We start from the raw sequence: 114,876 nt of genomic DNA on the forward strand, positions 1-114,876 counted from the left end.
GCCGACGACCTGGACGTCCTCGCCCTTCTGCTCGTTCCAGTACTCCACGCCCATCTGGAAGCCGTCCATGAAGATGGTGACGGGCGGGATCTTGGCGCCACCGAAGGTGCCGACGATGCCGGACTCGCTGTACGAGGCCGACGCGTAGCCCGCGAGGAACGCGGCCTGCGCCGTGTCGAACACGAGCGGCTTGATGTTCGGGGCGTCGGTCTCGCCGTCGAAGTCGTTGTCGGCGTAGTCGTCGATGATGGCGTACTCGATGTCGGGGTTGGCCAGAGCCGCCTCGACGGTGGGCGCGGAGAGCAGGAAGCCCACCGAGACGATGAAGTTGCAGCCCTCGGCGGCGAGGTTGTCGAGGTTCGCGGCGTAGTCGCTCTCGGACTGCGACTCGGTGGTCGCGATCTCGAAGCCGAGCTCCTCGGACGCGGCGGTCAGGCCTTCGAGGCCCAGCTGGTTGAACGACTTGTCGTCGAACCCGCCCGCGTCGGAGACCATGCAGGCCTTGAAGTCGGACGTCGCCTCGCCCCCGCCGGATGCTTCTCCGGACGGCGCTGCTTCGGGTGCGGCGCCGCAGCCCGCCAGGGCCACGAGCAGGCCCGCGGCGGCGGCAGCGCCAGCGAGCTTCTTGGTGCGTGAGATGGTCAACTCAGCCTCCACATCGATGCCCCGCGTCCTTCACGGGGACTGCACAAAGTTACCTACTGTGACGGCGCCCTGGTAGACGTGCTGAGCCCGGCGTACCCAAAGGTTACAAAGACGCAATACGCGCGTGACCAAAACGACCGGATGCCGCCGATCGCCGCCCGGCGCGGGTCGCGCCGCGGTCAGAGCACGTCGCCGCGCCCGGTGAGTTTCAGCGCGTCGACGACGCCCTTCACCCGCTGGGCGTTCTCGCTAGTGGTGACCAGCAGCGCGTCCTCGGTGTCGACGACGACGATGTCCTGCACGCCGATGAGGCTGATGACGCGGTTGGTCTGCGACACCACGATTCCGCTGGAGGCATCGGCGAGGACGCGCGCCGTGCCGCCGAGGATCGCCAGCTCGTTCTTCCCCCCGTGGCTGTTGAGCTTCGCGAGGCTCGCGAAGTCGCCGACGTCGTCCCAGTCGAAGTGGCCGGGGATGACGGCGAGACGGCCCTTGTCGGCGGCGGGCTCGGCGACGGCGTAGTCGATCGCGATCTTCTTCAGCGTCGGCCACACGCGGTCCACGACCGGACCGCGGCGGTCGCGGTCGTCCCACGCCTCGGCGAGCTCGAGGAGACCCGCGTGCAGCTCGGGCTCGTTCTCAGCGAGCTCCTCCAAGAGGACGTCCGCTCGCGTGATGAACATGCCGGCGTTCCACAGGTAGGCGCGGTCGGCGTAGTAGGCGCGCGCGGTGTCGAGGTCGGGCTTCTCCACGAAGCGCTCCACGACGGCTGCCTCGGGGGCCCCGTCGACGTCGAGCTCGCCGCTCTTGCGGATGTAGCCGAAGCCCACCGACGGCTCGGTCGGCTGGATTCCGATGGTGCAGATGTAGCCGGCGCGCGCGACGGCGACGGCCTGCTGCACCGCGAACTCGAAGGTCCGCGTGCCGCGGATGACGTGGTCGGCGGCAAAGGATCCGATGATGACGTCGGGCTCGCGGCGGACCAGGATGGCGGCCGCCAGACAGATCGCCGCGGTGGAGTCGCGGGGCTCGGACTCGAGGAAGACGTTCTTGTCGGGGATGCCCGGCAGCTCGCGTTCGACGGCGGCGCGGTGCGCGCGCCCGGTGACCACCGCGATGCGATCGGGTCCGCTCAGCGTCTCGAGCCGGTCCCACGTGTCGCGCAGCAGCGTCTGCCCCGACCCGGTCAGGTCGTGGAGGAACTTGGGGGCGTCGGCGCGCGACAGCGGCCACAGCCGGCTGCCGATGCCGCCGGCGGGGATGACGGCGTAGAAGTCGGAGATGGGTTCAGGCATGGCGACAGGGTATCCGGCCCGTGTTTCCGAGCCTGTCTCGCAGCGCCACGGCGAGCGGGTTCGAAGGCCTCGAGGCGGCATCCGCTTGTCTCGATATCGAGACAGTTAGGTTCGCCTCATCGCCGCCGGAAGACCTCCCGCCATAGGATTGCGGTGCGCCCGTGTGACGCCGTGAGGGCCCCGTGTCCCGCGAGGGGCAACGCCTGCCCCGCACCGTGTTCGACTCAGGGAGGACGACCGTGTCAGCACCAGCACGCGTCACACCGACGGTCTCGGAGACCACCTCGACCGTGCCTCGCGGAACGCTCTACCGCGGCCGCGAAGGCATGTGGTCATGGGTACTGCACCGCATCACCGGTGTCGCCATCTTCTTCTTCCTGCTGGTGCACATCCTCGACACCGCGCTCATCCGGGTCTCCCCCGAGGCGTACGACGCCGTCATCGGCACCTACAAGAACCCCGTCATGGGCGTCGGCGAGGTCGCCCTCGTCGGCGCGATCGCGTACCACGCCTACAACGGGCTGCGCATCATCCTCGTGGACTTCTGGAGCTGGGCGACCCGTCATCAGCGTCAGCTGTGGTGGGGCGTCCTCGGGCTCTGGGTGGTCACGATGCTCGCCTTCACCCCGCGCCACCTGATCAACGTCTTCGCCGAGCTGGGAGGGAACTGATGACCGCCGACCTGCTCGCCGCACCCCGCAGCCCCCGCTCCGCCACGCAGCGCCGTCGGGGAAACCTCGAGAAGTGGGGCTGGATCTACATGCGCGCCTCGGGCGTCCTGCTGATCGTCCTCATCTTCGGCCACCTGTTCGTCAACCTCATGGTCGGCGAGGGCATCCGCGGCATCGACTTCGCGTTCGTCGCCGGCAAGTTCGCTACGCCGTTCTGGCAGTGGTGGGATGTCGCGATGCTCTGGCTCGCGCTGATCCACGGCACGAACGGCATGCGCACGATCGTGAACGACTACGTCGCGAACGAGACCACCCGGAAGGTCCTGGTCTACGGCCTCTGGGCGTCCGCGGCCTTCCTCATCCTCCTCGGCACCCTCGTGGTGTTCACCTTCGACCCGTGCCTGGGCCTGAGCAGCACCAGCGCCGATTGGCTGCAGGAGCTGTGCGCCTGATCGGCGTCGCGGTCCAGGGCCCCCTCACCAGAACGGAAGACACCCTCCAGTGAGCACGCAGACCTCCGACAGCGTCGTTCGCGACGGCGTCCACTACCACCAGTTCGACATCGTCATCGTCGGCGCCGGCGGCGCGGGCATGCGGGCCGCGATCGAGGCGGGCCCGGGTGCCAAGACCGCCGTCATCTCAAAGCTCTACCCGACGCGCTCGCACACCGGCGCGGCCCAGGGCGGCATGGCGGCGGCGCTTGCGAACGTCGAAGAGGACTCCTGGGAGTGGCACACCTTCGACACGGTCAAGGGCGGCGACTACCTCGTCGATCAGGATGCCGCGGAGATCCTCGCGAAAGAGGCCATCGACGCCGTCATCGACCTCGAGAACATGGGCCTGCCGTTCAACCGCACGCCCGACGGCAAGATCGACCAGCGCCGGTTCGGCGGTCACACGGCCGACCACGGCAAGACGCCCGTGCGGCGGGCCTGCTACGCCGCCGACCGTACCGGTCACATGATCCTGCAGACGCTCTTCCAGAACTGCGTCAAGCTCGGCATCAACTTCTTCAACGAGTTCTACGTCCTCGACCTCATCACGGTGAAGGATGCCGACGGCACCGTCCAGACCGCGGGCGTCGTGGCCTACGACCTCGCGACCGGCGAGCTGCATGTCTTCCACTCCAAGGCCGTGGTCTTCGCCACCGGTGGGTTCGGCAAGATCTACAAGACCACCTCCAACGCCCACACCCTCACCGGCGACGGCGTCGGGATCGTGTGGCGCAAGGGTCTGCCGCTGGAGGACATGGAGTTCTTCCAGTTCCACCCCACCGGCCTCGCGGGCCTGGGCATCCTCCTCACCGAGGGCGCTCGCGGTGAGGGCGCGATCCTCCGCAACGTCAGCGGCGAGCGCTTCATGGAGCGCTACGCCCCCACGATCAAGGACCTGGCGCCGCGCGACATCGTCAGCCGCTGCATGCAGCAGGAGGTCGCCGAAGGACGAGGGGCGGGACCGCACCGCGACTACGTGCTGCTGGACTGCACGCACCTGGGCGCCGAGGTCCTCGAGACCAAGCTCCCCGACATCACGGAGTTCGCCCGCACCTACCTGGGGGTCGACCCCGTGGTCGAGCCGGTGCCCGTGATGCCGACCGCCCACTACGCGATGGGCGGCATCCCCACGAACATCAAGGCCGAGGTGCTCGCCGACAACGACACGGTCGTCCCGGGCCTGTACGCCGCCGGCGAGTGCGCGTGCGTGTCGGTGCACGGCTCGAACCGCCTCGGCACCAATTCGCTCCTCGACATCAACGTCTTCGGCAAGCGCGCCGGCCGCTACGCGGTCGAGTACGTCCAGACCGCCGATTTCGTGCCCCTCCCCGACGACCCGGCTCGGGCCGTCCGCGAGATGATCGAGGGCCTGCGCAGCAACCCCGGCACCGAGCGCATCTCGGTGCTGCGTAAGAAGCTTCAGGAGGAGATGGACAAGGGGGCCCAGGTGTTCCGCACCGAGGAGTCGCTGGGACACGTCCTCGACGTCATCGCCGACCTCCGCGAGCGCTACAAGAACATCCACGTCGACGACAAGGGCAAGCGGTTCAACACCGATCTGCTCGAGGCCGTCGAGCTCGGCTTCCTCCTCGACATCGCCGAGGTGGTCGTCGTGACCGCCCGCAACCGCAAGGAGAGCCGCGGCGGCCACATGCGCGACGACTTCCCCACGCGCGATGACGAGAACTACATGCAGCACACGATGGCGTACCTCACGGGCGACCCCACGTCGTCCCACGCCGACGACCACATCACGCTCGATTGGAAGCCGGTGGTCATCACCCGCTACCAGCCGATGGAGAGGAAGTACTGATGTCGACGGTTCTCGACACTCGGACGGATGCCGCGGGCGATCGCGTCGCGGACGGTGATGACCGCGTCGAACAGGCGCCGGAGGACACCGGCATCCAGTCGTTCCTGGTGACCTTCAATATCCGCCGATTCGACCCCGAGGTCGACGACGAGCCGCGCTGGGTCGATTACGACGTGGAGCTGTACTCCACCGACCGCGTGCTCGACGCCCTGCACAAGATCAAGTGGGAGGTCGACGGCACGCTGACCTTCCGCCGCTCGTGCGCGCACGGCATCTGCGGGTCGGACGCGATGCGCATCAACGGCCGCAACCGCCTCGCCTGCAAGACCCTCATCAAGGACCTCGACATCTCGCAGCCGATCTACGTCGAGGCGATCAAGGGCCTGCCGCTGGAGAAGGACCTCGTCGTCGACATGGAGCCGTTCTTCGCCTCCTATCGCGAGATCAAGCCGTTCCTCATGGCGAGCTCCACGCCCGAGCCCGGCAAGGAGCGCATCCAGTCGATCGCGAACCGCGAGATCTTCGACGACACCACAAAGTGCATCCTGTGCGCGGCCTGCACCTCGTCGTGCCCGGTGTTCTGGACCGACGGCCAGTACTTCGGCCCGGCGGCCATCGTCAACGCGCATCGCTTCATCTTCGACTCGCGCGACGATGCGGGCGACGTGCGGCTGGACATCCTCAACGACAAGGAGGGCGTGTGGCGCTGCCGCACCACCTTCAACTGCACCGAGGCGTGCCCCCGCGGCATCGAGGTCACCAAGGCCATTGCAGAAGTGAAGCAGGCACTGCTTCGCGCGTGAGTGCGGTGTCAGCCCGGGGGTGACGCCGTCGATATTGTGGGGCTGTGACCAAGGGCACGGATGACGCGACGCGTGCCGTTCCGGACGCCGCGGCGGGCTCGGCGCGTGCCGCGGAGCGGTGGGCGCAGACCGAGGATCGGCTCCGCGAGCGCTTCGACGTGCCGATCACCCGCGCGACGGAGATCACGCGGCGCACTCTGGCCTGGTTCCCGGTGCGGGTGTGGCGTCATTTCCTCCAGCACAACGGCTTCCTCCTCGCCGCGGGAGTGAGCTATCAGTCCCTCTTCGCGATCTTCGGTGTCATCTACCTCGCCTTCGCGATCGTCGGGCTCTGGCTCGGCGCCTCCAACACCGCGATCCAGCGCGTCATCGACATCATCAACGAGTACATCCCGAACCTCATCAGCGAGAACGGCCTGGTCACCCCGGAACAGGTGAGCGACGTCGCGAACCAGTCGGCCGGCGCGCTGGGAATCACGGGTGCGATCGCGCTGGTCGTGGTCATCTGGACCGCGATCGGGTTCATCACCTTCACCCGTCGCGCGGTGCGCGACATCTTCGGACTGCCCTTCGATCGGCGCCCCTATGTGCTGCTGAAGGCCCGTGACTTCGTCGCGGCGCTGGTGTTCGGCATCGCGCTGCTCATCGGCGCGACGCTGTCGAGCTTCGCCGTGTGGGCGCTGGAGGGGGTCATCGACCTCCTCGGACTCCAGGCGCTGAGCCTCGTCACCGACCTCCTCACCCGACTGCTGTCGCTGAGCGTCTCGTTCGCGATCAACGCCGCCGCCCTCGCCGCCCTCATCCGCTTCCTCACCGGCGCCGCTCTCGGCTGGCGGCGGATCTGGCCCGGAGCGATGCTCGGCGGAGCTGCGATCGTCGTCCTCCAGGTGGGGGCCGGGCTCCTCCTCCGCTACACCCCGTCCAACCCCCTGCTGACGACCTTCACGGTGTTCATCGGGTTCCTCCTGTGGTTCCGGTTGAACAGCATCGTCATCCTCGTCGCGGGAGCCTGGATCGCCGTCGCCGCCGCCGATCGGAACGTCGCCCTGGCCGAGCTCAGTGAAGAGGAGCGGCGCCAGCACGAGTGGGAGGCGCTCGTCGTGGCCGCCCGGGTGCGGGTGCGCGATGCCGAGAAGGACCTCGGCACCGCGCCCTGGTTCCGTCGCTGGAACGCCGCGCGCACCCTGCGCCGCGCGCAGGAAGACCTCGCCGCCCTGGAGGCGTCACCGCCTCCCCCGCCCAAGCGCTCCCTGCTGCTGGAGTGAGGCGCGGCGGCCGGCCGTCGGTGTCGGAGGGGCCGGTTAGGCTGGCGGGCGTGTCTCGCCGGATCCGCATCGCCACCGTCAACGTCAACGGCATCCGCGCCGCCGTCCGGAAGGGGATGACCGCGTGGTTGGCCGACGCCGACGTCGACGTCCTCGCCCTGCAGGAGGTGCGCGCGACGGCCGACGAGTTGGCGGCCGCCCTCCCCGGCTGGCAGATCGTCAACGAGGAGGCGGTGGCCAAGGGGCGCGCCGGGGTCGCGATCGCGACCAGGGAGCCGGTGGCGGCCGTTCGCCGCGGGCTCGGCCCCGAGGACGGCGACCGCACCGAGTGGGCGGGCCGCTGGATCGAAGCAGACCTCGACGTCGACGATGAGCGCCTCACCGTCGTCAGCGCCTACGTCCACACCGGTGAGGCCGACACCCCGCGCCAGGACGCCAAGTGGGCCTTCCTCGACGCCATGGAAGAGCGGATGCCGCAGCTTGCCGCATCCTCTCCGCTCAGCCTGATCATGGGTGACCTCAATGTCGGACACCGCACCCTCGACATCCGGAACTGGAAGGGGAATCTGAAGAAGGCCGGGTTCCTCCCGCGCGAGCGGGCGTACTTCGACCGGTTCACCGGGCCCGTCGGCGAGCAGATCACCGCGAACGACGGCTCGGTCGGCACCGGGCTCGGGTGGGTGGACGTCGGGCGCCGCGCGGCCGGCGAGGTCGACGGTCCGTACACGTGGTGGTCGATGCGCGGGCGCGCCTTCGACAACGACGCAGGATGGCGGATCGACTACCACCTGGCGACGGCTGCCCTCGCGGAGCGCGCGAGCGACTATCGCGTCGTGCGCGCGCCGTCGTGGGACACCCGATGGAGCGATCACGCCCCGGTGATCGCCGACTACACGCTCGGGCGCTGAGCGCGTCGCGCCCGACGGCACCGTGGCCGACAGGTGCTCGCTAGACTGCGGCTGACGATCGGGGGATCGATGACGCGGCGCCCACACTTCCTGATCTCCGCTGTGGCTGCGGTGGCGCTCGCAGCCGGGGTCAGCGGCTGCACCGGGGCGCCGCCCGCGGACACGACGGCGGTCATCGGCGTGATCTCACCGGTGATCGCCGGGGTCGATGTCGAGGGCTGGGAGGTCACCGCCTGGGAGGTGGCCGGCGACGAGCCGCGCGAGCTCGCGACCGCGACGACGAACGGTGAGGGCGAGGTCACCCTGGACCTCCCCTCCGACAGCTCCCGTCCCGTCGTCGTGGATGCGCGCCCCGCCGGTGGAGAGGCGGCGCTGCTGGCGAGCGTGATCGACGACGGCGAAGAGGTGACGCTCAACGAGCGGACCACCGTGGCGACCGGCTACGGCATGGCGCAGTTCTTCGGCGATGCGCTGCCCGCGGGCGAGGCGGTGTGGCTCGCCAACGCCGCGGCGATGGCGGCGAACCTCGCCGACTTCGCCACGGGCGAGTTCGGCGACGTGCTGACGTCGTCGCCGAACGGGTCGGAGACCTCGACCCTCGCCACCTTCACCTCTTTGAGCGCGATGCTGTCGGCGTGCCTCACCGAGGAGTCGGCGTGCGTGTCCCTGCTCGAGACCGCCGCGGGCGCCTCGCCCGTCACCTCGGCCGCGGGCGCCTTCGCCGCGATCGCCCGGGATCCATCGGCGGAGCCCCAGGCGCTGTTCGACCTGGCGCAGCAGGCGTCGGGCTCGGAGCCCGGGCTGTCCGATCCCCCGGCGGCGTGGACGCTCGCCCTGCGCTTCGACGGCGACGGGCAGTCGCTGGACGGGCCCGGCAACTTCGCGATCGACCCCCGCGGTCACATCTGGATCAACAACAACTACGAGTACGGCGACGATCCATCCGTCCCCGTGTGCGGAAGCGACGAGATGTTCGAGTTCGCGCCGAACGGGGAACTCGTCGGAACCTACAGCGGCGGCGGGCTCAGCGGCTCGGGGTTCGGGATCGACTTCGACGCCGACGGCCGGCTGTGGTTGAGCAACTACGGCTTCGCCGCCCCCGAGCCCGGATGCCCGGCCGACCAGCAGCCGCTCCACAACAGCATGACCCTCTTCGACGACGGCGAGTTCCTCTCCCCCGGCTCCGGCTTCACCCAGGGCGACCTCAGCTGGCCGCAGGGGATCGAGGTCGCGCGTAACGGCGACGTCTGGATCGCCAACTGCGGCAACGACACCGTCGCGGTGTACCCGGGCGGCGACCCCGAACAGGCGCGGAACCTCGGAAGCCTCGGGCTCGAGCAGCCCTTCACGGTCATCGACAACGGACAGCTGATGTTCGTCAGCGCCATGGTCAACAGCGCCGTCGCCGTGGTCGGGTACGACGGCACACCGATCGCAGGATCTCCCCTCACCGGTGCGTTCGACCGCCCGATGGGGCTCGGCGCCGACGCGGCCGGGAACGTCTGGGCGGCCAACTCCGGTGGCATCACCCTCCCCTGCCCCGACCGCGTGGAAGAGGGCCGCGGAGTGCCGTCGGTCACGATGATCGCCCCCGACGGTTCGTCGGTGGCGGGCCCGTTCACCGGAGGCGGCGTGGTGCTGCCGTGGGGACTCGCCGTCGACGGCGTCGGCAACGTCTGGGTGGCCAACTTCGACGGTCAGCGGGTTTCGGCGTTCTGCGGTGCCGACCCGTCGGTCTGCCCTCGGGGGCTCGAGACCGGTGAGGGCATCTCTCCGGATGACACCGGCTACGCGTTCGACGGGCTGACGCGCAGCACCGGCATCGCCGTCGACCCATCCGGGAACGTCTGGGTGATGAACAACTGGGAGCAGGTTCCGGTGCAGACGAACCCCGGCGGGCATCAGATCGTGGCTTTCGTGGGCGCCGCACCGCCGGTGCCGGTGGCGCCGTTCGCCGACGGCGGGTGAGACGGGCCGCCTAGGATTGACGGGTGAAGAAAGCGCGTCTGTACTCCGGCATGCAGCCCTCGGCCGACTCCCTCCAGATCGGCAACTACATCGGGGCGCTGATGCAGTGGCGGGATCTGCAGGAGACCTACGACGCGTTCTTCTCGGTCGTCGACCTGCACGCGCTGACGCAACCGAACGACCCGGCAGAGCTTCGCGAGAAGACGCGCCGGACGGCCGCGCAGTACATCGCCGCTGGCATCGAGCCGGCCAAGTCGACCCTGTACGTGCAGTCGCACGTGCCCGCGCACGCCGAGCTCGCCTGGATCCTGTCGACGATCACCGGCTTCGGTGAGGCCGGACGCATGACGCAGTTCAAGGACAAATCGCAGCGGTACGGGTCGGACGCGACATCCGTCGGCCTCTTCACCTATCCGGTGCTGATGGCCGCCGACATCCTGCTGTATCAGACCGACATCGTGCCGGTCGGCGACGATCAGAAGCAGCACGTCGAGCTCACTCGCGACCTCGCGGAACGCTTCAACGGCCGCTACGGCGAGGTGTTCCGGGTGCCGATGCCGGTGATCCAGCAGGACACGGCACGCATCTTCGACCTGCAGAATCCGCTTGCCAAGATGTCGAAGTCGGCCGAGTCCGAGGCGGGCGTGCTGTGGCTGCTCGACGACCCGGCGGTGACGGCGAAGAAGATCATGCGTGCGGTGACCGATTCCGAGGGTGCGGTGCGTTACGACCGCGAGAACAAACCCGGGGTGTCGAACCTGCTGGTCGTCTACGCCGCGCTCACCGGACGCCAGATCGCCTCGATCGAGGACGAATACGTTGGCCGCGGCTACGGCGACTTCAAGAAGGGTCTGGCCGAGGTCGTGGTCGCGGAGTTCGAGCCCGTGCGCGCTCGCGCGATGGAGCTGCTCAGCGACCCGGCCGAGCTCGACCGTGTGCTCGCGGCCAACGCCGCGCGTGCCGCGGAGGTCGCGGGCGCGACGCTGTCGAAGGTGTACGACAGCGTGGGACTGCTCCGCCGCGCCTGACCGGCGTCGTAGGGTTGGCGAGCCGAAGGCCGCCATCTGCGCCACCTCGATCTCGGGCGCGCGATCGCGGTGGCGAAGATTGTCGCGACTGGCCACCCGCGACGACGATTCGCGCCACCCCGATCTCGGGCGCGCGATCGCGGTGGCGAGTGGTCGCATCTGGCCACCCGCGACGACGTTCGCGCCACCTCGACGCCGGTGCCCAGACGCCCCACCACCCGCCACACACTGCCGCCCACGCCCCGCCACCTGCCGCCACCGCCACCGCAAAGGGGGGGCGCAAATGGTCGGGTTGGCGGGTCGAACGTCGCCATGTGCGCCTCATCGACGCCGGGCGCCCGAGCGCGGTGGCGGAAAGGTCACCTCGGATGCCGCCGCGCAACGTGACGCAGCCTGACGCGCCCCGACGTCCACCGGCACTGGTCCCCGCGTCGTAGGGTGGCGGAATGCAGCCGGCCATCCTCCGCACCTCGCGACTGGTGCTCTCGCTGCCGACCCGGGCCGACACCGACGCGGTGTTCCACGCGTGTCAGGACCCCGACATCCAGCGGTTCACCACCGTGCCCCGGCCCTACGTCCGCGAGCACGCCGAGAAGTTCATCGACCTCGTCCCCCGGCAGTGGGCCGAGGGCGTGTCGACGAACTGGGCGATCCGTCACGACGGCGCCCTCGCGGGCATGATCGGAATGCACCGACTCGGCACCACCGAGGGCAGCGGTGAGATCGGGTACTGGATGTCGGCGCCGTTCCGCGGGAAGGGCCTCCTCGCCGAGGCGGCGACGGCGGTCCTCGACTTCGCCTTCGCCCCGCAGGGGCTCGACCTCGTCCGGGTCGAATGGCGCGCGGTCGTGGGCAACGTCGCTTCGGCGGCCGCGGCGCGTGCGGTGGGTTTCCGCTACGAGGGCCTTCTGAGGCAAGCGCTCGTCGGGCCGGGCGGCCGCGACGACGGCTGGGTCGCCGGCATCCTCCGCTCCGACCCTCGCACCCCGGTCCCCTGGCCGGTGCTGAACCCCTGACCTCCGCCCGGCCCCGCGTGCCAGGATGAGGGGATGCCGGAGATGCCCGAGGTGCAGGGACTCGTGGAGTTCCTCCGCGGCCGCCTGACCGATCACGCCGTCACCCGCGCCACCGTGGCGAACATCGCCGCGCTGAAGACCTACGATCCACCGATCACCGCGCTCGTAGGCGCGACCGTGACCGGTGTCGAACGCCACGGCAAGTTCGTCGACATCGCCACCCGCGATGGGGACGACACCGCCCCGCACCTCGTCTTCCATCTCGCCAAGGCCGGCTGGTTGCGGTGGTACGACGCGCTGCCGTCGACCGTGATCCGCCCCGGCAAGACCCCGATCGCCCTGCGCGTCGGGTTCGATGACGGCTCGGGGTTCGATCTCACCGAGGCGGGCACGAAGAAGTCGCTGGCCGTCTCGGTCGTCAGCGACCCGGCCGAAGTCCCCGGCATCGCCCGGCTCGGCCCCGACCCTCTCGACCCCGCCTTCGACCGCGACGCGTTCGCGGCGCTCCTCGCCGGACGCCGCACGCAGATCAAGGGAGTGCTCCGCGACCAGTCGATCATCGCGGGTGTCGGAAACGCCTACTCCGACGAGATCCTGCACGCGGCGAAGATGTCGCCCTACGCCCTCGCCGCCGGCCTCGACGAGGCCGAGATCGACCGGCTCTATCAGGCGATGACCGAGACCCTCGCCGAGGCGTTGGCCGCGGCATCCGGAAAGCCGCCCGCCGACCTGAAGGACGCCAAGCGGCGCGGGATGCGCGTGCACGGGCGGCGCGGGGAGGCATGCCCGGTCTGCGGCGACGAGGTGCGGAGCGTCTTCTTCGCCGACAACTCCCTGGAGTACTGTCCCACCTGCCAGACGGGCGGGAAGATCCTCGCCGACCGGCGGCTCTCGCGCCTCCTGAAGTGAGCATCCCCGGCTCACAGCCACGGGGAGGCCGCCGAAGCGACCTCCCCGTTGCTCAGTCGTGGATCACGACACGTCGTCGTCGACCCAGTCGAAGGTCTTTGTGACGGCCTTCTTCCAGTTGCGCAGCAGCCGCTCGCGCTCGGCTTCGTCCATCTTCGGCTCCCAGCGCCGGTCCTCCTGCCAGTTCTTGGCCAGATCGTCGAGGCCCGACCAGAATCCGACGGCGAGACCGGCGGCGTAGGCAGCCCCCAGCGCCGTCGTCTCGGCCACGACCGGCCGCACGACCGGCACACCGAGGATGTCGGCCTGGAACTGCATCAGCAGATCGTTGGCGATCATGCCGCCGTCGACCTTCAGCTCCGTCAGCGGCACTCCTGAGTCGGCGTTGACCGCGTCGATGACCTCGCGGGTCTGGAAGGCCGTGGCCTCCAGCACCGCCCGGGCGATGTGGCCCTTGTTGACGTAGCGGGTGAGACCGACCAGCGCACCGCGGGCGTCGGAGCGCCAGTAGGGCGCGAACAGGCCCGAGAACGCCGGCACGAAGTACGCACCGCCGTTGTCGTCCACCGAGGCGGCGAGGGTCTCCACCTCCGGGGCGGAGGAGATGAGACCGAGGTTGTCGCGCAGCCACTGCACGAGCGAACCGGTGACAGCGATCGAACCCTCGAGGGCGTAGTGCGCCGGCTCGTCGCCAAGCTTGTATCCCAGCGTCGTCAGCAGCCCGTTCTGCGAGTGGACGATCTCGGTGTCGGTGTTGAAGATGATGAAGTTGCCCGTGCCGTAGGTGTTCTTCGCCTCCCCTTGCTCGAACGCCGCCTGGCCGAAGGTCGCGGCCTGCTGGTCGCCGAGGATGCCGGCGATCGGCGTCTCGCGCAGCAGGCTCGAGCTCTCAGCCTGGCCGTAGACCTCGGACGAGCTGCGGATCTCGGGCATCATCGACAGCGGGACGCCGAAGATGTCGAGGATGTCCTCACGCCACGACAGCGTCTCGAGGTCCATGAACAGCGTCCGCGAGGCGTTGGTCACGTCGGTGGCGTGCACGCCGCCGTCGACGCCGCCGGTGAGGTTCCACAGCACCCAGGTGTCGGTCGTGCCGAAGAGCAGGTCGCCGCGCTCGGCGCGCTCGCGCGCCCCCTCGACGTTCTCGAGGATCCAGACGATCTTGGTGCCGGAGAAGTAGGTCGCCAGCGGCAGACCGACCGTCGACTTGAACCGCTCGGTGCCCCCGTCGGCGGCGAGCTTGTCGACGATGCTCTGGGTGCGGGTGTCCTGCCAGACGATGGCGTTGTAGACCGGCTCGCCGGTGTTCTTGTCCCAGACCACGGCGGTCTCGCGCTGGTTCGTGATACCGATCGCCGCGATGTCGTGACGGGTGAGGTCGGCCTTGGACAGGGCCTGACCGATCACCTCACGGGTGTTCCGCCAGATCTCCATCGGGTCGTGCTCGACCCATCCGGCGCGCGGGAAGATCTGCTCGTGCTCGAGCTGACCGCTCTGGATGATGCTGCCGGACTTGTCGAAGATGATCGCGCGCGTGGACGTGGTGCCCTGGTCGATCGCGAGGATGTAGTCGGCCATGCTTGATACTCCCTTGTGTGTCGCTTGGTGATGTGTCGTCTGTGATGCGGGTGGACGCGCCGCCGCGCCCTGAGGCAGCGGATGCCGGGACTCAGCCGAGGATCGGCATCAGCGGGATCGCGGCGAACCCGGCGAGGACACCACCGATGATCGGTCCGACGATCGGCACCCACGAGTAGCTCCAGTCGCTGCCGCCCTTGTTCTTGATCGGCAGCACCGCGTGGGCGATGCGCGGGCCGAGGTCGCGCGCCGGGTTGATCGCATATCCGGTGGGGCCACCGAGCGAGGCGCCGATGCCGACGACGAGGAGGGCGACGGGCAGGGCGCCGAGGGCCGCGAGGCCGGACGGGTCGCCGTTGCGGCCAAAGCCGATCACCACGAAGACGAGGACGAAGGTGCCGATGATCTCGGTGACGAGGTTCCAGCCGTAGGTGCGGATGGCGGGACCGGTGGAGAAGACGCCGAGTTTGGTCGCCGCGTCCTCTTCAGCGTCGAAGTGCTTCTTGTAGGCCGCCCAGGCGAGCACCGCACCGATGAAGGCACCGATCAGCTGCGCGCCGATGTAGACGAGGATCGAGAGGGGTCCGACCGGGACGCCCTGGCCGAACTCCGTCGCGCCGTTGGCGACGAGCCCGAGCGTGACGGCGGGGTTGAGGTGAGCACCGGAGATGTAGGCGACCGTGACACCGGCGAAGACCGCGAGGCCCCAGCCGAAGTTCACCAGCAGGAAGCCGCCGGCAAAGCCCTTGGTCTTCGTCAGAGCGACGTTGGCGACGACGCCACAACCCAGGAGGGTCAGCAGCATCGTGCCGATCACCTCCGAGGTGAAGACGATACCCAGATTGTCCACATTGACCTTCTTTCGTCGTGCGGCCCCATGCCGCGTCAGGAAGAGTCGCCGGGAAGCGCGCCGCCCGGCGACCGGGGCGACATGACCGACGCCGGAGCGGCGGTCATGACGATCATGAGAGTACGGCGTCCTGCGTCAGATCGACACCATGCCGCTCCGCGAGGAAGCGGGCGCTCGCGCGAACTTCCTCGCCGCGCCGTTCGGTGTCCCACCCGAGGGTGTCGCCGACGACCTCGGCGAGCTCCTCCAGCACCGGCATCGTCACCGCGCCGACGAAGGCCACGCTCGTGCGACGAAGCAGCACGTCGATGAGGTGCACCACGTACTCGGTGCGGGTGAGGTAGGCGATCTCGCCGGTGCTGTAGTCGGGGAGCGTCCGGAGCGCGCGGTCGTCCTCGGGCAGCGCCTCGATGAGGGCGGCGGCGCGGGTTCCGTACCGCTCCAGGAGCTGATCGGTCCGCGCCGCGGCGAGGTGGCCGCGGTGGCTCTCGACCCAGGTGGCGCGGGCGCGCTGGGTGCGGGGGTAGCCGTCGGCGCCACCGATCATGAGCCCCGCGGTGCTGCGCACCCGGCGGCGGCCGAGGATGTCGAGGACGCGGTCGGAGAGCTGCTCGCCGAGGGCGCGGAAGGTGGTCCACTTGCCGCCGACAAGGCTGAGCACCGTCGTCTGCGGGCGACCGGCGGCGGTGGCCTGCTCGACGCGGTAGTCGCGCGAGACGAAACCGGGCTGGGTGTCGTCGTGGCGCGGCAGCGGGCGGACCCCGGCGAACCGGTAGACGATCTCGGAGCGGTCGACGGGGATGTCGGGGAAGACGTGCGTGATCAGGTCGAAGAAGTAGTCGACCTCTTCCTCGGTGCACACCGCGGGGGTGCGCATGTCGTGGTCGATGTCGGTCGTGCCCACCATCACCCGGCCCTTGAGCGGGTAGATGAGGACGATGCGTCCGTCCTTGTGCTCGAAGAAGATCTCACGCCCCCCGGTCGCGTCGCGCAGCGCGGGGTTGTCGAGCACGATGTGAGAGCCCTTCGTGCCGCCCATGTAGGAGGTGTCGCGACCGAGGGACTCGTTGGTCAGGTCTGTCCAGGGGCCGGACGCGTTGACGACGACGTCCGAGGTGATGTCGAACTCCTCGCCGGTGACCTCGTCGCGCACCCGGAGGCCGGATGCCGACATGGCGACCGCCGACAGGTAGTTCGCCGCCCGCGCGTGGGGGCCGGCGGCCAGGCCGTCGTAGAGGACGTCGAGGGCGAGCCGCTCGGGGTCGTGCATGCTGGCGTCGAAGTAGGTGGCGGTGTACTTCACGTCGCCGTTGAGAGCCGGCAGCTCCGAGAGCGAACGCTTGCGCCCGTGGAAGCGGTGACGCGGCACCGATCCGCCGTCGCGCGAGAAGAAGTCGTAGATCGTCAGCCCCACCTTGATCAGCAGCGCGCCGCGCTCGGAGGGCTTCCCCTGCTTGTGGGTGATGAAGCGGAGCGGGGCGGAGAACAGACCTGAGAAGGTGGAGAAGATCGGCACCGTCGTCGGCAGGGGCCGGACGTAGTGGGGCGCGGTCTTGATGAGCGCGTTGCGCTCGACGACCGACTCGCGCACGAGACGGAACTCGCCGTTCTCGAGGTAGCGGATGCCGCCGTGGATCATGTGCGACGACGCGCTCGAGGCGCCCGAGACGAAGTCGTCCCGCTCGACGAGGATCACCTTGACCCCCTGCAGCGCCAGATCCCGGAAGGTCGCGATGCCGTTGATACCGCCACCGACGATGACGACGTCGGCCGTCGGATCCGCGGCGATCGCACGCACCTCGGCGCGCTGCGACGTGGGCTCTGAGGTGGCGGGCTGGCTGCTCATCGGGACTCCTCTCACGGTGTCCCCTTGCGCGGCACCGCATCATCTGGATGAATACATCCTGAACCCGCCCGAACGTCAGTGCAATCATCTTGCACATATGTGCAAAGGAGAGGATGATGCCGGATTCGCCCGATGTCGGAGAGACCGTCCTGCCCGAGCGCACCAGGGACGCGCTGCGCGCCGCGCAGCTCTATTACATGCAGGACCTCACGATGGACGCCATCGCCCGCGAGCTGCGCACGTCGCGGTCATCCGTCTCCCGTCTGCTCAGTCAGGCACGCGAGACCGGACTGGTCGAGATCGTCATCCACTCCCCGCTCGAGGGCCCCAGCCGGCTCGCCGCAGACATCCGCGAGCGTTTCGGGGTGACCGCGCACATCGTGCCGGTGCCCGACCGTGCGAGTGATGTCGAGCGCCTCGACCGCGTCGCGCTGTCGGCGGCGCGGACGCTGGCGAGCTGGGTGGACTCGAACCAGAGCGTGGGGATCGCGTGGGGATCCACGATCGGCGCGGTCAGCCGGCACCTCCCGCGGCGTGTGACGCACAACGCCGATGTGGTCCAGCTCAACGGTGCCGGCAACATGCGCACGACCGGCATCATGTACGCCAGCGAGCTGCTCAGCCGGTTCGGTGACGCCTTCGGGGCGCAGGTGCACCAGTTCCCGGTGCCGGCCTTCTTCGACGACCCCGAGACCAAGCGGGCGTTCTGGCGCGAGCGGTCGATCCGGCGGGTGCTGGAGATGCAGGCGAGCCTCGATCTGGCGGTCTTCGGGGTCGGGTCCCCGTTCGCCGAGGTGCCGAGTCACGTCTACCAGGGCGGCTACCTCGACGCCGAGGACTATCGGGCCCTCAGCCGCGAGCACGTGGTCGGCGACGTCGCGACCGTGTTCTATCGCGCGGACGGGTCGAGCGACGGCATCCCGCTGAACGAACGTGCGACGGGGCCGGACTTCTCGGTGTTGCGTCGCGCCCCGCGGCGCGTGGGAATCGTCGCCGGCCGGGCCAAGGTGCCGAGCCTCCGGGGGGCCCTGCGTGCCGGACTCATCACCGACGTCATCCTCGACGAGTCCACGGCGCGCGACCTCGCCGCGAGCGCGCGCGAGGATAGCCCCTCGCGCGCACCTGTGCGGGAATGAATCCGCCGAGGCGGCGTTGAGTACACTCGTGAGCAGCAACGTGCTCCGGGGTCGGTGAGAATCCGAACCGGCGGTGATAGTCCGCGAGCGACGGCGTCGCATCCGAGAGGATGTCGCCCGACCTGATCCGGTGGAATTCCGGAACCGACGGTGATGCGGGGGAAGGTCCTCGCGAGTCCGGATGGGAGGAAGCACGTCAGGCGCCTGCGCCTGTCGTTCCCGTGCCCCGGGGCCCCTATGGGTCGACTGGATGGACGAGGGAAGACGGATGACGGTGCGAGACGTCGAGCGCGATGCGATGCATCGTGCTCTCGCGCTGGCGGTCAACGGGCCGGCGGGGTTCAACCCCCAGGTCGGGGCGGTCATTCTCGAGCCCGACGGCCGCATCCTGTCCGAGGGGTGGCATCGCGGTGCCGGCACGCCGCACGCCGAGGTCGATGCGCTGTCCCGGCTCTCGCCCGGCGAGGCGCAGGGCGCGACGGCCGTGGTGACCCTGGAGCCGTGCAACCACACCGGCCGGACCGGGCCGTGCGCGCAAGCACTCCTGGCTGCCGGCGTCTCCCGGGTGCTGTACGCGGTCGACGACCCCGGCGTCGTCTCCGCCGGCGGTGCCGACACCCTGCGGAAGGCGGGCGTCGAGGTCGAGGCCGGCGTGCTCGGCGACGAGGGCCGCGAGCTCCTCTCCTCCTGGCTGACCGTGCAGCGCCTCGGGCGTCCGCACGTCACGGTGAAGTGGGCGCAGTCGCTCGACGGCCGTGCCGCAGCATCCGACGGCACCAGCCAGTGGATCACCGGGCCCGCCGCCCGGCAGGACGTCCACCGCCGCCGGGCCGCCGCCGACGCCATCGTCGTGGGGACCGGCACGGTGCTCGCCGACGACCCTTCGCTGACCGCCCGCGACCCCGACGGAGCACTGCGTGCAGATCAGCCGCGCCCCGTGGTCATCGGCGAGCGGCCGACGCCCGCCGGGGCAGCCGTGCGCCGTCACCCTCGGGAGCCCCTGTTCTTCTCGTCGCGCGATCTTCCCGGGGTGCTGAACGATCTTCGTCGAGAGGGCGTGCAGCGCGTGTTCGTCGAGGGGGGTCCAACCCTGGCCTCTGCCTTCGTACGCGCGGGTCTCGTCGACGAGGTGCTCGCCTACGTCGCGCCCGCCCTCCTCGGCGGACCACGTCTGGCGCTCGGCGACATCGGCGTCGCGACGATCGACGCGGCCCTTCGCCTCACGCTCTCGTCCGTCGAGCGCCTCGGCGACGACCTCCTCCTCGTCGCGCACCCCACGACTGCTCCCTCTCCCGCGAACGCGAAGGACGACTGATGTTCACCGGAATCATCGAAGAGATCGGCGCCGTCACCGCCGTCGCGCCGTCCGGCGACGGCCTGCGGCTGACCGTGCGCGCTCCGAAGGCGGTGTCGGATGCCGGGCACGGCGACTCCATCGCCGTCAGCGGCGTGTGCCTCACCGTCGTCGACCGCGGCGAGGACTGGTTCACCGCCGATGTCATGCGCCAGACCCTCGACATGTCGACCCTCGCCGGGGTCGCGGCCGGGCGCGCCGTGAACCTCGAGCGCGCGACCGCCGCTCACGGACGGCTGGGCGGTCACATCGTCCAGGGTCACATCGACGGCACCGGAACCGTCGTCGAGGTGCGCCCGGGTGACGAATGGCGAGTCGTCCGCGTCGCCCTGCCCCCGCACCTCGCCCCTCTCGTCGTCGACAAGGGCTCCATCGCCGTCGACGGGGTCTCGCTGACCGTCAGCGCGGTGAGCGTACCCGGCGAGGCCGAGCCGTGGTTCGAGGTGTCGCTCATCCCCGAGACGCTCGAGGCCACCACCCTCGGCACCCGCGCGGCCGGCGACGCCGTCAACCTCGAGACCGACATCCTAGCGCGGCACGTGCAGCGCCTTCTCGCATTCCCCCCGACGGCGCCCGCCGTCCCGAACGAAGGAGGCTCCCGATGAGCCTTTCCCCCCTCTCCGACGCCCTCGACGCGCTCCGCGCGGGCAAGCCCGTCATCGTCGTCGACGATGAGAACCGCGAGAACGAAGGCGACATCATCCTCTCCGCGCAGCTGGCCACCCCCGAGTGGGTGGCGTGGACGGTGCGCTGGTCCAGCGGCTTCGTCTGCGCGCCGATGCCCGCCGACTGGGCCGACCGGCTCGACCTCCCGCCGATGGTCGAGGTGAACGAGGACGCCCGCGGTACCGCGTACACCGTGAGCGTCGACGCCGCCGATCGGATCTCGACCGGGATCAGTGCGAGCGACCGTGCCCACACCCTCAACGTGCTCGCCGACGTCGAGTCCACCCCGAGCTCGGTCATCCGCCCGGGGCACATCCTGCCGCTGCGCGCGGTCGACGGGGGCGTGCGCGAACGCGCCGGGCACACCGAGGCCGCCGTGGAGCTGATGAAGCTAGCCGGCCTCCCGCCGGTGGGGGCGATCGCCGAGGTCGTCGCCGAGGACGGATCCATGATGCGGATGCCGGGACTGATCGAGCTCGCCGCCCGCGACGGCATCCCCCTCATCACCATCGAGCAGCTCATCGCCCACCTCGACGAGGTCGACCCGCTCGACGCGTCGTCGCACGGCGCCCAGCGGCGTCGGGTGAGCCTGCGCGCCGAGGCGACGGTGCCGACCTCGCACGGCGAGTTCCGCTTCCGCGCCTACAAGGACCGGATCACCGGCACCGACCACCTCGCCGTCATCTCGGGCGAGCTCGGCGACGAGGCACCGCTCGTGCGCGTGCACTCGGAGTGCCTCACCGGCGAGGCCTTCGGGTCGCTGAAGTGCGAGTGCGGCCCGCAGCTGGAGGCGGCGCTCGACGCCATCGAGCAGGACGGCGGCGTCGTCATCTACATGCGCGGTCACGAGGGGCGCGGGATCGGCCTCATCAACAAGCTGCGCGCGTACAGCCTGCAGGAGCGCGGCATGGACACCGTGGACGCCAATCTCGCCCTGGGGCTCCCGGCCGACGCTCGCGACTACGCCGCGGCCGCCGGCATCCTCGCCGACCTCGGCATCGACAAGGTGCGGCTCCTGACGAACAACACCGACAAGGTCGCGCAGCTGCGCGGGTTCGGGCTGGACGTCGTCGAGCAGGTTCCGCTGCTCGTCGGCGTCGGGCCGAACAACCACCAGTACCTGACCACCAAGCGGGACCGCATGGGGCACATCATCGACGAGGGCGACTTGGCGGAGGCCATCGCCCATATGAAGGAGGGGGTCGCGTGAGCGGCAAGGGAGCACCGATCACGGTCGACGAGATCGACGCCGCGGGCCTGCAGGTCGTCGTTGTCGCCGGGACCTGGCACGCCACCATCACCGACGGCCTCATCGCCGGGGCCGAGCGCGTGCTCGACGCCTCCGGCGCCGACTACCGCATGGTGCGCGTCCCGGGCTCGTTCGAGCTGCCCGTCGCGGCGAAGGCCGCGCTGGACGCCGGAGCCGACGCGGTGGTGGCCCTCGGCGTGATCATCCGGGGCGGCACCCCGCACTTCGAGTACGTCTCGGCCGCCGCGACCGACGGGCTCACGCGCGTGGCTCTCGACACCGGCAAGCCCGTCGGGTTCGGCGTCCTCACCCTCGACGACGAGCAGCAGGGTCTCGACCGCGCGGGGCTCGACGGGTCGAAGGAGGACAAGGGCGCCGAGGCCGCCGACGCCGCCCTGCGCACTGCGCTCGTGCTCCGGGCCCTGCGCGGCTGATCCCCCGCCGCCGTCTCGGTTCGCGAGAGTGCATCGGGAGGCCGAGGATTCGGGGTCACCCCGCACTCGCGGCGCCCAGACGCACTCTCGCGGGAGGGCCGGGGTGGGCGCGATGAGCGGGGGGACGCTTGAGGCGCGCCTTCCTGGCGGCGGCGCGGGCGGAGCCTTAACCTCTGAGCTATGGAATTCCTGCGCCACGTCGTCGTGCTCGTCCATCTCGTGGGATTCGCAGTGCTCTTCGGCGCCTGGGTCGTCGAGGCGGTCTCGCGCCGCCGTCAGGCGACCCGGGTCATGGACTGGGGTCTGCTCATCGCCGGGGTCGCCGGGCTGATCCTGGCCGCCCCCTGGCCGGCGGGCATCGAGCTGAACTACGCCAAGATCGGCGTGAAGCTCGTGATCCTCCTCGCCATCGGCGCCGTGATCGGCATCGCGCGTGCCCGCCAGCGCAGGACGGATGCCACGCCGCCCGCCCTCTTCTGGGCGATCGGCGTCCTGACCTTCGCCAACGCCGCCATCGCCGTGCTGTGGTGAGACGATGACGCAGACCGCAGACTCCGCCGCCGTTCCCACCCCCGCACCCGCTCCCGCGAACCCGCGTTCCCGCGTCATCACGGCGAGCCTCGTCGGCACGACGATCGAGTTCTACGACTTCTACGTCTACGCGACGGCGTCGGTGCTGGTCTTCCCTCTGCTGTTCTTCCCCACGGGCAACGACACCACCTCTCTCCTGGCCTCGTTCGGCGTCTTCGGTGCGGCGATGGTCGCCCGGCCGCTCGGCGCGGTCATCTTCGGGCACTTCGGCGATCGCTTCGGGCGGAAGGCCACGCTCGTGGCATCCCTCCTCACGATGGGGATCGCGACGTTTCTCATCGGGTGCCTTCCCACCTTCAACGACATCGGGTGGTGGGCCGCCCTCCTGCTGCTCGTCCTGCGGCTGGCCCAGGGCTTCGCCCTCGGTGGCGAATGGTCGGGCGCCGCGCTCGTGGCGACCGAGAACGCGCCGAAGGGGAAGCGCGCCTGGTACGGCACGTTCCCGCAGCTGGGCGCGCCGCTCGGGTTCATCATCGCCAACTCGGTGTTCCTGACGATCTACTTCCTCCTCCCCCATCCCGAGGATCCCGCGCTGCGATCGGATGCCTTCCTGGCGTGGGGATGGCGCGTGCCGTTCCTTTTCTCCGCCGTCATGGTGATCATCGGCCTGTGGGTGCGCCTGCGCCTCGTGGAGTCGGGCACCTTCGTCAAGGCCGAGCAGAAGGGCGTCATCCGCCGCTTCCCCGTCGGCACGGTCCTGCGCCGCTACTGGCGGCAGGCGATCCTCGGCACGTTCATCATGCTCGCCACCTACGTGCTGTTCTACCTGATGACGCAGTTCACCCTGTCGTACGGCACGAAACCCGCCGACCTCGAGACGGCCAGCGCTGCGGCGCGCGCCGCCGCCGAGTCGTCGGGCCGGGTCTTCGACGAAGCCGCCTTCGCCGCGCAGTTCTATCCGGGGCTCGGCTTCGGCTACACCGACTTCGTGATCATGCAGATCATCGGCGTCGTCTTCTTCGGCATCTTCACGCTGCTGTCGGGTCCGATTGCCGATTCGATCGGCCGCCGGACGCTGCTGATGTGGATCACCGGCCTCATCATCGTGTTCGGGCTGTCGTTCTCGATCTTCCTGCTGCCCTCAGCGGACCCGAAATTCACCGGAGCCCTGACCCAGGCGTTCCTCATCCTCGGGTTCATGCTGATGGGCTGGAGTTTCGGGCCGATGGGCGCCGTGCTCCCCGAGCTCTTCCCGACCAATGTGCGGTACTCGGGGTCGGCGATCGCCTACAACGTCTCATCGATCCTCGGCGCGGCCGTCGCGCCGATCATCGCGGTGGCGCTGTGGCAGCTGGGCGGCGGCAACCCGTGGCTGGTCGGCCTCTATCTGTCGGCGATGGGCGTGCTGACCTTCATCGCCCTCGCGCTCGCGCCGGAGACGAAGAACGTCGACTACGACGAGGATCTCGGTGTCGGCGCCACCGGTTCGCTCTGAGCCTCAGGCGGGCGCCCGGCGCGAGGTGGCGAGCCATGCCGCGAGCCCGAGCAGCACCGCGCCCGAGACACGCTCGAGCCACACCGCTCCGCGACGCTTGAGCGAGCGGATGACGCCGGAGCCGAGCACCGCGTAGCCCAACATGATCGCGAAGTCGAGCGCGCAGAAGACCGCACCGATGAGCACGTACTGCGGCAGCGGCGATGCGGCGGGATCGATGAACTGCGGCAGGAGCGCCCCGACGAAGAGGTACCCCTTGGGGTTGGTCACCGCGACGAGGAAGCTGCGGAGGAACAGCGCGCGGCGCGAGCCGCGCGGGTCGGCCGCCGGGTCGCCGTGCAGCAGCGCACCGCGCGCCAGCAGCATCCGGATCCCGAGGAAGGCGAGGTAGGCCACACCCACCCATTTGACGATCGTGAAGGCCACCTCGCTCGCCAGCAGCAGCGCCCCCAGACCCACGCCGACCGCGACGACGAGGACGATGTCGGATGCGACGGCACCGAGCATCCCGGAGGTGGCCCGCCGGACTCCGTACCGGGATCCGTTCGCCAGGGCGAGGAGCACCGTCGGCCCGGGGATGGCGATGGTGACGACCGCGGCGAGGGCGAAGCCGAGGAGGGTGGCGAGGTCCACGGAGTCCCTTCGGTGACGGGGGCGCGCTGCGATCCGACGCAGTGGCGTCGAGTGTACGGCGAGGGGTGTCGTCAGTCGAGGAAGAGTGCGCGGAGCCGCTTCGTGGTGAAAATCAGGCCGACGGTGATCATGACCGCGAAGTACAGCACGTGCCAGAGCATGCCCCAGCTGAGATCACCGAGCGTCAGACCCCGGATGAGCTCGACCCCGTGCCAGAGCGGGAGTGCCTGGATGACCGGGATGAGCCATTCGGGATAGACGCTCAACGGGTAGAACGTCGCCGAGAAGAGGAACATCGGCAGCATGACGAAGTTGATCCAGTCCATGTGCTGGAACGCCTTCATGTAGCTCGTGATCGCCATGCCGAGGCTGGCGAAGCCGAACGCGATGAGGAGCACCGCGGGGAGGGCGAGGATCGCCGTCCACGACAGGTTCAACCCCGCGATCTGCATGATCACCATGAAGCCGCTGGCGTACACCAGGCCCCGCAGCAGCGCGTAGAGGATCTCGCCGAGGGCGACATCGAGCGGGCCGAGCGACGTCGCGAGCATGCCTTCGTAGAGCTTGCCGTAGTTGAGCTTGAAGAAGACGTTCCACGTGGAGTCGTAGACCGCGCCGTTCATCGCCGAGACGGCGAGGAGCGCGGGCGCGATGAAGGCGGCGTACGACACCTCCAGACCCGAGGCGGTCTGCACGTCGCCTATCAGCGCGCTCAATCCCACGCCCAGCGAGAGGAGGTAGAACACCGGCTCGAAGAAGCCCGACAGCACCACCACCCAGCTCGACGAACGCGCCGCGATGAGTCCGCGCTGCACGACGGCCTGCGGGTTGCCGGCCCACAGGGCGCGGACCCCGCCGGCGCGGATCTGCGGTCGGAGCATCGTCGCCGTCATCGTGCGAGCCTCCGGGTGAAGACGCGCCGGGCGAGGACGTAGCCGACGACGGTCAGCGCGATCAGGTAGGCGAGGTGGACGACGATCATGAGCAGGCTCTCACTCCGGCCGTACGTCACCAGGCGCCCGAGCTCGGTGGCGTGCCAGAGTGGCGAGATCCACCCCACGACCTGAAGCGCACCGAGGTTCGACAGCGGGTAGAACGTTCCGGAGAAGAGGAACATCGGCATGAAGATGAAGCGCTGGACGAGCGGGAGCTGCCCGCGGTCCTCTTCGAGCCGTCCGGCGTAGGCCATGAGGGGGACGCCGAAGGACAGCCCGGCGAGGATCGAGATGAAGATCGAGATCCAGCCCGTCTGAGGGTCGGGGATCGCCTGGAACACCCAGAGGAACAGGTAGTACGCTCCAGCGACGACGACCATGCGGGCCGTCGCGCCGAGGATGACGCCGTTGGCGATCTGCGGCGACGACAGGGCCGAGGCGTTGAACCCGTAGAAGTACCGCCGCCACTTGAACCCCGCCATCACGGGGTAGGTGAACTCCTCACTGGCGACAGCGATCGTGGCCGTCATGAGGAGCGCCGGGGCGACGAAGACGACGTAGTCGACCGAGACGCCGCCGTCGACGACATCCTGCTCGATGAGGGCGGCGAGCCCGAGGCCCAGGCCGAGGAGGTAGACGATCGGCTGCCCGAGGGCGCCTACCACGATCGTCCACCCGTAGGCGCGCATCGCCCGCACCATGTGCTCGGTGACGTACCACGACCCGTAGGCACGGGGTTTGCGACCCCACGCCAGCGCCTCGGCGCGCAGCTCGTCCAGGCTCGGCTGCGCGATCTTCGCCGTGGCCTGGTCGCTCGTCGGTTCCGCGCTCATTCGATCAGCGACCTTCCCGTCAGGCGCAGGAAGACGTCCTCGAGGCTGGAGCGGCGGACGAGAGAGGTGATCGGTTCGAAACCGAGTCGGGTGACCCGCTCGAGGGCCCGCTCTCCGTCGTCGGTGTAGACGAGGATGCGATCGGGAAGCACCTCGACGCTGTCGCCGAGCCCCTGCAGCTGCGGAGCGACCTGCTCGTTGCGGTCGGAGCCGAAACGCACCTCGAGCACCTCGCGGCTCGAGTGCTCGCGGATGAGCGAGGCCGGGGTCCCCTCGGCCATGATGCGTCCCTTGTCCACGACGATGAGCCGATCGCAGAGCTGTTCGGCCTCGTCCATGTAGTGGGTCGTCAACACCAAGGTGGTGCCGCGTTCCTTCAGTCGGAACAGTCGATCCCAGAGGACGTGACGCGCCTGGGGGTCCAGACCCGTCGTCGGCTCGTCGAGCAGGAGGATGCGCGGATCGTTGATGAGGCCGCGCGCGATCGTGAGCCGCCGCTTCATGCCGCCCGAGAGCTGCTCGACCTTGCTCTTGGACTTGTCCTCGAGCTGCGCGAACGCCAGCAGCTCGTCGGCCTTCTCGTGGCAGACCTTGCTGGGCAGACCGAAGTACCGGCCGTAGATGTAGAGGTTCTCGCGGGCGTTGAGCTCGCCGTCGAGGTTGTCCTGCTGCGGCACGACGCCCAGGCGCGAGCGGATCTCGGGCCCGTATCGGTCGGGGTCGAGACCGAGGATGCTCAGTTCCCCGCGCGTCCGCGTCGACACCGCGCCGATCATCTTCATCGTCGTGGACTTGCCTGCGCCGTTGGGGCCGAGGAGCCCGAAGGACTCGCCGGGTGCAACCTCGAACGACAGCCCGTCGACGGCGACGAAGTCGGCCTTCCCCTTGGACGAATACGTCTTCACGAGGTTCTCGGCGCGGATCACGGGCTCAGGCACCGGACCACCCTACCCGCGGGCTCCGACACGGCGGTCGCGCTCACCGGCCGTCCCGCGGCATCCGGTCTCCTGCTCTTCCGCCGGGCCGCGGCATCCATTCCCTGTCTCTGCCTCCGCCGCGTCGTTCGCCGCCCTTTTCCTTGGTTCCCCGCGTCGTTCGTCGCATATGCACTCCACAGGCGCGCTCCGGTGTACATCTGCGACGAACGAAGCCGCGAGGGAGCGGCTGTGGGCCGGGTAGGGCGGCCGGATGCAGCCGTGCGGGGCAGCGTGCGAGGGCGGCGGTGTGGGGCAGCGGTGTGGGGGCGGCCGCTGCGGGGGCGGCGGGGCGGCGGTGTGGGGGCGGCCGCTGCGGGGGCGGCGGGGCGGCGGTGTGGGGGCGGCGGTGTAGGGCCAGCCGTGCGGGCGCCGCGGAGACGGCGGTCGTCGCACGAGAAGCGGACCTCGTCCTATCCGATTCGTTCGTCGCAAATGCACGCCTATCCCCCTCGATCGCGTACATCTGCGACGAACGAGCAAGGAGAGGGGGTGGGGGCGGCGCAGGCATCGGCGCGGGCGTGGACGCACGTCAACCTCGGTTGACAATGGCACAAGACGTCACCTACGGTTGACGACAGATCCCGCGCCGCGACCCAGAGGGAGAGAGACCGTGTCCAGCGACGACCTGCGCACACTGATCGGGTCCGCGCCCGATCCCGAACCCATCGCCGAGCTGCGACGACTCGCGGGGGTCCGCGTCGAGCTGTCGCGGGCCGAAGAGGTGCAGGTGCGTCGGGCGCGTACCCTCGGATACTCCTGGCAGGCCATCGCCGGGGCACTCGGTGTGAGCAAACAGGCAGCCCACAAGAAGTACGGTCGTAGGTGAGCCTTTCCCCCGGAGCATCCCATGTCTGACAGCACCCGCCCTTCCCGCCGCCGCGGCCGCCGCGGCGCCGCCCAGGAGGGCCCCCACGCGAGCCTGAAGCAGCTGATCCCCTTCCTCCTCGAGCACCGCGGCGTGCTCGTGGTCGTCGCGATCCTCAGCATCATCGGTGCGGTCGCGACGCTCGGACAGCCCGTTCTCGTCGGGCAGGTCATCGAGCGCGTCCAGGACGGCGAGACCCTCGGGCTCCTCGTCTGGGGGATCGTGGCGCTCGTGGTCGCCGCGTCGCTCATCGGCGGGTATCAGCACTACCTGCTCCAGCGCACCGGCACCGCCGTGGTCTACTCCAGCCGGCGGAAGCTCGTCTCGCGCATCCTCCGCCTGCCGATCAGCGAGTTCGATTCGCGCCGCACCGGCGACCTCGTCTCACGGGTCGGCACCGACACCACCCTGCTCTACGCCGTTCTCACCCAGGGGCTCGCCGACGCGGTCGGCAACTCGCTGATCTTCGTCGGCGCGGTGATCGGCATGGCGATCATCGACCCCGCGCTCCTCGGTGCGATCGTGCTGGTCCTGGGCGCCTCCGTCACCGCGGTGGTGCTGCTCAGCGGCCGGATCCGCCGCGCCACCCAGGTGCAGCAGGAGAAGGTGGGCGAGCTCGCCTCGGGTGTCGAGCGCGCTATCGGCTCGATCCGCACGGTGCGGGCGGCGGGCGCCACCGACCGCGAGACCGAGGCCATCACCGGCGTCGCGACCGAGGTGTACCACGTGGGTGTCCGCATCGCGAAGGTCTCGGCCCTCGTGGTGCCGGTCGCCGGCATCGCCCTCCAGGTGTCACTCCTGGTCGTGCTCGGACTCGGCGGATTCCGCGTCGCATCCGGAGCGATCTCGGTGGCGAGCCTGGTGACCTTCGTCATCTTCCTCTTCCTCCTCGTCGGCCCGCTGGCGACGTTCTTCGGCGCCATCACCTCGGTGAACCAGGCACTGGGCGCACTCGGGCGCATCCAGGAAGTGCTCGACCTGCCGACCGAGACCGCCGACGACGCCCGCATCGCGGCCGACCTCGCCGCCGTCCCGGTACCCGCTGCGGACAGCGAGCCCGCGGCGATCGAGTTCGTCGATGTGCGCTTCTCGTATCCCGAGAACGTCATCGCGGCACGCCGGAGCGCCGAGCAGGAGGCCAAGGCCCTCCTCGAATCGGCGCACGTCGGCACGACTTCCCTCGAGGTGGTGCGCGACGGGGATCAGGATGCCGCAGCTGCGGCGACCCTGCCCGGTGCCGCCGACGCGGAGGTGCTGCGCGGGGTGTCGTTCCGGGTGCCGCGCGGAGCGCGTGTGGCGCTGGTCGGACCATCGGGCGCCGGGAAGAGCACGACCCTCGCGCTCATCGAGCGCTTTTACGACCCCACCGGCGGGGCGATCCTCCTCGACGGGCAGGACGTCCGCACGCTCGATCGCGAGGCGCTGCGCGCCCGGCTCGGGTACGTGGAGCAGGACGCCCCGACCCTTGCGGGCACGCTCGCGGAGAATCTCCGCCTCGCCGCACCCGACGCCACCGACACCGACTGCGAGCGCGTTCTGCGGGCCGTCAACCTCGGCGAGGTTCTGGAGCGCAGCCCGCTCGGCCTCGACGCTCCGGTCGGCGAGAGCGGCGTGATGCTCTCGGGGGGCGAGCGTCAGCGTCTCGCGATCGCGCGGGCGCTGCTGGCGGCGCCGCCGATCCTGCTCCTCGACGAATCGACCTCGTCACTGGACGGCCTCAACGAGCAGCGCATGCGCGACGCGATCGACGCCGTCGCGGCGGGCCGCACCCTCATCGTGATCGCCCACCGGCTGTCGACCGTCGTCGACAGCGACCTCATCGTGGTTCTCGACCACGGCCGCGTGGTCGGCCAGGGCACCCACGGCGAGCTGGTGGAGACCACGCCGCTCTACCGCGACCTCGCCCGTCACCAGCTCCTGGTCTGAACTCCGAGGTGCGTCTTTCAGCCTTGCCCCCGCGCGTGATCGGGGGCAGGGTAGGGGTCGAGGGGCCCACCCATGCTGCGATGAGGACGTCGGGGGTTCGACGATGAGCGGAAGCGAGCCGAAGGTCGTCGTCGAGATGTCCATGTCGCTGGACGGTTTCGTCGCGACGCCGGATCACTCGACGGATGAGGTTCACGCCTGGTACGAGGGGGGTGACGTGGCGGTCACGATGCCCAACATCGAGCTGACGTTCCACGTCGACGCGGCGAGCGCGCCTATCGTGCGCGACGCCTTCGAGCTCGGCGCCAACGTCACGGGCCGCGTCACCTTCGATGACGCGCAGGCGTGGGGAGGCGATGACCCCATGGGGATACCGAGTTTCATCGTGACGCATCGGATACCCGACGAGTGGAAGGACCGGGATTCACCGTTCGTCTTCGTCACCGACGGTGTAGAAAGCGCGATCGCTCAGGCGAAAGCCGCCGCGCGGTACGGCAGACCCGTCGGAGTCGCGGGCGGCGACATCGCGATGCAATGCCTGCGAGCGGGGCTGCTCGATGAGTTGTGGATCCACCTCGTCCCGGTGCTCCTCGGTGAGGGGATCCGACTCTTCGACGAACTCGATGGCTCACCCGTGCGCCTCCGGCAGAGTCGTGTCGTCGAAGGCCGTCAGGTCGTGCACCTGTTCTACGAGGTCGCCGAACACCTCCCCCGCTGATCCGTCGGCGGGCGCCGACTCAGACGCGCTGCAGCCGGTAGCGGAGGGCCGCGAGCTCGGCGTACAGCGCCGGGGGGATCCGCCCCTCGAAGGTGCGGAAGAACTCCTCCGTCAGGTCGGCTTCCTTCAGCCACGACTGAGGGTCGATCGCGAAGAGGCGCTGCAGGTCCTCGTCCGAGACCTCGGTGCCCTCGACATCCAGATCCTCGATGCGGGGCAGGCGCCCGACGGGGCTCTCGACCGCGGGGACCTCGCCCTCGATGCGACGGATGATCCAGTCGACGACCCGGGCGTTGTCGCCGAAGCCGGGCCACAGGAACCGGCCGTCCGGGCCCTTCCGGAACCAGTTGACCTGGAAGATGCGCGGCGCGCGGTCGAAGCGGAGCTTCTGCCCGACCTGCAGCCAGTGGCCGAAGTAGTCGGCCATGTTGTACCCGCAGAAGGGAAGCATGGCGAAGGGATCGCGCCGCAGCTCGCCGACCGTGCCCTCCGCCGCGGCGGTGCGCTCGGACGAGATCGTCGAGCCCATGAAGACCCCGTGCGTCCAGTCGGTCGCCTCGACCACGAGCGGAACATTGGTGGCGCGGCGCCCGCCGAAGAGGATCGCGTCCAGCGGCACGCCCTGCGGCGCATCCCAGTCCTCGGCGATCTGCGGGCACTGGGCCGCCCCGACGGTGAAGCGCGAGTTCGGGTGCGCCGCGGGCCGGCCGCTCTCGGGCGTCCAGAGGTTGCCCTCCCAGTCGGTGAGCTCGGCGGGCGGGGTGTCGGTCAGGCCCTCCCACCAGACGTCGCCGTCGGGACGGAGCGCGACGTTGGTGAAGATCGTGTTGCCCCACAGGGTCTCGACGGCCGTGACGTTGGTCGACTCGCCCGTACCCGGGGCGACACCGAAGAAGCCCGCCTCGGGGTTGATCGCCCAGAGGCGTCCGTCCTCACCCGGGCGGAGCCAGGCGATGTCGTCGCCGAGCGTCTCCACGCGCCATCCGGGGATGGTGGGGCGCAGCATCGCCAGGTTCGTCTTGCCGCAGGCCGATGGGAACGCCGCGGCGACGTGGTAGGCCCGCCCGGCCGGATCGATGACGCGGATGAGCAGCATGTGCTCGGCGAGCCAGCCCTCGTCGCGCCCGATCACCGAGGCGATTCGCAGCGCGAAGCACTTCTTCGCCAGGATGGCGTTCCCGCCGTAGCCGGAGCCGAACGACCAGACCTCGAGGGTGTCGGGGAAGTGGACGATGTACTTCTCGTCGTTGCAGGGCCACGCCGCGTCGGGCTCGCCGGGCTTCAGCGGGGCGCCGACCGAGTGGACCGTCTTGACCCACGGCTTGCCCGCGGCGATCTCGCGCAGCACCGCCGTCCCGACGCGGGTCATGATGCCGATGGATGCCACGGCGTAGGCGCTGTCGGTCACCTGAACCCCGATGTGCGACAGCGGACCGCCGACCGGCCCCATCGAGAAGGGCACGACGTACATGGTGCGCCCGCGCATCGATCCCTCGAACAGCGGCGTGATCGTGGCGCGGATCTCTGCCGGCGGCGCCCAGTTGTTCGTCGGGCCGGCGTCCTCTTCGAGCTCGGAGGCGATGAAGGTGCGCGCCTCGGTGCGCGCGACGTCGCTCGGGTGCGAACGGGCAAGGTACGAGCCCGGGCGCCACTCGGGGTTGAGCTTGATGAGCTTCCCCTCGTCGACCATCTGGCGCAGGAGTGCATCGTTCTCTCCGCGCGACCCGTCGACCCAGTGGATGCGGTCGGGCTGGGTCAGCGTGGCGATCTCCTCCACCCATGCCTCCAGCTCCGCCATCCCGTCGCCCATGATCGTCGGCCGGGCGCCGTAGACGCGGGAGCCTCCGGCGACGGCGGCGTCGGACGTGGTGCGCGAGAAGATGTCGGCGATAGCCATGAATGCTCCCTGAGGTCGGCGTGAAACCTGGTGTTCCTCCACTATGGCTCTGCATGACAGCGGGTTTATGAGCATCTTCGGCGCAAGAACATTGATTCTTTCGCTATCCTCAAGATCATGGCGCTTCCCACCGCGACCTCGTCCGCACCGCTGCATCTGACGACGCTCGGCCACCGCATCCGGCACCACCGCGTCGCCCGCGGTCTGACGCTGGACGAGCTCGGCGAGCAGGTCGGCGTCGCCGGCAGCCAGCTGAGCCTCATCGAGAACGGCAAGCGCGAGCCCAAGCTGTCGCTGCTGCAGGCGATCGCCGGGGCCACTGGAGTCGAGGTCACCGACCTGCTCTCCACCGAGCCACCCAACCGGCGGGCGGCGCTCGAGATCGAGCTCGCCCAGGCGCAGGCGAGTCCGGTGTTCCGCCAGCTCGGCGTCGCACCGATCAGGGTCACGAAGTCGATGACCGACGAGACGCTCGAGTCGGTCCTCGCCCTGCATCGCGAGCTGCAGCGTCGCGAGCGCGAGGCGATCGCCACGCCCGAGGAGGCCCGCCGGGCCAACACCGAGCTGCGGGTGCGGATGCGGGACGCCGACAACTATCTCCCCGACATCGAGCGGCTCGCTGAGAAGCAGCTGAAGGCCGCCGGCCACGTCTCGGGGGCCCTCACCCACCGCACCGTGAGCATCATGGCCGAGCAGCTCGGCTTCGAGCTGATCTACGTCAACGATCTGCCGCATTCCGCGCGCTCGGTCACCGACCTTGAGCACGGCCGCATCTACCTGCCGCCCGCCTCCATCCCCGGCGGGCACGGACTGCGCTCGATGGCCCTGCAGGCGATGGCCCACCGGCTGCTGGGTCATGAGCGCCCCACCGACTACGCCGACTTCCTGCAGCAGCGTCTGGAGATCAACTACTACGCCGCGTGCTGCCTCATGCCCGAGACCGCCGCGGTGTCGTTCCTCCAGCAGGCGAAGAAGGACCGCAACCTCGCCGTCGAAGACTTCCGCGACGCGTTCGGTGTCACGCACGAGGCCGCGGCGATGCGCCTCACGAACCTCCTCACCCACCACCTCGGGATCCGCCTCCACTTCCTGCGCGTGGACGGCAACGGCGGGATCTCCCGCGTCTACGAGAACGACGACCTCCCCGTTCCGATGGATGTCACGGGGTCGGTCGAGGGACAGATCGTGTGCCGGCAGTGGTCGGCGCGCTCGGCGTTCGAGGAGCAGAACCGCACGACCGAGCACTACCAGTACACCGACACCCCGGCAGGCACCTTCTGGTGCTCCACGCAGACGGGCGTGACCGGCGACGGGGAGTTCTCGATCACCGTCGGCGTGCCCTTCGACGACGCCAAGTGGTTCCGCGGCCGCGAGACGTCCACCCGGGCGACGTCCACCTGTCCCGACGAGTCGTGCTGCCGTCGCCCGCCCGCCGACGTCGCCACACGCTGGAGCGGTAAGGCCTGGCCGAGCGCGCGGGTGCACCAGCACATGTTCTCGCCCCTGCCGCGCGGCGCGTTCCCGGGGGTGGACGACACCGAGGTGTACGCCTTCCTCGAACGTCACTCCCCCGCGGAGTAGTCAGTCCGACGGCGCCGCGCTGCCGTCGCCGAGACCGCCGCCGACGGTCGGGGAGTCCGCCGCCTCGCCGACCGCCGCCGGGCCGGGCGCCGACCACGCCATCCACCCGAGCACGTACACGACGAGAGCGGCCACGAGCCCGGCGACCACCCAGAGCACGATGAGGAAGTCCACCCACGACCCGATCGGGGGCGACCCGGGAAGGAAGGTCCGCAACGGAATCGTGGCGAAGAGCATCGCGGCGATCCAGCTGAGCAGGGTCGCCTCGGCCCGCCGACGACCGCGCCGCACCGCGATCGCCACGGTCAGGGCGAGCACGGGGAGGACGATCATCAGCACGAGCAGGACGATGCCGAACGCGATCGTGGCCGCCGCCCGCGAGGCGACGATCTGCACCTGCGCCACCGGCACCCCGTCGACCACCAGGTCGTCACTCCCCGGCAGCTCGGCCGACGCGAAGGTCCACCCCGGCACCCGCGCCGTGCCGCACAGGAAGATCGGCACGGCCCGCTCCCCCGATCCCGCCACGCTGAGGGCGACGATGGCGAAGTCGGCCCGGTGCGCGTCGAAGGGCCACTGCTCCACGGCGCCCTCGGTGATGAGGTCGAGCGCGATCGACGGCGGGAGCTGGTCGGGCTCGAGCGTGACCGAACGCTCCCCCGCCGTCCCCTGCACGAGCAGCACGAGCGGGTCGGCGAGCAGTCCGGTCGCAGGGTCGGCGACCTCACCGAAGTCCTCCACGTCGAGCGTCGCGACGATCCGGTTGCCGACGGCATCCACCCTCTCGGGCGAAAGGGAGAGCACCAGCGCGCCGTCGGGTCCGGCATCCGGGCAGGGCGCACCGAGGGCCGTCCGACTGTTGGCGGCGTAGAGGGCGACGACCAGGGCGTACACCAGGGCGCTCGTCACCAGGACGGCGATGATCCGGATGACGCGGCGTCGCCGCATCCGCTCCCCTGCGCCGGCTGTCGTCACGGCCACAGTGTGGCATGCAGAGGCCGCGAGCGACCGCTCACGCCGCGCGGAACGCGGTGAATCGGTCGACGGCCGCGCGCGCCTCGGCCGCGGTCAGCAGGTCGGCGTCCAGCAGCTCGATGCCCTTCGCGCCGCGCGCGGGGACCCACAGCCCGGCGACCCGGCCACCGGCGACGATCACCGCACGCACCATGCCGTTCTTCGACGGCCCGACCCGGTCGAGGTGCGCCGTTGCGCAGGCGATCGACCGATCGTCGTACGAGAGGTAGTACTCGTCGAAGGGCGGCAGGGCGAACACCCGGGGACTCGGAGCGGACGGAGGAGGATCGGGGTCGATGTACAGGGGGTCGGCGCCGTCCCGCCAGACGGCGACCCGGCCTTCGGCGCGTCCGATCGCCTCACGGACGACCGTGAGCGACAGCCCCGTCCACCAGGCGGCATCCCGCGCGGTGGCGGGTCCGTGACCTCGGAGGTAGCGGACGACGAGCTCGACGACCGGGTCGGCGGGGTCGGCGGACGCCGTGTCGAGATCCTCGACGAGGACGACGGTCTGCTCCCGCCCCGCGCCGCTCGGCCGGTCCTGCAGCGGCCCCAGGCACAGCACACCCCGCACGGCGAGCGCGGACAGCAGGTGGTAGCCCCGCTGGCCGGTCGTCGGGATGCCTGCCGCGTCCCACACGGCGAACAGGTCGGCACGGGTCATCCGGCGCGCGTCCGCGAGCGCCTTCCGAGCGGCGACTCCGGCCTGCTCGAGGACCGTCTCGTCCACGCCCTCCCGGCGCAGCACCGGAGTCGCGCGCGCCAGCTGTCGATCGCCGGTCGCCCGCAGGATCCACCGGAGATCCGCCGCCGGCACGATGTGGAGCGTCCCGCGCATCGTCCAGGAGCGGATGAGCAGACCGGCGTCGAACAGCCCGTCGAGCGCAGCGAGGGTGGGCTCCCCCTGCGTCCGCACCGCGAGCGCCCAGCGCCCTCCGACGAAATCCTGCGCCTGGACGGCGAGCATGTGCTCGGCCGCCGTGATCGCGTCGCGCGCGGGTGCGCCGAGCCGATGGGAGGTCAGCCTCCGTCCGAGGGGCCGGTCCACCCTGTCCATTCTGCCCGGCGCCGGGCGCCAGGGCTACCGGATGCCGCTCCGGGCGAATCCGGCGATGAAGTAGCGCTGGAAGAAGAGGAACACCAGCGCGATGGGTACCACGTTCACGAGGGCGAAGGCCATCGTCGCTCCGTAGTCGCTACCCGCCTGCCCCTGGAGGAACAGCAGTCCGATGGGGAGGGTGAAGAGCTCATTGTCGCGGAGCGCGATGAGCGGCCAGGCGAAGTCGTTCCACGACTGCAGGAGCCCCATGAACACCAGCACCGCGATGAGGGGCCGGGACATCGGCAGGATGATCCGGCGGAAGGTCTGCAGGTGGGTGGCACCGTCCAGCCGTGCGGCCTCGATGAGCTCGCGCGGGATCCCCAGCATGAACTGCCGTGCCAGGAAGAGGCCGAAGGCCGTCGCCGCACTCGGGAGGATCACTCCCCAGTACGTGCCGTACAGACCGAGGCCCGTGATGAGGCGGAAGAGAGACACGATGATCACCTGGACGGGCAGCACGAGGGTGGCCAGGGCGATGAAGAAGAGCACGGTGGAGCCCGGGAACCGCAGCTGGGCGAACGCGTAGCCGGCGAGGAGGCTCGTGATCGTCGACAGCGCGGTGACCACGAGCGAGATCGCCACGGAGTTTCCGAACCAGGTCGCCACGGGGAACGACTCGAACACGCGAACGAAGTTGTCCAGGGTGACCTCTCGCGGCCACGGACGGAACTCGCCGCCCCCGAGCAGTTCGGAGCGGGTCGAGAAGGCGACGGCGACCATCCAGTACAGCGGCGAGATCGTCACGAGCCCGATGACGAGTACGACGACCGTGCGCGCGGCGGTCGCGCCGCGCGCCGAGAGGCGGGTGCGGGCGCTCATTCGACCAGGTCCCTCGTGCGGCTCGCACGCCACTGCGCGGCGGCGAAGACGAGGGCGAAGACGAAGAGGACCATGCCGATCGCGGCGGCGTAGCCCTGATCGCGCGTGACGAAGCCCGTCTCGTAGGCGTAGGTCACCAGTACCGAGGTCGCCCCGCCCGGGCCCCCGCCGGTCAGGACGAACACGAGGTCGAACACCTGGAACGAGTAGATGACGTTGAGCACGGTGAGGAAGAACGTCGTCGGGCCGAGGAGCGGCACGGTGACGGCGAAGAACCGCTGGAGGGCGTTCGCACCGTCCAGGCGGGCAGCCTCGTACAGGTCAGGACCGAGGCCCTGCAGGCCCGCGAGGTAGATGAGCATGTTGAAGCCCGTGCGCCACCACACGGTGGCGATGACGATCGACGCGAAGGCCGGGATCGGCTGAGACTGCCAGTCCACCGAGGGAAGGCCGAGCACCTCGGCGATCCGGTTGAGGGCACCGGAGTTCTGGTCGAAGATCAGCACGCCGATGAGCCCGGTGGCCACGCCGGAGACCGCCATCGGCAGGATGAGCAGCGACCTCAGCACACCGCGGGCGGGGAGCGCTGCGTTGAGCATCACGGCCGAGAACAGGCCGATCGCCATCGACACCGGTGTCACGATCAGGGTGAAGACCACGGTGTTGGCGAGCGACCGCCAGAACAGCGGATCGGAGGCGAGCCGCGCGTAGTTGTCGAGCCCGGTGAAGGTGCCCTCGCCGAAGCCGTCGGTGCGTTGCAGGCTCACCAGCAGCGCACCCACGAGAGGGATGAGGACGAAGATCAGCAGGAGCAGGTAGTTGGGCGCGATGAACGCGTAGGCGGCCGCCGCCTCTTTCCGCGCTCCCGCCCGCCGCGGGCGCGCCACCCTCACGCCCCGGTGGCCGCGGCGATTCCGGTCTGCAGGTTCTCGACCGTCGTGGCCGGATCCTGCGCGCCGGTGAAGGCGAGGTCGAGCTGCTCCTGGAGCACCGGGATGATCGCCGACATCGACGGCGAGGCCACCTGCGCGACATCCTGCGGCTGCACGACGCCCGCCTGCGCGGCGAAGACGGGTGCCAGCTCGGGCCGGACGTCGAAGAGGAGGTCGTCGTTGAGGAGATCGCCCCGGGTCGGCAGGAGCGACGCGGTCTGGCAGAACGACCGCATCTGCTCGGCATCGGTCATGAACTCCAGAAAGGCCGCGGCGAGCTCCGGCTGCGCGGTGTCGGCCGTGGCCACGAGCGCATTGCCGCCGAAGTCGCCGCCGCCGCGGACGTCGCGGGGGGCGAAGGTCGCCGTCCATTCGAAGGCGGCGGTGCTGTCGGCATCCGGGATCTGGAACGCCCCCGACCACACCATCGCGACCGACTGCGAGAACCACGATTCGCTGGCGTAGCTGGAGGAGCCGATGGTGTTGTTGTCGGGAACGAACCCGTTGCGGAAGAACGAGCTCGAGAACTCCACGGCCCTGCGCGCCGCGTCCGAGTCGATGGCGGGCGTCACCTGGTCGGCCTCGAGGAAGGCCCCATCGGCCTGGAAAAGGAGGCTGAGCCAGCGGGTCACGCCGTTGCCCTGCCAGTTGTACGCCCACGGGTACCGGTCGGCGGGGAGCGAGCCGCGCAGCTGCTCGCCGAGAGCGGTCAACTCCTCCCAGGTCCAGGCGTCGTCGATGCTCGTGGGCACCTCGGTGATCCCGACGGATGCCAGCATGTCGAGGTTCACCAGGATGGCCGAGGTGTCGGTGTGGTGCGGCAGGCCGAACACCGCGCCCTGGTTCTGGACAGCCGCCCACGCCGGCTCGGTGAACTGGGCCTGCCGATCCGACGACAGCAATGACGTGAGATCCAGCAGCTGGCCCCGGCCCGCGTAGGCGCCGAACGTGTAGTAGGGCACGCGGAAGATGTCGGGCGGGTTCCCCGCCTGCAGCTGCGCATCGATGTTGGAGAACATCTGCTCGTACGGCACCGCGTTCAGCGTCACGGTCTGGCCCGGGTTCGCCGCCTCGAAGGCGGCGATGGCGCTGCGGAAGCCTGCCAGCTCGGCGTCGGTTCCCCACGTCGTGAACGTCAGGGTCCCGGTGCGCTGGGTGGGCGTGCTCTGGGGGACGAACCCGCAGCCGGCGAGCAGGATCGGAAGCCCGACCGCACCGGCGGCACCCAAAAGGAATCCTCGGCGGGAAAGCGTCATGACATCACTCCAGGGTGTCGACGGTTCGGTGCCAGAAGGCGAGGACTCGCACCTGATTTCGTGTTTCAGGGGAACGCTACCGTCGCCAGGAACACCGGGGGCCGTTGCGGGGAAATTCGTCGGGGGCCGGGCAAAGGCGAGCCGCGGGGCGCGGGATGCGGGGCCGACACACGCGGCCGAGCGCGGTCAGTCGCGGGCGACGAGTTCCTCCGGCTCGACGACGATGTCGACCAGTGCGCCTCGCCGCCAGACCGTGAGCTCCATGCGGCGGCCGATCGCCGCCTCGACCATCGCGCGCTGGAGGTCGGTGGCCGTCCGCACCGGCGCGCCGTCGAAGGTCAGGACGATGTCGCCCGGGCGGGCGCCGGCGCGCGCCGCGGGACTGCCCGGGATCACGTCGGCGACCTGCATTCCCGAGGTGGCGCCCGCCCGCTCCGCCACGTCGGCGGGCAGGGCGACCTGGGTGCCCGAGATACCGAGCCAGGCCCGCCGGAACCGGCCCTCGCGCGCGAGGGCGTCGATGATCTCGCGGGTGGTGGTGTTGATGGGTACGGCAAGCCCCAGACCGACCCCGGCGACCGCGGTGTTCACCCCCACGATGCGCCCGGAACTGTCGGCGAGGACCCCGCCGCTCGAACCGGGGTTGAGTGCGGCATCGGTCTGGATCACCTCGTCGATCACCCGCCCTGCCCGGGTCGGCAGCGACCGGCCGAGCGCCGAGACGATCCCCGCCGAGACGCTTCCCGCAAGGCCCCGCGGATTGCCGAGGGCGACCACGAGCTGGCCGACGCGGAGTCCGGCGGCGTCTCCGAGCGGAAGCACGGGAGGAGTGCGATCGCGGGCCTGAAGGACGGCGAGGTCGGACAGCGGATCGGTTCCGAGGATGTCGGCGGCGACCGCCGTACCGTCGGCGAAGCTCGCCGACACCGACACGGCCCCGTCGACCACGTGGGCGCTCGTCAGCAGCAGCCCGGTGTCGGAGATCACCGAGGCGCTCCCCGCCCCGGCACCCCGTCGCGAGCGCACCTCGACGGCCGCGACCGAGGGGAGCATGGTCTCGGCGACCCTCACCACGACGGTCGAGTAGGCATCCAGAGCGGCGTCGTCCGACATGCGTTCAGTGTGCGCCGCCCACACGGCCTCGGCGCCGTCGTTCGCCCAGGGCGGAGGCACCCGTCACCCGGCGCCTCGCCGCGTCTCAGGCGAACGGGTTCGGAGTGAGGGTGTACTTCGTCTGCAGGTACTCGTGGATGCCCTCGGCGCCGCCCTCGCGGCCGAGGCCGGAGAACTTCCACCCGCCGAACGGGGCGGCGGCGTTGGAGACGACCCCCATGTTCAGGCCCATCATCCCGGTCTCGAGCCGCTCGATCATGCGCTGCCCGCGGGCGAGGTTCTCGGTGTAGACGTACGACACCAGGCCGTACTCGGTGTCGTTGGCGATGCGCACCGCGTCGTCCTCGTCGTCGAACGGGATGATCGCGAGCACCGGTCCGAAGATCTCCTCGCGCAGGATGTCGCTGCCTGGCCGCACGTCCGAGACCACCGTGGGCTCGTAGAACGTGCCGGGCCCGTCGACGGCCTTGCCGCCGGTGCGCAGCTGCGCGCCGCGGCCGACGGCATCCTCGACGAGCGCGGCGGCCTTGGCCACCGCGCGATCGTCGATGAGCGGACCGATCGTGACGCCGTCCTCGGTGCCGCGACCGATCCGGAAGTTCTGCACCCGCTCGGTGACGCGCCGTGCGAACTCGTCGGCGACGGAGCGATGCACGATGAAGCGGTTCGCGGCAGTGCAGGCCTGGCCGATGTTGCGGAATTTCGCTGCCATCGCACCGTCGACGGCCTTATCGAGGTCGGCGTCGTCGAAGACGACGAAGGGTGCGTTGCCGCCGAGCTCCATCGAGGTGCGGAGGACGCCCTCCGCGGCCTGCTCGAGTAGCCGCTGCCCCACCGGGGTCGACCCGGTGAAGGAGAGCTTCCGCAGCCGCGGGTCGCGGATGATCGGCTCGGACACCTTCCCCGAGCTCGACGTGGTGAGGACGTTCACGACACCCGCCGGAAGCCCCGCCTCCTCGAGCAGTTTGACGAAGAACAGCGTCGTGAGCGGGGTGAGCTCGGCGGGCTTGATGACCACGGTGCAACCGGCCGCGAGCGCCGGCGCGATCTTGCGGGTGGCCATGGCGAGGGGGAAGTTCCACGGGGTGATGAGGTAGCAGGGACCCACCGGGTGCTGCGAGACGATCATGCGCCCGGTGCCCTCGGGGTTCGCTCCGTAGCGGCCCTGCACGTGAGCGGCCTCCTCACTGAACCAGCGGATGAACTCCCCGCCGTAGACGACCTCGCCCCGCGCCTCGGCGAGGGGCTTTCCCATCTCGATCGTCATGAGGAGCGCGATGTCCTCCTTGCGCTCCTGGAGGAGGTCGAAGGTGCGACGCAGCAGCTCGGCGCGCTCGCGCGCCGGGGTGCGCGACCACTCCGGGAACGCCGCGACCGCGGCATCCAGTGCGGCCGTGCCGTCGGCGACCGAGGCGTCGGCGATGGTCTTCACGGCCTCGCCGGTGGCGGGGTCGAAGACGCGGAGCGTGCGACCCTCCGAGGCGGGGCGCCACACCCCTCCGATGAAGAGCCCGTCGGGCACCTCGGCGAGCAGGGCGGCTTCACGGTCGGCGGTCATGGGACTCCTCGGGATAGGGGCGGTCGTGGTCATTGTGCCCGGGCGTCGGCGCCGGTTCCGATATACATCGCGTACAGCTGGGGCTGCCCCGGTGTGCACGGTGGTGCACGACGCCCTGCGGTGGTCGGATGCCTCAGCGCGACGCCCCGCCGACGGCGGCCACCTCGCGCTGCGCGAGGAAGGCGCCCGAGAGGAAGGCGTCGAGCTCGGCGGCGGCCTGGAGCGGCAGCACTGCGGCGACGTACTGGTCGGGACGCACCACCACGACGACGCCATCACGGGAGAGTCCGCGTTCGTCGAAGATGTCGGTGCGGGTCCAGGCGCTCGGGGCGGCGGCGAAGACCTTCTCCGGATCGACCAGTCCGAGCGGACCCGAGCGCGGCCGGAAGATCGCGGGCACCGCCGCGAGCTCGACCTCGTCGAACCGCTGCTGGTAGATCACCTTCACGTCGAAGACGGCGTCCAGGTCGGCACCGGCCGGGGTGTGGCGGCGGACCGGCCCGTCGGGAGCGTTCAGCCACTCGGCCCACCCGGTCAGCGCCGACAGCTCGCCGGCCGCCGGCCGGTCGGCGAAGGCGTAGACGCGCCAGCGACCGTCGGCCTTGGCGTGGTGACCCAGGTGCACAGGGTTGCCGTCGGCGACCTTCACCACCTCGGAGCTCTTGAATCGCATCCCCACGGGGAAGCCCTCCGCGCGCCGCTGGTGGGCGGCATCCCCCACGATCCGCGAGGGCGTGTAGCGCGTCATGAAGCCCGACGGGAATTCGGCGGTGCCCAGGTAGTAGGTCGCGAGATCCTGCGGGTCGGAGATCTCGGCGGGCTTGCGGGCCATGAGCGAGGACCACTCCCGGTCGAAATCGATCAGCTGCTGGGCGACGGGCTTGCGTTCGGCGTCGTAGGTGCGGAGGAGGGATGCCGGGGCGAGGCGGGTGAGCACGTGACCGAGCTTCCACCCGAGGTTGAACCCGTCCTGCATCGAGACGTTCATGCCCTGCCCCGCCTTGGCGCTGTGGGTGTGGCAGGCGTCGCCGGTGAGGAAGACCCGCGGGTCGCGGGCCTCGCCCGGAGCGACGTCGTCGAAGCCGTCGGTGACCCGGTGCCCGACCTCGTAGACGCTGTGCCAGGCGACCTGCTTCACCTCGATCGTGTAGGGGTGGAGGATCGCGTTGGCGCGGCGGATGATCTCCTCGATCGGGGTCGCGCGGACGCGGTGGTTGTCGTCTGAGGCGACCTCGCCGAGGTCGATGTACATGCGGCTGAGGTACCCGCCCTCCCTCGGGATGTGGAGGATGTTCCCCGCCTCGGCCGAGATCGCGCATTTGATGCGCCAGTCGGGGAAGTCGGTGTCGACGAGCACATCCATGACCCCCCAGGCGTGCTGGGCGGTGCTGCCGACGTGGGTCCGCCCGATCGCTTCGCGCACGCGACTGCGCGCCCCGTCGCATCCGACGACGTACCGCGCCCGGATCGTGCGATCCTCCCCCACGCGGGACCCGGCGACGTGGCGGACGCGCACCTCGATGGGGTGCGCTCCCTCGTCGGCGGCCGCGTCGACCTCAAGGCCCAGGAACTCCACGCCGTAGTCGGGTGCGATGCGGGCGGGGCCGAGCGCCGCGGCTTCGGCGAAGTAGTCGAGCACCCGCGCCTGGTTGACGATGAGGTGCGGGAACTCGCTGATCTTGTAGCCGTAGTCCTCGGTGCGCGCGGTCCGGGTGATCCGCGAGGGGTCGGCGGGGTCGGGGCCCCAGAAGTTCATCCAGCCGATGTTGTACGCCTCGGCGATGATCCGCTCGGCGAAGCCGAAGGCCTGGAAGGTCTCGACGCTCCGGGGCTGGATGCCGTCGGCCTGTCCGAGCGGAAGCCGCCCCTCGCGCCGTTCGATGAGCCGGGTGGTGACGCTCGGGAACTGCGACATCTGCGCGGCCAGCAGCATTCCGGCAGGCCCCGAGCCCACGATCAGCACGTCGACGACGTCGGGGAGGTCATCGGGCCGATCGATTCCGGTGCCGGCAGCGGGCTGGAGGCGGGGATCGCCGGAGACGTAGCCGTGATGGTGGAACTGCATGGATTCTCCTCGACATCGATGTCGGAGTCGGCGCGGCGGTGCGATGCCGTGGTGATGGTTTGTTGTTCTATATTCGAACGCACCGTTCTACTATGGAACAGATGGTAGACGACGGCCGGCCGGAGCGGCAAGGTCTGTCGGGAGGGGTAGCCATGACGGATGCCGCGCAGAGCGCGCCCGCGTCGCAGACGCTGAGTCGCGGCATCCGCATCCTCGAGACGCTCGCCGATGCCCGCGCCCCCCTCACGATCGACGAGTTGGCCGAGCGACTCGAGGTGCATCGCTCGGTCGCCTATCGGCTGGTGCGGACGCTCGAGCAGCACGGCCTCGTCGTGCGGGACGGCACCGGACGCCTGACGCTCGGGCCGCGGATGGCCGCGCTCGCGGCCGGGGTCGCCCAGGACCTGCAGGCCGAGGCGCTGCCCGAGCTCACGTCCGTCGCGGGAGACCTCGGGATGACGTGCTTCCTCGCCGTGCTCGACCACGACGAATGTGTGACGCTCGTGAGCGTCGAACCCCGTCACGCCGTCGCCGCCGTCGCGCAGCGGCCGGGGACGCGGCATCCGGTGATCGTCGGCGCCCCCGGGAAGGCGATCCTCGCGCAGCTTCCCGAGCGCGCCCGGCCGGCGGGGATGGCGGAGGCGCTGGTCGAGGAGGTGCGCGAAGCGGCGCGACGGGGATACGCCACGAGCCACGACGAGGTGCTGCCGAGCGTGCACGCCGTCGCGGTGCCGCTGACCCTGCCGGCTCGCCCGCCTGCGGCGATCGCGGTCGTGTACGTCGCCAGCGGGCACGAACCCGATCGCATAGCCGAGCGACTGCAGCGGTCGGCGACGGTGATCCGCGAGGCGCTCGGCGGCTGAGTCGCGGCTGGTCGACGCTGTCGCGGCTGTCTCGCGGGCCGGTCAGGCGCCCCGGAAGACGGGGCGACGCTTCTGCTGGAACGCCGCGAACCCCTCGCGGTAGTCGTCGGTGGCGCGCAGCGCCTCCTGCCCGGCCGTCTCGGCGGCGGTGACCTGCCACAGCCGCTCGTCGCGAAGGGAGGCGATGAGCCGCTTGGAGGCGAGGAATGCCTGCGTCGGACCGGATGCCGCAGCCCGCGCCCGCTCGCGGGTGAACGTCAGCAGGTCGGCGTCGGGCACGGCGCGGCTGAAGAGCCCGGCCGCGACGGCCTCCGTTCCGGTCAGCAGATCGCCGGTGTAGATGAGGTCGAGCGCGCGGTGCGGGCCGAGTCGATCGAACAGCAGTGCGTGGCCGCCGGAGTCCAGCAGCGCACCGAGCTGCGCGAAAGGCGAGCCGATCATGGCCGTCTCGGCGACGTAGACGACGTCGGTGGCGATCGCGAGGCCGAGTCCGACGCCGAGGGCGGCGCCCTGCACGGCGGCGAACGTGGGCGCGGGATGCGCCGCCATCCGGCGCATCAGCTGCTCCACCGCGCGAAGGTACCCCGTGACGTCGTCGGTGTCGGGATCGACGCCCGAGATGTCGCGGCCGGCGCAGAACACGCGGCCCTCGCCGCGCAGTACCAGGGCGCGAGAGCCCGCGTCGGCGGCGCGTCGGTACGCGGCATCCAGGTCGGTCAGATCGTCGAGGGCGAGCGCGTTTCGTCGATCGGGAGCGTCGAGGACGATCTCCGCGACGCCGTCGTCGAGGGTGAGGGTGATCACGAGTCATCCGTATCACACCCTCTCGTCATCCCCCACCGGGCAGGCGCCGCGCCGGGCGAGTTGTCAGCGGCGCCTGCGCCCGCGAGAGTGGGCGTATGAAACGGGATGTGGGCGCGAACCTCGAGCTCGAGATCATCGAGCCGTCCGAACTGGTGTTCTCCGTCGCCGTGGCCGCGGGCGTGCCCCGCGAGCGCGAGCAGCTGACGGTGACCCTCGACGGCGAACGGGTCGACGCCGACGAGCTGGAGGACGAGCACGGCACGCGGCTGCACCGGGTCGTCGTCGGGCGCGGCGCCCTTGCGCTCGACTACTCCGCGACGGTCGTCGGGCAGGCGGCGCCCGCCACGGCGAGCGCCGCCGAGCTCGTCCGCTATCGGCGTCCGAGCCGCTACGCCGAGTCGGACGCCCTCTTCCCGACCGCCGCGGCCGAGTTCGTCGGAATATCCGACCCGGCCGAGCTGCTGACCTCGGTGTCGTCGTGGGTCGGAACCCGCCTGGCCTACGTCAGCGGGTCGAGCCTTCCCACCGACGGGGCGATGCGCACTTTTTTGGCGCGCCAGGGTGTCTGCCGCGACTTCGCCCACCTCACTGTCGCGCTGCTGCGCGCCCGGAACGTGCCGGCACGCCTCGTTTCGGTCTACGCGCCGGGGCTTCACCCGATGGACTTCCATGCGGTCGCCGAAGCGCACATCGACGGCGCGTGGTACGTCGTCGATGCGACCACCCTGGCTCCTCGCAGCACGCTCGTGCGGATCGCGACGGGCAGAGACGCCGCCGACACCGCCTTCCTCACGACGATCTCGGGGGCGGTCGCGCTCGGGACGATGACCGTCACCGCCGTCGCCGACGTGCTCCCCGACGACGACCTCACCCAGCCCGTGCAGCTGCGCTGACACCGTGGCCCGCGCGGAGCGGGCGTGGCACGCTGGAACCATGAAGACCTGGGTCGTGCGATTCGTCTCGCTGCTGGTGTTCAACATCGCGGTGCTGCTGGTGATCGGCTTCCTCACTCCGGCGCGCGTCGGGTGGGCCGCCCTGTGGGCCGGCGTCGTTCTCACGGCGATCGTGATCTGGATCAAGCCGCTGCTCTCCCGGTGGTTCGGCGGGATGGCGGCCCGCTCCGCCGACAGACGCACCCGTGTGGGCGAGAAGGTGGCGGAGTTCTTGGTCGCCTTCGCGGTCGCCTTCATCGTCTGGATCGCCACGGTGCTCCTGACCGGAGTGTCGATCGGAGGGTGGTTCTGGGGATGGATCCTCCCGCCCGTGCTGCTCATGATCGGCTGGGCGATCTACGACGTCATCGACGACCGGGTCGAGGCGCACGCGGGCGCCCTCTACGATCGCGCGACCCGTTCGACGCCCGCGGGTGCCGCGGCGGAGACGGCGCGAGTGGATGCCGCAGGCCCGCGGCCGGCGGTCGCCGACTCCCGCGCCACCGCGCAGGGTCGGAAGGAGCTGCGCGACGGCCTGACCGAGGAACAGCGCCGCATGCTCGACGAGCTCTGACCGCGCCGTCCTGCGCTTCTGCGCTTCGGGTCGCTGCCCTTTCGCGCCGCCCACGCGGATGCACTTTCGCGTCGCCCACGCGGGGATCCGCGCTCCCGCGGACCGGATCGCCCCGCGGCATCCGCGTGAGGGAGGATCTCCGCGCGAGCGCGGAATTCGGGACGCTGCCGCGCATGAAGAGCGTGTAACAAAGCGACGCGCGGCGGCGCAGCATCCGCTCTCTCGCAGGATGATGGAGGGGCGCACTTCCGCGACAGCACGCGGGCTGCGCCTTCCCGTACCTGGAGGCAGCCATGTCCCGAACCCGTTCCCGCCTGCACCTGGCCCTGGCCGGCATCGCCGTGGCCGCCCTCGCCCTCACCGGCTGCGCCACCGGCTCGGGCGACACCGACACCGGCTCCGACGCGTCGTCGGCACCGGCCGACGAGGGGTACATCACCCCCGGCAAACTCACGATCGCCACGGGCGAGCCGGCGTACTACCCGTACGTCATCGATGACGATCCGGCCTCGGGCGAGGGTTTCGAGGCCGCGGTCGCCTACGCCGTCGCCGAGGAGCTGGGCTTCGCCCCCGAGGACGTCGAGTGGGTGCGCACCACGTTCGAAGCCGCGATCGCGCCGGGGCCGAAGGACTTCGACATCAACATCCAGCAGTACTCCATCACCCCCGAACGCGCCGAGAACGTCGACTTCTCCTCGCCCTACTACGCCGCGAGCCAGGCGATCGTCGCGATCGAAGGCAACGAGGCCGCCGAGGGCGTCACCTCGCTCGCCGACACCAAGGGTCTGCTGCTGGGCGCCATGGTCGGGTCGACCAGTGCGCAGACGATCGAAGAGGTCGTCCAGCCCGACACCCCTGCGCAGCTCTACAACACCAACGAAGACGCCAAGGCCGCCCTCGAGGCCGGGCAGATCGACGGGCTCGTCCTCGACACGCCGACGGCGTACTACGCCACCGGCGTCTACATCGACAACTCGTTCATCGTGGGCGAGCTCCCCACCGCCGGCATCCCCGATGAGTGGGGGCTGGTGCTGGCCAAGGACTCGCCGCTGACCGAGCAGGTCACCGCCGCGGTCGACGCCCTGCGCGAGAACGGCACGCTCGAGGCCATCACCCAGGAGTGGCTGGGCGAGGGCGCCGGCGTCACACTGCTCGAGTGAGTCCGGGCCGGGACCGGTCGGCTAGCGTCGAAGCGTGAGCGCCGACATCCATCAGCCGAGCGCGCTCGAGCAGGAGCGTCGCGCCTACCGCGCGCGCCAGTCGATCCGGTCGGTGCTGATCGCCGTCATCTCGACCCTCGTCTTCGCGGTCGTGGTGTGGCTCACCGTCGTCAACACCCCCGGGTGGGAGTCGGTGCGGCGATCCTTCTTCGACCCCGAGACGGCATGGCAGTCGCTCCCGCGCGTCTGGGAGGGGTTCCTGCTGAACCTCCAGGTGCTGGGGCTGTCGGTGATCACCGTCGCGATCGGGGCGACCGTCATCGCGCTCCTGCGCACCCTGCGGGGCGCGGTTTTTTTCCCGCTCCGAGCCCTCGCCGCCGGCTACACCGACGTCTTCCGCGGCATCCCGCTGATCATCGTGCTCTACCTCGTGGGCTTCGGCATCCCGGGGCTCCTCAACGAGCGCATCCCCCCGGTCATCCTCGGTACCGCGGCGATCACGATCACCTACTCGGCGTACGTGAGCGAGGTGATCCGCGCGGGGATCGAAGCGGTGCATCCCTCGCAGCGACTCGCGGCACGGGCGATGGGTCTCGGGTACGCCCAGACGCTGAGGCTCGTGGTGATGCCGCAGGCCCTGCGCAAGATGACGCCTCCCCTCATGAACGACTTCGTCGCGATGCAGAAGGACGTCGGGCTCGTCTCGGTCATCGGCGCCGTCGACGCCGTGCGGGCCGCGCAGATCGAGACGTCGCTGTCGTACAACTTCACGCCGTACATCGTCGCGGCGGTGCTGTTCGTGCTGCTGGCGATCCCCACCATCCGCCTGGCCGACTGGTGGACCGCGCGGCTGCAGCGCCGCGAGCAGATGGGATCGATCCTGTGACCGCACTCCTGCAGGCAGACGGGATCTGGAAGTCGTTCGGCGACCGCTCGGTGCTCCGCGGCGTGTCGCTCGATCTGTCCGTGCACGAGGTCGTCGCGGTCATCGGCGCGAGCGGGTCGGGCAAGTCGACGCTGCTGCGGTGCCTGAACCTCCTCGAGACGATCGACGACGGCGTCATCCTGCTCGGGGGGGAGGACATCTCCGACCCGCGTGTGGACGGCAACCGGGTGCGCGCCCGATTCGGCGCCGTGTTCCAGCACTACAACCTCTTCCCCCACCTGTCGGTGATCGACAACGTCACGCTCGCCGCCCGGAAGGTGCACCGGATGCCGCGGCGCGACGCCGACGCGAAGGCGATGGCCCTGCTCGAACGGATCGGGCTGGCCGACAAGGCGCGCGAGCACCCCGACCGCCTGTCGGGCGGTCAGCAGCAGCGGGCCGCGATCGTGCGCGCCGTGGTGACCGACCCCGAGGTGCTTTTCCTCGACGAGATCACGTCGGCGCTCGATCCCGAGCTCGTCGGCGAGGTGCTCGAGCTGGTGCAGTCCCTCGCCGAGGAGGGGGCGACCATCCTCATGGCCACCCACGAGATGGCCTTCGCGCGCGACGTCGCCCATCGGGTGCTCTTCCTCGACGAGGGCCGCGTGGTCGAAGAGGGTCCGCCGAGCGAGGTGCTCGTCGCACCGCGCGAGGAGCGGACGCGCCGGTTCCTCTCGCGATTCACGACCTGAGGGTCACACGGGCTCGGTGGTGCGGATGATTCCGCAGCTCAGGCACGACCACGCCACGAGGAACCGCTCGTCGTCGAGGATCTCGAACCGCAGCGGATCGCCGCAGGTCGGGCAGCGGCGCGGGTCCGGCGTCACGCCGGGAGCCCGTCGCCGAAGAGGTTCCGCTGCCGCTCGAGCGACGTGATCTCGAAGCGGGTGCGGGCGACGATCGGATAGTCCACGCTCAACCTCGTGAGGATCACCCGCACCTGCGCCTCCACCCACGGCTGGGCCTCGAGGGCGACCCGTTCGATCTCGGTGCGGGTGCGCAGCCACACCACCGGGGTGCCGTCCGGCCCGGGGAGCCAGTGCGCGTCGACGACGCCCCACGCCCCCGTCGACACGACGAGGGGCATGAGCGCCCGGTCGATCGCGCGACGCGCGGTGTCGTCCATGCCTCTACGGTAATCCGCGGCGGCGGGCGGTGGCCCTCGTCGCCGCAGCCCGTCGCTCGCACCTTCGCCGGCGGCCCCGTCGCCCACAGAATCGCGCGAACGCCACAGGGGTTCGGGGATGCGCCGTGATCCCGGCGTGATTCTGTGGCGGGAGGACGGCGCTGCGGGGCCTGCGGGAGCCCGGGGACGCTAGTCAGGCCTCGAGCGAGCGCTCGGCGGCCTCGACGACGTTCGTCATGAGGAGGGCCACGGTCATCGGCCCGACCCCGCCCGGGTTCGGCGAGAGCCAGCCGGCGACCTCGGCGACATCCGGGTGCACGTCGCCGTAGACCCGCTGCGCGCCGGTCTCGGGATCGTCCTCGCGGGTCACGCCGACATCGAGCACGGCGGCGCCGGGCTTGACGTCCTCCGCCCGCACGAGGTGCTTGACTCCCGCAGCGGCGACGATGACGTCGGCCTCGCGGAGGAAGGACGGGATGTCGGGGGTGCCGGTGTGGGTGAGGGTCACCGTGGCGTTGATCTCGCGGCGGGTCAGCAGCAGACCGATCGAGCGCCCGATAGTGACACCCCGGCCGACCACGACGACGTGCTTGCCCTTGAGGTCGTAGTCGTTGCGAAGCAGCAGCTCGATCACCCCGCGCGGGGTGCACGGCAGGGGCGTCGTGATCGGCGCGTTGACGTTCAGCACCAGACGGCCGAGGTTCGTCGGGTGGAGGCCGTCGGCATCCTTCGCCGGATCGATCCGCTCGAGGATCGCGTCGGTGTCGAGGTGCTTCGGCAGCGGCAGCTGCACGATGTAGCCGTGGCACTCCGGATCGGCGTTCAACGCGTCGATGAGGGCCTCGACGTCCTCCTGCGTGGCATCCGCGGGCAATTCCCGCTGGATCGAGTTCATCCCGATCCCCACCGACTGCTTGTGCTTCATCCCCACGTACAGCTGCGAGGCGGGGTCGGCACCGACGAGCACCGTGGCGATGCCGGGCGTTACGCCCCGCGCCTTCAGCGACGCGACCCGTTCGGTCAGCTCCGCGCGGATGGCCGCGGCGGCGGCCTTGCCGTCGAGCTTCTGTGCCGTCATGTCGTCTCTCCTTCTGCGTCCCTGCGGCGAGAGTGCGTCTGCGCGCCGAGAGTGCGGGGTGTACCCGCGTCCTCGGCGTCCACATGCATTCTCGCGGGAAGGCGCGGGGCGCCGGGGGGCGGGTGCCCGGTGAGTGGGATTCCGCGGAGCGGGTCGCGGGTTACTGCGTGAGGCCGGGGTAGAGCGGGAACGCGTCGGCGAGGGCCGCGACGCGCGCCCGCAGGGCCTCGACGTCGGCTCCGGGCTGGAGCGCGAGCGCGATGACGTCGGCCACCTCGGCGAACTCGGCGTCGCCGAACCCACGTGTGGCGAGCGCCGGGGTGCCGATCCGCAGACCCGAGGTCACCATGGGCGGGCGCGGGTCGTTGGGGACGGCGTTGCGGTTGACGGTGATCCGGATGTCGTGGAGCAGATCCTCCGCCTGCTTGCCGTCGATCGCCGCGTCGCGGAGGTCGACGAGCACGAGGTGCACGTCGGTGCCTCCGGAGCGTACGGCGACACCCGCCGCGGCGACATCGGGCTGCATGAGCCGGTCGGCGAGGATCTTCGCTCCGCGGAGCGTGCGCGCCTGCCGCTCGCGGAACTCCGGCGTCGCGGCCAGCTTGAACGCGGTCGCCTTCGCGGCGATGACGTGCATGAGCGGTCCGCCCTGCTGGCCGGGGAAGACGGCGGTGTTGATCTTCTTCGCGAGGTCCGGGTCGTCGGTGAGGATGATGCCCGAGCGGGGACCGCCGATCGTCTTGTGGACGGTGGAGGACACCACGTGCGCGTGCGGGAAGGGCGAGGGGTGGACCCCTGCGGCCACGAGGCCGGCGAAGTGGGCCATGTCGACCCACAGGTAGGCGCCTACCTCATCGGCGATCTCGCGGAACCGCGCGAAGTCCAGCTGACGGGGGTAGGCCGACCATCCCGCGATGATGACCTTGGGCTTGTGCTCCACGGCCAGGCGCCGCACCTCGTCCATGTCGATCAGCGAGGTCTCGGGGTCGACGCCGTAGGCGACGATGTCGAACAGCCGCCCCGAGAAGTTGATCTTCATCCCGTGCGTGAGGTGACCGCCCTGATCCAGTGCGAGGCCGAGGAGGGTGTCGCCCGGGCGGGCGATGGCGTGCAGCACCGCCGCATTCGCCGTGGCGCCCGAGTGCGGCTGAACGTTCGCGAACCCGGCTCCGAACAGCGCCTTGGCGCGCTCGATCGCGAGCTCCTCGGCGACGTCGACGACCTCGCAGCCGCCGTAATAGCGACGGCCGGGGTATCCCTCGGCGTACTTGTTGGTCAGCACCGAGCCCTGCGACTGAAGCACCGAGACGGGCACGAAGTTCTCGGACGCGATCATCTCGAGGAAGCCCCGCTGGCGGTCGAGCTCGCGCTCGAGCACATCGGCGATCTCGGGATCGACCTCGGCGAGAGGGGCGGTGAAGATCGGATCGGACACAGCGGTCTCCTTCCACAGCGGCGGATCGGACATCGGCCCAGGCGTGCGGTCGGATGCTTCTGCGGACGGATGACTCCCGGTCGCTCCCCGGTGGTTGCCCACCTCAACGCCAGTCGCGACACCCCGAGCATAGTCGATCGCAGCCGATAGGCTGGTCGAGCACGCATTTGTAAAGGATCCTTACATGCCGGCGTTTCCTCCCCTCGTTCCGCTTCCGACATCGCTCCTCACCGTGGACGACGGGCCCTTCCTGCTGACAGCGCGCACCCCGCTGACCGCGGATCCGGATGCCGCGGCGGCGGCCCGCCGCATCCTCTCCGCCGCCACGGCACAGACCCTCGACCTGCCCGTCGACGCACGTCCCGCCTCCCCCGCGCTCACTCTCGCGCACGCCTCGGACATCGGGGCGGGCGGCGCCTATCGTCTGGTCGCCGCCGACACCGGCGTCGAGATCTCCGCCGCCGACGCGGTCGGCCTCGCCGCGGGTCTGCACACCCTCAGCCAGCTGCTGAGGCCCGCCGCCGACGGGTGGGCCGTCCCCGCGGTCCGGATCGAGGATGCGCCCCGCTTCGCGCACCGCGGACTCATGCTCGACGTCGCCCGTCACTTCTTCCCGGTGGCGGACGTGTGCGCCGTCATCGACCGAGCGGCGAGCCTGAAGCTCACCCATCTGCACCTGCACCTGACCGACGACCAGGGCTGGCGTCTGCACCTGCGCTCCCACCCGTCGCTCACCGCCGCCGGCGGCGGCTCCGCGATCGGCGGCGGCCCCGGGGGCTTCTACACCCGCGAGGACTACCAGGAGATCGTCGCGTACGCCGCCGCCCGGCACCTCACCGTCGTCCCCGAGATCGACCTGCCCGGGCACACGCACGCCGTCGGTCTCGCCTACCCCCGGCTCGCCGCCGATCCGGTGGTCACCCCCGACCTCGCCGCCGAAGCCGCGGGCCGCGGCGAAGCCCTCCCCGTGGCGGGCGAGCCCTACACCGGGCTGGGCGTGGGGTTCTCCTCACTCAGACTTGACGACGAGGCGACGTTCGAGTTCGTCGCCGACGTCCTCGGCGAGCTCGCCCACCTGACGCCCGGGCCCTACCTCCACGTGGGCGGCGATGAGGCGTTCGGCACCGACCCAGACCAGTACGACGCCTTCCTCTCCCGCGTCACGCAGCTCGTCGCCGACCTCGGCAAGGTGCCGGTGACCTGGCACGACGCCGGACGCGCCGACCTCGCCCCCGAGACCGTCGGACAGTACTGGGGACTCACCACCCCCGACGCCGAGAGCGCGGATGCCGCCCGAGCGTTCGTGCGCCGCGCGAGCGGCGTCATCCTCTCCCCCGCCGACGCGGTCTACCTCGACATGAAGTACGACCACGACACCCCTCGCGGCCTCACCTGGGCGAATGGCCCGACGAGCGTCCGTCGCGCCTACGAATGGGATCCGGCGTCGATCATCGAGGGGATCGCCGACGACGACATCGTCGGCGTCGAGGCGGCCGTGTGGACCGAGACCATCGAGGACCTCGCCGGCCTCGACACCATGATGTTCCCCCGTCTGGCCGCCGTGGCCGAGGCGGCCTGGTCGGCCCCTCTCGGGTTCTCCCCCGACCGCACCTGGGAGTCGTTCCGGCAGCGCGTCGGCGGCCTCGCCCCGCTCTGGCGCCGACAGGGGATCGCGTTCCACGCCGACGGCGAGATCCCGTGGGCGGGGGCGTGATCGTCCTCACCCGAGCTGCGGCGAGCGCGCCTCCCAGGTGAGCGGTGCGACGTGCAGCATCCGGTAGGTGTACGAGGAATCCCACCCGTGGAACAGCAGCCATGAATCACCGTCCGGCCCGGTGACGACGTCCTGTCCGCCGGGACCTCTGACCTTCTCGTCGAGCGATTCCGTCGAGATCCACGGACCCTCAGCCTTCTGCCACGGGCCTTCGAGGGTATCGGCCACGGCGTAGCCGATGGCGTACTCGTCCCCGCCGTAGGAGTTCGCCGAGTACAGCATCGTGAAGCCGCCCTCGTCGTGCGCGACGACGGTCGGCGCCTCGATGAGGTCACCCTCCCATTCCTGGTCCTGCTTGATCATCCGGGCGGGCTCACCGGCGAGCCCAAGACCGTCGGGCGTGAGAGGCGCCGTCTGAAGCCAGGTGTCGACGCCGATGGCATTCCCGTCGTTCTTCCAGATCAGGTGCCAGTCACCGTCGACCTGAATGGTCGACGCATCGATCGCGCCGCCTTCATCGGGCGGGCAGATCAGCATCTCCTCACCCTGCACGGTGAAAGGCCCAAGAGGGTCGTCTGCGACCGCGACCCCGATGCACTGGTAGGTCGGCCGGAAGTTCGTCGCAGTGAAGTACATGACGAATCGACCCGGCGAGATCTCCGTCACCTCGGGAGCCCACGTCTTCCCGGGGATGATCCACGAAGGCAGGTCGGGAAGCGCGTCTTCCCGCAACTCCCACGAGCGCAGGTCATCGGAGGTCGCGACCGGCACATTCCTGCGGTTTCCGTCGGAGGAGTACGCCACGTAGCCACCGTCCACCTCCAGAACATCGGGATCGGCGAAGTCCTCACGGAGGACTGGCTCGAGGGTCGGCGCAGCCGCGCAGCCACTCGCCATGACGACCAGGGCGAAACAGAGAGCCGAACCGGCGACGCCGCGTCGTCGCGTCATCCCTTAATCCCCGACTGCGAGACTCCCTCGACGATGAAGCGCTGGAGAGCGATGAACAGCAGGATGACGGGCGCGCTGGCAATCACGGCTCCGGCCATGAGGAGGTCGTAGCGCACCGCGTTCGCCGACTGCAGAGTCGACAGGCCGGCGGGAAGTGTCTGCACGTCTGGGCTGAAGAGCACGTAGACGGGCCAGAGGAAGTCGTTCCAGTTGGTTAGCAGCGCGAGCAGCCCCAGAGTGGCCAGCGCCGGCTTGGCCAGGGGCAGCACCACGCTCACGAACGTGCGGAAGCGATTGGCCCCGTCCAGTCGCGACGCCTCCTCCAGCTCCACCGGTATCGAGAGGAAGAACTGCCTCATGAGGAATACTCCGAACGCGCCGGCGGCCGTGGGCACGATGACGGCGATGAGGGAGTTCAGCCAACCCAGCTCGCTCACGATCAGATAGTTCGGGATGACGAGGATCACCGGAGGCACCAGGAGCGTGGCGATGATGGCGCCGAAGACGAGGTTCTTGCCGCGGAACTGCATGCGAGCCAGCGGGTATGCGGCGAGCGATGCCGTGATCACGACCAGGACCGAGTTCGCCACGGCAGCAGTGACACTGTTGAGAAACCACGTGAACACCGGCGTCGACGCCGATCCGAGGATCGTCTGGTACGCCTGGAGAGTCCACTCTTCGGGGATCCAGCTCGGCGGGACGCTCGTGGCATCCGCTCGCGTCTTGAACGAGGTGACGAGCATGAACACCAACGGGCTGATGAACACGAGCGCGATCGCGATCAGTGCGATCATGCGGAGGATGCCGCGGACCCGCTGCCCCGGGCTCAGCGAGCGACGCTTCGGGACGGCGTCCACGGGCGTCGGGGATGTGGCTGTCGCGCCAGCGGGCGCGGGTCGTACAGTGGTCATTTGCGCGCCCCCCTGCGCTCACGGAACAGCCAGAACACCACGACGCTCAAGCCGATGAGAAAGAGCGTCAGGATGTAGCTCATCGCCGCGGCATCGCCCATCTGGAAGTTCCGCAGTCCGGTTTCGGCGATCTGGTAGATCGCCGTCCGCGTCTCGCGCCCGGGCCCGCCCTGGGTCATCAGATAGGACTGTCCGAACATGTTCGCCGAGGCGATCAGAGTGTTGATGGTGACGAAGGTCAGGATGGGGCGAAGCCCCGGCAGAGTCACGTTGAGAAACTGCTGCCAGCGGCCGGCACCGTCCATGCGGGCCGCCTCGTAGAGCTCTACCGGGATGTCCTGCAACGCGGCGAGGTAGATGATCGCGTTGAACCCGAGTGTCCACCACACCGTGACGCCGACGAGCGCTACCCAGGCCGCCGGGGTGGAGGTCAACCACGCCGTGTCGTCGGGAAGACCGAGCAGACCCAGGTAGTAATTGACCAGCCCGATGTTGTTGTCGAGCAGGTACCGCCACAGGACCGCCACGACCGCGACGCCCAGCACGTAGGGCGCGAAGTACACCGCGCGGAAGAAGTTCCGGCCGGGGAACTTCGCGTTCATGAGCAGCGCGACGAGGAGCGGGATGACGAGCAGGAACGGAACGCTCGACACGGTGAAGATCGCCGTGGCCTGCATCGCCTGCCAGAAGATGCCCGACGTCGTCGACCCGGGTGTGAACAGGTCGATGTAGTTGTCCAGCCCCACGAACGGCTTCAACGGCAGGGTGTAATCCCACTGATGCAGACTCATCCAGAGGCCGAGTACGACCGGGATGATGACGAACCCCGTGAAGAGCAGCAGATAGGGCGCGAGGAAAAGCCACGGCGTCGCGCGACCATGGTCGCGCAGCCGCCGCGCGGGGGCACTCGTCTCGGCGAGTGCGCCCGCGCGGGTGGGAAGCGTCGTCTGACTCATTGCCCGAAGGTGGCCAGGTTCTCTTCCATCAGCTGTGTCGCGCGGCCCTGCGCTTCCTCGAGCACCTCGGCCGGCTCACCGGCGCCGAGGACGCCGTCTGCGACAGCGACCTCAAGCGTCTCGGTGGTCACCGTTCCGATGCCGGGCGCCGTCGGCGTGAATCGCATGCTGTCCAGCGCCTCGGCGATGGGCGCCTGAGGCATGCCCTCCAGCGCCCCACTGTCGAGGACCGATTGGCGGGCAGGGATCATGGCCGCCCCGGCCCAGTCCTCGGAGTGCTCACTCATCCAGGCGATGAAGACCTTCGCGGCGTTCATGCGATTCTCGTCGTCCTGACGCGGCAGGAAGAACTGGTGCGATGATGCCCAGGTGGACTCCTGGCCGCCGATGTTCGGGACGGGAGCGCCGGCATAGGGCAGGCCAGACTCCTCAAGGTCGTTGAACTGCCAGATCCCGTCCCACGTGATGGACGTCTCGCCGTTCTTGAAGGCGACGTACTGCGCGTCGATCGCCACATCCTCCGGGCTGTATCCCTCATCGATGATGCCGCGCATCCAGTCCAGCGCCTGAACTCCCGACTCATCGGCGAATGTCGCCTCCGACCCGTCCTGCGCGTAGGGCTCGCCCCCGAACTGCCAGTCGAGGGTCATGAACATCAGGTGCCCGGGCCACCGCGCAGGCATCCAGAACGGCGTGTCATATCCGGCTGCCTGAAGCGCGTCGAGGGCCGCCATGAACGATGCCTCGTCGGTGGGGGCCTCCGTGATGCCTGCCGCGGCGAAGTGCTCGGTGTTGTAGTACATCGCCAGGGAGTGCACATCGAGCGGGATTCCGTACCGCTGACCGTCGTACTCGCCGGCTTCCCACACCGTCTCGGTGAAGTCGTCACCAGTCAAGCCGAGCTCATCGACCATGTCATCGAGGGGAAGGATGACCTGCCGTGCGGCGTTGGATCCGAGTTGGTCGAAGTGCATCACGCCGACGTCGGGGCCCTCGCCGGCGGTCACGGCGGCGGGCAGGCGCTGATAGAAGTCGGCCCACTGCATCGTGTTGGACTCGACCGTGATGTTGTCGTGCTCCTCGTTGAACTGGTCAACCATCTGCTGCATGAACGGTCCATCGCCGCCGGTGAACCCGTTCCAGAACGACAGCGTCACCTCCGGTCCGTCGTACTCGCCGGTGAAGTCCCCGCCCGATGACGGCGCACCGCCACCGCAGGCGCTCAACACCAGCGCGGTCGCCAGCATCGCTGAGGCGGTGAGCACCGCCCGGCCCTGTGCTCGTCGGTGTGGCCTTGTCATGGAGTCCTCCTCGTTGAAAACACGTCGCGCGGCTCAGCTGTGGGTGCCACGATGAACGCCACTGTACAGCGCTGTAAATTTTTCCGCTAGACCAGTGCGCGAAGGGTGGACCCTAGGATGGCGACGAAAGGGGGCCGCGTGAAGCGAGTTCGTCTGATCGACGTGGCAGAGCGCGCCGGCGTGTCCATGAAGACCGTCTCCAACGTCATCCATGACTACCCGCACGTCGCGCCGGCGCTGCGAGCCCGTGTGCAGGCCGCCATCGACGAACTCGGCTATCGACCGAATTTGACTGCTCGGCGCCTCGCGACGGGACGCACCGGAATGATCGCCCTTGCGATACCCGAGATCGATCATCCGTATTTCTCGGAGCTCTCACGGCGCATCGCCGAAGAAGCCACGGGCCTCGGCTATCGAGTGATCTTCGAGCAGACCCTCAGCGACGCCTCGGCCGAGCGCGCCGTGCTCCACGATCGCGAAGCCGGCCTGGTCGATGGCGTCATCTTCCATCCGGTTCAGATGGGCACCATGGAAATTGCGAGGCTGGCGCCGGACGTGCCCCTGGTGCTGCTCGGGGAGGCCGCGATGCCGGTCACGACGGACCACGTCATGATCGACAACGTCGCCGCCGCCGCAGACGGGGTGGACCTGCTCCTCACCGCGGGTCGCCGACGGATCGCCTTCCTCGGCACGGTCCGCGACGACATCACGGGCTCGACCGGCCAGAGACTGCTCGGCTACCAGGATCGCCTCATCGCCGCGGGGATCCGTCCCGACCCCTGGCTCATCCTGCCCGTCGACGGCTTCTCGATCGAAGACAGCCGCGTCGCACTCCTGCGCGCCATCGACCGCGGCGTCGATTTCGATGCCGTGCTCTGCCGAGACGACAAGTTCGCCATCGGCGCCCTCAAAGCTCTCGCGACCGCCGGGCGCTCCGTCCCGGCAGAGGTGGCCGTCCTCGGGTGGGACGACACGCATCTGGCCAGTTACAGCTCCCCGGCTCTGACCTCGATCGCACCGGACAAGCACGCGCTCGCGCAAACGGCGCTGGGGCTGCTGGTCGAGAGGATCGAAGGGCACAAGGGCGTCGGTCGTCATCGCATCGTCCCTCATTCGATCTCCGTCCGCGAGACGACCCCCGGGTGACGAGCGCGGCTTTACAGCGCTAGAAACCTAGGCCATGATGTCGTCATGGCCGAAGACGTCTTCTCCCGACCGAGCCGCCAGGACGGCACCTATCCGCGACCGCAGCTCGTCCGACCTGCGTGGCACAGCCTCGATGGCACGTGGGGATTCGAGTACGACGACGGCGACGAAGGCCTGACCGGGTCGTGGAACGAGCCGGGCCGACCCACGGTCCGCACGATCACCGTGCCGTATCCCCCGGAGTCCGCGCTCTCCGGCGTCGGCGACACCGGCCACCACCCGGTCGTCTGGTACCGCCGCGATATCGCTGAGGAGGACCTCGCGGCCGCGGCGTGGAAGCCCGGTCGCCGCCTTCTCCTCCACTTTGGCGCCGTCGACTACCGGGCCTCGGTCTGGGCCGACGGTCGACTGATCGGAATTCACGAGGGCGGTCACACACCGTTCAGCTTCGATGTCACCGCAGCGGCACAGCTCGGTCCGTTCGAGATCGTGGTGCGCGCCGAGGACGATCCCGACGACCTGGAGCAGCCGCGCGGCAAGCAGGATTGGCTCCCCGATCCGCACGTCATCTGGTACCACCGCACGACCGGTATCTGGCAGACCGTCTGGCTCGAGGCCGTTCCTCCCCTTCACGTGACACACCTCGCCTGGGAGACCAACCTGGTCGCCGGCACGGTGAGCGCCGACATCGAGTTGAGCGCCCGACCCCCGGCCGGCACCGAGATCGACATCGATCTCTCCTACGAGGGCACGGCACTCGCCCGGATCAGCGCGACGGCGACAGAACCTCGCAGCCGCGTCGTCGTCCCCCTATCGCCATTGACGAACGGGCAGGGGTACGAGACTCTGCTGTGGACCGTCGAGAATCCCCGCCTGGTCGACGCGCGGCTCACGGCGCGCTCGGCAGCAGGCATCGAAGATGCGGTGGCCTCATACTTCGGAATGCGCACCGTAGCCGTCGACGGCGCTCGCTTCCTCGTGAACGATCGCCCGGCGCCTATCGTCGCAGTGCTCGAACAGGGGTACTGGCCCCAATCCCATCTCGCTGCTCCGAGCGCCGAGGCTCTCCGGGAGGAAGTTCAGCTCATTAAGGACCTCGGCTTCTCCACCGCTCGGGTCCACCAGAAGATCGAGGATCCGCGGTTCCTGTACTGGGCGGATCGACTCGGTCTCATGGTGTGGGAGGAACTGCCGAGCGCGTACCGCTTCTCGACGACCTCCGTATCCCGGTTGACCAGGGAATGGACGGAGGCGATCGCCCGCGATCGATCGCACCCCTGCGTGGTCGCTTGGGTCCCCGTGAACGAGAGCTGGGGTGTGCAGCAGGTTGCGCACGACCCGCGACAGCGGGATTTCGTCCGCGCTCTGTTCCATCTGACCAGAGCACTCGACAGCACTCGCCCCGTGATCGCGAACGACGGCTGGGAGCACACGGACTCTTCGCTCCTGACCGTTCACGACTACGAGAACGACCCTGAGCTCCTCTCCGCCTCCTATCGTGATGAGGTCGCCGTCGCAGCGACACTCGCCGGCATCGGGCCCGCAGGGCGTCGGATGACTCTGCTCCCCCAGGATGAGGCCCCGCTCCTTCGTTCGGCACCTGTCGTGATCAGCGAGTTCGGCGGCGTCACCTACGCACCGGACGCCGAGATCGAGACGTGGGGATACGCCGTCGCCGAGTCGTCGGAAGACTTCGAGCGACGCCTGCGCGGAGTCTTCGGCGCCCTGCAGGCCAGCAAGGTCCTGGGGGGCTACTGCTACACGCAACTCACCGACACGCTTCAAGAGGCCAACGGTCTCGTGGACGAGAACCGGAGCCCGAAGCTGCCTGTCGAGGTGATCCGCTCCATCGTCAGGGGCGAGTCGTGATCGGTTCGTCCCCTCACCCGCCGTGACCGGCGTCGACGGGCGGCGGGTAAACTGGCCGGCGTGTCCGAGACCCCGAACGTGACGCCGCAGCAGCCGCAGTCCCCCACCGAGGGACGCCCCGCGGGCACCCGCGCGCCGCTGTCGGGAATCGACATCCTCGCCTTCCTGTGCGAGCTGTTCGCGTTCGTCTCGCTGGCCTTCTGGGGTTTCGTCGCCTGGCCCCTCCCCTGGAACATCGTCGCCGGCATCGGCGCCCCGGTGGGCGCGATCCTCATCTGGGCGCTGTTCGTCTCGCCGCGCGCCGTCTTCGCGGTGCACCCCTTCGTCCGGGCCTTCGTCGAGCTGCTCGTCTACGCCGCCGCCGTGGTCGCCTGGTGGGACCTCGGCGCGGTCTGGGTCGGCATCGTCTTCGGCGTGATCGCCGTGGCCGCCGGGGTGCTCGCCGGTCGACGGCAGCTGGCGTCGTGACCCACACGGCGCCCGGGGTGCTCGAGGCTCTCCGCGCCGCCCTGGGCGACCGGGTCGACGTGTCCGACGCCGCCCGTCACGCCGCCCGGGCCGACAAGTCCGGCCACGCCGCCGACGATCCGCCGCTGGCCGTCGTGCACGCCCGCGACGTCGCCGATGTGCAGACGACTCTCCGCCTCGCGAGCGAGACGGCCACCCCCGTCGTCCCCCAGGGGGCGCGCACGGGTCTGGCCGGCGGGGCGAACGCCGGCGCGGGTGAGATCGCGCTCTCGGTCCGCGGTATGGACCGCCTCCTCGAGGTGCGCGCCGACGACCTCATCGCCGTCGTCGAGCCGGGGATCCTCAACGCCGACCTGAACGCCGCCCTCGCCCCGCACGGGCTGTGGTGGGCCCCCGACCCGGCGAGCCGGGCGATCTCCACGGTCGGCGGCAACATCGCCACGGGGGCCGGCGGGCTCCTGTGCGCGAAGTACGGCGTCGTGCGCGACGCCGTCCTGGGGCTGGACGTCGTCCTGGCAGACGGGCGCCTCCTCTCCCTCGGGCACCGCACCGTGAAGGGGGTCACGGGCCTCGACCTCACCTCGCTCTTCATCGGCTCGGAAGGCACCCTCGGGGTCATCGTGGGTGCGACGCTGAAGCTCCGGCGTCTCACGACGGGCGACGTGTGCACGATCGCCGCCACCTTCCCCACCGTGCGCGCGGCCGCCGGCGGCTCGGCCGCGGTGACCGCGGCGGGCGTCCAGCCGGCGATCATGGAGCTGATGGATGCCGCCTCGCTCGCCGCCGTCCACGCGCTGCTCGGCCTTCCCGATCCGACCCCCGGCGCCGCGCAGCTGACGATCCAGACCGACGGCGCCGCCGCGCGCACCGAGGCCGAGCAGATCGCCGCGATCCTCACCGCGGCGGGCGGCTCCGTCGCGCTCTCGCACGATCGCGAGGAGGGCGAGCGGCTGCTCGCGATCCGCCGCTCCATGCACCCGGCGATGGAGAGCCTCGGCACGACCCTCATCGAGGACGTCTCGGTGCCCCGCAGCGCCCTGCCGGCGATGTTCGACGAGATCGCCCGCATCGAGCGGGACTACGGCATGACGATCCCGACCGTCGCCCACGCCGGCGACGGGAACCTCCATCCGAACTTCATCTACCCGGGCCCCGGAGAGGTTCCCGCCGAGGTGTGGGCGGCCGCCGACGAGCTCTTCCGTGCGGCGCTGCGGCTGGGCGGCACCCTCACCGGCGAGCACGGCGTCGGGGTGCTCAAGCGACGCTGGCTCGCCGACGAGCTCGGCGACGATCAGTGGCGGATCCAGCACGAGATCGCCCGCGTGTTCGACCCGAAGGGGATCCTCAATCCCGGCAAAGTGTTCGCGTGACCGGCGTCTCGCCCGAGATCCGCGTCAGCGCAGGGGTGGTGACGGATGCCGCGGGGCGGGCGCTCCTGGTGCGCAAGACCGGCACGCGGCTGTTCATGAACCCCGGCGGCAAGCCCGAACCCGGTGAGAACGCCGCGGAGACCCTCGTGCGCGAGCTTCACGAAGAGCTCGGACTCACCGTCACCGCCGCGTCCCTGCATCCGCTCGGAACCTTCCGCACCGCTGCAGCCAACGAACCCGGACACGACGTCGTCGCCGACGCGTTCCGGCTCGAGATCGATCCGGCCGCCGCCGCGCCCCGCTCCGAGATCGCCGAGGCCCGCTGGATCAGGCCCGAGGATGCCGCCGCGACACCGCTCGCTCCGCTGTGCGTCGTGCTCCTGCCCCTCGTCTGGGGCGCGGACTACAGGCCCTGAGCGTCGGGCTTGTTCTCCCAGGCGTACCGGTAGTACTCGGCCAGTCGCAGCTGCGACGCCGCCGCCTCATCCACGACGACCGTGGCATGCGGGTGCAGCTGGATCGCCGAGGCCGGCAGCGACGCCGTCAGCGGACCCTCGACGGCCCCCGCGACGGCCGCGGCCTTGCCCCCACCGAACGCGAGCAGGACGAGGTGCCGCGCACGCAGGATCGTCCCGAGCCCCTGGGTGATGCAGTGGCGCGGCACGTCGTCGGGGCTCGGGAAGAATCGCGCGTTGTCGCGGCGGGTCTGGGCGGTCAGGGTCTTCACCCGGGTCCGCGACGCGAAGGACGAGCCGGGCTCGTTGAACCCGAGATGGCCGTCGGTGCCGATGCCGAGGATCTGCAGATCGACGCCGCCGGCGTCCTCGATCGCCCGCTCGTACTCCTCCCCCGCGACGGCGATCCGCGCGGGGTCGCCGTCGGGTACGTGGACGAGTGACGGATCGAGGCCGAGCGGTTCGACGACCTCGCGGCCGATGACCGACGCGTAGCTCTCGGGGTGGTCCGGTGCGAGCCCGACGTACTCGTCGAGTGCGAAGCCCCGTATGCCGGAGAGGTCGACCCCTGCAGTCTTCTCGCGCAGCGCCCGGTAGACCGGGAGAGGCGTCGAGCCCGTGGCGAGCCCCAGAACGGTCCGGGGATTCTCACCGATGAGCCGGAGGATCTCGGCGGCGACGAGGGCGCCGGCGGCGTCGGCGCTTTCGACGATGACGACCTCAGCCAACGCTCAGCACCTCCTCGCCCCGCTCGGCGCCCAGCAGAGCCGCACCGAGCGCGGCGGCCGGCGAGCCGGCCGGAAGCAGTTCGATCCGCTCGTCGAGGTGCAGCGACCGCAGGAACGGCGAGGTCTCGCCGCTTCGCCGGAGCGCCGCACGCACCGGCGCGACGAGCCGGTCGCCAAGAGCGGTGAGCCCACCGCCGAGCACGACGACGTCGACGTCGGCGGTGAGGACCAGCACGCGCACGGCCGCCGCCACACCGCGCACGAGGTCGTCGCGCAGCGCGCCGGCCAGGGCGCGGTCGGCGCCGTCGACTCCCCCGGCCTCGGCGGCGTCGAAGACCTCGGCGACCGGGAGCGCGGCGGGTCGTCCCCACCGTTCGGCGATGGCGCGTCCTCCGGCGAGCGCTTCGATGCACCCGCGTTGACCGCACCGGCACCGTGGGCCTGCGGGATCGACGCTGAGGTGCCCGATCTCGCCGGCCGCACCGCGCGCGCCACGCCAGACGGCACCGCCGGTGACCAGTCCCGCCGCCACGCCGGTGCCGAGGTTGAGGTACGCCAGCCCCGGCTCCACGCCGCCGGGCGCGGGAGAGGGCGCGGAGACTCGGAGCACGGCAGCACCCAGGGCTGCGGCCTTGACGTCGTTCTCGACGTCGACCGGCACGCCGAGGGTGGCGCCGAGGATCGCGGCGACATCGAGCGAGCGCACCCCGAGGTTGACCGCGTGCGAGACGACGCCCGATCCGGGGACGATCTGCCCCGGCATCCCGATCCCAACCGAGGTGGCACGACCGCCGGATCGCGCCGCGACCTCATCGACCGCGGCGAGGATCGACGCGATCACACCGTCGGGCCCGAGGGTGGTGGGGCGGCGGACCCGTGCGACGACGCCTCCGGCGTCATCCAGGGCCACCGCCTCGGTCTTGGTGCCCCCGACATCCAGTCCGACCCGCATCAGCCCTTCACCGCCCCCGACACCAGGCCCGAGGTCATCCGGCTCTGCACGATCAGGAAGAACACCACCACGGGGATCGACACGAGCGTCGACCCCGCCATGAGCTCGGCCCAGTTGATGCCGCCGTTGGGGTCGAGGAACGTGCGCAGCCACACCGGCAGAGTCATCGCCTCGGGGCGCGGGTTGAGCACGAGGGCGAAGACGAACTCGTTCCAGGCCTGGATGAACCCGAACACGCCGGTGGCGACGAGGCCGGGCGCGAGGAGCGGGAAGGTCACGCGCCAGAACGCCTGCGACCGGCTCAGACCGTCGATCATCGCCGCTTCCTCGAGTTCGATCGGCACGCCGTTGACGAACCCGCGGAGGGTCCAGATCGTGAAGGGCAGCACGGTGGCGAGGTAGACCGCGGTGAGACCGATGACGGTGTTGAGCAGCTGCCACCCGTCGATGAGACGGAACACCGAGATGATGAGCGCCTCGGCGGGGATCATCTGGATGATGAGGATCGTCACGATGAACGCCGCGCGGCTGCGGAACCGGAACCGGGTGACGGCGAGCGCGGCGAGGAACGCGAAGACCAGCGAGACGGCCACCGTGAGAAGGGTCACCGCGAGGGAGTTCCCGAGCGCGGGGAGGAACGGCGCGCGGTCGTGGTCGAAGATCACACCGAGGTAGTTGTCGAAGGTGAGGTTCTCGGGCCACAGACGCAGCGTGCTCCCGCGCACCTGGCCGTTCGGCTGCAGCGAGGTGTTGACCATCCAGTACACCGGGAACACCGAGCAGGCGAAGACGAAGAGGCCGGCCAGGGCGGCGAGAACGGATCCGACGCGGCGGCGCAGCCGCGGCGAGCCGAGGCGCCGGGAGGGGGTGAGCGTTGTCACAGCGACTCCTCCCGGAGGTTTCGTCGGACGTAGAAGATCGACAGGGCCACCAGCAGCAGGACGACGATCACCGAGATCGCCCCGCCCACGCCGAAGTCGCCGGCACCGAGCGAGACCCGGTAGATGTACACGCCGAGGGTGTTGGTCTGCTCGGCGAGGCCCCCGATCGACTGCAGGGCGTAGATCTGCGTGAACACCCGCAGGTCCCAGATCACCTGCAGGATCGTCACGACGACGAGGATCGGGCGGATGAAGGGGACCACCACGAGGAAGAAGCGCTGGGCGGCCCCCGCGCCGTCGAGCTGCGCGGCCTCGAGCACCTCGTCGGGCACCTGGGTGAGACCGGCGTAGACCGTGAACGCGACGAAGGGGATCGCGCCCCAGACGATGATGATGGTCGCGACGAAAAAGAAGCTGAGCGGCTCGATGAGCCACGAGTGCCCGGCGAACTGCGTGAGACCGAACACCTGGGAGAGCACCTGGTTCAGCACCCCGTACTGGGTGTCGAAGATCCAGCCCCAGACGATCGTCGCCGACAGCGGCGGCATTGCCCAGGCCAGCAGCAGCCCGACCGAGACGAGGGTGCGGATGACGGCGCCGAGGCGCCGCATGAGGAGGGCGATGAGGATGCCGAGCGTCATCGTCGCCACGACGCACACCGCCGCGAACACCAGCGACCGGGCGAGCACCTGCCAGAACTGCGGATCGGTGAGGATGCCGATGTAGTTGGCCAGGCCGATGAACTCCGGCGGGGCGCCGAAGACCTGGGCGCGGCCGAACTCCTGGAACGACATGATGACCAGCTGCACGAGTGGCCACCCGGTGATCGCGGCGAGCACGATCAGCGCCGGCGTCAGGAGGGCGTACGGGGTCAGGGTGCCGGGGCGGAGTGTGCGGCGCCGGCCGGTGCTCGGCGGCGGAGTCGGGGCGACGAGTCGTTCGCCGTCGACGGCGCTGACCGCAGGGCTGACGTCGCTGCGAAGCGTCGACATGGCTGATCTCCGTGAGGGTCGTGGGCGAGCGAGGCGTGGTCTCCGGGCCGGCGGGGCGAGGACCGCCGGCCCGGACGGGCGGGGTCAGCCGTTGAGGATGTCCTCGATCTGGGTGTCCACCTCGGCGGCCAGGGCCGCGACGTCGCCTCCCTGCGCGATGGTGACGAAGAAGTCCTCCAGCACGCGGGATGCTTCCACCTCGGCCCAGTTCGGTGACGCGGGCGTCAGCTTGGCGTTGCTCGCCGCTTCGGCGAAGGCGGCGGCCTCGGGGGTGTCGCCGAGGGTGGAGGCTAGGGACTTCTTCGCCGGGATGAGTCCGTTCTCACCGTAGATGGTCTGGAACTCATCCGAGAGGATGATCGCCAGCGCCTCCTTCGCGAGGTCGGGGTTGGCCGAATTCGCCGAGATGCCGATGTTCGAGCCGCCCGCGAAGACCTGCGCCGGCCCGCCGTCCATGCCGGGAAGGGCGTAGACCAGCGGTGCCGCCGGGGGGTTCTCGGTCTCGCAGGCGCTGGCGAGGCCGAGGGCCCAGTTGGGTGCCGAGAACTGGATCGCCGCCCCCTCGCAATACGGGGTCCACGGCTCGGCGTTGTCGCCGTCCTTCGGTGCGACCGACGCGGTCGTCATCAGCTCCTGCACCTGCAGCAGGCCCGCGACGGACTCGTCGGAGCTCAGCTGCGCGTCCCATTCGCCGCCCGACTCGACGGCGATCTCGCCGCCGTTCTCCCAGATGAAGGGAAGGGCGTTGTACCAGTCCTGCCCGGCGAAGTAGACGCCCGACTTGCCGGGGTTCGCCTCGGCGAGGGCGGTGGCCGAGGCGACGTAGTCGTCGAGGGTCGCGGGGGCCTCGGTGACCAGCGCCGGGTCGGCGAAGACCACACGGGCACCGGAGTACAGCGGCGGCGCGTAGAACGCCCCGTCGTACGAGCCCGCCTCGACGAAGCCGGGCAGCAGGTCGTCGCCACCGAGGGCCTCGTATTCGTCGCTGAGGTCGAGGAGGGCGCCGACCGAGGTGAAAGCGGGGGCCTGGGTGTTGCCGAACTCGACGATGTCGGGGCTGTCCGAGCTCGAGAGGCTGGTGGTCAGCTTGTCGACGAGGCCCTCCCAGCTCTGCTCCTCGATCACGAGGGTCGAGCCGGGGTTGTCCGCCTCAAACGTCTCGACGAGGTAATCGCGGGCCTCCTGCGGCGTGTCGGCGCCGACCAGCCACACGCGGATCTCGGCGCCCTCGTCCGAGCCTGCCGAGCCCGTACCGCCGGCGCAGCCGGCGAGCACCACGGCGCCGACCCCGAGCAGGGCGGCGCTCACGAGCGTCTTCTTCATGGGATTCCTTCTTCTGGGTGGGGTCGGGAAGACCGACCGGGTGTGCGGGGAGGGGAAGGGAGTGAGCATCAGGAGACCCCGAGCTGGCCGGAGAGCACCATGACCGCGGCACCGCGCAGCACGATGTCCTGCCCGTGCGCGGTCATCCGGATGCGCACCCCCTCGTGGAAGGGAGCGAGGGTGCGCGCGCGAAGCGTGTCGAGGGTGGCCGAGGCCAGGGTCCCGTCGAGAAGTTCCGGGGGGCCCGAGAGGACGACCTCGGACAGATCGAGGGTGGCCACGACCGGGGCGAGCGCGATGCCGAGCCGCTCCCCCGCGTCGCGGAGCACGCCCGCGCGGGCATCGTCATCGGAGGCCGCCGCGAGACGCGCCGAGAGCGCGGGAACCGACAGCCAGGCTTCGAGGCAGCCGATCTTCCCGCACGCGCACGGCGGGCCCCCGTCGGTGCCGACGGTGACGTGGCCGATCTCGCCTGCCGCGAAGCGGGATCCCCGTAGGGGCGTGCCACCGGTGAGGAGACCGGCACCGACACCGCGACCGACCTTGACGAGCATCACATCGTCCGCGGCGCCGCCGAGGGTGTACTCGGCGAGGACTGCGGCGTTGGCGTCGTTGGCGACCAGCACCGGCAGTCCGAGCGCGTCGGTGAGAGCGCGCTCGAGGTCGAACCCCACCCAGCCGAAGTTCGGCGCGGCGAGGATCACCCCGTGCTCGTCCACGACTCCCGGGGTTCCGACGCCGACACCCAGGACCGGTGCGTGGGCGTCGGCGACGAGCGCCCGCGCCAGGGCGACCGCGGTGTCGACGACCTCGGATACCGCGGGGGGAACGGGCACTTCGTGCCGCGCGACGATCTCGCCGTCGAGGGTGAGCACGGCACCGAGGAAGGTCTCGCTGCCGGAGAGGTCGAGCCCGACGATGCGATGGCCCGCGCGGTCGAGATCGACGAGGATCGCGGGCTTTCCGGGCCCCGCAGCCTCTCGGGTGCCGAATTCGGCCAAGAGCCCGTCCGCGATGAGCTCGGACACCAGGTCGGAGATGGTCACACGCGTCAGCCGGGTCTCTCGGGCGAGATCGGCCCGACTCATCGCGCCCCCGTGGAAGAGCGTCTGCAGCACGAGCGACCGGTTGTGTTGACGCGCCTGCTCGGGCAGCACCTTCGCAGTCTGGCGGCGCCCGCGCAGCGGCAGGCTCTGCGTCGGAGAGGACGCGTCGCCGAGGGGAGGACGGGAGATGTCGACCGGGGGCATGTTTGTTAGTACACCTTACGAACTAAGTCGACCGCAACCCTCGCGCCGCATTTGCTCGGAGTCTTTACGAATTCGTGATGAACCGACTGACCTAGGGTGGAGGGCGACGAAGGAGGTCGCGATGCGATCGAAAGCCGCCATCGGCACCCTGAGCCTGCTCGCCGTGCTGGGCCTTGCCGGGTGCACCGGACTGCCCACCGCCGCTCCCGCGGAGGACACCGCCGCCTCCCAGGGCAGCTCCGACGAAGGCTCGTCGGACGCCTCGGGCGACGGCGGGCAGACCACCGAGGACGCGTGCCTGCTGATCTCGGACAGCATCACCGAGGCGACCACCGAGTTCCAGGAGGCGTCCGCCGACGATCCGGGCGCCGTCGCCGAGGCGGCGCGTGCCGCCGCAGACAGCCTCGCGTCCGCGGCCTCGCAGGTGACTAACGACGAGATCGCGGCCCTGCTGCCGGAGCTGCAGGACATGTTCACCCAGACGGCCGAGGTGATGGACGCCGTGGCCGGCGGGGACGTCTCGCAGATCGGCGATGCCGCCGAGATCGGCGAATCGTTCCAGGTGACGGTGACGAAGTTCCAGGAGCTCTGCGCGCCCTGAGCTCCTCGGCTCCCGGGTCGTGATAAGACCGTTGCCCTGGCCGGCCGCGGCGTCCCTTAGCATGTAACGACGACACTGACGCAGTCGGGGGGACCGCGTGACTGACCTTGTGACCCGGCCGAACGCCGACGGGCCCGCGGACTCGCAGCCGACGGCCGACGATTCGGCGCAGCTCCCGGCAGCCGCTGCCACGGCCACGCCGGCCTCGGACGTTCCCGCCGGCGACGCGCCGGTCTACGCCTGGGCTCCGGTCGAACCGGCTCCCAAGAAGCGTCGCTGGGGCCTGTGGATCGGCGTGACGGCGGCCGCTGCGGCGATCGGCATGGTCGCGGCATCCGTCTTCCTCATCGCCCCGGGCACGGCTGTCGCCGGTGTCCCCGTCGGGTTCCTGACCCCCGGCGCCGCCGCCGCCGCCATCGAGACCCGTCTCGCCGAGACGACGGTCGTCCTCACCGGCCCCGGCGGCGACGCCGAGCTGACCGGCGCGGACCTGGGTGCCACCGTCGATGCGCAGGCCCTCGCCGAGACCGCTTTCGCCGAGCACCCGATGTGGAATCCCACCGGATGGTTCCCCTCCCCGATGGACGCCGAGGTGCAGATCGACCCGGTCCTGGCCGCCGACGCGCTGCTGGCTGCGGCCCCCGACCTCTCGGTCGCACCCGCCGACGCGACCGTCGCCTTCGACGCCGCCTCTGCGAGCTACCAGGTCACGCCCGCGGTCCCTGGCGAAGGCATCGACGCCGAGGCGGTGCGCCAGAGCCTGCAGGACGCCTTCCTCGCGGGACAGCAGCGCATCGAGGTCGAGCCGACGCTCGCCGCCGTCGACGCCGAGACCACAACGACGATCGCCGAGGCGACCGCCTCGCGCCTGAACGCGATGCTCGACACCGCCGGGTTCTACATCGGCGAGGAGCGGACCGTGCCGCTCGACCGCGCGGTCGTGGCCTCCTGGATCACGCTCGGTGACGGCGACCGCGGCACGATCTCGGTCGAGGTCGACCAGGCGGGCATCCAGTCGGTCATCGACACGCTCCCGGGCCTGGTGAACCGCGAGGCGGTCAACGCCACCGTCATCACGAACAAGGCGGGCACCGTCCTGCGCGAAGACGTCACCGGCGTGAACGGTCGCGCCCTCGAGGGCACCGACGGCCTCGCCGCGGACGCGGCCACGCAGCTCGCGGCCGGCGACGGCGTCATCGAGCTCGCGGTGGCAGAGACCCCCTTCACCACGGTCGCGCTCGCCCGGTCGGTCGAGGTCGATCTCAGCGCGCAGCAGGCCTACCTGTTCGAGAACGGCACGATGGTGGAGTCGTTCACGATCTCGTCGGGAACGGCCGCCACCCCCACCCCGACGGGCAACTTCACCGTCTTCGCATACACGCGGGTGCAGGACATGGGCGCGCTCTGCTACAACCCGAACGCGGTCAACAGCTACTGCACCGAGGACGTGCCCTACATCACCTGGTTCGCGCCCGACATCGCCTTCCACGGGGCGTCGAACTTCCGCTCCTCGCTCGGGTACCCGCAGAGCCACGGCTGCGTGAACATGTGGGATGACGCGGCACGCTTCATCTACGAGTGGACCGCCACGGGCACCGAGGTCAGCGTCTACTCCTGAGGCGCGACGCGCGGCACCGGGAGGGCGCTACGCTGACCCGGTGCCCCGCTTCGACCTGAGCCCCGCCGACCTGTCGACCTACCACCCGGACGTTGCCGAACCGGCCGACTTCGACGACTTCTGGACGGGGACGATCGGCGCCGCCCGTGCCGCGGGCGGCGAGGTGGTCGTCATCCCCGTCGCCACGCCGCTCACCCTCGTGGACACGTACGACGTGACCTTCCCCGGTTTCGCCGGCGACCCCGTGAAGGCGTGGTTGTGGGTTCCGCGGGGCGCGGACGGTCCGCTTCCCGCCGTCGTGGAGTTCAACGGCTACGGGGGCGGCCGAGGCCTCCCCCACGAGCGACTGTCCTGGGCGAACGCGGGGTACGCCCACCTGTTCATGGACACGCGCGGGCAGGGAAGCGGCTGGGGCTCGGGCGGAGAGACATCCGACCCGCACGGGTCGGGTCCCGCGGCATCCGGCTTCATGACCCGCGGTATCGACGACCCCGCCACCTACTACTATCGGCGGCTGTTCACCGACGGCGTCCGCGCCGTCGACGCGGTGCGCGGGCTCCCCCAGGTCGACCCGGACCGCGTCGCCGTCACCGGCGGCAGCCAGGGCGGCGGGATCGCGATCGCGGTCGCCGGGCTCGTCGAGGGCCTTCGGGCCGTGATGCCCGACGTCCCCTTCCTCTGCCACTTCGAGCGCGCCGTGGGCCTCACCGATGCCGATCCCTACCACGAGATCGTGCGCTACCTGCGGGTGCATCGCGGCGCCGAGGAGCGCGTCTTCCGCACCCTGTCGTACGTCGACGGTGTGAACTTCGCCGCGCGCATCTCGGCCCCCGCGCTGTTCTCGGCAGCCCTCCACGACATGATCTGCCCGCCGTCGACGGTGTTCGCCGCCTACAACCGCGTCCCGGTGGCCGACAAGGCCATCGAGGTGTACCCGTTCAACGAGCACGAGGGCGGGCAGTCCTACCAGTGGCTCGTGCAGGCGGCGTTCCTGCGCGAGCGACTGTAGGCTGCCCGCCCTCGTCGCACGGGGCGGATCGGGCCTCAGGCGATGCCGTCGATGATGGCGTTGAGCGTCGCCGACGGGCGCATCACCTGCGCGACCCGCTCGGGGTCGGGACGGTAGTAGCCGCCGATCTCGGCGGGCGACCCTTGGACGGCGATGAGCTCTTCGAGGATCTGCTGCTCGTTCTCGGCGAGCGCCTCGGCGATCGGGGCGAACGCGGCGGCGAGCTCGGGGTCGGCACTCTGGCCGGCGAGCTCCTGCGCCCAGTACAGGGCCAGGTAGTAGTGGCTCCCCCGGTTGTCGATGGTGCCGAGGGCGCGGCCCGGCGACTTGTCGTTCTCGAGGAACGTGCCCGTCGCGGCATCCAACGTATCCGCCAGGACCTGCGCCTTGACGTTGCCGGTGATGTCGGCGAGGTGCTCGAGCGATGCCGCAAGGGCGAAGAACTCGCCCAGCGAGTCCCAGCGGAGGTAGTTCTCGGCGACGAGCTGCTGCACGTGCTTGGGTGCCGAGCCGCCGGCGCCGGTCTCGAACAGGCCGCCGCCCGCGAGAAGCGGCACGATCGAGAGCATCTTGGCGCTCGTGCCGACCTCGAGGATGGGGAAGAGGTCGGTGAGGTAGTCGCGCAGCACGTTGCCGGTGACCGAGATGGTGTCCTCACCGCGACGCAGGCGGTCGAGCGAGTACTGCGTCGCCTCGGCGGGGGCGAGGATCTCGATCGTGAGGCCCTCGGTGTCGTGGTCGGCGAGGTAGGTGTTCACCTTCTCGACGAGGGTGGCGTCGTGGGCACGGGTCCGGTCCAGCCAGAAGACCGCCGGGGCACCGGTGACGCGGGCGCGGGTGACGGCGAGCTTTACCCAGTCGCGGATGGCGACATCCTTGGTCTGCATCGCCCGCCAGATGTCGCCGGGCTGCACCTCGTGCTCGATGAGCACGTCGCCGGAGGAGCTGACGACCTGCACCGTTCCCGCCGCCGCGATCTCGAAGGTCTTGTCGTGGCTGCCGTACTCCTCCGCGGCCTGGGCCATGAGCCCGACGTTGGGCACGGTGCCGATCGTCGCGGGGTCGAGGGGTCCGTGGGCGATGACGTCCTCGATGACCGTCTGGTAGACGCTCGCGTAGGACGAATCGGGGATGACGGCGAGCGTGTCGTCCTCGCCCCCGTCGGCGCCCCAGAGCTTGCCGCCGTTGCGGATGAGCGCGGGCATCGACGCGTCGACGATCACGTCGGAGGGCACGTGCAGGTTCGTGATTCCCTTGTCGGAGTTGACGTACGACAGGCGGGGCCCGCCGTCGAGGTCGGTGCGGATCGCGGTGGCGATCTCGTCGCCCCCCTCGATCTTCGACAGACCGGCGAGGATCGCGCCGAGTCCGTCGTTCGGGGTGAGGCCGGCCGCGGCCAGGGCCGCGCCGTGGCGAGCGAAGACCTCGGGGAGGAAGGCCTTCACCACGTGGCCGAAGATGATCGGGTCGCTGACCTTCATCATCGTGGCCTTGAGGTGCACCGAGTAGAGCACGTCGTCGGCCCGGGCGGTCTCCATCGTCTCGGCCAGGAACGCGTCCAGGGCCTTCGCCGAGAGGAACGTGGCATCCACGATCTCGCCGGGGAGCACCTTGATGCCGTCCTTCAGCACCGTCTCGGTGCCGTCGGCGGCGACGTGGCGGATGGTCAGCACGTCGTCAGCCGGGATGAGCACCGACTGCTCGTTCGAGCGGAAGTCGTCGTGCCCCATGGTGGCGACCCGGGTCTTCGACCCCTCGGCGAACGGCTTGTTGCGGTGCGGGTGCTTGCGGGCGTAGCTCTTCACCGACAGCGGCGCGCGACGGTCGCTGTTGCCCTCGCGGAGAACCGGGTTGACCGCGGAGCCCTTGATGCGGTCGTAGCGGGCGCGGATGTCCTTCTCCTCGACCGTGCTCGGCTCGTCGGGGTAGGCGGGGATGTCGTAGCCCTGGCTCTGCAGCTCGGCGATCGCGGCCTTGAGCTGCGGGATCGACGCGGAGATGTTGGGGAGTTTGATGATGTTGGCCTCGGGAAGCGTCGCGAGGCCGCCGAGCTCGGCGAGGGCATCGCCGACCTGCTGCTCGGGGGTGAGGTTCTGCGGGAAGGCGGCCAGGATGCGGCCACCCAGCGAGATGTCGCGGGTCTCGATGTCCACACCTGCGGTCCGGGTCACCGCCTGCACCATGGGCAGGAAGGAGGCCGTCGCCAGCGCCGGCGCCTCGTCGGTGTAGGTGTAGATGATGGTGGATTCCGTCACGTCAGTCCCTCGTTAGGCTCTCGTTCGTGTCGCTTCCCAGCCTATCCCACGGCGCCGAAGTATCTTGACGTCGAGATACTTGGGTGGGCCTGCAGCCGCGTCACCGGGCGTCGCGGGCGCGCGAGGCGGAGGCTTTCTCGCTAGCCTGTCGGGTATGGCCGAACTTCGCCTCGAGGAACTGTCCGCGTCCACGATCGTCGCGGTCAACAACATGTCGCTGAAGCCCGGCCAGGAGGAGTTTCTCTCACCGGTGAGCTACGGCATCGCCGCCACCGTGGTGAACCCGCAGACCTCGTGGCAGCGGGTCGTGCTCGACGGAGACGAGGTGGTCGGCTTCGTCAGCGCCAACTTCGATCCCGACTTCCCCCAGGAGTACTTCCGCTCGGTGCTCTGGCGCATCAACGTCGACGCCGACGACCAGGGGCGCGGTATCGGCCGGTTCGCCGTCGAGCGCCTGCTCGACGAGGCGCGCTCGCGCGGCATGCGGTCGGTCAACGTGATCTACGAGGCCGGCGAGGGCGGTCCCGAGGCGTTCTTCCAGCGCGTCGGCTTCTCACCCGTCGGCGAGACCGAGTACGGCGAGGTCATCGCCGAGGTCGCCCTGTAGCCGGGCCTCGCTCCCGTCTCGTCGCGCCGCACTCTAGCCCCGTCGCGCCGCACTCTAGGCCCCCGTCGCGCCGCGGGCGCGTCGCGTCGCGCTCCTGGCCTTTGCGCGTCCACACCCCTGGTTTGTCGGAGATTGGGTCGATTGTCGGATACACCATCCCGCAGCATCCGATTTCACCGGGTTTCGCCGACGACCGTCCTCTCCTCCCCACCACGGGTGTGGCCCCTGCTGTCCACGACTTTGACGTCGCGACCGGACTTCCTCCGCCACAACGCACACACTGGCCGGATGACGCAGACTGCCCCCTCGCATCCGACCGCGTTCAGCCCTCGCTCCGTGGAGCGCTGCGGACGATTGCGAGGCTGGATGGATGAGCGCGAGGGCATCGCTCACCGAGACGCCGTGGCCGACGCCGGCTTCGCGCTGACGGTTCAGCGGGAAGCGGTGCGGATGGGGATCATCCGGAGGGTCCGTCGGCACTGGCTCGTGACCCCGTCGTGTGCGGGCGACCTGCTCGCCGCGGCGCGGAGCACCGGCGTCTTGACCTGTGTATCGGCGGCCCGGCGCTACGGGTGGTGGCTGCCACCTGATGTCGACCGACGCGTCCACCTTCAGCTGAAGCCTCACGGACGGCCGCCGCGTGAGGACGCGGTAGCGCACTGGTCCGCGCCACTCACGCCTGCGCGCGGGAAGTTGTTGGCGTCGGTCGAGGACACCCTGCGCGATGTCGCGTCGTGTCTCGGACACGCCTCGGCATTGGTGGTGTGGGAGTCCGCCATCCGCACGGAGAACCTCGCGATCGACGCTCTCCGCCTCATTCCTTGGCGGCGGGTCGAGGCGACCCGCCTCGCGGACGAGGTTCGCGGACTCTCCGACTCGGGCCTCGAGACATTCTTCGCGGTGCGGCTGACAGCGTGGGGGGTGCCCTTCGTCCAGCAGGCCGTGGTCGCTGGCCACCGCGTCGATCTGCTCGTCGGAAGGCGACTGGTGATCCAGATCGACGGGTTCTCCTACCACTCGACAGCTGCGCAGCGCGGGCGCGACGTCGCCCTCGACGCAGAGCTGATCGTGCGTGGTTACACCGTGCTGCGCTTCACCTACGCGCAGGTCATCCACGACTGGGCGAGCGTCGAGCGCGCACTGTCGCGCGCGATCGCCGCGGGGCTGCATCGTTGATGACGTTCACTTGTCGGGCAATCCGCGCGTTGTCGGAGTCCAAAGACCTCGGGCTCCGACGACGGCCCGAATCTCCGACAACTGCGGAGGCTCCCGGTTCGATCCGACCGGCGCGCGTCAGACCAGGGACTCCCGCCACGCCCGGTGCAGCTGGGCGAACTTGCCGTCACCGCTGATCAGCTCGTCGGGGGTGTCGTCCTCGATGATGCGGCCGTGCTCCATCACGAGCACGCGGTCGGCGATCGCGACGGTCGAGAGCCGGTGGGCGATGATGATCGCCGTCCGGTCGGCGAGGAGGGTCTGCAGCGCCTCCTGGATCGCCCGCTCGCTCGGGATGTCGAGCGACGCCGTCGCCTCGTCGAGGATCAGCACCGCGGGGTCGGCGAGGAAGGCGCGGGCGAACGAGATCAGCTGACGCTGCCCGGCCGAGACCCGGCCGCCGCGCTTGTTCACGTCGGTGTCGTACCCGTCGGGAAGCCGCTGGATGAACGCGTCGGCACCGACCGCCCGCGCCGCGGCGCGGATCTGCTCCATGGTGGCGTCGGGCTTGCCGAGGGCGATGTTGTCCGCGACGGTGCCGCTGAACAGATAGGCCTCCTGCGTGACCATCACGATCGCGCGTCGCAGGTCTTTCGGGTGGAGGTTCCGCAGGTCCACCCCGTCCAGCGAGACCGTTCCGATCGTCGGGTCGTAGAACCGCGACACCAGCTTCGCCAGGGTGGACTTCCCCGCCCCGGTCGTGCCGACGAGGGCGACCGTCTGCCCCGCGGGGATGTCCAGCGAGAAGTCGGGCAGGATGACCCGGTCATCTCCGTATCCGAAGGTGACCCCATCGAACCGCACGTGTCCGCGCGCCTGCCACAGGTCGACGGGTCGCTTCGGGTCGGGGACCGTCGGCTCCTCCTCCAGCACGCCCGAGACCTTCTCCAGCGCCGCGACGGCGGACTGGTAGGAGTTGAGGAAGAACGCCACCTCCTGCAGCGGCGAGAAGAAGTTCCGCACGTACAGCACCGCCGACAGCAGGAAGCCGAGCCCCAGCGCCCCGGTCGACACCCGTATGCCGCCCCAGAGCACAACCATCGCGATGGCGACCGAGGCCACCGCCATGAGGCCCGGCTCGAAGGTGCCGAACAGACGGATGGAGCGGATGTTGACGTCGCGGTAGCTGAGCGCCAGCTCGCCGAACTCCTCGTCGTTGCGCTCCTCGCGGCGGAAGGCCTTGACGGCGCGGATCCCGGTCATCGACTCGACGAACTTCACGATCACCGACGCGCTCACGGTGCGCGACTGGCGGTAGACCAGCTGCGAGCGCTTGTAGAACCAGCGCATGAGGAGGAACAGCGGAATCCCCATGACGATGAGGATGACGCCGGACTGCCAGTCGACCAGCAGCAGCGCAATGAGGGTGAACAGCCCGAAGAGGATCCCCGAGACGAGCTCGTTAAGCCCGCCGTCGAGGAGTTCGCGGATGGTGTCGAGGTCGCTCGTCTGACGCGAGATGATGCGCCCCGACGTGTACGACTCATGGAACTCCAAGCTCAGCTTCTGCGTGTGCAGGAAGATGCGCTTGCGGAGGTCGAGCATGACCGCCTGGGTGAGGCGTGCGGCCACGAGGACGTACCAGCCGATGAGGGCCGCCCCGCCGATGCCGCTGACGAGGTAGAGGCCGACGACGACGATGGCGGGCATCCAGTCGTTCTGCTCCACGACCGCGGGCAGGGCGTTGTTGATGCCGAACCCGATCAGAGCGGGACCGGCGACGCGCAGCGCGGTGGAGACGACGAGCACGGCGGCGGCGAGCACGAGCTGCCAGCGCACGGGCGCGATCAACGACCCGAGGAGGCGCAGCGACCGGCGACGGATGGAGCGGCTCTCTTCCCGGGTGTAGTCGGAGCGGTCCTCGCCGCTCGTACCGGTGACGGTGGCGGTGGTCATCGGGTCACCTCCCTCTCGCGGGCATCGATGGATTGATCGTCGTCTCGGATGGTCTTCAGCACACCGGTCGGATTCCGCGCCTCGCGCTCGGCGAGCTCGAGACTGGAGATGACGTGGCGGTAGTGCTCGCTCTGGCGCAGCAGATCCGAGTGCCGGCCGACGGCGGTGATGCGCCCGGCCTCGAGCAGTGCGACGCGGTCGGCGAGCATCACCGTCGAGGGGCGGTGGGCCACCACGAGGGCGGTGGTGTCTTTCAGCACGACGCGGAGCGCGTCTTCCACGAGCGCCTCGGTGTCGACGTCGAGCGCCGACAGCGGGTCATCCAGAACCAGGACGCTCGGGCGCGCCGCCACCGCCCGCGCGAGCGCGAGACGCTGGCGTTGACCGCCCGAGAGGCTCAGCCCCTCCTCGCCGATGATCGTGTCGACGCCGTCGGGAAGGTCGTAGACGAACGACGCCTGCGCGACCCCGAGTGCCTCGTGGAGGATCCGCTCGGCCTCGTCCGAACCCGGCTCGAGGTCTTCGCGTCCGAGCAGGATGTTCTCGCGGACGGACTGCGAGAACAGCGTCGCGTCCTCGAAGGCCATGCCGATGTGACGCCGAAGGTCCTTCAGGGTCAGGTCGCGGACATCCGTCCCGTCCAGCGTCACCCGCCCGCCGGTGACGTCGTAGAGGCGTGTGGGCAGGGTGGTCAGCGTGGTCTTGCCGCTACCGGTGAGACCCACGAGAGCCATGGTCTCCCCCGGCTCGAGGACGAGGTCGATGCCGTCGAGCAGGTCGGCTTCGTGCGCGCCGGAATCCTGGTAGCGGAAGTGCGCGTCTTCGAAGGCCAGCTGCCCGCGGACGTGCGCCAGCTGCACCGGCCGGGCGGGGTCGGTGATGGTGTTCTCATCGTCGAACACCTCGAAGATGCGGTCGGTCGCCGTCCGCGCGTCGAGGGTGAACGAGAACAGGAACCCGATCGACTCCATCGGCCAGCGCAGCACCGTGGTCATCGCGAAGAACGCGATGAGCGCGTCGACCTCGAGCTGACCGGTCGCGGCGAGGTAGATGCCGGTTCCCAGGCACAGCGCGAAGGCGACGTCGGGGAGGATCACCAGCCAGAACCAGATCCACCCGACGGCGCGGGCCTTGCGCAGCTCGGTCTGGCGAAGGGTCTCGGCTTGGCGCGCGAACTTCTGAAGCGCGTGCTTGCCGCGACCGAAGGCCTTCAGGACCCGGATGCCGTGGACGCTCTCCTCCACTGACGTAGCGAGGTCGCCCGCCTGGTCCTGGCTCTGCCGGGCGAGGGTGCCGTAGGACTTCTCGAAGCGGTACCCCGCGTACCACAGCGGTGCGGACACCACGAGGAACACGGTGCCGAGCAGCCAGTGCCAGCGGAACAGCAGGGCGGTGCCGACGAGGATGGTGATGACGTTCACCACGAGGAGCACGAGGCCGAAGGCCATCCAGCGCCGCAGCGTGCTGATGTCCTGCATCATGCGGCTGAGCAGCTGACCCGACTGCCAGCGGTCGTGGAACGCGACCGGGAGGCGCTGCAGGCGCGAGTAGAACGTCTGGCGCAGGTCGTACTCGACCATCGTGGCCGGGGCGAGCACGAACCAGCGACGCAGGTACACCATCGCCGCCTCGGCGAGACCCAGCCCGAGGATCGCGGCGGCGCCCCAGCCGATGAGGCCGAGGTCGCCGGAGCTGATGGGGCCCTGGATGATCGCCTCGAGGACGAGCGGAATGCCCAGGGCGAGGAGGCTGGCGACGAGCGCGACGGACGCCCCCAGCGCGAGACGCGGGAGGACGGGCCGCGCGAACGGCAGCAGCCGCGCGAGCGCGCGCAGCGTGGACGGGTGGGCTTTCGCGGAGGACGCGGGCGGAGCGGAGGAAGTCATGATCCTTGATGGGGCGTGGCGGAGAAGCGCTCACTTGAGGCGAGACGCGGAAGGGTGCGCTGCTCGAACGGAACGCTCGGAGCGCGGCGATTATGCCGGAAGGTGACCCGAAGGGGTGCGAGCTACCGCGCCGTGGGGAGGACGGCGGCGATCTTCGCGACGTGGTCGACCTGATACATGGCATCCTCCAGGGTGCGGGTGATCCGAAGCCGCCGCGGTCGCGACAGCCCTCCAGGATAAACCTGAGAACGCGCTGTGATCAAGAGCCAGTTCCGGCCAGGGCGAAACGGCTCTCGCGGTCGAGCAGCGCCCGCTTGATCTCGAGGCCCCAGGCGAAGCCGCCCAGGCTGCCGTCGGACCGGAGGACGCGGTGGCAGGGGACGAAGAGCGCGGGCGCATTGCGCGCGCAGATCGAGGCGGCGACCCGGATGGCCCGCGGGTTGCCGAGCCGGGCGGCGAACGCGGCGTAGGTGAGCGGCTCCCCCGGCGCGATGGCGCGGAGCGCGTCCCAGCCGGCGCGCTGGAGTGCGGTGCCGTGCTGGCGGACGGGGACGGCGTCGATGGCGGCGGGGTCGCCGGCGTAGTAGGCGGTCACGGCGGCCGCCGCCGCGGTGTCGCCCTCGGCGATCGCGTCGGGGCGGTGGGCGGGGGCGAGCCTGGCGAGGAGGGCGGTGGGGTCGGCCGTCCACCCCGACGCCTCGACGAGGCCGTCGCGCGCGAGGATCGTGAACGGACCGTCGGGGGTGTCGAGCGTCTGGATGGTCGCGGTGCTCATGAGGCGGTCCTCCGGCGGGTCGATGGGGTGACGGATGCAGGATCGGTGGGGCGCAGGGTGACGGGGAGGATCGGTGGGGCGTCCGAGGAGTCGGCCGGCGGGAGGTCGGCCCTCCAGGCGCGGGTCACCGGCGCGGCGTACCAGAAGTGCGCCATCGCGTAGCTGCGCCAGGGCGCGGTGCGCTCACCCCACGCGGTGAAGCTCCGCGGGTCGGCGGGGACGCCGAGCGCGGCCGCGCCCGTGCGGGCGGCCACGTCGCCCGGCAGCAGCACGTCCGGATCGCCGAGTACACGCATGCGGACGTAGTCGGCCGTCCACGGTCCGACTCCCGGGAGGGCGAGCAGCCGCATGCGCTGTTCCGCGCGATCGTCGCCTGGGCCGAGCGCCAGTGAGCCGTCGGCGAGTGCCGCCGCCGCGGCGATGACCGCGCGCACGCGCGCCGCGGGGCCTCGCAGCACCTCGTGCCCGCGCTCGGCGATCACCGGCGGGGAGGGGAACAGCGTCATCCGACCGTCGGGGGTCTCGACCTCGGTGCCGAGCGCGGCGGCGAGCCGGCCCTGCATCGTGCGTGCCGCGGCGACGCTGATCTGCTGCCCGATCATGGCGCGCAGCAGCATCTCGTCGGCGTCGATCGCACCGGGTACCCGCACGCCCGGGATCTCGGCCACCGCGCCCCGGAGCTCGGGGTGCACCGCGAGGGCCTCGTCGACGGCGAGCGGGTCGGCGTCGAGGTCGAACAGCCGCCGCACCCGGGCGATGAGGGTGCTGAGGTCGTGCAGCGACGCCGGTCTGGCGCGCAGACGCAGGCGTCCGGCGTCCTCCCGGACCTCGAACCAGGCCGGCCCGGCAGGCAGCCGCACGACCCGGGCGAAGGATGCCGCGTCGCCGCGTTCCACGCCGGGGATCGCGTGCGCCCTCATCCAGCCGAACAGGCCGGCGGTGTCGATCGGGCCGCGCACCGGAAGGGCGAGATCGATCGTCCCGGGCGCGGGGGCTGCCCCCGCGAGCCGGTGCCTCCGGGCGCGGAGGTCGCGCGGCGGCATCCCGAACACCTCGCCGATCGTGTCGGTGAACTGACGGACGCTCGCGAACCCCGCGGCGAAGGCGACGTCGGCCGAGGACAGATCGGTGCCCACGAGGAGCGCGCGGGCGGTGTGCGCGCGCTGCGCGCGGGCGAGCGCGAGGGGGCCCGCGCCGAGCTCGGCGGTGAGGAGCCGGGTGAGGTGGCGCGGAGAGTAGCCCAGGCGCCGCGCGAGGCCGGGCACCCCTTCGCGGTCGACGACGCCGTCGATGATGAGGCGCATCGCGCGGGCGGCGAGGTCGCCGCGGACATCCCAGGCGGGCGAGCCGGGCGCCGCCTCGGGGAGGCAGCGCTTGCACGCCCGGTACCCCGCCTCGTGCGCGGCGGCCGAGGTGTCGAAGAACGTGACGTTCTGCTCCTTGGGCGTGCGGGCCGGGCAGCTCGGCCGGCAGTAGATGCCGGTCGAGCGCACCGCGGTGACGAACTGCCCGTCGAAGCGCCGGTCGCGCGACTGGATGACGCGGTAGCGCTCGGCGAAGCCCCTCTCGCGGGGCGTCGTGTGCACGGCATCCGGCGTCGTCATGCCCCCAGCCTGTCACGCGCAGCCGGGAGGTTCCGGCGGAAATCGGACACGGGGGTGAGCGCCTCGCGGCGCCCACCCCCGTGGACCTCTGGGCTCAGCCCTCGGCCAGCGCGAACCCGCCGCTCGGCACGACCACGCTCGCCTCGCCCGTCACCGAGGTGGTGCGCACGAGCTCGCCGGACTCGTCGAAGACCCGGATCGTCGAGTCGACTCCATCGGCGCCGAGCATCGCCCGTTGCACACCGGTCGCGGTCGACTGCACGAGCTCGGTGCGTGCACCGTCGCCCTCGAGGACGAGTCGCGACAGCCACGGGCGCACGAGGATCGCGTCGAGCATGAGCTCGCCGCTGAGCGCCTTCACGCTCACCTCGTCGCGATTCGCCGACAGCGGCGCGGTCAGGGCGTACGGCAGCAGAACCCCCGGACTCGGCGAGATGCCCTGCGCGGGGCCGCTCACCTGGAGCTGTCCCCCCGGCCGCCACGTCGACCGGGACGACTCGCCCGGGTCTGACCAGACGACCGGCTCGAGCCAGCGGCGGGTGTCAGCGGCGCCGACGTCCCAGGTCGCCTCCTGGCCCGGCGCGAGCGTCAGCGCGTCGCCCGACCAGCTCGACTCCCCCGTCCACGACTCCGGCGTGGTGACCGTGCCGTCGGTGGCGACGGCGTCCTCGGCCTCGACCACGCGCAGCCCGTCCTGAGCCGTGACGGTGGTCAGCGTGGTGGCGCGCGCCGCGACATCCGGGTGGGCGTCGAGCGCGAGCATCGTCAGCAGGCCGTGGATGGCGCTCTCGGCGCCGCTGTTGCGGTTGATCGAGCCGTCGGGCTGCAGTCCGTCGTAGGTGACCCCGGTCGCGGGGTCGTACATCGGCTCCCCCGCCCGGTTCACGCCGAAGTACCACGCCGCCTGCAGGCCCGCGAGGCCCTCGAGCCCCGCCGATCCCGTGGCATCCGAGACGGCCAGCAGCGACTGCACCCGCGAGTCGACCCCGTAGGCGATCTGCACCCGGTCGGTGGGGCTCGGGAACCAGCCGTTGTCGGCACCCCCGGCGGTCAGGAGCGTCGGGGTGAACACGGCGGCGTCGCCGACGGCCGGCTCGATCAGCGACGGGTCGCCCAGGGCCTCGGATGCCGCGGCGAGCGCCGCGGGCATCTGCGACGCCCACGCGTGCCACATGCTGCGCGACTGCGCCCACGGGAGCACCGCGCCGTACGGCCACGACTTCTCGTCCCCGGCGGACATCGCCGCGATGCCCTCGGCGAGCTTCGCCAGCGCGTCGCGCGCCTCGGGCGCGTCTGGGCCGGCGGCCACGCGCGCCGCGAGTCCGAGCACGGCCTCGGCCGAGGCATCCGCACCGTCGACGATCAGCCACGCCGGAACGCGCAGCCCGTCGGATTCGGTCCACTCGCCGTAGCGCGAGAGCACCTGCCGATCGAGCGCCGCGAGGGCGAGGTCGAGCCGCTCGTCGAGGAACGCCGCGAACGCGGGGTCGACGTCGGCGAACGCCGCGTAGCCCTCGCCGAGCGCCCAGATGGTGCGGGCGAGCCAGTAGCTCGCACCCGAGTCCGACGGGTCGGGCAGCTCGACCGGCTCGGCCGAGGGGTTGAGGGCGCCGTCGGGCTGCATCCACAGCACCACGTTGCCGGCGTTCGGGCCGCTCACGGTCTGCATGTAAGTCAGGCCACGGAGGAGCTCGTACGCCTTGTCGGCGCTCGCCTCCTCACCCGTCTGCGCGAAGTGGCGGAGGTAGACCACCGCGGCTCGCGAGATGTCGTCGGCGTTGTATGCCCCCTGTCCCCAGTACCCGGTCTCGGGGTCGAGGGGTCCGCCGCCGACCCGCTCGAACGTGCCGCCGCCCCGGGCGTCGGCATAGGTCCAGGGCAAGGTCAGGGTCGGCTCCTCCGCGAGGCGGTAGGTGGTGTGGCCTTCGACGCCCGCCGGCGGGGTCGCCTGATCGAGCAGGAAGTCCAGGTGCGACAGGTTCGTCAGCGGAGCGGAGTTGACGGATGCCGCGGGCGCGGCCCCGGCCGGAGCCGGCGCGGAGGCTGCCGCGGGGCTGACGAGCCCCACGGTCAACGCCACCACGGCGGCGCCGGCGACGGCCCAGCGCGCACCCCGTCGTGCGTGCGTGTTCATGTGCTTCTCCTTCTCAGTCGGTCGAGCTCAGTCGGTCGTGGCGTCGGTGCGTTCGAGCAGTGCGACGCCGATCTTCGAATCGGCCATCCCGTAGAAGACGAAGTGGCGCCCGTCGATCTCTTCGATCGCCGTGGGGAAGACGACGTTCGGCACGATGCCGCTGCGCTCGTCGTCGGTCTCGGGCCGAAGCAGCGGCTCGGGGGTACGCGCGATGACCCGGCTCGGGTCGTCGGCGTCGAGCAGCAGCGCGCCGGCGGCGTAGTTGACCTTCTGCTGCTGCGCGAAGGCGTTGTCGATGACACCGGTGACCCCGTGATGGAGCACCAGCCACCCCTCGGGCACGCGCAGCGGCGGCGGGCCGCCGCCGATCTTGACCTCTTCGAAGGGGAACTCCGGCCCCGCGACGAAGCGGTGCTGCTCCCACAGCGCGAGGTTGGCGATGTCTTCGCGCACCGCGTCGAGGGGCACGTAGCTGATCCAGATGGACTGGCGCTCGTCGGTGACCCCGGCCGGCACCCGCACGCCCTGTCCGAGCTTCGTCTCGCCGAGGTCCCACATGGGCCGGTGCAGCACCGCGAGGGCGAGGGTGCCGTCGGGCGCGGTCACGGGCTCCGGGAAGAACACGGTGTCCTTGTTGTGGAAGAGGTTCAGGTCCATATCGAGCGCCTCGTCGTACCGGAAGAGGGCCGGACCCAGGCGCTGCCACTGGCGGAGGTCGGGCGACACGGCCAGCGCCGTCCGCGGCCCGAGCGGGCCGTACGCGACGTAGGTCATGACGTGCAGGCCGAGGGTCTCGATCCAGGTCACCCGGGGGTCCTCGACGCCGGCGTTGTCGGCGCCCCGCTCCCACCCGCGGTCGGGCTCGAGCACCACGCCCTCCCGTTCGACGCCGACCGGCACCCCGCCGTCGATGACGACCCGGGCGAGGCCGACCCGCGAGACGTTGCCCTCGGCGACGAGCCGTGGGAGCAGGTACAGGGTCCCGTCCGGGCCCCGGCCCGAGCCGGGGTTGAGCACCCCCTCGGCCTCCTGGGGGTCGCCGGGGGTCGGTGTCATCACGACGCCGACCCGTGTCATCCGATAGGGAACGGTCTGTACGGAAGTGGTCATGGTCATCCTTTCACTCCGGATCCGAGGTCGTTGCTGGTGAAGTAGCGCTGGAAGACGAGGAACAGCGCCACGGCCGGCGCCGCCAGGACGACGGCGCCCGCGAGGGTCGCGCCGAAGGGGTTGGCGGTGGACGCGGCGATGTTCGACAGGAAGTTCGCCAGCGACACGGCGAGGGGCTGCATCGAGGCCTCCTTGGTGATGAGGAAGGGCCAGAGGAACTCGTTCCACGGTCCGATGAAGGTCAGCAGCACCACCGTCAGTAGCGCCGGCCGCACGAGCGGCAGCGCCACGTTCCACAGCAGCCGCAGCTCGCCGGCGCCGTCGATCCGTGCGGCGTCGAAGAGCTCCTTGGGCAGCTGCAGGAAGTACTGCCGGAAGATGATGACGGCGGTGGAGTTGATGAAGAACGGCAGGATCATGCCGGCGTAGGTGTCGGCGAGGCCGTAGTCGCGCGCGATCATCACGTAGAGCGGGATCATCAGCAGCTGGAATGGGATCACCTGCACCAGCAGCACGAGCGAGAAGGTGGCGCTTCGCCCCCGCCAGTGCAGCACGGCCAGGGCGTACCCGGCGAGCACCCCGAAGACCACGGTGCCGAGGATGACCCCGCCGGTGAAGATGCCGGAGTTCGCCAGGCCCTGCAGCAGATCGATGCGTTCGTTGATCGCGCCGTAGTTGTCGAGGGTGAGGTTGCCGGGAGCGGGGAACGCCCCGCTCGGCGAGGGGTCGACCGTGGTCTGCAGCGATCCGATCACCATGTAGTAGAAGGGGAAGAGGAACGCCAGCGCGCCGAGGCTCAGCACGACGTACATCGCGGCGGAACTGCCGAGTGCGCGTCTCATCGGTCCTCCCCTCCTACCAAGCGGCGCTGGAGCGCCGCGATGATCAGCACGAAGATGATGAGGATGACGCCGATCGCCGCGGCGATGTCGGGGTTCCCCTGCTCGATGCCGCGCTGGTAGATCAGCAGCACCGGCGAGGTGGACGCGCCATTGGGTCCGCCCCCACCGGTGAGCAGGTAGGGCTCGGTGAAGAGGTTGGCCCCGGTGATGGTCGCCAGCAGCACGACGAGGAGGGTGGCGGGCCGCACGCTCGGCACCGTCACGGAGAAGAACTGGCGGATGCGGCCGCCGCCGTCCATCGAGACCGACTCGTAGAGCTCTCTCGGCACGTTCTGCAGTGCGGCGAGGTAGAGCAGGATGTAGAACCCCAAGCCCTTCCACGTCACGAACAGGGCGATCGTCGGCATCGCGAGGGCGGAGTTGATCAGCCACGACGGCTCGGGGGCGAGGGGGCCGAGGAGGTTGTTGACCAGGCCGTTGCCTGAGAAGAGGAAGAGCCACACGGCCACCACGGCCACCGAGGCGGTGACGTAGGGCACGTAGTACGCGACGCGGAAGAACGTCTTCGCGCGGGCGACGCGATCGAGCGCCGTCGCCAGGAGCATCGACAGCGCCACGGTCAGCGGCACGTTGATGATGAGGAAGATCCCCACGTTGCCGAACGAGCGCCAGACGTCGGGGTCGGTGAGGACCGTGACGTAGTTGTCGAATCCGACGAAGGGTCGGTCCACGACCGCCCCGGGCGCGGCGAAGAAGTAGTCGTGGAACGACATCCACACCGCGAAGACGATCGGGTAGGCGAAGACGACGCCGATGAAGATCAGATAGGGCGCGGCGAAGGCGAGGCCCAGCGGGTGCGAACCCAGGATGCGGCGCAGCATCCCCTTCGGTCGATCGGACCCGTCCGCGCCGCGGCGCCCGGGCTCCTCCCGGTCGGGATGCGCCGCAGCGCCCCGACCGGGAGTGCCGGTGGAGACGGTCACGTCAGTCTCCCGCCGCCAGGCCGTCGACCTCGGTCGCGGTGTCGGAGAGGAACGTGGGGATCTCGCCCTCGCCGAAGATGACCGACTCGGAGTAGCCGTCGCGGAACGTCTGCCAGATCTCGACCGAGTTCGGCACGTTCGGCACCTCGACGGTGCGGGATGCCTGGTCGCCGAACTGCTCGTAGGCGGGGTTCGCGGCGAAGTAGTCGGGGTAGGTGCCGGTGAGGTCCTGACGCAGCGGCATCTGTCCGGTCGCCTCGAGCCAGAGTCCGTCCTGCTCCTCACTGGTGGCGAACTTCAGCACGTCCCACGCGGTGCCCTTGTTCTCGCACGCGGTGAACAGCCCCACGTTCTTAGCGTCGCTGAAGGTCCAGGTCTCCTCGGGGGCGGTGCCTCCGGAGGTCGGGACGGGCACCGAGCCCCAGTCCACCGTGTCGCCGTAGACCGAGATCGCCCACGGGCCGACGATCGCCATGGCCGAGTAGCCGTCGGCGAACGCGTCGCCCTGGTACTGCTCCTGACCGGCGAGGCCCTCGGCATAGAGGGTGCGCCAGAAGTCGGCGACCGCTTCGCCCTCGGGGCTGTCGAAGGTCGCGGCGCCGTCCTCGACCAGCTGCGTGCCACCGGTCTCGGCGGCGTAGAGCGGATAGAAGTCGAACCACGACTGGAAGAACTCGCTCGTGGGGGCGGGGTTGATGGCGTACTCGGCCACGCCCGCCTCGCTGAGGGTGCGCGAGGTCTCGAGGAACTCGTCGTAGGTCGACAGCGACGGGTTCTCGGGGTCCAGGCCCGCCTCGGCGAACAGCGCCTTGTTGTAGAAGATCATCACGGGGTTGCTCTTCCAGGGCATCTGGTAGAAGCCGCCGTCCTCCGAGCGGTACTGCTCGGCGAGGTCGCCCGAGCGCTCGGTGATGTAGTCCTCGCCGTCCTCGAAGTCGGTGAGGTCGACCAGGCCCCCCTGGCGCTGGAACTCCGGCACCGCCGCGGGCGAGGTGTTGAAGATGAGGCACGGGGCGTTGCCCGCGGTGATCGCCGCGCTGATGACCTCCTCGCTGGAGGACCCGGCGGGGATCTCCTGCGCGGTGATCTGCTCGTCGGGGTTCTCGGCGTTCCAGGACTCGACCATCTGCTCGGCCCAGGCGATCTCGGCCTCGTTGTTGGAGTACCAGATGGTGATGTCGCCGCGGCTGTCCATGCCGCCGGCGCCGCCGCCGCTGCCTCCGCTGCAGGCGCTGAGAGCGAGGATGGCCGCGGCGGCTCCCGCCACGGGAATGATGCGTCGTCGCATGTTCATCTCCTTGTGCGTGCGGGCCATGCCCGCGGGTGGAATCAGGCGCGGGGCGCGCCGGTGGAGGCGCGAACCACGAGCCGGGGATCGGGAAGGTCGATCGCGTCCGGCGGGGCGCCGGCGATGGCCTCGAGCAGGGCTCGGGCCGCCGCAGCACCCCAGCCGCGGGCGTCGGTGGAGACGCTCGTGATGGCGGGGTGGAGGTGACGGCCGATCTCGGTGTCGTCGAAACCGGTGATCGACAGGTCGCGCGGGACGTCGAGGCCGCGCCGCTGGGCGACCCCGAGACCGGCGATGGCCATGTTGTCGTTGGAGTACACGATCGCTGTCGGCGGTGTCGCGGCATCCAGCAGCTGTTCGGTCGCGCGGGCGCCGTCGGCGGCGCTGAAGTCGGTCTCGACGACGCGGGAACGGATGCGGCGGGCCGCCGCCGCCTCTTCGAACGCCGCCTCGCGATGCCGGCCGTGGAGCATCGAGAAGGGACCGGCCGCGTGGGCGATGTCGGTGTGCCCGAGGTCGGCGAGGTGGTCGACGGCCAGGCGGATGCCCGCCCCGTCGTCGACGGAGATCGAGGTGAAAGGGCTGTCGACGTCGGGGACGCCGAGGGTCACGGCGGCGAGGCCCAGTTCGCCGATGAGCGCGATGCGCTCGTCGCCCGTGCGGAGGTCGGAGAGGATGACGCCGTCCACGCGCTTGTCGGCCGCCAGGCCCCGGTAGGTCTCGGCCTCCTGTCGACCGGGGGTCGCGGCAGCGAGCACCAGCACCTGTCCCGACACCGAGAACTCGTCCTCGACACCGGCGATGAACGACGGGAAGAACGGGTCGGCGGCGATGACGTCGGGGCTGCGGCCGATGACGAGGCCGCACGCGAAGGCGCGGCCGACGCTCAGCGACCGGGCGCGGAGGCTGGGGCTCCAGCCGAGCTCCGCCGCAGCGGAGAGGATGCGCTCGCGCGTGTCGGGGGCGACGCCGGAGCGGCCGTTGAGCGCGAACGAGACGAGGCCCTTGCTGACACCCGCACGGCGCGCGACGTCGGCGATCGTGGGGTGGCCGTGCTGCGTCATTCGTCACCTCTTCGTGTCGTCACCGGGGCTCTAAACCGGTTAAGCATCAACTCTAAAACGGTTTAGGCGGGCGCGCAACCCCTCGGCGCCGACGACGGCGTCGCGGCCGGGTCCGCGCCCGGACTCCGCGCCGGTCGCGAGACCCACTGAATCACTCGGCGTCCACCGTCATCCGGCGGATCGGTGTGGCGTCGGCGCGATTCTGTGAGCGGGAGGGGAACCCGTCGTCCCGCGCGCGCCCGCGCGCGGGCGCGCGGCGTTAGGGTCGGGTCCATGGAAATCATCCGTGAGTACGACGTCGTCGTCATCGGCGCCGGAGCGGTCGGCGAGAACGTGGCCGACCGAGCGGTTCAGGGGGGCATGAAGACCGTCATCGTCGAGGCCGAGCTCGTCGGCGGCGAGTGCTCGTACTGGGCGTGTATGCCGTCGAAGGCGCTGCTGCGGAGCGCGGCGGCGCTCCGAGCAGCCCAGGCGGTGGGTGGCGCGAAGCAGGCTGTGACGGGAGACCTCGACGTCTCCGCGGTGCTCCGCCGCCGCGACGGCATCACCCACGAGTGGAACGACGACTCGCAGGTGCAATGGCTCCAGAAGGCGAGGATCGACCTCGTGCGCGGACACGCACGTTTCGATGGCGAGAAGCGCGTCGTCGTCACCGACGACGAGGGCATCGACACGATCCTCGTCGCCCGGCACGCCGTGGCCGTCTGCACGGGAAGCGCGGCGCTCCTCCCCGACATCCCGGGTCTTCGCGACATCGAGCCGTGGACGAGTCGCGATGCGACCGCGGTCCAGCATCCTCCCGCATCCCTGACCGTCCTCGGCGGTGGAGTCGTGGGCGCCGAGATGGCGACCGCGTACGCCGGTTTCGGCACGACGGTCACCCTCGTGGCCCGCTCGGGGCTCCTCGGGGGCACCGAGCCCTTCGCGGGAGAGATGGTCGAGGAGTCGCTTCGGGGGCTCGGGGTCGACGTGCGGACGAACGTCGACATCACCCGCGCCCGTGCCGCCGACGACGGTCTCGCCGTGCTGGAGCTGTCCGACGGCTCGGAGGTCGCCGCTGAGCGCGTGCTCGTCGCCACCGGCCGCGTGCCGCGCACCACCGACCTCGGCCTCGAGAGCATCGGCCTGGAGTCGGGGAGGTGGCTCGACGTCGACGACACGATGCTCGTGCGCGGCACCGACTGGCTCTACGCCGTCGGAGACGTCAACCATCGCGCTCTTCTCACCCACCAGGGGAAGTACCAGGCGCGCGCCGCGGGCGACGTCATCGCCGCCCGCGCGAAGGGTGCGCCGGTCGACGACGCGCCGTGGGGCGTGCACGTCGCGACGGCCGATCACGCGGCGGTGCCGCAGGTCACCTTCACCGATCCCGAGGTCGCCTCGGTCGGGCTCACCGCCGCGGCGGCCGAGAAGGCGGGGCTGCCGGTGCGGGTCATCGACTACGACCTGTCGTGGGTGGCGGGCGCGTCGACCGTGTCGGACGACTACGTCGGCCGCGCCCGGGCGATCATCGACACCGACCGCGAGGTGCTCGTGGGCGCGACGTTCGTGGGGCCCGATGTCGCCGAGCTGCTCCACTCCGCCACCATCGCCGTCGTCGGCGAAGTGCCGCTGTCCCGCCTGTGGCATGCGGTGCCGTCGTATCCGACGGTCAGCGAGGTGTGGCTCCGATTCCTCGAGGAGTACGGCCGCCCGACGACCGGCTGAGCGCGGGGCGGCATCGCCCCGCGCGCCCCGCGCGTCCCGATCAGTGGAAGAAGTGACGCTCCCCGGTGAAGAACATCGTTACGCCGGCCTCGCGGGCCGCGGCGATGACCTCGTCGTCGCGCACTGACCCGCCCGGCTGCACGATCGCCGAGACGCCGGCGTCGAGGAGCACCCGCGGCCCGTCGGCGAAGGGGAAGAACGCATCGGATGCCGCGACCGAGCCGGTTACGCGCTCGCCCGCCCGTTCGACGGCGAGGCGGCAGGAGTCGACCCGGTTGACCTGTCCCATGCCGATGCCGACGGTGGCAGAGTTCTTCGCCAGCACGATGGCGTTCGACTTCACCGCGCGGCATGCCTTCCAGGCGAAGATGAGGTTCGTCATCTCCTCTTCCGCCGGGCGCTCTCCCGACACCAGCTGCCAGTCCGTCGCGACCGACTCGATGTCGTCGGGGAACCGGTCGGCGTCCTGCAGCAGCAGGCCGCCCGACACCAGGCGCACGTCCATCCGCTCCTGCCGCCAGTCGGCGGGAAGCTGCAGGATGCGCAGGTTCTTCTTGAGCCGGAACACCTCCAGCGCCTCCGGCTCGAAGTCCGGTGCGACGATGACCTCGGTGAAGATGTCGCGCAGGTTCTCGGCCATCTTCAGCGTCACCGTGCGGTTGGCCGCGATCACGCCGCCGAAGGCCGACACCGGGTCGCACTCGTGGGCGCGGAGGTGGGCCGAGGCGATCGGGTCGAGCGCGTTCGGCGCGGTCACGGCGATCCCGCACGGGTTGGCGTGCTTGATGATCGCCACTGCCGGCTTGACCATGTCGAACGCCGCGCGCAGCGCCGCATCGGCGTCGACGTAGTTGTTGTACGACATCTCCTTGCCCTGCAGCTGCGTGGCCTGGGCGATCCCGTGTCCGCCCACGCGGGTGTAGATCGCCGCGCGCTGGTGCGCGTTCTCGCCGTAGCGCAGCGTCGCGAGACGTTCGGCCTTGATCGTCAGGTGCGCCGGCAGGTCTTCCTCGGCGAGCGTCCCCTCGGAGAACCACGCCGCCACCGCGGTGTCGTACGAGGCGGTGTGCGCGAACGCCCGTGCGGCGAGCTCGCGCCGCTGCGTCAGGGTCGTCCCACCGCCGCGGACGGCCTCGATGATCGCGGGGTACGACTCGGGCGACACGACGATCGCGACGTTGGCGTGGTTCTTCGCCGACGCGCGCACCATCGCGGGGCCGCCGATGTCGATCTGCTCGACGACCGCGTCGCCCTCGGCGCCGGAGGCAACGGTCTGGACGAAGGGGTACAGGTTCACCACGACGAGCTCGAACGCGGCAATGCCGAGCTCGGCGAGCTGGCGCTCATGGTCTTCGAGGCGGAGGTCCGCCAGCAGCCCGGCGTGCACCGCCGGGTGAAGGGTCTTCACGCGGCCGTCGAGCGACTCGGGGAAGCCCGTGACCGCCGACACGTCCGTCACCGGGAACCCGGCGTCGCGGATCGTCGCGGCCGTCGATCCGGTCGACACGATCTCGACCCCCGCACCGACGAGGGCCTCGGCGAGCGGCAGCAGATCGGTCTTGTCGCTCACCGACACCAGCGCGCGGCGGATCGGCACGACATCACGGTCGCGGTACAGGGAGGGGTCGTGACTCGGGCCGGCCATGGGTCTCCTTCTCGAGGCGAGCGGGGTTTCGGTGCGAGGGTGCGGGGTGCGGCGAGGTGAGGTCAGGCGGGAGCGGATGTCGGTGACGCGGGCGTCGCGGCTGCGGCGGCAGCCGCGAGGTCGAGCTCGCCCGTCGCGATCCGGCGGACCACGTCGATCATGAGGCGTCTCTCGACGGGCTTGATGCGTTCGTGCAGGCGGTGCTCGTCGTCATCCGGATGGATCGGCACGCGTTCCTGGGCGAGGATCGGTCCGGTGTCGACGCCGGTGTCGACGAGGATGACGCTGGCGCCGGTCTCGGTCGCCCCGGCGGCGAGCGCGTCGCGCACGGCGTGCGCGCCGGGGAACTCGGGGAGGTAGGCGGGGTGGGTGTTGATGATGCGCGGGCTCCAGGCCTCGACGAACCCGGCGGGGAGCAGCCGCATCAGGCCGCTCAGGACGATGAGATCGGGCTGCCAGACCCGCAGCTGCGCGTCGAGCTCCGCGCCCCAGGCATCGCGGTCGGCCGCGCCGCGCCACGGCACGAGGAGGGTCGGCACGCCGAACGTCTCGGCGTGGGCGAACCCGTCGGCCTCGCGGTCGGCCCCGACGGCGATGACGCGTGCCGGGAAGTCGGCGTCGGCTGCGGCCTCGAGGAGCGCCCGGAGATTGGACCCCGCGCCCGAGATCAGGACCGCGACGGTGAGCACCGGCCTAGTCTAGCGGCGACCCTCCGCCGCGCCGGGGGTGGGGGAACAGCGGCTGGGTGTCGGTCTGATCGGGGTCGGGGGCTTCGGCGATATCGCCGGCGCCCGTGCCGGCGCCTGTGTCATGGCGAGCGCGGGTGTCGTCGCGCGCGGCGGCGTCGCCGCGTGCGCCCGTGTCGTCGAGGGTGGCGGATGGTTCGCGGCCGGGCCGGTGATCGTCGGGCGACCTGTCCGCCGCGGCATCCGGTGTCCCGGGGACGGCGTGCGTCGACGGCTCCCCCGCGCGCCCCCGCCCCCCTTCGCTCGAGCTCGCCCGCGCCGAGGGGAGCGCGAGCAGGATCGCCGCCCCCACGAGGACCTCGGCCCCAACGGCGAGACCGACCGCAGCGGGGGCCGGGCCCACCTCTGCGAGCGCTCCGGGTCCGATAGTGCCGCTCGCGAGCAGGGCGAGCAGGGCCGCCGCTCCGCCCGACACGACGGCGACCGCGCCGGCGATGACCGCCCGCAGACCCCACCCGTCGGAGATCACCCGCGGATGGTCGGCGACGAGGTGCGTGCGCACCATCCATCCGGCGAGGGCACCGAGCGCCACGGGCACGAGCGCGAGAAGGAGGAGCCACGACGTGGTGGATTCCGGGATGACCCCCAGCACCGGCACCGGCGGGAGGACCCCCACCTGTGTGCCCGCCGGGGCGACGGTGGTGGCTGAGCCGACGGCGAAGCCGGGCCCGGCGAGGAACGAGGCCGCCCACACGATGAGCGTCGGCAGGTAGGCCAGTTCACCCAGCGCGATGATGCTCGCCCCGAGCAGATCGGCGTTGCTCGCCTGCGACAGCGCGACCACCTGCGGGCCGCGCGCGACCAGCGCGACGGTGAGCAGTGCCGCTCCCGCGCCCACGAACCCGGTGACAACGATCGCCGTACCGCGGGCGGTCTCGGTGACCGCGGCCGGTCCCGATTCGCCGACCCGGCGCTCGAGGGCGTCGCGGGCACGAGCGATGAGCCCGACATCGGCCTCGCGCCACTCGGTGACGACCGCGGCGAGCGCAGCGGGGACGGCGAAGACCAGCGCGGGGAGCGCGATCGCGAGCCCGAGGGGCGCTTCGGCCAGCGCGTTGGCCCCGGTGAGCGCGACTCCGGCGGCAAGGGCGGTGAAGACGACGATGCCCCCGATGAGCCCGCTCTCCCAGGCCTCCGACCGCGACGCGCGGACACCTGTCCGTGCGGCGAGCCCGGCGGTGAGCGCAGCGAGGGCGAGGGGTGCCAGCGAGAGGGAGAAGGATGCCGCGGCCTCGTCGATCCCGGCGGCGGTGAGGTAGATCGGCGGGAGGGTGACCTCCAGCGGCACGAGGTGACCGAGCTGCCACACCGAGGCGGTCGCGGGCCAGAGCGCGGACCAGTCGGCGGCCGCGCCGAAGCCGAAGACCCACAGCAGGGTCGCCGGCGCCAGGATCAGCGCAAGGCCGACCGCCGCCGCGATTGCGGCGTCGACGGCGGCGAGAAGGGCGACCACGAAGCGTTGCATGCCTCATCGACCCTACCCATCCGGCCCGAGGGTGCTGTTCCGCCTCGCCCGGAACCGGCCGCGCCCGAGGACCCCGTCAGCGCCCCGAAGTCCACGCCCCCGACGCCGGCAGATCGCCCTCGAAGATCTGCGTCACCGTCACGAGCGAGAACCCGCGGTCGAGCAGGCCGTCGTACATCGCCGCCGCCGCCTCCGCGGTGCCGGGGTGGATGTCGTGCATCAGCACGATCGAACCCGGCCGCGGGGCGTCGACCGCCCGGGCGAGGAGGGTGTCGACGCCCGGTCGCTGATAGTCGAACGTGTCGACATCCCACAGGATCGCGGGGAGCCCTGCGATGCGGAGGACGTTCTGGTTGTACTCGCCGTACGGGGGGCGGAAGCTCTTGGGCCGCTCCCCCACGACGTTCTGAATCGCGGCGCTGGTGTCGCGCAACTGTGCGGCGACCTGCTCGTCGGTGAGCGAGGGGAGGCTGGGGTGATTCCACGAGTGATTGGCGATCTCGTGCCCTTCGTCGCGCATGCGACGAAGGGTGTCGGCGTAGCCGCGGGCCTTCTCACCCATCACGTAGAAGGTTGCCGCGGCGCCCCGGGCGCGGAGCTCGTCGAGGATCGCGGGAGTGAATCCCGACGGGCCGTCGTCGTAGGTCAGCGCGACGCACGGGACGAGTTCGCAGTCGATCGTCTCGAGCCCGGCGGGGACGGCGGCGGGCGCTTCGAAGGGAAGAGCGGATGCCACGGCGCCGACGAGGCCCGCCCCGAACGGCGTGAGGAACGGCGTCGCGACCTCGAGCGGCACGGCGACCGCGAGCGGCTCGGTCGTCGCGACGATGCCGAGTGCCTGCAGCTCGGGCGGGCTGAATCCCGCCGGGATCTCGATGACGATCGTTCCCGCCTGAGGGACCGACCTTGTCAGGGCGGAGCCGATGACGGCGAGGCCCGCCTCGTCGGGCGGCTGGACCGGGGCGAGGCTCAGGGCTCCCGCGTCGCGCCGGAGCGCCTCGACGATGTCCCCCCACAGGGCGGGTCCTGCCTCGGCCGTCCACAGGGCCTCGGCGGACACGGTCTCGCCGGTGCGGAGGTCGGTGTAGAGCGTGGCCGAGGTGTCGGCGGTGATCGCGGCGGCGTCGCCCGTGACCGTGCGCATCCGCACACCGAGGTACGGACCGGCGGCGGTGACGATGTCGCATGCGACGGCAGTGCCCGTCCCGCCGGCAGGACCCAGGCGCGGGTCCGCGAGCAGCGCGGCGGCCGGAAGCCGGGTGGAGTCCGCGACGCACGACCGGTCGCCCAGTCCTGCACCGCGGGGCTGGACCTCCGGTGCGTAGCCGACCCCCGTGGCCGCTTCGCGACCCCCGATCGCGTCCCGCACCGCGCCGATCATCCTGTCGTTCACCGGCGACTGCCCGGGAAGAAGCGCGACCCGGGCCTGGAGGCCCACGGCATCGTTGCGGATCCGCAGGCCGCGCAGTGACGGAACGGTCGCCGGATCGAGCGCCGCGGGGAACGCCGCGACCGCCACCCTGGCGGCGGGGAAGGCTGCGGGCTGCCACGAGGCATCCGTCGCCGGTGCGCACGCGGCGAGAAGGAGCACGCCCGCGAGGGCGAGGGGCAGCGCGGCGCGGCGGTGCTTCTCATCGCGGCGCCCGCGGCTGTCGCGGTGGGATCCCGGGCCCGTCACGAGGTCACCCGCACGGTGTCGAGCACCTCGGCGATCGCATAGCGGTAGTCGGCCACCGCTCCGTCGGTGACCCGCGCGACGATGCCGGCGCTGACGGGTCCGCGCTCATCGCCGACCGCGGCGAGGACGATGCCGCCGGCGGCATCCGCGATCTCCGTGTGCCGAGCACGCGCTCCCGAGGAGAGGGTCTCGGTCACGGGCGCCGAATCCTGCGCGTCGTTCGCGCGGGCGAGGTCGGCGAATGCGGTGTCGAATCCGCCGCCGACCTCGGTGACGGCGATCTCGAGGCGCCCGTCGGGACTGGTCAGCGTGAGCTCGTCGTCGTCGAAGGGCGGACGGCGGACGACCCATCCGGCCGGCGCGGTCACCCGCACCGCCTCTTCGGCGACCGCGACCTCGGTCGGCGCGGGGTGCACCGTGGCGTTCAGGTTCGCCAGACTCGGTGGAACGGCGACGGCCGCCGCGAGGGCGATCCCCGCTGCCGCACCGATCGCACCCACGCACGCCAGCACGAGGGCGGTCCCGGATTTCACGGCCCGATCGTAGACCCGGAAGACGTCGCGATCCCGCTGCGGCGCGGCATCCTCCGGGTATTCTCCGGGGTTACTCCGAGGCGGGGTCGAAGGGCTCGAGCACGAAGAGCGCGATCGTGCGATCGGTCTTCTTCTGGTACTCGTTGTAGTCCGGCCACACCTCGGCCGAACGGTTCCACCACTCGGCGTACTCGTCGCCCGAGAGCTCGCGCGCCAGGTAGTCGCGCGTGACCGCACCGTCCTGCAGCTCGACGTGCGGGTGCGCGCGCATGTTCGCCGCCCAGGCGGGCTCTTCGGGCGCGCCGCCCTTCGAAGCCACCACCGCATAGCGGCCCTCGTGCTCGACGCGCATGAGCGCCGTCTTGCGCAGGCCCCCGCTCTTCGCACCGACCGTGGTCAGCACGATGATCGGCACGCCCCGCAGGAGGTTCGCCTCGGTGCCGCCCGACGCCTCGTAGCGCTCAGCCTGCTCGCGCGCCCACTGCGACGTGCTGGGGATGTACTCGCCTGTCAGCGGCATCGGACTCAGAGCCCCTCGACGATCTCGCGCATGAGCGCCGCGGTCTCGGACGGGGTCTTCCCGACCTTCACCCCGGCGGCTTCGAGGGCTTCCTTCTTGGCCTGGGCGGTGCCGGCCGAACCCGACACGATCGCACCGGCGTGACCCATCGTCTTGCCCTCGGGCGCGGTGAAGCCGGCGACGTAGCCGACGACCGGCTTGGTGACGTTCGCCTTGATGAAGTCGGCCGCGCGCTCCTCGGCGTCGCCCCCGATCTCGCCGATCATGACGATGGCCTTCGTCTCGGGGTCGGCCTCGAATGCGGCGAGGGCGTCGATGTGCGTGGTGCCGATGATCGGGTCGCCGCCAATGCCGATGGCCGTGGAGAAGCCGATGTCGCGCAGCTCGAACATCATCTGGTAGGTCAGGGTGCCCGACTTCGACACCAGGCCGATGGGGCCCTTACCGGTGATGTTGGCGGGGGTGATGCCGACGAGCGCCTCATCGGGGGTGATGATGCCGGGGCAGTTCGGTCCGATGATGCGGGTCGTGTTGCCCTTCGAGGTGGCGTAGGCCCAGGCCTCGGCGGAGTCGCCGACCGGCACGCCCTCGGTGATGACGACGAGCAGCGGGATCTCGGCGTCGATGGCCTCGATCATCGCGGCCTTGGTGAAGGCGGCCGGGACGAAGGCGATCGAGACGTCGGCCCCGGTCTTCTCGATGGCCTCGGCCACCGTTCCGAAGACGGGGAGCTCGATGTCGGCGCCGTCCTTGTCCTTGTGCAGCACGGTGGTGCCGGCCTTGCGGGCGTTGACGCCGCCGACGACGTTCGTGCCCGCCTTCAGCATGAGGGCGGTGTGCTTGGTGCCCTCGCCGCCGGTGATGCCCTGGACGATGACCTTGGAGTCCTTGGTGAGGAAGATCGACATTTCTTGTTCCTTATCCGGATGCGGCGGGTCAGGCGTTGGCGAGTTCGGCGGCCTTATCGGCGCCCTCGTCCATGGTCGAGGCGAGCGTCACCAGGGGGTGGTTGGCCTCCTGGAGGATGCGGCGGCCCTCCTCGACACGGTTGCCGTCGATGCGGACGACCAGGGGCTTGGTGGCGGTGGAGCCGAGCTCGGCGAGAGCGCCGACGATGCCCTTGGCGACCGCGTCGCAGGCGGTGATGCCGCCGAAGACGTTCACGAACACGCTCTTGACCTGCGGGTCGCCGAGGATGACGTCCAGGCCCGCGGCCATGACCTCCGCCGAGGCGCCGCCGCCGATGTCGAGGAAGTTGGCGGGCTTCACGCCGCCGTGGTTCTCGCCCGCGTAGGCGACGACGTCGAGGGTCGACATGACCAGGCCCGCACCGTTGCCGATGACGCCGACCTCGCCGTCGAGCTTGACGTAGTTGAGGTCGTTCTCCTTGGCCTTGGCCTCGAGCGGGTCTGCGGCGTCCTTGTCCTCCAGACGCGCGTGGCCGGGGTGACGGAACTCGGCGTTCTCGTCGAGCGTGACCTTGCCGTCGAGGGCGATGACGTCCCCCTCCTCGGTGAGGACGAGCGGGTTGACCTCGACGAGTGTGGCGTCCTCGCCCTTGTAGACCTCGTAGAGCTTGACGAAGACGTTCGCGACCTGCTCGACGAGGTCGTCGGGGAAGTTCGCGGCGCGGGCGATCTCGACGGCCTTGGCGTGGTCGATGCCGGTCAGCGGATCGACCTCGACCCGGGCGAGCGCCTCGGGCTTCTCGACGGCCAGCTGCTCGATCTCCATGCCACCCTCGACGCTGCACAGCGACAGGTAGGACCGCTGGGCGCGGTCGAGCAGCACCGAGAAGTAGAACTCCTGCGCGATGCGGGCGCCGGCCGCGATCATCACGCGCGTGACGACGTGGCCCTTGATGTCGAGGCCGAGGATGGCCTTCGCGGCCTCGTAGGCCTCGTCGGGGGTCTTGGCGACCTTGACGCCGCCGGCCTTGCCGCGGCCGCCGGTCTTGACCTGCGCCTTGACGACGACCACGCCTCCGAGCTTCTCGGCGGCGGCCTTCGCCTCCTCGGGGGTGTCGGCGACGATACCGGCGAGAACCGGCACCTCGTACTTCTCGAACAGATCGCGGGCCTGGTACTCGTAGAGATCCACAGAGAGTCCTTCGCTGGGCGAACGGTGGGATGTGTGGGTCAAGAAAATCTCGATATCGAGATATCGACCAGTCCCCTACCCTACTACCGGCGATGGACCGCCTCATCCCGGGTGTCTCGACGTCGGGCCTCCTCCCCGCGCGCGGCGCGTCTTCGCACCCCGTCGCGGTTCACCTGGCGCGAAGTGTGCGCCCGACCCGCGCAATGCGCCAGCTGAAACCTGACTGGCTGCGTTCGCCTGGCGCGAAGTGCGGCCCGGACCAGCACATCGCGGCAACCGAAGCGGGGAGGCGAGCGAGAGCGGGGAGGCGAGCGGAAGCGAGGCGAGCGCCGCGCGCCTCAGATCCAGCCGCGCTCGCGCGCGAGGATCGCCGCCTGCTGGCGGGTCGCGAGCCCGAGCTTGCCCAGTACTGCGGAGACGTGGTTGCGCACGGTGCCGGGCGAGAGATGCAGTGTGGCCGCGATCTCGGCGATCGTCTCGCCGCGCGCGCCCGCCCGAAGCACGTCGAGCTCGCGATCGGTCAGGGGGCTGCGCTCATCGGTGAGGGCGTCCGCGGCGATCTCGGGGTCGACGTAGCGCCGGCCGGCGGCGACATCGCGGATGACCTGGGCGACATCCTGTGCGCGCCGCGACTTCGGCAGGAACCCGTCGACCCCGGCGCTCAGGGCCCGCCGCAGCACTCCGGGCCGGGCGTGCCGGGTCACCACCACGCACCTCGACCCGGCCTGCCGGCGGATGCGGGCCGCCGCGTCGACGCCGTCGAGCCCGGGCATCTCGAGGTCGAGCAGGCACACCGTGGGGCGCAGGCGCACCGCCTCGGCCACCGCCTCCTCGCCGTCACGGCACTCGGCGACGACCTCGAAGTCGTCCTCGAGCCGCAGCAGGGCCGCGAGGGCCGACCGGATCATGTCCTCGTCGTCGGCGATGAGGATGCGGATCATGCGCGCCCCCCGATGGATGCCGCGGGCACGGTGACCTCGACCGTGAAGCGCTCGGGCGCGGCATCCCACCGCGCCGCCCCTCCGACGGCCCCGACACGCTCCGCGATGCCCGGAAGCCCCGAGCCGACCGGCGCCGCGTGAGAGGGCACCGCCACGGCGAGCGCGTCGTTGGTGATGCCCAGTCGCCATACCTCGCCGCCCGCGCCCGGCTCGAGCGCGAGGCGCAGACGGGCCCAGACGCCACCGCCGTGCTTGAGGATGTTCGTCGTGGTCTCGCGCACCACCGGACCCAGGATGTCGGCGGGAGCGGCGTCGGCCCGAGCGTCGACGTCGAGCTCGACCGCGAGTCCGGCCGCCCGCAGCAGATCGGCGGCGTTGGCCAGTTCGTCGGGGAGCGGCACGCCGCGGAACCGTGCGGCGAGGGCCCTCGTGCCGGTGCGGGCCTCATCGACCGACGCCCGGGCGAGTCGCACCTGTTCAGCGGCCGCGCGGGGGTCGCGGGGCAGCATCCGTTCGGCGAGTTCGAGCTGCAGCGCGATCACCTGCAGGTGGTGGCCCTGGAGGTCGTGCAGATCTCCCGCGAGACGCAGCCGTTCCTGCGCGGCGGCGAGGCGTCCCTCGGCGGCGCGGGCTTCGTCGAGGGCGAGGACGATGTCCCACCACCAGAGGCACAGGACGGCCGTGGGTGGGAGCAGCACGGAGAACAGGCGGTAGACGAAGTCCACCTCGCTGTCGAGCGTCCGCCCCGTCACGAGCGGCTCGGCGACCCAGATCGCCACGAGCACGAGGGTGATCGCCGCGACCAGACGCAGCCTCACGCCTGGCCGCCAGCGCAGCAGCAGCACCGCCAGGGCGACGAGCGCGGCGGCCGCGAGCACCGACACCGCGATGACGCCCACGACCACGGCCGCCCCGGTCGCCGCGACGAGCGACCACAGCACGGTCGGCGAGAACCGCTCCTCGTCGTCGGCGTCGCCCCGCTGCCGGCGGCGGCCGTAGCGGGCCAGCAGCGGCACGCTCGAGGCGAGCGACACCGCGGCAGCGGCGAGGTAGAGCGCCACCTGGAGGGCCCCGCCGCCGGTGAGTGTGGGCACGAGCCAGAAGAAGAGCGTGACGGCCTGGAACATCATCACCGAGCCGGCGGTGTACCACCAGGTCGCCGTCACCCCGCGGGCGAGGGCCCTCCCCGCCGGATGCACGGCGGCGGGGGTGCGGGAGAGGTCGGTCACACCGCCACAGTACGACCATGACTTTTGTCACGCCCCGCCTGCGGCATCCTCCCGGCGGCAGGTGACGCTCCGACACTGCCGCCGAAGACCGCGATCGCGTGGGATGGAATCACCGTCCGACAGACGGCCCCGTCCGATCCGCAGGGAGAGACCATGAACCCCATCGCCGACCTCATCCTCGGTTTCCAGAACCTCGTCGCCCAGATGCCCGAGCTGCTGCGCCCGCTCATCGTCGCCCTCGCCGGCGCCGTTCCGTTCATCGAGGGCGAGGGCGCCGCGGCGATCGGGATCGTCGGCGGCATCCATCCGATCGTCGCCGGAATCGCCGGCTTCGCCGGGAACTTCCTCTGCGTCGCGATCGTCGTCTTCGCCGGAGCCCGCGTGCGGACCGCGGTCACGACCCGGGGCGGCCGCGAAGCGCCCGAGCTGTCGCCGCGCCGCCAGAAGGTCATGCGCGCATACGAGCGCTACGGCACCCCGGGAGTCAGCCTCCTCGGTCCGCTGCTCGTGCCGACGCAGTTCACCGCCGCCGCGCTGGTGTCCACCGGCGTGGCCCCGGGCCGGGTGCTCTTCTGGCAGGCGGTCGCGATCGCGATGTGGACGACTCTCATCACGCTCATCATCACGGGTGTGATCACCTTCGTCGGCTGAGTGGGGGCTCGCCGGCCCTGACACCCCGCCCCGCGAGAGCCTCGTCCACGCGCTATGCGACGGACGAGGCCGCGGGCGGGGTGTCGGGTTTCCGGGTGGTCCGGACGGCCTGCGGCCGCTGGCCGGCCTGCGCCTTCAGCAGGGTCACCTTCCACCCGGGCCGATCGACGCGAGCAAGCTGCAGGATGTCCGCGACCACCTCGAGGGCGGCGGGGGCCGCGCGCGTGCGACCGCGCCCGTGGCACGAGGTGACGAAGCGGATGCGACCGAGCGAACGCGGCACCTTGCCCACTGTCGGTGCGGGCCCGATCGAGGCGGTGCCGCCGGGCGCTCCGCCCTCGGCGAGGCGGCGCCCCGGGTCATCCGGCTCCGGAACGGCCGCCGTCGGCGCCGGCAGCAGGTATGACGCGGCCCGACCGCGCGCCGGGGTCGGGCCGGGGCGATAGAGCGCCTCGGCGTCGCGGGCGCCGGTGGCGAGGATCACCTGGTCGGCGAAGAGCGGGCCGTGCTCGGTGTCGAGGCGGCAGGGGCTCGCCGAGGTGACCGACTGCACCAGGGTGCGGGTGTGCAGCGACGCCCCCGCGGCGACGAGCGCTGCCGCCAGCGCGGTCTCTTCGTTGGCATCCCGGCTCGCGCCGGGGCGAAAGGGGCCGATCACGCCGGCCTCGACGAGCGCGACGCGGCGGCCCGACTGGGTGAGCAGAAGGGTGGCGACGAGGCCCGTCAGCGAGGCGCCGACGACCACGACGTCGTAGTGCTCGCCGCGCGGAAGCGTCTGACCGGTGGTGTTCGCGGCGACAGCGAAATGCGACATGCACACAGTGAACGACCATGAACCGAACCGGAACATGGCCTTGACAAACCCCGGCGTGCTCCCCATCCCGGGGGCGGCGCCGAGCGGCCCGCCGCTAAGCTCGTCCCGTGAGCGACGCCGATCCTGCGTTCGTCGGCCGCACCGAGGTCGTGGCGGCCGCGGTCGAGCTGTTCCACACGCAGGGGTTCGACCAGACATCGGTCGATCAGATCGCCCGCGCGGCGGGGATGTCGCGATCGACCTTCTTCCGTCAGTACGGCGGGAAGGAAGACGTGGTCTTCGCCGACCACGAGGGTCTCCTCGAAGAACTGCGCGCCTTCCTCGCGCGGCCGCACGACGATCCGTGGGCGGCCGTGTGCGAGGCATCCGTGCAGGTGTACCAGCACTTCGCCGCCGACCCCGAGCTCGCCCGGCGTCGCTACGCGGTGGTGCGCCAGATCCCCGCGCTGCGCGACCGCGAGATCGTCACGGTCTTCCGCTACGAGCGCCTCTTCGACGAGTACCTTCGTCAGGCCCTTCCGGGCCTCGACCCGCTCGACGCGGTCGGATTCTCGGCCCTCGTCACCGCGGTGCACAACCACGTGCTGCGGCGGCTGATCCGCGGGCCCAAGCGCGTACCGGTGTCGGTGCTCACGCGCGCGCTGGACGATGCGCGGCGCCGCTTCGGGGTGCTGCCCGAGGCATCCGATCCGGCCCCCGACGATCTCGTGGTCGCGGTGTTCCCGCGCCGGACGCCCAGTGCCGAGGTGGCCCGGCGCCTGCGCGACGCACTGTCGGAGTAGCGCTCAGGCGAAAGCGCTGACGCCGGTGATGTCGCGGCCGAGCAGCAGCGCCTGGATCGACTCGGTGCCCTCGTAGGTGTGGATCGCCTCGATGTCGGCCATGTGCTGCATCACGCCGTACTCCAGGAGGATCCCGTTGCCGCCGAGCAGGTCGCGCGCGGTGGCGGCGATCCGCCGGGCGGTGCGCGTGTTGTGATACTTCGCCAGCGACGCCTGGGTCGGTCGCAGCCCGCCGGATGCCTCGAGATCGGCGAGGTGACGGCAGTACAGCTGCATCGCGGTGAGCTCGGAGAGCATCTGGGTGAGGCGCTCCTGAACCATCTGGAACGCCGCGAGGCGCTTGCCGAACTGCTCGCGCTGCTGGGAGTACTGAAGCGCCGCTTCGTAGCAGGCGGTCGCGTGTCCGAGGGCCGACCACGCCACGCCCGACCGTGTGGCGTAGAGCACGGTCGAGGCGTCCTTGAAGCTGTGGCTGCCCGGCAGCACCGCATTGGCGGGGAGCGTCACGCCGCGCAGGGTGATGTGGGCCTGGTGGATGCCGCGGAGCGACGCCTTGCCGGTGATGGGCTCGCCGTGGTAGCCCTCGGCCTCCTGCGGGACGAGGAAGCAGCGCACCTTGCCGTGGTCGTCGGCGCCGGGAGACTCCACGCGCGCCCAGACGAAGGTGACCCCGCCCGATGCGCCGTTGCCGATCCACTTCTTGGCGCCGTCGATGATCCAGCCGCCGTCGGCGGCGCGCGTCGCGCGGGTCTCGAGCGACACCGAGTCCGAGCCGTGGTCGGGCTCGGTCAGGGCGAAGGAGCCGAGCACCTCGCCGCGGGCGATCGGCTGCAGGTACTGCGCCTTCTGCGCGTCGCTGCCGAAGAGTGCGAGGGTCCGCAGCGCCAGACCGCCCTGCACGGCGAGCACGGTGCCGAGCGATCCGTCGCCGCGCGAGATCTCCATGTTGATCAGGCCCGCGGCCAGCGGAGACAGGGCGGTCAGGCCCTCGTGCTCGATGCCGTCGACGAAGAGGTCGAGCTCGCCCATGCGGCGCACGATCGAGATGTCGTAGTCGCCGGCATCCCACTGGGCGGCCGAGCGATCGCCGTACTCCGAGATGAGCACCCGGGCGCGCGACCAGGCATCGCGCTCGGCGCCGCCGATGTCGGCGAAGACGCCGTAGTAGTCGGTGTCGAGCGGATCGGTCACGCGATAGGCACCCGCGCGGTCGCCGGGAAGGATGCCGGCGGGGGTGTCGGTCGCGGTGGGGGTCGGCGCAGACGTCATGACATCCAGTCTCGCATGAGGTGACACTCGATGTCACAATTCGAGTCCGGGTCGGGGGCTGGGGACGCCCTATCCCCCTGCGACGTGCCGCGCAACCACCTGACCGCCGCGTCGACACGGCCGTATGGTTCAGCCATGGGACTCTTCCGTCGCGCGCCGCGCCGCCCCGTTTTCGACACTGGGGCTCTCGGCTCCGCCGCGGATGCCGGGTCGGCCGCGGCGAAGGCCGCAAAAGCACCCGTCGCGCTGGGTCTCTGGGCCGACGGATTCGGCAAGCTCGCCACCCGGTCGCTGCAGATCGCGATCGTCATCGGCATCGCCACGCTCGCCGTGATCGGTCTGCAGCAGGTGACGGTGGTCTGGATCCCCGTCATCATCGCCCTGATCTTCGCCTGCGCCTTCGCGCCGCTCATGTCGTGGCTGCGACGACGGGGCGTGCCCTCGGTCGTGGCCACCCTCATCACGATGCTGGCGGTCCTGGTGGTGCTGGGGCTCGCCGGCTGGCTCATCGTCTGGGCGGTGCGCAACCAGTGGGATGATCTGTACTCGCAGGCCGAGGCGGGGTTCCAGCAGCTCGTCGCCTGGATCAATACTCTGCCGTTCGCCCCCACGGACAATCAGATCCAGGAGTGGAGCGACCAGGTCATCGACTTCGTCACCAGCGCCCAGTTCGGCTCCGGGGCCCTCGCCGGGGTGAGCGTGCTGGCCAACTTCGTCACCGGCCTGATCCTCATGATCGTCGTCCTCTTCTTCTTCCTGAAGGACGGCCCCTGGCTCTGGGAGTTCCTGCTGCGCCCCTTCCGCGGCGCGGACGAGGCGCGTGCCCGCCGCATCGGCGACAAGACGGTGGTCACCCTCGGTTCGTACGTGCGCGGCACCGCCGCGGTCGCCTTCGTCGACGCGGTCGGGATCGGCATCGGCCTGCTCATCCTGCAGGTGCCGCTCGCGCTGCCGCTGGCGGTGCTGGTGTTCCTGCTGGCCTTCATCCCGATCGTCGGGGCGACCGTCGCCGGCATCCTCGCCGCGCTCGTGGCCCTCGTCGCGAACGACTGGGTCAACGCCCTCTTCGTCGTCGGCGTGGTCGTGCTCGTCAACCAGCTCGAGGGCAACTTCCTCCAGCCCGTTCTCATGGGGCGGACGCTGAAGCTCCACGCCTTCGTCATCCTCATCGCCCTGACCGTCGGAACCGTGCTCGGCGGCATCCTCGGCGCCGTGCTCGCCGTCCCGATCACGGCGGTCGTCTGGGGCGCGATCCAGGTGTGGAACGGGCCGAACAAGCCCGCCCGCTGGGCGCAGCGGAAAGCGACGGAACCGGCGGCGTAGCGCGAGAGGGCGCGGCGAGCGGGCGACCGTGCGATGCGCGATCCAGTGATCGCCGCCCGCCTCAGAGCCCGGGGAGGATGTCGGAGAGCGTGAAGCTCGCCGGCACCTCCAACTGCGCGAACGTGCACGAGTGCGGATCGCGGTCGGGGCGCCAGCGCCGGAACGAGGGGATGTGGCGGAACCGCTCCCCCTCCATGTGGTCGTACGCGACCTCCGCGACGAGCTCGGGCCGCAGAGGCACGAAGGAGAGGTCCTTCCCGGCGTTCCACCGGCTTCCGGCTCCGGCGAGCTGGGCGCCGTCGGCGGCGTGCTCGGCCCAGCCGCCCCAGGGATGCGCGGCGAAGTCGACGTCGCGGTACGGCGCGAGGTCGTCGAGCAGGGTTTTCCGCCGGGCCATGGGGAAGGATGCCGTCACGCCGACGTGGTGCAGGGTGCCGTCGTCGGCGTAGAGGCCCAGGAGCAGGGATCCGACGATCGGACCCGACTTGTGCCATCGGAATCCGGCGACGACGCAGTCGGCGGTGCGCTCGTGCTTGATCTTGAACATGGTGCGCTTGTTCGGCTGGTATGTGCCATCGAGGGGTTTGGCGATGACCCCGTCCAGACCCGCGCCCTCGAAGGTCTCGAACCACTCCTGCGCGACGGCGGGGTCCCCGGTCGCGGGAGTCACGTAGACCGGCGGTTCGACGCCGGAGAAGGTGTCGACGAGCCGCGCGCGGCGTTCGGAGAAGGGGCGACCGGTGAGGTCGTCGTCGCCGAGCGCGAGCAGGTCGAAGGCGATGAACGACGCCGGCGTCTGGACGGCGAGCAGGTTCACCCGGCTCGCCGCGGGGTGGATGCGCTGCTGCAGGGCCTCGAAGTCCAGGCCGCCGTCGGTGGCGACGACGATCTCTCCGTCGACGACGCAGCGCTCGGGGAGCTGCGCGCGCAACGCCTCGACCAGCTCGGGGAAGTAGCGCGTCATCGGGCGTTCGTTGCGGCTGCCGAGCTCGACCTCGTCGCCGTCGCGGAACACGATCGTGCGGAAGCCGTCCCACTTGGGTTCGACGTGCCCGAGGTCGGGGATCGTCGAGACCGACTTCGCGAGCATCGGCGCGACCGGGGGCATGACGGGAAGGTCCATCGCCTCAGTCTCGCGTGCGCGCCGGCGTCGCGCCATCCCGCGCACCCACGCACCCACGCCGGCCTCGCACCTCCGCCCGCCCGGACCCGGGTGCTCCCCCGTCACGTTCCGCCCCGCACCGCGCCCCGCAGGGGCGTGACGGGACGGGGGAAGCGCAGGGGGCACCGCGGCAGGCTAGTCCTGGGGCCAGTTCGCCTCGTTCTTGCGGCTCGGCTGCACCCGCGGCGGCTCGCCCGGCATCTTCGGGAAGTCCGGCGGGAACGGCAGCTCGCCGAGCCCGTCGTCGAGGTCGCGCTGCCACCACTCCAGCAGCACGTCGATGCGGCCCGGCGTCGCCGGCATCCCCTCCCAGGGGTCTCCCACCGACGCCAACCGCTCGGGCACGGAGCGTACCGTGAAGGCCGAAGGGTCGGCATCCGCCAGCTCGTCCCACGTGATCGGCGTCGACACGGTCGCGCCCGCGAGCGCCCGCGGGCTGTAAGCCCCCGCCATCGTTCGATCGCGGTTGGCCTGGTTGAAGTCGATGAAGATGCGCTCGCCGCGCTCCTCCTTCCACCAGTTCGTCGTCACGCGGTCGGGCATCCGGCGCTCGAGCTCACGTCCGGCGGCGATGACGGCGTGGCGCACGTCGAGGAACTCCCACTCGGACTGGATGGGACAGAAGACATGGATGCCGCGGTTGCCGCTGGTCTTCAGGTACGCCGTCAGTCCTGCGTCGGAGAGCACCTCGCGGAGGGCCGGCGCGACCGCGGCGGCATCGGCGAAGTCGGTGCCCGGCTGCGGATCGAGGTCGATCCGCAGCTCGACGGGGTTGTCGGTGTTGCTCGTCAGCGACGCCCACGGGTGGAACACGATCGTGTTCATCTGCGCCGCCCACACCACCGCGGCCGGTTCGGTGAGGACGATCTGCGGATGCCGTCGCCCGCTGTTGTATCGGACGGTCACCGCCTCGACGTAGTCGGGCGTGCCCTTCGGCGGGTTCTTGGAGTAGAACCGCTCGCCCTCCACCGACTCGGGGAACCGCTCCAGCGACACCGGTCGATCGCCGTTCGCCGCCAGAAAAGGCCCCGACACGGACATCAGGTACTCGGCGAGCTCACGCTTGGTGATCCCGAGCGCCGGCCACAGCACCCGGTCGGGATTCGACAGGCGCACCTCGCGCTCGCCCGCGGGCCCGGGAACGGTCAGCATCGTGAACGGGCTCGCCATGCATGCGACGCTAGCGGCTCTCACCGAACTTCGTCAGGGGCTGGTGCGGGTCACATCTGGCGGGTCCGCCGCCGGTCTGATGTCGGGGTCAGGGGAGGATCGGGGCGAGCTCGTCGCGCCCGAGGCGGATCCACGGGCCGGCGGCATCGACGAGGATGCCGGCGAGCGCCGCATCGGCAGCCAGTGCGGCGCCCAGCCGGTCGGCCGTGATAGGTGCGGCGCGGTCACCGCGACCGATGGCCGCCACCTCGAGGGGGTGCGAGAAGACCTGCAGGAGTCGTTCGCCGTTGGCGCGCGCCTCGGCGACGCCGACCTTGCCGTCCGGGGTCTCGTTCACCGCGACCCACAGCTTGGCACCGGGCATCGCCGCGACCACGTCGGCGCCGGTCGCGGCGGTGCGCGGGCCGGCGAGCAGGTGCTTGACCAGCGCGTTCGGATCGGCCTGATCGAGCATCCGCTCGATGAGCTCGCGAGGGATCACCGCGCGCGCAGGCGCGGACGACGGGTCGATGATGATGCCGGCGTACGAGCCGGTCACGACGTGCCGGAGCACCGTCGCCGCGGGCTGGGCGACAGCGGATGTCTGCTGATCACCGTCGGACGCCACACTCGCCTGGAGGCCCGCCCCGCCGCTGAACGCCAGCACGTACTGCTTGTCACCGACCGTGGCGACCGCCAGCGGAAGCTGCGCGCCCTCCGACAGCAGCTGCCGGGCATCGCCCTTGATCCGCAGGAACAGCTGGCCCTGCAGAAGCTGACGGGCGACGTGGATGAGGTCGAGCGACTCGGGCTTCTCGGGGAGTCCTCGCAGCGCCTGGATGACCAGGCCGTTGTCGGGCAGGCCCGGAACGATCTGCGTGGGCGCGGGCGCCTCGGCGGGGCCGGGGTTGCGCGGCGCCGGGGCGGCCGACGCGGCCGAGTCGGAGGCGACGGGCTTCGCCGCGGGTGCTGTGCGCGGGGCGCCGTACGTCGACACCGAGATGTTCACGTGCGGAACGGCTTCCTCGGTCGAGGGATTCGCGGGAGTCGCGTCATCCCTCGCCGCGCCGTCCTCACCGTCGCGCGGGGCGAGCCCAGGAGCGTCGGCCGCGTCGACATCCGTCTCGGGAGCCTCGGGGTCGGGCGTTCCCCTCTGCGGGGTCGCGTCGTCGCGCTGGTCGTCGGTCTTCTTGCGTCGCCCGAAGAGTGCCATCGTGCCAGCCTACGCGGCGGTTCTGGACGCGGTACCTGCTCCCCCGTTCGCGACCCGTCACAGAACGTCGCCGCGCGGGGCGTCGGGCAGCACTTTTCGACGGGTCGCGGACACGTGCGCCGCCACCCGCAAGGTCGGCCCGCCGCGGCGGCGCGACGACCCGCGAGACCTACAGTTTCGCGATCGGCGCGATCTTGACCAGGAGCTTCTTCATGCCGACCTTCTCGAAGCGCACGTGCGCGACGCGCTTCGCGCCCTCACCGGTGATCGCGTCGATGCGGCCCTCGCCGAAATCGTCGTGACGGATGCGGTCGCCGGGCGCGAGCTCCATGTCGCCGTTGTCGCGCACCTTCGCCGGGACGCGGTTGGCGAACTTCTCCAGCGACGTCGACTTCGGTACGAGGTCGTCGCCGTATCGCCGCCCCGACCCGGACCCGCCGAAGCCCGACCCCGCCGAGCCGCGCCGCGCATTGAGCGCCCGCGACTGCGTCCCGCCGCGCGAGTTGACGTCGCCCGGCGACTGGCGCCAGTCCAGCAGCTCCGACGGGATCTCCTGCAGGAATCTGCTCGGCATCGCCACCGACACCTCGCCGAACTGCGCGCGGGTCATCGCCAGAGTGAGGTACAGGCGCTTGCGCGCCCGGGTCACCCCGACGTAGAACAGCCGCCGCTCCTCCTGCGGGCCCCCAGGCTCACCGGCCGAGATCCGGTGCGGGATCAGGTCTTCTTCGACACCGGTGAGGAACACCGCGTCGTATTCCAGGCCCTTCGCGGTGTGCATCGTCATGAGGGACACCGACCCCGAGGCATCCTCGAGATCGTCGGCGTCCGAGACCAGCGCCACCTCGGTGAGGAAGTCGACGATCGTGCCTTCAGGGTTGTTGCGGGCGAACTCGCGGGCAACGGCCACGAGCTCGTCGAGATTCTCGATCCGGGCTTCGTCCTGCGGGTCGCGACTCGCGCGCAGCGCGTCGTAATACCCGCTCTTGGTCAGTAGGAGCTGAAGCCCCTCGGCCACGGCGGTCGGGGGCGGCAGCTCGCCCGACGCGGGAAGCATGAGATCGGATGCCTCGGCGAGAACCGCATCCAGGTGCGCGATCGCCGCCTGGATCTTCGGGCCGACGCCGAGATCCGACGCGTTGCCGAGGGCATCGCGGAAGGTGATCTGCTCGTCGGCGGCGTACCGGCTGATCGTCTCGATCGTCACGTCGCCGATGCCGCGGCGCGGCTTGTTGATGATGCGACGCATCGCCATCTCGTCCGCAGGGTTCGCGACGGCGACGAGGTAGGCCAGGGCGTCCTTGATCTCGGCGCGCTCGTAGAACTTCGTGCCGCCCATGATCTTGTACGGCACGGCGGCGCGGATGAAGATCTCTTCCAGCGCACGGGACTGCGAGTTGGTGCGGTAGAACACCGCCATCTGGTCGTACGGCACCCCGCCCTTGTGCAGGACCTCGATCTCGTCCGCGACGAACTGCGCCTCGTCGTGCTGCGAGTACCCGGTGAAGCCGACGATCTTCTCGCCGGCGCCGACGTCGGTCCACAGCCGCTTGTCTTTGCGATCGAAGTTGTGGCTGATGACGGCGTTCGCGGCCGACAGGATGTTCTGTGTGGACCGGTAGTTCTGCTCGAGCAGCACCACCTTGGCGCCGGGGAAGTCGCGCTCGAATTCGCTGATGTTGCGTATGTCCGCTCCGCGGAACGCGTAGATCGACTGGTCGGAGTCACCGACGACCGTCAGTGACGCGGCCTCTTCGGTCGCCGGCGCGTCGAAGATCATCATCCCGCCCGATTCGGCGATCGGTCCGCCGTCCGATCCCGGTGGCCGGGTCAGCTCGTGGATCAGCGCGTACTGCGAGTGGTTGGTGTCCTGATACTCGTCGACGAGGATGTGCCGGAACCGCCGTCGATACACATCCGCCACCTGCGGGAATGCCCGGAACAGGTACACCGTCTGGGCGATCAGGTCGTCGAAATCGAAGGCGTTCGCCCGCTGCAGCTCGCGCTGGTAGGCCCCGAACACGTCGCAGAACACGCGCTCGGCCGGGTCGTTCATGTTCGCCGAGCGGGCGTAGGACTCCGCATCGGCGAGCTCGTTCTTCAGCTTGGAGATCTTCCCCTGCACCGCCGAAGGGGTCAGTCCGTAGGCATCCGCTTCATGTTCCTTCACCAGCCGCTTGACCAGAGCGCGCGAGTCGCCCGAATCGTAGATCGTGAACGACCTGGTGAAGCCGAACTGCTCGGCCTCGCGCCGCAGGATGCGCACGCACGCCGAGTGGAACGTCGAGATCCACATGCCCTGCGATCGATCGCCGACGAGCTGATGCACGCGCTCCCGCATCTCGCCCGCGGCCTTGTTGGTGAAGGTGATGGCGAGGATCTGGCTCGGCCACGCCTCCTTGTTGCGCAGCAACGAGGCGATCCGGCGCGTGAGCACGCTGGTCTTGCCCGACCCGGCGCCGGCGACGATGAGGAGCGCCTGCCCGCGATAGGTCACCGCCTCGCGCTGCTCGGGGTTGAGGCCGGCAAGCAGATCTTCGTCGACGCGAGTACCCGAGCCCGGTCGGGGCCCGCGATCGCCGTCGACGATGAGAGGGACGGATGCCGCGGGGCGCGCGGCCGGAGAGACGTCAGTCATTGCCCGTCAAGTCTAGGTCGGGGCCCCGACACCCGCCCCTCCCACGATCGGCTGCGCGGCGGCATCCGGTCCGGGAAGCAGT

Annotated in this window: 103 protein-coding genes and 1 riboswitch (2 of these 104 only partly in view); of the genes, 42 read left to right on the plus strand and 61 right to left on the minus strand. The window is 70.6% G+C overall.

Annotation, left to right across the window (positions count from 1 at the left end; translation table 11 throughout):
• Positions 1-645: the 5' portion of a BMP family ABC transporter substrate-binding protein gene (locus T9R20_RS12555; protein WP_322409643.1), read on the minus strand. It extends 468 nt beyond the left edge of the window; 645 of the gene's 1,113 nt are visible here — the first part of the coding sequence; it begins with the start codon at positions 643-645; its stop codon lies beyond the left edge, outside the window.
• 179 nt (positions 646-824) lie between these two features.
• Positions 825-1,940: a mannose-1-phosphate guanylyltransferase gene (locus T9R20_RS12560; protein ID WP_322409644.1), complete on the minus strand. Its 1,116-nt coding sequence runs from the start codon at positions 1,938-1,940 to the stop codon at positions 825-827.
• Between the two features lie 239 nt (positions 1,941-2,179).
• Between T9R20_RS12560 and sdhC the strand changes: the two genes are divergently transcribed.
• From sdhC to T9R20_RS12610, 10 genes are all read left to right on the plus strand, one after another.
• The gene (sdhC, locus tag T9R20_RS12565) at positions 2,180-2,611 is read left to right on the plus strand and encodes a succinate dehydrogenase, cytochrome b556 subunit (protein ID WP_141937552.1); all 432 of its coding nucleotides are present in this window, start codon (positions 2,180-2,182) and stop codon (positions 2,609-2,611) included.
• Positions 2,611-3,063 (plus strand): succinate dehydrogenase hydrophobic membrane anchor subunit, encoded by a 453-nt coding sequence (locus T9R20_RS12570; protein WP_322409645.1) that lies wholly within the window; start codon positions 2,611-2,613, stop codon positions 3,061-3,063. Before sdhC ends, T9R20_RS12570 begins: the two co-directional genes overlap by 1 nt.
• A 49-nt stretch (positions 3,064-3,112) precedes the next feature.
• Positions 3,113-4,918, plus strand: coding sequence for a succinate dehydrogenase flavoprotein subunit (sdhA, locus tag T9R20_RS12575; RefSeq protein ID WP_322409646.1), 1,806 nt, complete (start codon positions 3,113-3,115; stop codon positions 4,916-4,918).
• Positions 4,918-5,721 (plus strand): succinate dehydrogenase iron-sulfur subunit, encoded by an 804-nt coding sequence (locus tag T9R20_RS12580; RefSeq protein WP_322409647.1) that lies wholly within the window; start codon positions 4,918-4,920, stop codon positions 5,719-5,721. The genes sdhA and T9R20_RS12580 overlap by 1 nt, the downstream gene beginning before the upstream one ends.
• Before the next feature lie 44 nt (positions 5,722-5,765).
• Complete coding sequence (locus T9R20_RS12585; RefSeq protein WP_322409648.1) at positions 5,766-6,986, plus strand: YihY/virulence factor BrkB family protein; 1,221 nt, start codon at positions 5,766-5,768, stop codon at positions 6,984-6,986.
• A 50-nt stretch (positions 6,987-7,036) separates the two neighbouring features.
• Positions 7,037-7,894, plus strand: a complete 858-nt coding sequence (locus T9R20_RS12590; RefSeq protein WP_322409649.1) for an exodeoxyribonuclease III — start codon at positions 7,037-7,039, stop codon at positions 7,892-7,894.
• Between the two features lie 69 nt (positions 7,895-7,963).
• Positions 7,964-9,862, plus strand: a complete 1,899-nt coding sequence (locus T9R20_RS12595) for a hypothetical protein (RefSeq protein WP_322409650.1) — start codon at positions 7,964-7,966, stop codon at positions 9,860-9,862.
• Between the two features lie 23 nt (positions 9,863-9,885).
• Positions 9,886-10,890: a tryptophan--tRNA ligase gene (trpS, locus tag T9R20_RS12600; protein WP_322409651.1), complete on the plus strand. Its 1,005-nt coding sequence runs from the start codon at positions 9,886-9,888 to the stop codon at positions 10,888-10,890.
• 446 nt (positions 10,891-11,336) lie between these two features.
• Positions 11,337-11,906 (plus strand): GNAT family N-acetyltransferase, encoded by a 570-nt coding sequence (locus tag T9R20_RS12605; protein WP_322409652.1) that lies wholly within the window; start codon positions 11,337-11,339, stop codon positions 11,904-11,906.
• A 33-nt stretch (positions 11,907-11,939) separates the two neighbouring features.
• Complete coding sequence (locus T9R20_RS12610) at positions 11,940-12,815, plus strand: Fpg/Nei family DNA glycosylase (RefSeq protein ID WP_322409653.1); 876 nt, start codon at positions 11,940-11,942, stop codon at positions 12,813-12,815.
• Positions 12,816-12,878: 63 nt separating this feature from the next.
• Here the strand turns inward: T9R20_RS12610 and glpK are convergent, their stop codons facing one another.
• From glpK to T9R20_RS12625, 3 genes are all read right to left on the minus strand, one after another.
• The gene (gene glpK / locus T9R20_RS12615; RefSeq protein WP_322409654.1) at positions 12,879-14,393 is read right to left on the minus strand and encodes a glycerol kinase GlpK; all 1,515 of its coding nucleotides are present in this window, start codon (positions 14,391-14,393) and stop codon (positions 12,879-12,881) included.
• A gap of 91 nt (positions 14,394-14,484) precedes the next feature.
• Complete coding sequence (locus T9R20_RS12620) at positions 14,485-15,243, minus strand: MIP/aquaporin family protein (protein WP_322409655.1); 759 nt, start codon at positions 15,241-15,243, stop codon at positions 14,485-14,487.
• A gap of 112 nt (positions 15,244-15,355) precedes the next feature.
• The gene (locus T9R20_RS12625; protein ID WP_322409656.1) at positions 15,356-17,089 is read right to left on the minus strand and encodes a glycerol-3-phosphate dehydrogenase/oxidase; all 1,734 of its coding nucleotides are present in this window, start codon (positions 17,087-17,089) and stop codon (positions 15,356-15,358) included.
• 116 nt (positions 17,090-17,205) lie between these two features.
• Between T9R20_RS12625 and T9R20_RS12630 the strand changes: the two genes are divergently transcribed.
• The 7 genes from T9R20_RS12630 (at position 17,206) to T9R20_RS12660 (ending at position 23,954) form a co-directional block, all read left to right on the plus strand.
• Positions 17,206-18,225 carry a sugar-binding transcriptional regulator gene (locus T9R20_RS12630; protein WP_322409657.1) on the plus strand — a complete coding sequence of 340 codons (1,020 nt, stop codon included), beginning with the start codon at positions 17,206-17,208 and terminating at the stop codon, positions 18,223-18,225.
• A gap of 36 nt (positions 18,226-18,261) precedes the next feature.
• Positions 18,262-18,424: riboswitch (FMN riboswitch) on the plus strand.
• Between the two features lie 69 nt (positions 18,425-18,493).
• The gene (gene ribD, locus T9R20_RS12635; RefSeq protein ID WP_322409658.1) at positions 18,494-19,540 is read left to right on the plus strand and encodes a bifunctional diaminohydroxyphosphoribosylaminopyrimidine deaminase/5-amino-6-(5-phosphoribosylamino)uracil reductase RibD; all 1,047 of its coding nucleotides are present in this window, start codon (positions 18,494-18,496) and stop codon (positions 19,538-19,540) included.
• Positions 19,540-20,184, plus strand: a complete 645-nt coding sequence (locus T9R20_RS12640; protein ID WP_322409659.1) for a riboflavin synthase — start codon at positions 19,540-19,542, stop codon at positions 20,182-20,184. Before ribD ends, T9R20_RS12640 begins: the two co-directional genes overlap by 1 nt.
• Positions 20,181-21,455, plus strand: a complete 1,275-nt coding sequence (gene ribA / locus T9R20_RS12645) for a GTP cyclohydrolase II (RefSeq protein ID WP_322409660.1) — start codon at positions 20,181-20,183, stop codon at positions 21,453-21,455. The genes T9R20_RS12640 and ribA overlap by 4 nt, the downstream gene beginning before the upstream one ends.
• Positions 21,452-21,928 (plus strand): 6,7-dimethyl-8-ribityllumazine synthase, encoded by a 477-nt coding sequence (ribH, locus tag T9R20_RS12650; RefSeq protein ID WP_322409661.1) that lies wholly within the window; start codon positions 21,452-21,454, stop codon positions 21,926-21,928. Before ribA ends, ribH begins: the two co-directional genes overlap by 4 nt.
• 180 nt (positions 21,929-22,108) lie before the next feature.
• Positions 22,109-22,459, plus strand: coding sequence for a Fe-S protein (locus T9R20_RS12655; RefSeq protein ID WP_322409662.1), 351 nt, complete (start codon positions 22,109-22,111; stop codon positions 22,457-22,459).
• Positions 22,460-22,463: 4 nt separating this feature from the next.
• Positions 22,464-23,954 carry an MFS transporter gene (locus T9R20_RS12660; RefSeq protein WP_322409663.1) on the plus strand — a complete coding sequence of 497 codons (1,491 nt, stop codon included), beginning with the start codon at positions 22,464-22,466 and terminating at the stop codon, positions 23,952-23,954.
• Between the two features lie 3 nt (positions 23,955-23,957).
• Here T9R20_RS12660 and T9R20_RS12665 read toward each other — a convergent pair whose 3' ends face one another.
• From T9R20_RS12665 to T9R20_RS12680, 4 genes are all read right to left on the minus strand, one after another.
• A complete protein-coding gene (locus T9R20_RS12665; RefSeq protein ID WP_322409664.1) occupies positions 23,958-24,587 on the minus strand; it encodes a LysE family translocator in 630 nt (209 codons plus the stop codon).
• A 71-nt stretch (positions 24,588-24,658) separates the two neighbouring features.
• On the minus strand, positions 24,659-25,480 hold the full coding sequence (locus T9R20_RS12670) for an ABC transporter permease (protein WP_322409665.1): 822 nt from the start codon (positions 25,478-25,480) through the stop codon (positions 24,659-24,661).
• Positions 25,477-26,355, minus strand: coding sequence for an ABC transporter permease (locus T9R20_RS12675; protein WP_322409666.1), 879 nt, complete (start codon positions 26,353-26,355; stop codon positions 25,477-25,479). Before T9R20_RS12675 ends, T9R20_RS12670 begins: the two co-directional genes overlap by 4 nt.
• Positions 26,352-27,293 carry an ABC transporter ATP-binding protein gene (locus tag T9R20_RS12680; protein WP_322409667.1) on the minus strand — a complete coding sequence of 314 codons (942 nt, stop codon included), beginning with the start codon at positions 27,291-27,293 and terminating at the stop codon, positions 26,352-26,354. The genes T9R20_RS12675 and T9R20_RS12680 overlap by 4 nt, the downstream gene beginning before the upstream one ends.
• A gap of 649 nt (positions 27,294-27,942) precedes the next feature.
• Between T9R20_RS12680 and T9R20_RS12685 the strand changes: the two genes are divergently transcribed.
• The 3 genes from T9R20_RS12685 to T9R20_RS12695 all read left to right on the plus strand — a co-directional run bounded on the left by T9R20_RS12685 (position 27,943) and on the right by T9R20_RS12695 (position 30,841).
• On the plus strand, positions 27,943-28,158 hold the full coding sequence (locus T9R20_RS12685) for an AsnC family protein (RefSeq protein WP_416182910.1): 216 nt from the start codon (positions 27,943-27,945) through the stop codon (positions 28,156-28,158).
• A gap of 21 nt (positions 28,159-28,179) precedes the next feature.
• Positions 28,180-30,123, plus strand: a complete 1,944-nt coding sequence (locus T9R20_RS12690) for an ABC transporter ATP-binding protein (protein ID WP_322409668.1) — start codon at positions 28,180-28,182, stop codon at positions 30,121-30,123.
• A 103-nt stretch (positions 30,124-30,226) separates the two neighbouring features.
• Positions 30,227-30,841 carry a dihydrofolate reductase family protein gene (locus T9R20_RS12695; RefSeq protein ID WP_322409669.1) on the plus strand — a complete coding sequence of 205 codons (615 nt, stop codon included), beginning with the start codon at positions 30,227-30,229 and terminating at the stop codon, positions 30,839-30,841.
• A gap of 19 nt (positions 30,842-30,860) precedes the next feature.
• On the opposite strand, the gene T9R20_RS12700 is transcribed toward T9R20_RS12695, so the two are convergent.
• The gene (locus tag T9R20_RS12700; protein ID WP_322409670.1) at positions 30,861-32,738 is read right to left on the minus strand and encodes a phosphoenolpyruvate carboxykinase (GTP); all 1,878 of its coding nucleotides are present in this window, start codon (positions 32,736-32,738) and stop codon (positions 30,861-30,863) included.
• A gap of 117 nt (positions 32,739-32,855) precedes the next feature.
• On the opposite strand from T9R20_RS12700, the gene T9R20_RS12705 reads away from it, so the two are divergent.
• Positions 32,856-34,319, plus strand: coding sequence for a helix-turn-helix domain-containing protein (locus T9R20_RS12705; RefSeq protein WP_322409671.1), 1,464 nt, complete (start codon positions 32,856-32,858; stop codon positions 34,317-34,319).
• Here the strand turns inward: T9R20_RS12705 and T9R20_RS12710 are convergent, their stop codons facing one another.
• The 8 genes from T9R20_RS12710 to T9R20_RS12745 form a co-directional block, all read right to left on the minus strand.
• On the minus strand, positions 34,320-35,294 hold the full coding sequence (locus T9R20_RS12710; protein WP_322409672.1) for a DUF4436 family protein: 975 nt from the start codon (positions 35,292-35,294) through the stop codon (positions 34,320-34,322).
• A 37-nt stretch (positions 35,295-35,331) separates the two neighbouring features.
• On the minus strand, positions 35,332-36,381 hold the full coding sequence (locus T9R20_RS12715; protein WP_322409673.1) for a winged helix DNA-binding domain-containing protein: 1,050 nt from the start codon (positions 36,379-36,381) through the stop codon (positions 35,332-35,334).
• A gap of 33 nt (positions 36,382-36,414) precedes the next feature.
• On the minus strand, positions 36,415-37,254 hold the full coding sequence (locus tag T9R20_RS12720) for a carbohydrate ABC transporter permease (RefSeq protein ID WP_322409674.1): 840 nt from the start codon (positions 37,252-37,254) through the stop codon (positions 36,415-36,417).
• Entirely contained in the window at positions 37,251-38,141 is an 891-nt protein-coding gene (locus T9R20_RS12725) for a sugar ABC transporter permease (protein ID WP_322409675.1), read from the minus strand. Before T9R20_RS12725 ends, T9R20_RS12720 begins: the two co-directional genes overlap by 4 nt.
• Before the next feature lie 2 nt (positions 38,142-38,143).
• A complete protein-coding gene (locus tag T9R20_RS12730; RefSeq protein ID WP_322409676.1) occupies positions 38,144-39,442 on the minus strand; it encodes a sugar ABC transporter substrate-binding protein in 1,299 nt (432 codons plus the stop codon).
• Positions 39,443-39,628: 186 nt separating this feature from the next.
• Positions 39,629-40,555, minus strand: coding sequence for a S1C family serine protease (locus T9R20_RS12735; RefSeq protein WP_322409677.1), 927 nt, complete (start codon positions 40,553-40,555; stop codon positions 39,629-39,631).
• Positions 40,556-40,640: 85 nt separating this feature from the next.
• Positions 40,641-42,113, minus strand: a complete 1,473-nt coding sequence (locus tag T9R20_RS12740; protein WP_322409678.1) for an NAD-dependent succinate-semialdehyde dehydrogenase — start codon at positions 42,111-42,113, stop codon at positions 40,641-40,643.
• 133 nt (positions 42,114-42,246) lie between these two features.
• Positions 42,247-44,178 carry an FAD-dependent monooxygenase gene (locus T9R20_RS12745; RefSeq protein WP_322409679.1) on the minus strand — a complete coding sequence of 644 codons (1,932 nt, stop codon included), beginning with the start codon at positions 44,176-44,178 and terminating at the stop codon, positions 42,247-42,249.
• 152 nt (positions 44,179-44,330) lie between these two features.
• Between T9R20_RS12745 and T9R20_RS12750 the strand changes: the two genes are divergently transcribed.
• Positions 44,331-45,041, plus strand: a complete 711-nt coding sequence (locus T9R20_RS12750) for an IclR family transcriptional regulator (RefSeq protein WP_322412179.1) — start codon at positions 44,331-44,333, stop codon at positions 45,039-45,041.
• Between the two features lie 42 nt (positions 45,042-45,083).
• On the opposite strand, the gene T9R20_RS12755 is transcribed toward T9R20_RS12750, so the two are convergent.
• On the minus strand, positions 45,084-45,845 hold the full coding sequence (locus tag T9R20_RS12755) for an enoyl-CoA hydratase/isomerase family protein (RefSeq protein ID WP_322409680.1): 762 nt from the start codon (positions 45,843-45,845) through the stop codon (positions 45,084-45,086).
• Positions 45,846-45,940: 95 nt separating this feature from the next.
• Between T9R20_RS12755 and T9R20_RS12760 the strand changes: the two genes are divergently transcribed.
• The 5 genes from T9R20_RS12760 to T9R20_RS12780 all read left to right on the plus strand — a co-directional run bounded on the left by T9R20_RS12760 (position 45,941) and on the right by T9R20_RS12780 (position 50,128).
• Positions 45,941-46,738: a transglutaminase family protein gene (locus tag T9R20_RS12760; RefSeq protein WP_322409681.1), complete on the plus strand. Its 798-nt coding sequence runs from the start codon at positions 45,941-45,943 to the stop codon at positions 46,736-46,738.
• A 40-nt stretch (positions 46,739-46,778) separates the two neighbouring features.
• The gene (locus T9R20_RS12765) at positions 46,779-47,351 is read left to right on the plus strand and encodes a hypothetical protein (protein ID WP_322409682.1); all 573 of its coding nucleotides are present in this window, start codon (positions 46,779-46,781) and stop codon (positions 47,349-47,351) included.
• Between the two features lie 293 nt (positions 47,352-47,644).
• Positions 47,645-48,511: a transporter substrate-binding domain-containing protein gene (locus T9R20_RS12770; protein WP_322409683.1), complete on the plus strand. Its 867-nt coding sequence runs from the start codon at positions 47,645-47,647 to the stop codon at positions 48,509-48,511.
• A gap of 34 nt (positions 48,512-48,545) precedes the next feature.
• On the plus strand, positions 48,546-49,397 hold the full coding sequence (locus tag T9R20_RS12775; RefSeq protein ID WP_322409684.1) for an amino acid ABC transporter permease: 852 nt from the start codon (positions 48,546-48,548) through the stop codon (positions 49,395-49,397).
• The gene (locus T9R20_RS12780) at positions 49,394-50,128 is read left to right on the plus strand and encodes an amino acid ABC transporter ATP-binding protein (RefSeq protein WP_322409685.1); all 735 of its coding nucleotides are present in this window, start codon (positions 49,394-49,396) and stop codon (positions 50,126-50,128) included. Before T9R20_RS12775 ends, T9R20_RS12780 begins: the two co-directional genes overlap by 4 nt.
• A 3-nt stretch (positions 50,129-50,131) precedes the next feature.
• Here the strand turns inward: T9R20_RS12780 and T9R20_RS12785 are convergent, their stop codons facing one another.
• From T9R20_RS12785 to glyA, 4 genes are all read right to left on the minus strand, one after another.
• Positions 50,132-50,263: a hypothetical protein gene (locus T9R20_RS12785; protein ID WP_322409686.1), complete on the minus strand. Its 132-nt coding sequence runs from the start codon at positions 50,261-50,263 to the stop codon at positions 50,132-50,134.
• Positions 50,260-50,562 (minus strand): hypothetical protein, encoded by a 303-nt coding sequence (locus T9R20_RS12790; protein ID WP_322409687.1) that lies wholly within the window; start codon positions 50,560-50,562, stop codon positions 50,260-50,262. The genes T9R20_RS12785 and T9R20_RS12790 overlap by 4 nt, the downstream gene beginning before the upstream one ends.
• 193 nt (positions 50,563-50,755) lie before the next feature.
• Entirely contained in the window at positions 50,756-51,640 is an 885-nt protein-coding gene (locus tag T9R20_RS12795) for a bifunctional methylenetetrahydrofolate dehydrogenase/methenyltetrahydrofolate cyclohydrolase (RefSeq protein ID WP_322409688.1), read from the minus strand.
• Positions 51,641-51,800: 160 nt separating this feature from the next.
• The gene (glyA, locus tag T9R20_RS12800; protein ID WP_322409689.1) at positions 51,801-53,075 is read right to left on the minus strand and encodes a serine hydroxymethyltransferase; all 1,275 of its coding nucleotides are present in this window, start codon (positions 53,073-53,075) and stop codon (positions 51,801-51,803) included.
• 184 nt (positions 53,076-53,259) lie between these two features.
• Between glyA and T9R20_RS12805 the strand changes: the two genes are divergently transcribed.
• Positions 53,260-54,789 (plus strand): family 20 glycosylhydrolase, encoded by a 1,530-nt coding sequence (locus T9R20_RS12805; RefSeq protein WP_322409690.1) that lies wholly within the window; start codon positions 53,260-53,262, stop codon positions 54,787-54,789.
• A gap of 6 nt (positions 54,790-54,795) precedes the next feature.
• Here the strand turns inward: T9R20_RS12805 and T9R20_RS12810 are convergent, their stop codons facing one another.
• The 4 genes from T9R20_RS12810 to T9R20_RS12825 are packed head-to-tail and all read right to left on the minus strand — an operon-like array spanning position 54,796 to position 58,908.
• Entirely contained in the window at positions 54,796-55,740 is a 945-nt protein-coding gene (locus tag T9R20_RS12810) for a glycoside hydrolase family 43 protein (protein ID WP_322409691.1), read from the minus strand.
• Positions 55,737-56,651, minus strand: a complete 915-nt coding sequence (locus T9R20_RS12815) for a carbohydrate ABC transporter permease (protein ID WP_322409692.1) — start codon at positions 56,649-56,651, stop codon at positions 55,737-55,739. Before T9R20_RS12815 ends, T9R20_RS12810 begins: the two co-directional genes overlap by 4 nt.
• The gene (locus T9R20_RS12820; RefSeq protein WP_322409693.1) at positions 56,648-57,607 is read right to left on the minus strand and encodes a sugar ABC transporter permease; all 960 of its coding nucleotides are present in this window, start codon (positions 57,605-57,607) and stop codon (positions 56,648-56,650) included. Before T9R20_RS12820 ends, T9R20_RS12815 begins: the two co-directional genes overlap by 4 nt.
• Positions 57,604-58,908: an ABC transporter substrate-binding protein gene (locus tag T9R20_RS12825; RefSeq protein ID WP_322409695.1), complete on the minus strand. Its 1,305-nt coding sequence runs from the start codon at positions 58,906-58,908 to the stop codon at positions 57,604-57,606. Before T9R20_RS12825 ends, T9R20_RS12820 begins: the two co-directional genes overlap by 4 nt.
• A gap of 138 nt (positions 58,909-59,046) precedes the next feature.
• On the opposite strand from T9R20_RS12825, the gene T9R20_RS12830 reads away from it, so the two are divergent.
• The 5 genes from T9R20_RS12830 to T9R20_RS12850 are packed head-to-tail and all read left to right on the plus strand — an operon-like array spanning position 59,047 to position 64,177.
• Positions 59,047-60,054 (plus strand): LacI family DNA-binding transcriptional regulator, encoded by a 1,008-nt coding sequence (locus T9R20_RS12830; RefSeq protein WP_322409696.1) that lies wholly within the window; start codon positions 59,047-59,049, stop codon positions 60,052-60,054.
• 45 nt (positions 60,055-60,099) lie between these two features.
• Positions 60,100-61,923 carry a glycoside hydrolase family 2 protein gene (locus tag T9R20_RS12835; protein WP_322409697.1) on the plus strand — a complete coding sequence of 608 codons (1,824 nt, stop codon included), beginning with the start codon at positions 60,100-60,102 and terminating at the stop codon, positions 61,921-61,923.
• 60 nt (positions 61,924-61,983) lie between these two features.
• The gene (locus T9R20_RS12840; RefSeq protein ID WP_322409698.1) at positions 61,984-62,391 is read left to right on the plus strand and encodes a YrdB family protein; all 408 of its coding nucleotides are present in this window, start codon (positions 61,984-61,986) and stop codon (positions 62,389-62,391) included.
• Positions 62,388-63,761 carry an FAD-binding oxidoreductase gene (locus tag T9R20_RS12845; RefSeq protein ID WP_322409699.1) on the plus strand — a complete coding sequence of 458 codons (1,374 nt, stop codon included), beginning with the start codon at positions 62,388-62,390 and terminating at the stop codon, positions 63,759-63,761. The genes T9R20_RS12840 and T9R20_RS12845 overlap by 4 nt, the downstream gene beginning before the upstream one ends.
• Positions 63,758-64,177 carry an NUDIX domain-containing protein gene (locus tag T9R20_RS12850; protein ID WP_322409700.1) on the plus strand — a complete coding sequence of 140 codons (420 nt, stop codon included), beginning with the start codon at positions 63,758-63,760 and terminating at the stop codon, positions 64,175-64,177. Before T9R20_RS12845 ends, T9R20_RS12850 begins: the two co-directional genes overlap by 4 nt.
• On the opposite strand, the gene T9R20_RS12855 is transcribed toward T9R20_RS12850, so the two are convergent.
• The 6 genes from T9R20_RS12855 to T9R20_RS12880 form a co-directional block, all read right to left on the minus strand.
• Positions 64,165-64,944: a glucosamine-6-phosphate deaminase gene (locus T9R20_RS12855; RefSeq protein ID WP_322409701.1), complete on the minus strand. Its 780-nt coding sequence runs from the start codon at positions 64,942-64,944 to the stop codon at positions 64,165-64,167. The genes T9R20_RS12850 and T9R20_RS12855 overlap by 13 nt on opposite strands.
• The gene (locus T9R20_RS12860) at positions 64,937-65,896 is read right to left on the minus strand and encodes an ROK family protein (protein WP_322409702.1); all 960 of its coding nucleotides are present in this window, start codon (positions 65,894-65,896) and stop codon (positions 64,937-64,939) included. Before T9R20_RS12860 ends, T9R20_RS12855 begins: the two co-directional genes overlap by 8 nt.
• Complete coding sequence (locus T9R20_RS12865) at positions 65,896-66,777, minus strand: carbohydrate ABC transporter permease (RefSeq protein ID WP_322409703.1); 882 nt, start codon at positions 66,775-66,777, stop codon at positions 65,896-65,898. Before T9R20_RS12865 ends, T9R20_RS12860 begins: the two co-directional genes overlap by 1 nt.
• On the minus strand, positions 66,774-67,769 hold the full coding sequence (locus T9R20_RS12870; RefSeq protein WP_322409704.1) for a sugar ABC transporter permease: 996 nt from the start codon (positions 67,767-67,769) through the stop codon (positions 66,774-66,776). Before T9R20_RS12870 ends, T9R20_RS12865 begins: the two co-directional genes overlap by 4 nt.
• 84 nt (positions 67,770-67,853) lie before the next feature.
• Complete coding sequence (locus T9R20_RS12875; RefSeq protein ID WP_322409705.1) at positions 67,854-69,092, minus strand: extracellular solute-binding protein; 1,239 nt, start codon at positions 69,090-69,092, stop codon at positions 67,854-67,856.
• A 68-nt stretch (positions 69,093-69,160) separates the two neighbouring features.
• On the minus strand, positions 69,161-70,342 hold the full coding sequence (locus T9R20_RS12880; RefSeq protein WP_322409706.1) for an ROK family transcriptional regulator: 1,182 nt from the start codon (positions 70,340-70,342) through the stop codon (positions 69,161-69,163).
• Positions 70,343-70,463: 121 nt separating this feature from the next.
• On the opposite strand from T9R20_RS12880, the gene T9R20_RS12885 reads away from it, so the two are divergent.
• From T9R20_RS12885 to T9R20_RS12895, 3 genes are all read left to right on the plus strand, one after another.
• Positions 70,464-70,943 carry a hypothetical protein gene (locus T9R20_RS12885; RefSeq protein WP_322409707.1) on the plus strand — a complete coding sequence of 160 codons (480 nt, stop codon included), beginning with the start codon at positions 70,464-70,466 and terminating at the stop codon, positions 70,941-70,943.
• Positions 70,944-71,040: 97 nt separating this feature from the next.
• Positions 71,041-72,561 carry a L,D-transpeptidase gene (locus T9R20_RS12890; RefSeq protein ID WP_322409708.1) on the plus strand — a complete coding sequence of 507 codons (1,521 nt, stop codon included), beginning with the start codon at positions 71,041-71,043 and terminating at the stop codon, positions 72,559-72,561.
• A gap of 40 nt (positions 72,562-72,601) precedes the next feature.
• Positions 72,602-73,570, plus strand: a complete 969-nt coding sequence (locus tag T9R20_RS12895) for an acetylxylan esterase (RefSeq protein ID WP_322409709.1) — start codon at positions 72,602-72,604, stop codon at positions 73,568-73,570.
• A 35-nt stretch (positions 73,571-73,605) separates the two neighbouring features.
• Here T9R20_RS12895 and T9R20_RS12900 read toward each other — a convergent pair whose 3' ends face one another.
• A complete protein-coding gene (locus tag T9R20_RS12900; RefSeq protein WP_322409710.1) occupies positions 73,606-75,825 on the minus strand; it encodes an NADP-dependent isocitrate dehydrogenase in 2,220 nt (739 codons plus the stop codon).
• 154 nt (positions 75,826-75,979) lie between these two features.
• On the opposite strand from T9R20_RS12900, the gene T9R20_RS12905 reads away from it, so the two are divergent.
• The gene (locus tag T9R20_RS12905) at positions 75,980-76,432 is read left to right on the plus strand and encodes a GNAT family N-acetyltransferase (protein ID WP_322409711.1); all 453 of its coding nucleotides are present in this window, start codon (positions 75,980-75,982) and stop codon (positions 76,430-76,432) included.
• 288 nt (positions 76,433-76,720) lie between these two features.
• Positions 76,721-77,608, plus strand: coding sequence for an endonuclease domain-containing protein (locus T9R20_RS12910; RefSeq protein ID WP_322409712.1), 888 nt, complete (start codon positions 76,721-76,723; stop codon positions 77,606-77,608).
• Positions 77,609-77,725: 117 nt separating this feature from the next.
• Here the strand turns inward: T9R20_RS12910 and T9R20_RS12915 are convergent, their stop codons facing one another.
• The 10 genes from T9R20_RS12915 to T9R20_RS12960 form a co-directional block, all read right to left on the minus strand.
• Entirely contained in the window at positions 77,726-79,543 is a 1,818-nt protein-coding gene (locus T9R20_RS12915) for an ABC transporter ATP-binding protein (RefSeq protein WP_322409713.1), read from the minus strand.
• Entirely contained in the window at positions 79,540-81,429 is a 1,890-nt protein-coding gene (locus T9R20_RS12920) for an ABC transporter ATP-binding protein (protein ID WP_322409714.1), read from the minus strand. Before T9R20_RS12920 ends, T9R20_RS12915 begins: the two co-directional genes overlap by 4 nt.
• 259 nt (positions 81,430-81,688) lie before the next feature.
• Entirely contained in the window at positions 81,689-82,204 is a 516-nt protein-coding gene (locus T9R20_RS12925) for a methylated-DNA--[protein]-cysteine S-methyltransferase (protein ID WP_322409715.1), read from the minus strand.
• Complete coding sequence (locus T9R20_RS12930) at positions 82,201-83,808, minus strand: DNA-3-methyladenine glycosylase 2 family protein (protein ID WP_322409716.1); 1,608 nt, start codon at positions 83,806-83,808, stop codon at positions 82,201-82,203. Before T9R20_RS12930 ends, T9R20_RS12925 begins: the two co-directional genes overlap by 4 nt.
• A 94-nt stretch (positions 83,809-83,902) precedes the next feature.
• Complete coding sequence (locus tag T9R20_RS12935) at positions 83,903-85,942, minus strand: hypothetical protein (protein ID WP_322409717.1); 2,040 nt, start codon at positions 85,940-85,942, stop codon at positions 83,903-83,905.
• 27 nt (positions 85,943-85,969) lie between these two features.
• Positions 85,970-87,052: a glycosidase gene (locus T9R20_RS12940; RefSeq protein WP_416182911.1), complete on the minus strand. Its 1,083-nt coding sequence runs from the start codon at positions 87,050-87,052 to the stop codon at positions 85,970-85,972.
• A gap of 2 nt (positions 87,053-87,054) precedes the next feature.
• Positions 87,055-87,894, minus strand: a complete 840-nt coding sequence (locus T9R20_RS12945) for a carbohydrate ABC transporter permease (protein ID WP_322409719.1) — start codon at positions 87,892-87,894, stop codon at positions 87,055-87,057.
• Positions 87,891-88,775: a sugar ABC transporter permease gene (locus T9R20_RS12950; protein WP_322412180.1), complete on the minus strand. Its 885-nt coding sequence runs from the start codon at positions 88,773-88,775 to the stop codon at positions 87,891-87,893. Before T9R20_RS12950 ends, T9R20_RS12945 begins: the two co-directional genes overlap by 4 nt.
• Positions 88,776-88,878: 103 nt before the next feature.
• On the minus strand, positions 88,879-90,165 hold the full coding sequence (locus T9R20_RS12955; protein WP_322409720.1) for an extracellular solute-binding protein: 1,287 nt from the start codon (positions 90,163-90,165) through the stop codon (positions 88,879-88,881).
• A gap of 41 nt (positions 90,166-90,206) precedes the next feature.
• The gene (locus tag T9R20_RS12960) at positions 90,207-91,229 is read right to left on the minus strand and encodes a LacI family DNA-binding transcriptional regulator (RefSeq protein ID WP_322409721.1); all 1,023 of its coding nucleotides are present in this window, start codon (positions 91,227-91,229) and stop codon (positions 90,207-90,209) included.
• Positions 91,230-91,502: 273 nt separating this feature from the next.
• Here T9R20_RS12960 and T9R20_RS12965 point away from each other — a divergent pair, with 273 nt between their 5' ends.
• Positions 91,503-92,936, plus strand: a complete 1,434-nt coding sequence (locus T9R20_RS12965; protein ID WP_322409722.1) for an NAD(P)/FAD-dependent oxidoreductase — start codon at positions 91,503-91,505, stop codon at positions 92,934-92,936.
• 40 nt (positions 92,937-92,976) lie between these two features.
• On the opposite strand, the gene purH is transcribed toward T9R20_RS12965, so the two are convergent.
• The 10 genes from purH to T9R20_RS13015 all read right to left on the minus strand — a co-directional run bounded on the left by purH (position 92,977) and on the right by T9R20_RS13015 (position 103,793).
• A complete protein-coding gene (gene purH / locus T9R20_RS12970) occupies positions 92,977-94,581 on the minus strand; it encodes a bifunctional phosphoribosylaminoimidazolecarboxamide formyltransferase/IMP cyclohydrolase (RefSeq protein ID WP_322409723.1) in 1,605 nt (534 codons plus the stop codon).
• 62 nt (positions 94,582-94,643) lie between these two features.
• On the minus strand, positions 94,644-95,270 hold the full coding sequence (gene purN, locus T9R20_RS12975; RefSeq protein WP_322409724.1) for a phosphoribosylglycinamide formyltransferase: 627 nt from the start codon (positions 95,268-95,270) through the stop codon (positions 94,644-94,646).
• A gap of 4 nt (positions 95,271-95,274) precedes the next feature.
• Positions 95,275-96,792: a DUF6350 family protein gene (locus T9R20_RS12980; RefSeq protein ID WP_322409725.1), complete on the minus strand. Its 1,518-nt coding sequence runs from the start codon at positions 96,790-96,792 to the stop codon at positions 95,275-95,277.
• Between the two features lie 76 nt (positions 96,793-96,868).
• Entirely contained in the window at positions 96,869-98,470 is a 1,602-nt protein-coding gene (locus T9R20_RS12985; protein WP_322409726.1) for a polysaccharide deacetylase family protein, read from the minus strand.
• Positions 98,467-99,003 carry a hypothetical protein gene (locus tag T9R20_RS12990; protein ID WP_322409727.1) on the minus strand — a complete coding sequence of 179 codons (537 nt, stop codon included), beginning with the start codon at positions 99,001-99,003 and terminating at the stop codon, positions 98,467-98,469. Before T9R20_RS12990 ends, T9R20_RS12985 begins: the two co-directional genes overlap by 4 nt.
• Before the next feature lie 70 nt (positions 99,004-99,073).
• Positions 99,074-99,523, minus strand: a complete 450-nt coding sequence (locus T9R20_RS12995) for a nitroreductase family deazaflavin-dependent oxidoreductase (RefSeq protein WP_322409728.1) — start codon at positions 99,521-99,523, stop codon at positions 99,074-99,076.
• Between the two features lie 5 nt (positions 99,524-99,528).
• Positions 99,529-100,431: a succinate--CoA ligase subunit alpha gene (gene sucD / locus T9R20_RS13000; protein WP_322409729.1), complete on the minus strand. Its 903-nt coding sequence runs from the start codon at positions 100,429-100,431 to the stop codon at positions 99,529-99,531.
• Between the two features lie 28 nt (positions 100,432-100,459).
• Entirely contained in the window at positions 100,460-101,623 is a 1,164-nt protein-coding gene (gene sucC, locus T9R20_RS13005) for an ADP-forming succinate--CoA ligase subunit beta (protein ID WP_322409730.1), read from the minus strand.
• A gap of 338 nt (positions 101,624-101,961) precedes the next feature.
• The gene (locus tag T9R20_RS13010) at positions 101,962-102,564 is read right to left on the minus strand and encodes a response regulator transcription factor (RefSeq protein ID WP_322409731.1); all 603 of its coding nucleotides are present in this window, start codon (positions 102,562-102,564) and stop codon (positions 101,962-101,964) included.
• A complete protein-coding gene (locus T9R20_RS13015) occupies positions 102,561-103,793 on the minus strand; it encodes a sensor histidine kinase (protein WP_322409732.1) in 1,233 nt (410 codons plus the stop codon). The genes T9R20_RS13010 and T9R20_RS13015 overlap by 4 nt, the downstream gene beginning before the upstream one ends.
• A gap of 153 nt (positions 103,794-103,946) precedes the next feature.
• Between T9R20_RS13015 and T9R20_RS13020 the strand changes: the two genes are divergently transcribed.
• On the plus strand, positions 103,947-104,444 hold the full coding sequence (locus tag T9R20_RS13020; protein ID WP_322409733.1) for a small multidrug efflux protein: 498 nt from the start codon (positions 103,947-103,949) through the stop codon (positions 104,442-104,444).
• 52 nt (positions 104,445-104,496) lie between these two features.
• Here T9R20_RS13020 and T9R20_RS13025 read toward each other — a convergent pair whose 3' ends face one another.
• Positions 104,497-105,258, minus strand: coding sequence for a hypothetical protein (locus T9R20_RS13025; RefSeq protein ID WP_322409734.1), 762 nt, complete (start codon positions 105,256-105,258; stop codon positions 104,497-104,499).
• A gap of 107 nt (positions 105,259-105,365) precedes the next feature.
• Here T9R20_RS13025 and T9R20_RS13030 point away from each other — a divergent pair, with 107 nt between their 5' ends.
• Positions 105,366-106,040, plus strand: a complete 675-nt coding sequence (locus T9R20_RS13030) for a TetR family transcriptional regulator (protein ID WP_322409735.1) — start codon at positions 105,366-105,368, stop codon at positions 106,038-106,040.
• Positions 106,041-106,043: 3 nt separating this feature from the next.
• Here the strand turns inward: T9R20_RS13030 and T9R20_RS13035 are convergent, their stop codons facing one another.
• Positions 106,044-107,309, minus strand: coding sequence for an acyl-CoA dehydrogenase family protein (locus T9R20_RS13035; RefSeq protein WP_322409736.1), 1,266 nt, complete (start codon positions 107,307-107,309; stop codon positions 106,044-106,046).
• A gap of 135 nt (positions 107,310-107,444) precedes the next feature.
• Here T9R20_RS13035 and T9R20_RS13040 point away from each other — a divergent pair, with 135 nt between their 5' ends.
• A complete protein-coding gene (locus tag T9R20_RS13040; RefSeq protein ID WP_322409737.1) occupies positions 107,445-108,632 on the plus strand; it encodes an AI-2E family transporter in 1,188 nt (395 codons plus the stop codon).
• A gap of 61 nt (positions 108,633-108,693) precedes the next feature.
• Here the strand turns inward: T9R20_RS13040 and T9R20_RS13045 are convergent, their stop codons facing one another.
• From T9R20_RS13045 to T9R20_RS13065, 5 genes are all read right to left on the minus strand, one after another.
• Positions 108,694-109,755, minus strand: a complete 1,062-nt coding sequence (locus T9R20_RS13045) for an ATP-dependent DNA ligase (RefSeq protein WP_322409738.1) — start codon at positions 109,753-109,755, stop codon at positions 108,694-108,696.
• A gap of 174 nt (positions 109,756-109,929) precedes the next feature.
• Entirely contained in the window at positions 109,930-110,964 is a 1,035-nt protein-coding gene (gene ligD, locus T9R20_RS13050) for a non-homologous end-joining DNA ligase (protein WP_322409739.1), read from the minus strand.
• Positions 110,965-111,052: 88 nt separating this feature from the next.
• Positions 111,053-112,156 (minus strand): SseB family protein, encoded by a 1,104-nt coding sequence (locus T9R20_RS13055; protein WP_322409740.1) that lies wholly within the window; start codon positions 112,154-112,156, stop codon positions 111,053-111,055.
• A gap of 169 nt (positions 112,157-112,325) precedes the next feature.
• Positions 112,326-114,794 (minus strand): ATP-dependent helicase, encoded by a 2,469-nt coding sequence (locus T9R20_RS13060; protein WP_322409741.1) that lies wholly within the window; start codon positions 114,792-114,794, stop codon positions 112,326-112,328.
• A 12-nt stretch (positions 114,795-114,806) separates the two neighbouring features.
• Positions 114,807-114,876: the final stretch of a CNNM domain-containing protein gene (locus T9R20_RS13065; protein ID WP_322409742.1), read on the minus strand. It continues 980 nt past the right edge of the window; the window shows 70 of its 1,050 coding nt (coding positions 981-1,050); the start codon falls outside the window, past its right edge — the gene reads right to left on this strand; it ends in the stop codon at positions 114,807-114,809.

It is taken from the genome of Microbacterium invictum, assembly GCF_034421375.1.
Taxonomy (GTDB): Bacteria; Actinomycetota; Actinomycetes; order Actinomycetales; family Microbacteriaceae; genus Microbacterium; species Microbacterium invictum_A.

Excerpts from the sequence above, each read along its gene's own strand:
- T9R20_RS12560 (WP_322409644.1), bottom strand. The coding sequence starts at position 1,940 with ATGCCTGAACCCATCTCCGACTTCTACGCCGTCATCCCCGCCGGCGGC.
- T9R20_RS12570 (WP_322409645.1), top strand. The coding sequence starts at position 2,611 with ATGACCGCCGACCTGCTCGCCGCACCCCGCAGCCCCCGCTCCGCCACG.
- T9R20_RS12580 (WP_322409647.1), top strand. The coding sequence starts at position 4,918 with ATGTCGACGGTTCTCGACACTCGGACGGATGCCGCGGGCGATCGCGTC.
- T9R20_RS12595 (WP_322409650.1), top strand. The coding sequence starts at position 7,964 with ATGACGCGGCGCCCACACTTCCTGATCTCCGCTGTGGCTGCGGTGGCG.
- T9R20_RS12605 (WP_322409652.1), top strand. The coding sequence starts at position 11,337 with ATGCAGCCGGCCATCCTCCGCACCTCGCGACTGGTGCTCTCGCTGCCG.
- T9R20_RS12610 (WP_322409653.1), top strand. The coding sequence starts at position 11,940 with ATGCCGGAGATGCCCGAGGTGCAGGGACTCGTGGAGTTCCTCCGCGGC.
- glpK (WP_322409654.1), bottom strand. The coding sequence starts at position 14,393 with ATGGCCGACTACATCCTCGCGATCGACCAGGGCACCACGTCCACGCGC.
- T9R20_RS12625 (WP_322409656.1), bottom strand. The coding sequence starts at position 17,089 with ATGAGCAGCCAGCCCGCCACCTCAGAGCCCACGTCGCAGCGCGCCGAG.
- T9R20_RS12630 (WP_322409657.1), top strand. The coding sequence starts at position 17,206 with ATGCCGGATTCGCCCGATGTCGGAGAGACCGTCCTGCCCGAGCGCACC.
- ribD (WP_322409658.1), top strand. The coding sequence starts at position 18,494 with ATGACGGTGCGAGACGTCGAGCGCGATGCGATGCATCGTGCTCTCGCG.
- T9R20_RS12640 (WP_322409659.1), top strand. The coding sequence starts at position 19,540 with ATGTTCACCGGAATCATCGAAGAGATCGGCGCCGTCACCGCCGTCGCG.
- ribA (WP_322409660.1), top strand. The coding sequence starts at position 20,181 with ATGAGCCTTTCCCCCCTCTCCGACGCCCTCGACGCGCTCCGCGCGGGC.
- T9R20_RS12655 (WP_322409662.1), top strand. The coding sequence starts at position 22,109 with ATGGAATTCCTGCGCCACGTCGTCGTGCTCGTCCATCTCGTGGGATTC.
- T9R20_RS12660 (WP_322409663.1), top strand. The coding sequence starts at position 22,464 with ATGACGCAGACCGCAGACTCCGCCGCCGTTCCCACCCCCGCACCCGCT.
- T9R20_RS12670 (WP_322409665.1), bottom strand. The coding sequence starts at position 25,480 with ATGACGGCGACGATGCTCCGACCGCAGATCCGCGCCGGCGGGGTCCGC.
- T9R20_RS12675 (WP_322409666.1), bottom strand. The coding sequence starts at position 26,355 with ATGAGCGCGGAACCGACGAGCGACCAGGCCACGGCGAAGATCGCGCAG.
- T9R20_RS12690 (WP_322409668.1), top strand. The coding sequence starts at position 28,180 with ATGTCTGACAGCACCCGCCCTTCCCGCCGCCGCGGCCGCCGCGGCGCC.
- T9R20_RS12695 (WP_322409669.1), top strand. The coding sequence starts at position 30,227 with ATGAGCGGAAGCGAGCCGAAGGTCGTCGTCGAGATGTCCATGTCGCTG.
- T9R20_RS12700 (WP_322409670.1), bottom strand. The coding sequence starts at position 32,738 with ATGGCTATCGCCGACATCTTCTCGCGCACCACGTCCGACGCCGCCGTC.
- T9R20_RS12705 (WP_322409671.1), top strand. The coding sequence starts at position 32,856 with ATGGCGCTTCCCACCGCGACCTCGTCCGCACCGCTGCATCTGACGACG.
- T9R20_RS12720 (WP_322409674.1), bottom strand. The coding sequence starts at position 37,254 with ATGAGCGCCCGCACCCGCCTCTCGGCGCGCGGCGCGACCGCCGCGCGC.
- T9R20_RS12730 (WP_322409676.1), bottom strand. The coding sequence starts at position 39,442 with ATGACGCTTTCCCGCCGAGGATTCCTTTTGGGTGCCGCCGGTGCGGTC.
- T9R20_RS12735 (WP_322409677.1), bottom strand. The coding sequence starts at position 40,555 with ATGTCGGACGACGCCGCTCTGGATGCCTACTCGACCGTCGTGGTGAGG.
- T9R20_RS12740 (WP_322409678.1), bottom strand. The coding sequence starts at position 42,113 with ATGACCGCCGACCGTGAAGCCGCCCTGCTCGCCGAGGTGCCCGACGGG.
- T9R20_RS12745 (WP_322409679.1), bottom strand. The coding sequence starts at position 44,178 with ATGCAGTTCCACCATCACGGCTACGTCTCCGGCGATCCCCGCCTCCAG.
- T9R20_RS12750 (WP_322412179.1), top strand. The coding sequence starts at position 44,331 with ATGACGGATGCCGCGCAGAGCGCGCCCGCGTCGCAGACGCTGAGTCGC.
- T9R20_RS12760 (WP_322409681.1), top strand. The coding sequence starts at position 45,941 with ATGAAACGGGATGTGGGCGCGAACCTCGAGCTCGAGATCATCGAGCCG.
- T9R20_RS12765 (WP_322409682.1), top strand. The coding sequence starts at position 46,779 with ATGAAGACCTGGGTCGTGCGATTCGTCTCGCTGCTGGTGTTCAACATC.
- T9R20_RS12770 (WP_322409683.1), top strand. The coding sequence starts at position 47,645 with ATGTCCCGAACCCGTTCCCGCCTGCACCTGGCCCTGGCCGGCATCGCC.
- T9R20_RS12790 (WP_322409687.1), bottom strand. The coding sequence starts at position 50,562 with ATGGACGACACCGCGCGTCGCGCGATCGACCGGGCGCTCATGCCCCTC.
- T9R20_RS12795 (WP_322409688.1), bottom strand. The coding sequence starts at position 51,640 with ATGACGGCACAGAAGCTCGACGGCAAGGCCGCCGCCGCGGCCATCCGC.
- T9R20_RS12805 (WP_322409690.1), top strand. The coding sequence starts at position 53,260 with ATGCCGGCGTTTCCTCCCCTCGTTCCGCTTCCGACATCGCTCCTCACC.
- T9R20_RS12810 (WP_322409691.1), bottom strand. The coding sequence starts at position 55,740 with ATGACGCGACGACGCGGCGTCGCCGGTTCGGCTCTCTGTTTCGCCCTG.
- T9R20_RS12815 (WP_322409692.1), bottom strand. The coding sequence starts at position 56,651 with ATGACCACTGTACGACCCGCGCCCGCTGGCGCGACAGCCACATCCCCG.
- T9R20_RS12820 (WP_322409693.1), bottom strand. The coding sequence starts at position 57,607 with ATGAGTCAGACGACGCTTCCCACCCGCGCGGGCGCACTCGCCGAGACG.
- T9R20_RS12825 (WP_322409695.1), bottom strand. The coding sequence starts at position 58,908 with ATGACAAGGCCACACCGACGAGCACAGGGCCGGGCGGTGCTCACCGCC.
- T9R20_RS12835 (WP_322409697.1), top strand. The coding sequence starts at position 60,100 with ATGGCCGAAGACGTCTTCTCCCGACCGAGCCGCCAGGACGGCACCTAT.
- T9R20_RS12860 (WP_322409702.1), bottom strand. The coding sequence starts at position 65,896 with ATGCGGGTCGGACTGGATGTCGGGGGCACCAAGACCGAGGCGGTGGCC.
- T9R20_RS12870 (WP_322409704.1), bottom strand. The coding sequence starts at position 67,769 with ATGTCGACGCTTCGCAGCGACGTCAGCCCTGCGGTCAGCGCCGTCGAC.
- T9R20_RS12875 (WP_322409705.1), bottom strand. The coding sequence starts at position 69,092 with ATGAAGAAGACGCTCGTGAGCGCCGCCCTGCTCGGGGTCGGCGCCGTG.
- T9R20_RS12880 (WP_322409706.1), bottom strand. The coding sequence starts at position 70,342 with ATGCCCCCGGTCGACATCTCCCGTCCTCCCCTCGGCGACGCGTCCTCT.
- T9R20_RS12885 (WP_322409707.1), top strand. The coding sequence starts at position 70,464 with ATGCGATCGAAAGCCGCCATCGGCACCCTGAGCCTGCTCGCCGTGCTG.
- T9R20_RS12905 (WP_322409711.1), top strand. The coding sequence starts at position 75,980 with ATGGCCGAACTTCGCCTCGAGGAACTGTCCGCGTCCACGATCGTCGCG.
- T9R20_RS12910 (WP_322409712.1), top strand. The coding sequence starts at position 76,721 with ATGACGCAGACTGCCCCCTCGCATCCGACCGCGTTCAGCCCTCGCTCC.
- T9R20_RS12915 (WP_322409713.1), bottom strand. The coding sequence starts at position 79,543 with ATGACCACCGCCACCGTCACCGGTACGAGCGGCGAGGACCGCTCCGAC.
- T9R20_RS12920 (WP_322409714.1), bottom strand. The coding sequence starts at position 81,429 with ATGACTTCCTCCGCTCCGCCCGCGTCCTCCGCGAAAGCCCACCCGTCC.
- T9R20_RS12925 (WP_322409715.1), bottom strand. The coding sequence starts at position 82,204 with ATGAGCACCGCGACCATCCAGACGCTCGACACCCCCGACGGTCCGTTC.
- T9R20_RS12930 (WP_322409716.1), bottom strand. The coding sequence starts at position 83,808 with ATGACGACGCCGGATGCCGTGCACACGACGCCCCGCGAGAGGGGCTTC.
- T9R20_RS12935 (WP_322409717.1), bottom strand. The coding sequence starts at position 85,942 with ATGAACACGCACGCACGACGGGGTGCGCGCTGGGCCGTCGCCGGCGCC.
- T9R20_RS12940 (WP_416182911.1), bottom strand. The coding sequence starts at position 87,052 with ATGACCACTTCCGTACAGACCGTTCCCTATCGGATGACACGGGTCGGC.
- T9R20_RS12945 (WP_322409719.1), bottom strand. The coding sequence starts at position 87,894 with ATGAGACGCGCACTCGGCAGTTCCGCCGCGATGTACGTCGTGCTGAGC.
- T9R20_RS12950 (WP_322412180.1), bottom strand. The coding sequence starts at position 88,775 with ATGCTGCGCCGCATCCTGGGTTCGCACCCGCTGGGCCTCGCCTTCGCC.
- T9R20_RS12955 (WP_322409720.1), bottom strand. The coding sequence starts at position 90,165 with ATGCGACGACGCATCATTCCCGTGGCGGGAGCCGCCGCGGCCATCCTC.
- T9R20_RS12960 (WP_322409721.1), bottom strand. The coding sequence starts at position 91,229 with ATGACGCAGCACGGCCACCCCACGATCGCCGACGTCGCGCGCCGTGCG.
- T9R20_RS12965 (WP_322409722.1), top strand. The coding sequence starts at position 91,503 with ATGGAAATCATCCGTGAGTACGACGTCGTCGTCATCGGCGCCGGAGCG.
- purH (WP_322409723.1), bottom strand. The coding sequence starts at position 94,581 with ATGGCCGGCCCGAGTCACGACCCCTCCCTGTACCGCGACCGTGATGTC.
- T9R20_RS12980 (WP_322409725.1), bottom strand. The coding sequence starts at position 96,792 with ATGCAACGCTTCGTGGTCGCCCTTCTCGCCGCCGTCGACGCCGCAATC.
- T9R20_RS12995 (WP_322409728.1), bottom strand. The coding sequence starts at position 99,523 with ATGCCGCTGACAGGCGAGTACATCCCCAGCACGTCGCAGTGGGCGCGC.
- sucD (WP_322409729.1), bottom strand. The coding sequence starts at position 100,431 with ATGTCGATCTTCCTCACCAAGGACTCCAAGGTCATCGTCCAGGGCATC.
- T9R20_RS13010 (WP_322409731.1), bottom strand. The coding sequence starts at position 102,564 with ATGATCCGCATCCTCATCGCCGACGACGAGGACATGATCCGGTCGGCC.
- T9R20_RS13020 (WP_322409733.1), top strand. The coding sequence starts at position 103,947 with ATGAACCCCATCGCCGACCTCATCCTCGGTTTCCAGAACCTCGTCGCC.
- T9R20_RS13025 (WP_322409734.1), bottom strand. The coding sequence starts at position 105,258 with ATGTCGCATTTCGCTGTCGCCGCGAACACCACCGGTCAGACGCTTCCG.
- T9R20_RS13035 (WP_322409736.1), bottom strand. The coding sequence starts at position 107,309 with ATGACGTCTGCGCCGACCCCCACCGCGACCGACACCCCCGCCGGCATC.
- T9R20_RS13040 (WP_322409737.1), top strand. The coding sequence starts at position 107,445 with ATGGGACTCTTCCGTCGCGCGCCGCGCCGCCCCGTTTTCGACACTGGG.
- T9R20_RS13045 (WP_322409738.1), bottom strand. The coding sequence starts at position 109,755 with ATGGACCTTCCCGTCATGCCCCCGGTCGCGCCGATGCTCGCGAAGTCG.
- ligD (WP_322409739.1), bottom strand. The coding sequence starts at position 110,964 with ATGGCGAGCCCGTTCACGATGCTGACCGTTCCCGGGCCCGCGGGCGAG.
- T9R20_RS13055 (WP_322409740.1), bottom strand. The coding sequence starts at position 112,156 with ATGGCACTCTTCGGGCGACGCAAGAAGACCGACGACCAGCGCGACGAC.
- T9R20_RS13060 (WP_322409741.1), bottom strand. The coding sequence starts at position 114,794 with ATGACTGACGTCTCTCCGGCCGCGCGCCCCGCGGCATCCGTCCCTCTC.